The organism is Leptospira sarikeiensis, assembly GCF_004769615.1.
GTDB classification, from domain to species: domain Bacteria; phylum Spirochaetota; class Leptospiria; order Leptospirales; family Leptospiraceae; genus Leptospira_B; species Leptospira_B sarikeiensis.
This window is the reverse complement of record NZ_RQGF01000015.1, coordinates 57,672-173,014: the sequence shown is the minus strand read 5'-3', so window position 1 is coordinate 173,014 and position 115,343 is coordinate 57,672. Positions and strand designations below refer to the sequence as shown.

Annotated in this window: 86 protein-coding genes (2 of these 86 cut by a window edge); 53 read left to right on the top strand and 33 right to left on the bottom strand. The window is 38.9% G+C overall.

The features are described 5' to 3' along the window. Positions 1–17 carry the end of a DUF885 domain-containing protein gene (locus tag EHQ64_RS08240; protein ID WP_425460404.1) on the top strand. Its footprint begins 1,819 nt before the window's first position, so 17 of the gene's 1,836 nt are visible here — the last part of the coding sequence; its start codon lies beyond the left edge, outside the window; its stop codon occupies positions 15–17. Here the strand turns inward: EHQ64_RS08240 and thiD are convergent. From thiD to EHQ64_RS08225, 3 genes are read right to left on the bottom strand one after another with little or no spacing between them, the layout of a single operon-like run. Continuing rightward, on the bottom strand, positions 14–829 hold the full coding sequence (gene thiD, locus EHQ64_RS08235) for a bifunctional hydroxymethylpyrimidine kinase/phosphomethylpyrimidine kinase (RefSeq protein WP_135649011.1): 816 nt from the start codon (positions 827–829) through the stop codon (positions 14–16). The genes EHQ64_RS08240 and thiD overlap by 4 nt on opposite strands. A 19-nt stretch (positions 830–848) precedes the next feature. Continuing rightward, on the bottom strand, positions 849–1,202 hold the full coding sequence (locus EHQ64_RS08230; protein WP_135649010.1) for an MGMT family protein: 354 nt from the start codon (positions 1,200–1,202) through the stop codon (positions 849–851). Then, positions 1,199–3,022 (bottom strand): sensor histidine kinase, encoded by a 1,824-nt coding sequence (locus EHQ64_RS08225; protein ID WP_135649009.1) that lies wholly within the window; start codon positions 3,020–3,022, stop codon positions 1,199–1,201. Before EHQ64_RS08225 ends, EHQ64_RS08230 begins: the two co-directional genes overlap by 4 nt. Before the next feature lie 27 nt (positions 3,023–3,049). Here EHQ64_RS08225 and rsgA point away from each other — a divergent pair, with 27 nt between their 5' ends. The 5 genes from rsgA (at position 3,050) to EHQ64_RS08200 (ending at position 11,864) form a co-directional block, all read left to right on the top strand. Beyond that, the gene (rsgA, locus tag EHQ64_RS08220; RefSeq protein ID WP_135649008.1) at positions 3,050–4,018 is read left to right on the top strand and encodes a ribosome small subunit-dependent GTPase A; all 969 of its coding nucleotides are present in this window, start codon (positions 3,050–3,052) and stop codon (positions 4,016–4,018) included. Further along, positions 4,002–5,315 carry a hypothetical protein gene (locus tag EHQ64_RS08215; protein WP_135649007.1) on the top strand — a complete coding sequence of 438 codons (1,314 nt, stop codon included), beginning with the start codon at positions 4,002–4,004 and terminating at the stop codon, positions 5,313–5,315. Before rsgA ends, EHQ64_RS08215 begins: the two co-directional genes overlap by 17 nt. A 214-nt stretch (positions 5,316–5,529) precedes the next feature. After that, positions 5,530–6,450, top strand: coding sequence for a FecR family protein (locus EHQ64_RS08210; protein ID WP_210410827.1), 921 nt, complete (start codon positions 5,530–5,532; stop codon positions 6,448–6,450). 222 nt (positions 6,451–6,672) lie between these two features. Then, a complete protein-coding gene (locus EHQ64_RS08205; RefSeq protein WP_135649005.1) occupies positions 6,673–8,292 on the top strand; it encodes an LIC10124 family lipoprotein in 1,620 nt (539 codons plus the stop codon). Continuing rightward, a complete protein-coding gene (locus tag EHQ64_RS08200) occupies positions 8,292–11,864 on the top strand; it encodes a tetratricopeptide repeat protein (RefSeq protein ID WP_135649004.1) in 3,573 nt (1,190 codons plus the stop codon). The genes EHQ64_RS08205 and EHQ64_RS08200 overlap by 1 nt, the downstream gene beginning before the upstream one ends. A gap of 9 nt (positions 11,865–11,873) precedes the next feature. Here the strand turns inward: EHQ64_RS08200 and trmB are convergent, their stop codons facing one another. Then, positions 11,874–12,521, bottom strand: coding sequence for a tRNA (guanosine(46)-N7)-methyltransferase TrmB (trmB, locus tag EHQ64_RS08195; RefSeq protein ID WP_135649003.1), 648 nt, complete (start codon positions 12,519–12,521; stop codon positions 11,874–11,876). Between the two features lie 49 nt (positions 12,522–12,570). Between trmB and EHQ64_RS08190 the strand changes: the two genes are divergently transcribed. The 3 genes from EHQ64_RS08190 to EHQ64_RS08180 all read left to right on the top strand — a co-directional run bounded on the left by EHQ64_RS08190 (position 12,571) and on the right by EHQ64_RS08180 (position 14,857). Continuing rightward, entirely contained in the window at positions 12,571–13,509 is a 939-nt protein-coding gene (locus tag EHQ64_RS08190) for an MBL fold metallo-hydrolase (RefSeq protein WP_135649002.1), read from the top strand. 230 nt (positions 13,510–13,739) lie between these two features. Next, positions 13,740–14,078 carry a PilZ domain-containing protein gene (locus EHQ64_RS08185; RefSeq protein ID WP_246048644.1) on the top strand — a complete coding sequence of 113 codons (339 nt, stop codon included), beginning with the start codon at positions 13,740–13,742 and terminating at the stop codon, positions 14,076–14,078. A 77-nt stretch (positions 14,079–14,155) separates the two neighbouring features. Next, a complete protein-coding gene (locus EHQ64_RS08180) occupies positions 14,156–14,857 on the top strand; it encodes a hypothetical protein (protein WP_135649001.1) in 702 nt (233 codons plus the stop codon). Between the two features lie 3 nt (positions 14,858–14,860). Here EHQ64_RS08180 and yihA read toward each other — a convergent pair whose 3' ends face one another. The 4 genes from yihA to EHQ64_RS08160 are packed head-to-tail and all read right to left on the bottom strand — an operon-like array spanning position 14,861 to position 18,732. After that, positions 14,861–15,535, bottom strand: coding sequence for a ribosome biogenesis GTP-binding protein YihA/YsxC (yihA, locus tag EHQ64_RS08175; RefSeq protein WP_135649000.1), 675 nt, complete (start codon positions 15,533–15,535; stop codon positions 14,861–14,863). A gap of 15 nt (positions 15,536–15,550) precedes the next feature. Then, the gene (gene tilS, locus EHQ64_RS20470) at positions 15,551–16,489 is read right to left on the bottom strand and encodes a tRNA lysidine(34) synthetase TilS (protein WP_281275521.1); all 939 of its coding nucleotides are present in this window, start codon (positions 16,487–16,489) and stop codon (positions 15,551–15,553) included. A gap of 2 nt (positions 16,490–16,491) precedes the next feature. Continuing rightward, positions 16,492–16,803 carry a PP-loop family protein gene (locus EHQ64_RS20465; protein WP_135648998.1) on the bottom strand — a complete coding sequence of 104 codons (312 nt, stop codon included), beginning with the start codon at positions 16,801–16,803 and terminating at the stop codon, positions 16,492–16,494. A 3-nt stretch (positions 16,804–16,806) separates the two neighbouring features. Further along, on the bottom strand, positions 16,807–18,732 hold the full coding sequence (locus EHQ64_RS08160) for a GAF domain-containing SpoIIE family protein phosphatase (RefSeq protein WP_135648997.1): 1,926 nt from the start codon (positions 18,730–18,732) through the stop codon (positions 16,807–16,809). A 343-nt stretch (positions 18,733–19,075) separates the two neighbouring features. Between EHQ64_RS08160 and EHQ64_RS08155 the strand changes: the two genes are divergently transcribed. Beyond that, on the top strand, positions 19,076–21,121 hold the full coding sequence (locus EHQ64_RS08155) for a sigma-54-dependent Fis family transcriptional regulator (RefSeq protein ID WP_135648996.1): 2,046 nt from the start codon (positions 19,076–19,078) through the stop codon (positions 21,119–21,121). Here the strand turns inward: EHQ64_RS08155 and EHQ64_RS08150 are convergent. Next, positions 21,118–21,516, bottom strand: a complete 399-nt coding sequence (locus EHQ64_RS08150; RefSeq protein WP_135648995.1) for an SET domain-containing protein — start codon at positions 21,514–21,516, stop codon at positions 21,118–21,120. The two genes, EHQ64_RS08155 and EHQ64_RS08150, sit on opposite strands and share 4 nt — an antisense overlap. A gap of 101 nt (positions 21,517–21,617) precedes the next feature. Continuing rightward, positions 21,618–23,492 (bottom strand): ABC transporter ATP-binding protein, encoded by a 1,875-nt coding sequence (locus EHQ64_RS08145; protein WP_135648994.1) that lies wholly within the window; start codon positions 23,490–23,492, stop codon positions 21,618–21,620. A gap of 277 nt (positions 23,493–23,769) precedes the next feature. Here EHQ64_RS08145 and EHQ64_RS08140 point away from each other — a divergent pair, with 277 nt between their 5' ends. The 6 genes from EHQ64_RS08140 to EHQ64_RS08115 all read left to right on the top strand — a co-directional run bounded on the left by EHQ64_RS08140 (position 23,770) and on the right by EHQ64_RS08115 (position 30,972). Continuing rightward, a complete protein-coding gene (locus tag EHQ64_RS08140; RefSeq protein ID WP_135648993.1) occupies positions 23,770–24,381 on the top strand; it encodes an ACT domain-containing protein in 612 nt (203 codons plus the stop codon). Between the two features lie 121 nt (positions 24,382–24,502). Next, a complete protein-coding gene (locus tag EHQ64_RS08135) occupies positions 24,503–25,999 on the top strand; it encodes an HD domain-containing phosphohydrolase (RefSeq protein ID WP_135648992.1) in 1,497 nt (498 codons plus the stop codon). Between the two features lie 146 nt (positions 26,000–26,145). Next, complete coding sequence (locus EHQ64_RS08130; RefSeq protein ID WP_135648991.1) at positions 26,146–27,639, top strand: HD-GYP domain-containing protein; 1,494 nt, start codon at positions 26,146–26,148, stop codon at positions 27,637–27,639. Between the two features lie 72 nt (positions 27,640–27,711). Further along, the gene (aroC, locus tag EHQ64_RS08125) at positions 27,712–28,857 is read left to right on the top strand and encodes a chorismate synthase (protein ID WP_135648990.1); all 1,146 of its coding nucleotides are present in this window, start codon (positions 27,712–27,714) and stop codon (positions 28,855–28,857) included. A 146-nt stretch (positions 28,858–29,003) separates the two neighbouring features. Next, positions 29,004–30,458, top strand: a complete 1,455-nt coding sequence (locus EHQ64_RS08120) for an NADH-quinone oxidoreductase subunit G (RefSeq protein ID WP_135648989.1) — start codon at positions 29,004–29,006, stop codon at positions 30,456–30,458. Beyond that, a complete protein-coding gene (locus tag EHQ64_RS08115) occupies positions 30,445–30,972 on the top strand; it encodes a NuoI/complex I 23 kDa subunit family protein (protein WP_135648988.1) in 528 nt (175 codons plus the stop codon). Before EHQ64_RS08120 ends, EHQ64_RS08115 begins: the two co-directional genes overlap by 14 nt. Before the next feature lie 20 nt (positions 30,973–30,992). On the opposite strand, the gene EHQ64_RS08110 is transcribed toward EHQ64_RS08115, so the two are convergent. Then, positions 30,993–31,277 (bottom strand): DUF433 domain-containing protein, encoded by a 285-nt coding sequence (locus EHQ64_RS08110; RefSeq protein ID WP_135648987.1) that lies wholly within the window; start codon positions 31,275–31,277, stop codon positions 30,993–30,995. Between the two features lie 289 nt (positions 31,278–31,566). Between EHQ64_RS08110 and EHQ64_RS08105 the strand changes: the two genes are divergently transcribed. The 4 genes from EHQ64_RS08105 to rsx all read left to right on the top strand — a co-directional run bounded on the left by EHQ64_RS08105 (position 31,567) and on the right by rsx (position 36,397). Then, on the top strand, positions 31,567–32,031 hold the full coding sequence (locus EHQ64_RS08105) for a helix-turn-helix domain-containing protein (RefSeq protein WP_246048642.1): 465 nt from the start codon (positions 31,567–31,569) through the stop codon (positions 32,029–32,031). A gap of 285 nt (positions 32,032–32,316) precedes the next feature. Next, positions 32,317–34,119 (top strand): RICIN domain-containing protein, encoded by a 1,803-nt coding sequence (locus tag EHQ64_RS08100; protein ID WP_135648986.1) that lies wholly within the window; start codon positions 32,317–32,319, stop codon positions 34,117–34,119. 380 nt (positions 34,120–34,499) lie between these two features. Further along, positions 34,500–35,030: an RNA polymerase sigma factor gene (locus EHQ64_RS08095; RefSeq protein WP_135648985.1), complete on the top strand. Its 531-nt coding sequence runs from the start codon at positions 34,500–34,502 to the stop codon at positions 35,028–35,030. A gap of 2 nt (positions 35,031–35,032) precedes the next feature. After that, entirely contained in the window at positions 35,033–36,397 is a 1,365-nt protein-coding gene (gene rsx / locus EHQ64_RS08090; RefSeq protein ID WP_135648984.1) for an LIMLP_03685 family anti-sigma factor, read from the top strand. A 42-nt stretch (positions 36,398–36,439) separates the two neighbouring features. Here the strand turns inward: rsx and EHQ64_RS08085 are convergent, their stop codons facing one another. Beyond that, positions 36,440–37,123, bottom strand: a complete 684-nt coding sequence (locus EHQ64_RS08085; RefSeq protein WP_135648983.1) for a YwaF family protein — start codon at positions 37,121–37,123, stop codon at positions 36,440–36,442. A 45-nt stretch (positions 37,124–37,168) separates the two neighbouring features. Beyond that, positions 37,169–37,993, bottom strand: a complete 825-nt coding sequence (locus EHQ64_RS08080) for an acyl-CoA thioesterase (RefSeq protein WP_135648982.1) — start codon at positions 37,991–37,993, stop codon at positions 37,169–37,171. 98 nt (positions 37,994–38,091) lie between these two features. On the opposite strand from EHQ64_RS08080, the gene EHQ64_RS08075 reads away from it, so the two are divergent. Further along, complete coding sequence (locus EHQ64_RS08075) at positions 38,092–38,688, top strand: TetR/AcrR family transcriptional regulator (protein ID WP_135648981.1); 597 nt, start codon at positions 38,092–38,094, stop codon at positions 38,686–38,688. Between the two features lie 8 nt (positions 38,689–38,696). Here the strand turns inward: EHQ64_RS08075 and EHQ64_RS08070 are convergent, their stop codons facing one another. The 5 genes from EHQ64_RS08070 to EHQ64_RS08050 all read right to left on the bottom strand — a co-directional run bounded on the left by EHQ64_RS08070 (position 38,697) and on the right by EHQ64_RS08050 (position 41,956). Then, the gene (locus EHQ64_RS08070) at positions 38,697–39,296 is read right to left on the bottom strand and encodes a hypothetical protein (RefSeq protein ID WP_135648980.1); all 600 of its coding nucleotides are present in this window, start codon (positions 39,294–39,296) and stop codon (positions 38,697–38,699) included. Positions 39,297–39,374: 78 nt separating this feature from the next. After that, complete coding sequence (locus EHQ64_RS08065) at positions 39,375–40,004, bottom strand: SAP domain-containing protein (protein WP_246048641.1); 630 nt, start codon at positions 40,002–40,004, stop codon at positions 39,375–39,377. Positions 40,005–40,039: 35 nt separating this feature from the next. Continuing rightward, positions 40,040–40,618: a DNA-3-methyladenine glycosylase I gene (locus EHQ64_RS08060; RefSeq protein WP_135648978.1), complete on the bottom strand. Its 579-nt coding sequence runs from the start codon at positions 40,616–40,618 to the stop codon at positions 40,040–40,042. Positions 40,619–40,725: 107 nt separating this feature from the next. After that, positions 40,726–41,475, bottom strand: coding sequence for a 3-oxoacyl-ACP reductase FabG (gene fabG / locus EHQ64_RS08055; RefSeq protein WP_135648977.1), 750 nt, complete (start codon positions 41,473–41,475; stop codon positions 40,726–40,728). 52 nt (positions 41,476–41,527) lie between these two features. Next, positions 41,528–41,956, bottom strand: a complete 429-nt coding sequence (locus tag EHQ64_RS08050; protein ID WP_135648976.1) for a MarR family winged helix-turn-helix transcriptional regulator — start codon at positions 41,954–41,956, stop codon at positions 41,528–41,530. A gap of 547 nt (positions 41,957–42,503) precedes the next feature. Between EHQ64_RS08050 and EHQ64_RS20310 the strand changes: the two genes are divergently transcribed. From EHQ64_RS20310 to EHQ64_RS08030, 4 genes are all read left to right on the top strand, one after another. Continuing rightward, positions 42,504–46,850 carry an LIC12048 family lipoprotein gene (locus EHQ64_RS20310; RefSeq protein ID WP_135648975.1) on the top strand — a complete coding sequence of 1,449 codons (4,347 nt, stop codon included), beginning with the start codon at positions 42,504–42,506 and terminating at the stop codon, positions 46,848–46,850. 10 nt (positions 46,851–46,860) lie between these two features. After that, positions 46,861–51,324: an LIC12048 family lipoprotein gene (locus tag EHQ64_RS08040; protein ID WP_135648974.1), complete on the top strand. Its 4,464-nt coding sequence runs from the start codon at positions 46,861–46,863 to the stop codon at positions 51,322–51,324. A gap of 212 nt (positions 51,325–51,536) precedes the next feature. Next, positions 51,537–59,123, top strand: coding sequence for a SpvB/TcaC N-terminal domain-containing protein (locus EHQ64_RS08035; protein ID WP_135649047.1), 7,587 nt, complete (start codon positions 51,537–51,539; stop codon positions 59,121–59,123). Between the two features lie 429 nt (positions 59,124–59,552). Beyond that, positions 59,553–60,050, top strand: coding sequence for a hypothetical protein (locus EHQ64_RS08030; protein WP_135648973.1), 498 nt, complete (start codon positions 59,553–59,555; stop codon positions 60,048–60,050). Here the strand turns inward: EHQ64_RS08030 and lsa26 are convergent. Beyond that, positions 60,040–60,834, bottom strand: a complete 795-nt coding sequence (gene lsa26 / locus EHQ64_RS08025) for a surface adhesion protein Lsa26 (protein ID WP_135648972.1) — start codon at positions 60,832–60,834, stop codon at positions 60,040–60,042. The genes EHQ64_RS08030 and lsa26 overlap by 11 nt on opposite strands. A 483-nt stretch (positions 60,835–61,317) precedes the next feature. Here lsa26 and EHQ64_RS08020 point away from each other — a divergent pair, with 483 nt between their 5' ends. The 3 genes from EHQ64_RS08020 to EHQ64_RS08010 are packed head-to-tail and all read left to right on the top strand — an operon-like array spanning position 61,318 to position 65,101. Next, positions 61,318–62,832: a choice-of-anchor D domain-containing protein gene (locus EHQ64_RS08020; protein ID WP_135648971.1), complete on the top strand. Its 1,515-nt coding sequence runs from the start codon at positions 61,318–61,320 to the stop codon at positions 62,830–62,832. A 9-nt stretch (positions 62,833–62,841) separates the two neighbouring features. Continuing rightward, positions 62,842–64,767, top strand: coding sequence for a S8 family serine peptidase (locus EHQ64_RS08015; RefSeq protein WP_135648970.1), 1,926 nt, complete (start codon positions 62,842–62,844; stop codon positions 64,765–64,767). Next, a complete protein-coding gene (locus EHQ64_RS08010) occupies positions 64,757–65,101 on the top strand; it encodes a hypothetical protein (RefSeq protein ID WP_135648969.1) in 345 nt (114 codons plus the stop codon). Before EHQ64_RS08015 ends, EHQ64_RS08010 begins: the two co-directional genes overlap by 11 nt. Before the next feature lie 152 nt (positions 65,102–65,253). Here the strand turns inward: EHQ64_RS08010 and EHQ64_RS08005 are convergent, their stop codons facing one another. Continuing rightward, the gene (locus tag EHQ64_RS08005; RefSeq protein WP_135648968.1) at positions 65,254–66,285 is read right to left on the bottom strand and encodes an alpha/beta hydrolase; all 1,032 of its coding nucleotides are present in this window, start codon (positions 66,283–66,285) and stop codon (positions 65,254–65,256) included. After that, a complete protein-coding gene (locus EHQ64_RS08000) occupies positions 66,266–67,702 on the bottom strand; it encodes a flavin-containing monooxygenase (RefSeq protein WP_135648967.1) in 1,437 nt (478 codons plus the stop codon). Before EHQ64_RS08000 ends, EHQ64_RS08005 begins: the two co-directional genes overlap by 20 nt. A gap of 118 nt (positions 67,703–67,820) precedes the next feature. Between EHQ64_RS08000 and EHQ64_RS07995 the strand changes: the two genes are divergently transcribed. After that, complete coding sequence (locus EHQ64_RS07995) at positions 67,821–69,614, top strand: GMC family oxidoreductase (protein WP_135648966.1); 1,794 nt, start codon at positions 67,821–67,823, stop codon at positions 69,612–69,614. An 81-nt stretch (positions 69,615–69,695) separates the two neighbouring features. Beyond that, positions 69,696–70,634 carry a CPBP family intramembrane glutamic endopeptidase gene (locus EHQ64_RS07990; protein ID WP_135648965.1) on the top strand — a complete coding sequence of 313 codons (939 nt, stop codon included), beginning with the start codon at positions 69,696–69,698 and terminating at the stop codon, positions 70,632–70,634. A gap of 47 nt (positions 70,635–70,681) precedes the next feature. Here EHQ64_RS07990 and EHQ64_RS07985 read toward each other — a convergent pair whose 3' ends face one another. Next, complete coding sequence (locus EHQ64_RS07985) at positions 70,682–71,986, bottom strand: hypothetical protein (protein WP_135648964.1); 1,305 nt, start codon at positions 71,984–71,986, stop codon at positions 70,682–70,684. Positions 71,987–72,230: 244 nt separating this feature from the next. On the opposite strand from EHQ64_RS07985, the gene EHQ64_RS07980 reads away from it, so the two are divergent. The 7 genes from EHQ64_RS07980 to ilvC all read left to right on the top strand — a co-directional run bounded on the left by EHQ64_RS07980 (position 72,231) and on the right by ilvC (position 84,973). Further along, complete coding sequence (locus tag EHQ64_RS07980; protein ID WP_135648963.1) at positions 72,231–72,650, top strand: energy transducer TonB; 420 nt, start codon at positions 72,231–72,233, stop codon at positions 72,648–72,650. Positions 72,651–72,653: 3 nt separating this feature from the next. Beyond that, positions 72,654–74,105 (top strand): NAD-dependent succinate-semialdehyde dehydrogenase, encoded by a 1,452-nt coding sequence (locus EHQ64_RS07975; RefSeq protein ID WP_135648962.1) that lies wholly within the window; start codon positions 72,654–72,656, stop codon positions 74,103–74,105. Between the two features lie 205 nt (positions 74,106–74,310). After that, complete coding sequence (locus tag EHQ64_RS07970) at positions 74,311–77,493, top strand: SpoIIE family protein phosphatase (RefSeq protein ID WP_135648961.1); 3,183 nt, start codon at positions 74,311–74,313, stop codon at positions 77,491–77,493. Between the two features lie 127 nt (positions 77,494–77,620). Next, positions 77,621–79,189, top strand: coding sequence for a methyl-accepting chemotaxis protein (locus EHQ64_RS07965; protein ID WP_135648960.1), 1,569 nt, complete (start codon positions 77,621–77,623; stop codon positions 79,187–79,189). Between the two features lie 161 nt (positions 79,190–79,350). Beyond that, positions 79,351–80,919, top strand: coding sequence for a methyl-accepting chemotaxis protein (locus EHQ64_RS07960; RefSeq protein WP_135648959.1), 1,569 nt, complete (start codon positions 79,351–79,353; stop codon positions 80,917–80,919). 82 nt (positions 80,920–81,001) lie between these two features. Next, the gene (locus EHQ64_RS07955; protein WP_135648958.1) at positions 81,002–83,773 is read left to right on the top strand and encodes a SpoIIE family protein phosphatase; all 2,772 of its coding nucleotides are present in this window, start codon (positions 81,002–81,004) and stop codon (positions 83,771–83,773) included. 198 nt (positions 83,774–83,971) lie between these two features. Next, complete coding sequence (gene ilvC, locus EHQ64_RS07950) at positions 83,972–84,973, top strand: ketol-acid reductoisomerase (protein ID WP_135648957.1); 1,002 nt, start codon at positions 83,972–83,974, stop codon at positions 84,971–84,973. Between the two features lie 49 nt (positions 84,974–85,022). Here the strand turns inward: ilvC and EHQ64_RS07945 are convergent, their stop codons facing one another. Further along, positions 85,023–85,385, bottom strand: a complete 363-nt coding sequence (locus EHQ64_RS07945; protein ID WP_246048636.1) for a DoxX family protein — start codon at positions 85,383–85,385, stop codon at positions 85,023–85,025. Positions 85,386–85,670: 285 nt separating this feature from the next. Between EHQ64_RS07945 and EHQ64_RS07940 the strand changes: the two genes are divergently transcribed. From EHQ64_RS07940 to EHQ64_RS07930, 3 genes are all read left to right on the top strand, one after another. Then, the gene (locus EHQ64_RS07940) at positions 85,671–87,293 is read left to right on the top strand and encodes a caspase family protein (RefSeq protein WP_135648956.1); all 1,623 of its coding nucleotides are present in this window, start codon (positions 85,671–85,673) and stop codon (positions 87,291–87,293) included. Positions 87,294–87,531: 238 nt separating this feature from the next. After that, positions 87,532–87,924, top strand: a complete 393-nt coding sequence (locus tag EHQ64_RS07935; protein WP_135648955.1) for a hypothetical protein — start codon at positions 87,532–87,534, stop codon at positions 87,922–87,924. 58 nt (positions 87,925–87,982) lie between these two features. After that, complete coding sequence (locus EHQ64_RS07930) at positions 87,983–89,233, top strand: methyl-accepting chemotaxis protein (RefSeq protein ID WP_135648954.1); 1,251 nt, start codon at positions 87,983–87,985, stop codon at positions 89,231–89,233. A gap of 90 nt (positions 89,234–89,323) precedes the next feature. Here the strand turns inward: EHQ64_RS07930 and EHQ64_RS07925 are convergent, their stop codons facing one another. Continuing rightward, entirely contained in the window at positions 89,324–89,530 is a 207-nt protein-coding gene (locus EHQ64_RS07925; RefSeq protein ID WP_135648953.1) for a hypothetical protein, read from the bottom strand. A gap of 161 nt (positions 89,531–89,691) precedes the next feature. Between EHQ64_RS07925 and EHQ64_RS07920 the strand changes: the two genes are divergently transcribed. The 3 genes from EHQ64_RS07920 (at position 89,692) to EHQ64_RS07910 (ending at position 93,891) form a co-directional block, all read left to right on the top strand. After that, positions 89,692–89,925, top strand: coding sequence for a hypothetical protein (locus EHQ64_RS07920; protein ID WP_135648952.1), 234 nt, complete (start codon positions 89,692–89,694; stop codon positions 89,923–89,925). Then, positions 89,922–91,838: a MutS family DNA mismatch repair protein gene (locus EHQ64_RS07915; protein ID WP_135648951.1), complete on the top strand. Its 1,917-nt coding sequence runs from the start codon at positions 89,922–89,924 to the stop codon at positions 91,836–91,838. The genes EHQ64_RS07920 and EHQ64_RS07915 overlap by 4 nt, the downstream gene beginning before the upstream one ends. 82 nt (positions 91,839–91,920) lie before the next feature. Beyond that, entirely contained in the window at positions 91,921–93,891 is a 1,971-nt protein-coding gene (locus tag EHQ64_RS07910) for an LTA synthase family protein (RefSeq protein WP_135648950.1), read from the top strand. Here EHQ64_RS07910 and EHQ64_RS07905 read toward each other — a convergent pair whose 3' ends face one another. The 6 genes from EHQ64_RS07905 to EHQ64_RS07880 form a co-directional block, all read right to left on the bottom strand. Beyond that, on the bottom strand, positions 93,892–95,952 hold the full coding sequence (locus EHQ64_RS07905; protein ID WP_135648949.1) for an AsmA family protein: 2,061 nt from the start codon (positions 95,950–95,952) through the stop codon (positions 93,892–93,894). A gap of 1 nt (position 95,953) precedes the next feature. Beyond that, positions 95,954–96,916 (bottom strand): ABC transporter ATP-binding protein, encoded by a 963-nt coding sequence (locus tag EHQ64_RS07900; RefSeq protein WP_135648948.1) that lies wholly within the window; start codon positions 96,914–96,916, stop codon positions 95,954–95,956. Further along, positions 96,913–97,905, bottom strand: a complete 993-nt coding sequence (locus EHQ64_RS07895; protein WP_135648947.1) for an ABC transporter ATP-binding protein — start codon at positions 97,903–97,905, stop codon at positions 96,913–96,915. Before EHQ64_RS07895 ends, EHQ64_RS07900 begins: the two co-directional genes overlap by 4 nt. Continuing rightward, positions 97,902–98,939 (bottom strand): ABC transporter permease subunit, encoded by a 1,038-nt coding sequence (locus EHQ64_RS07890; protein ID WP_135648946.1) that lies wholly within the window; start codon positions 98,937–98,939, stop codon positions 97,902–97,904. Before EHQ64_RS07890 ends, EHQ64_RS07895 begins: the two co-directional genes overlap by 4 nt. Continuing rightward, the gene (locus EHQ64_RS07885; RefSeq protein WP_135648945.1) at positions 98,936–99,949 is read right to left on the bottom strand and encodes an ABC transporter permease subunit; all 1,014 of its coding nucleotides are present in this window, start codon (positions 99,947–99,949) and stop codon (positions 98,936–98,938) included. The genes EHQ64_RS07890 and EHQ64_RS07885 overlap by 4 nt, the downstream gene beginning before the upstream one ends. Before the next feature lie 102 nt (positions 99,950–100,051). Then, a complete protein-coding gene (locus tag EHQ64_RS07880) occupies positions 100,052–101,179 on the bottom strand; it encodes a lipocalin-like domain-containing protein (protein ID WP_135648944.1) in 1,128 nt (375 codons plus the stop codon). A gap of 249 nt (positions 101,180–101,428) precedes the next feature. Here EHQ64_RS07880 and EHQ64_RS07875 point away from each other — a divergent pair, with 249 nt between their 5' ends. Then, positions 101,429–102,415 (top strand): lysophospholipid acyltransferase family protein, encoded by a 987-nt coding sequence (locus EHQ64_RS07875; RefSeq protein ID WP_135648943.1) that lies wholly within the window; start codon positions 101,429–101,431, stop codon positions 102,413–102,415. Here the strand turns inward: EHQ64_RS07875 and EHQ64_RS07870 are convergent, their stop codons facing one another. After that, entirely contained in the window at positions 102,416–104,383 is a 1,968-nt protein-coding gene (locus EHQ64_RS07870; RefSeq protein WP_135648942.1) for a phosphoethanolamine transferase, read from the bottom strand. Positions 104,384–105,097: 714 nt separating this feature from the next. Here EHQ64_RS07870 and EHQ64_RS07865 point away from each other — a divergent pair. From EHQ64_RS07865 to EHQ64_RS07840, 6 genes are read left to right on the top strand one after another with little or no spacing between them, the layout of a single operon-like run. Beyond that, positions 105,098–105,829, top strand: coding sequence for a phosphoadenylyl-sulfate reductase (locus tag EHQ64_RS07865; protein WP_135648941.1), 732 nt, complete (start codon positions 105,098–105,100; stop codon positions 105,827–105,829). Beyond that, the gene (gene cysD, locus EHQ64_RS07860; RefSeq protein ID WP_135648940.1) at positions 105,826–106,734 is read left to right on the top strand and encodes a sulfate adenylyltransferase subunit CysD; all 909 of its coding nucleotides are present in this window, start codon (positions 105,826–105,828) and stop codon (positions 106,732–106,734) included. Before EHQ64_RS07865 ends, cysD begins: the two co-directional genes overlap by 4 nt. Then, positions 106,734–107,975, top strand: coding sequence for a sulfate adenylyltransferase subunit 1 (locus EHQ64_RS07855; RefSeq protein WP_135648939.1), 1,242 nt, complete (start codon positions 106,734–106,736; stop codon positions 107,973–107,975). The genes cysD and EHQ64_RS07855 overlap by 1 nt, the downstream gene beginning before the upstream one ends. An 11-nt stretch (positions 107,976–107,986) precedes the next feature. Beyond that, a complete protein-coding gene (gene cobA, locus EHQ64_RS07850) occupies positions 107,987–108,763 on the top strand; it encodes a uroporphyrinogen-III C-methyltransferase (protein ID WP_135649045.1) in 777 nt (258 codons plus the stop codon). Further along, entirely contained in the window at positions 108,760–109,353 is a 594-nt protein-coding gene (locus EHQ64_RS07845) for a precorrin-2 dehydrogenase/sirohydrochlorin ferrochelatase family protein (RefSeq protein WP_135648938.1), read from the top strand. The genes cobA and EHQ64_RS07845 overlap by 4 nt, the downstream gene beginning before the upstream one ends. Before the next feature lie 30 nt (positions 109,354–109,383). Beyond that, positions 109,384–111,069, top strand: a complete 1,686-nt coding sequence (locus EHQ64_RS07840) for an NADPH-dependent assimilatory sulfite reductase hemoprotein subunit (RefSeq protein WP_135648937.1) — start codon at positions 109,384–109,386, stop codon at positions 111,067–111,069. 38 nt (positions 111,070–111,107) lie between these two features. Here the strand turns inward: EHQ64_RS07840 and EHQ64_RS07835 are convergent, their stop codons facing one another. Both EHQ64_RS07835 and EHQ64_RS07830 read right to left on the bottom strand, forming a co-directional pair. Further along, positions 111,108–112,208: an SMP-30/gluconolactonase/LRE family protein gene (locus tag EHQ64_RS07835; protein WP_135648936.1), complete on the bottom strand. Its 1,101-nt coding sequence runs from the start codon at positions 112,206–112,208 to the stop codon at positions 111,108–111,110. Beyond that, positions 112,208–113,137 (bottom strand): peptidoglycan DD-metalloendopeptidase family protein, encoded by a 930-nt coding sequence (locus EHQ64_RS07830; RefSeq protein WP_135648935.1) that lies wholly within the window; start codon positions 113,135–113,137, stop codon positions 112,208–112,210. The genes EHQ64_RS07835 and EHQ64_RS07830 overlap by 1 nt, the downstream gene beginning before the upstream one ends. A 79-nt stretch (positions 113,138–113,216) precedes the next feature. On the opposite strand from EHQ64_RS07830, the gene EHQ64_RS07825 reads away from it, so the two are divergent. The 3 genes in view from EHQ64_RS07825 to EHQ64_RS07815 are tightly spaced (at most 6 nt apart) and all read left to right on the top strand, a layout consistent with a single transcriptional unit that may run on beyond the window. After that, entirely contained in the window at positions 113,217–114,077 is an 861-nt protein-coding gene (locus tag EHQ64_RS07825) for a CPBP family intramembrane glutamic endopeptidase (RefSeq protein WP_135648934.1), read from the top strand. Continuing rightward, positions 114,077–114,880: a hypothetical protein gene (locus tag EHQ64_RS07820; RefSeq protein WP_135648933.1), complete on the top strand. Its 804-nt coding sequence runs from the start codon at positions 114,077–114,079 to the stop codon at positions 114,878–114,880. The genes EHQ64_RS07825 and EHQ64_RS07820 overlap by 1 nt, the downstream gene beginning before the upstream one ends. 6 nt (positions 114,881–114,886) lie before the next feature. Next, positions 114,887–115,343, top strand: the beginning of a protein-coding gene (locus EHQ64_RS07815; protein ID WP_135648932.1) for a chloride channel protein. The gene runs 1,448 nt beyond the window's last position; 457 of the gene's 1,905 nt are visible here — the first part of the coding sequence; its start codon is at positions 114,887–114,889; its stop codon lies off the right edge, out of view.

Sequence of the window (115,343 nt, the reverse complement as noted above, 5' to 3'; positions counted from 1 at the left end):
TAGTACCTAAAAATTAAATCGGATTATGATTTAAGGTTTTTGTCTTTCCGGCTTGATAAGACTGTAAAATTGCAGAATGTAAAAAGTCCCTAGCCTTTTTTACGGATTCAGGTAGTGAAGATCCTTGGGCTAAATACGAAGCAATAGCAGAAGAATAAGTGCATCCTGTTCCATGCGGATTAAAGTCCTGCACGAACGGTTTCGAATATTGAAAAGTATTTCCATTCGGAATTCCTAATACATCCAGCGCGTCTTTCGAGTTTTTTATATGGCCACCTTTTAATAAAACAGGCACTCCGAATTTTTTAGAAAGTTCCACCGCACCCGATTCCACCGCACCCGATTCCATCGCCTCGATTTTAGAGATCTCGGCCGCACCTAGAATTTTCGCCTCGTCCAGATTCGGAGTAATGACACTTGCCATCGGTATCAATTCGGAAATCAAAGATTGGATCGCTTCGTCCTGCAAAAGTTTTGCGCCACTTGTCGCAACCATAACCGGATCCAGGACTAAATCAAAATTCTGACCTTTAGATCTATACTCTTTTAGTATTCTTGAAACTGTGCGTATTAAACTTTCCGAAAACAACATCCCGGTTTTAACAGCTTTCACTGGAAAATAAGAAAAAACGGCGACTAATTGTTTTTCTAAAAAATCCGGATCCACTTCCAAAATTCCGGTGACTCCGTCAGGATTTTGAGCAGTTAAACAAGTGATTACGGATGCACCAAAAGAACCTGTCGAATTAAACGTTTTTAGATCTGCTTGGATCCCTGCCCCACCTCCGGAATCTGATCCTGCAATCGTAACTACTACTGGTTTTTCCATTAGAAACTCTGAATTAAAATTAGTCTGGCCATCCGAATCGTTTCCAATCCACGACCTCTTCTCTAGAAAATTTAATCCCTTCAGATTCTAAAAGTTTTTTTTGAAGTATTGCTCGAGGAGCATCCCCTCGAAAGGAAATTTTTCCCATACTATTGATTACTCTTTGCCAAGGGACTTTTTGTTCCTGGCCCTTCTTCAGAGAATTTAAGGCGTACCCTACTGCTCTTGCAGCTCTTGGTTTTCCCATGATCGCAGCGATCCTGCCGTAGCTTGTGACTTTCCCTTTTGGGATCTTCTTTACGATTTTGTAAACTTGTTCGTAAAAGTTCTCTTCTTTGATTACGATCTTCTTCTTTTTGATCTTAGTCGTCATACTGCGGATCTTTCTATAAAGCTAGGATCTACATTCGGTTGCGGAGGTCGCAAAGGTAATTCCACTTTGAATACGGTCTTACCAGGCATGGATTCTACAGTAATTTTGCCTTTATGCTTTTCCACGATCCCTTTTACGATTCCAAGCCCTAAGCCGGAACCTTCTCCCTGATCCTTTGTAGTGAAGAATGGATCCCAAATCCTGTCTTTGATCGAGGGATCTATACCGGGCCCGTCATCTTGGACTTCGATAGTAACAGTTTCTCCCTTTGAATAAGCGGATAATTCGATCGTTCCCTGACCACGGATTGCTTGGTTCGCATTCTGTATCAAATTGGTCCAAACTTGATTTAATTCGTCCGGATTGCATACGATCTTAGGAATAGGAGAGAAATTCTTCTTCACCTCTACTCCGTATTTCAATTGGTTGTTCATGATAACTAAAGTGTTCTCGATACCTTCTATCAAGTCGGCATTTGTGAAAGATTTGCTTTGATCTAAATGAGAATAGTACTTTAAAGCTTTAACGATACGAACTATGTTTTTGATCGAATATTTTATATTCTTAATGTTTCTACTGGTATTGGAAGCATGTTTCAACATTTCATAGCCAGGCTTCGCGCCTTGCGCCAAAATTTCGAAAATATACTTTCGAACTTCCATAATATCATTCTCGATGATAAAAGATGCAACTTCGCCGGCCAAAGATAGTTCTATTCCTAGTTCGACCATTTCGTCCCGCACTTCTCTTTTGATTCGAAACTTATCTTTGGACTCCATAATCTGACTTTTCTTTCTGTCTCTTAAGATATGAAGAAGTGCGATTTCGAAAGACTTTCTGAGTTTTTTATTTCGGGCGAATCTTACGATTTCGAATACGTTCTTTACTATAAAGTTCATATTCGATTCCAAATTGTCTGCAGAGCCGTTGATTACTCCGGCGGGAGTATTGATCTCGTGTGCAATCCCGGCAACCATGGTTCCTAAGGATGCCATCTTTTCGGACATGATCAATTGAGATTGAGCGCTTTCTAATTCTTGGGTCCTATGCCGAACTTTCTCTTCCAAAGTTTCAGTAAGTTCTATCAATCTTTCGTAAAATATGGAATTTGAAAGTGACATTACGGAGACTGAACGCATTTCGTTTAGTTTTTCCAATTCGGAGCTAGAATATCTTCTTCCGTCGTTCCTTGGGCCTAAAACTAACATTCCCAAAAGACTTTTGTTTAGAATAAAAGGGACAAGTAGCTCGGCTTTGGTTTTTGCCGCGAAAGAAAGAGCATGCTCTCGTATTTGAAGAAGTTTCGCGTTTTCTATAAATTCTTCCGAATGAAAAATTTTATCGTGTTCAGTGATCCATAGAAGGAAAGGATCAAATATATAAAAATGGTCTTCTCCTGAATCTCTAGGATAAGGGGAGAATTTTCCTAGATCTTCTCTCCATAAATAGATCTTAGATCTACTCGTATTGATAATATTCGGTAGAAATTTTAGGATTTTCTCGCATACACTTTCCGTGATGTTGGTTGCAATTAGATCACTTTTGAATTTATCTAACGAAGAAAGGTATTTTACGTATTCCTGGTCTTTAATCGTCAGCTTTGAAAGTGCAGAAGATAAATTCAAAGCAGGCCCGAACTCATTAAACCAAATCCATACAAAAACAGCGGCTAAAGTGGTAAAAGGCAGACTAATTAAAAGAACGATTGTCCGATCCGGATCTAAGGATTTGAAATCCAAACCGAAGATTAAAGCCGATTGTAAAAGAAATGCGGCTAAAACAAGACCAAATATCGGTCCGAATTTGCGTATGATTTTCATCGCGATCCCGTAAAATTAGGCTTAAGAATGTCAAGTTCCACCATTCCAGTAAAGGAGTTTTTTACGATAGCGAGAGTCTTCGGGGCTTTCTACGATTTGTATTCTCCAGAAAGAGGAAGAGTACGAGCAGTTCTTAGAGGAAGGCTTAGGAATTTGGCTGCGAAGGAAAGACACCCGTTCGTAGTCGGAGACAGGGTATGTGCAATGGAATCCGGGGGAGAATGGGCGATAGAAGAAAGACTTCCTCGCACAAACGAACTTCTACGAAAAAGTAAAGAAGGTGATGCACAAGTTCTTTGTTCTAATGTGGATCAAGTAGCGGTTCTCGCTTCCTTAAAAGATCCGGAAACGAAAGACGGATTTTTAGATCGTTGTTTGGCGGCGGCTTCTTTGGCCGAGGTCCCTCCCCTGATCGTATTCACAAAATCTGATCTAGTTGATCATGAAACTCTGATTAAACGTATGACCGTCTATCTGGATTTAGGTTATCAGGTCCTTAGTGTTTCCTGTCAGACCGGCCAAGGTCTAGAGGAACTTTACTCCAAGTTTTCTTCCAAAACCACCTACCTTGTGGGAAATTCTGGAGTGGGAAAATCTAGCTTAGTAAACGTCTTATCCGATAGGGAATTGCAAAAAACTTCCCAGGTAAGTCTTTCCACTAAGAAGGGTAAACATACGACTACGAATTCCAATTTTATAGTTTTGGAAGATAATATCGTGCTAATAGACTCTCCGGGTATAAAAGAATGGGGAATCTTGCATCTGAGTAAGGGCGAGATCCTAGAAAGTTACCCGGAATTGAGAAAGTATAAGGAACAATGTGATATTTCCGACTGCTGTGATGCCGGACCGGGATGCAAAATGTTGTTTTCTATGGGTGAAGCAACCGATATAAGTATGGAAAGAAAAAAGAGCCTGGAATCTATGCTTGCAAGCCTGGAAAACCCGTTTAGAATCACACGTAGAGACCACTTAAAGAATGAAAGTAAATCCTAAATCGATAGAATACGCCTCGATCGAGGACGTTATGAATTTCGTACGAGATTATAACGCCGGAAATATGTTACGTTTCTTAAATGCAATCGAGGACAATAGCGGTAACGTTCTTGTTAAGGAAGAGGTCCAGGTAAAAGAATCAGCCCTCGCCAGACTGAAAGAGATCAAAGGGCAGTATAATCCCGAGTTTAAGATAAAATTAACTAAGGAATTATTGGGCCAAATCCAGGATAAGATCTCAGAAAAGATTGTCCTTCAACTCAAACAAACCGATAAAAAATTCTTAAAGTTCATGTATGAAGAGAACAAATTCAACTTTAAGGGAATTATACGGAACGCTCTCAATAATAAAAAACACTTACTCGCTCTTTTTAAGGTTTATGAGTCCAATCCGAATTTTTTCAAACATATTAGTGAGTTAGGACTAATAGCCCTTGGGATCGTACTCATCCCAGATGCACTGAAATATAAAATGCTACGTCGATATTCCTTTTTGGGTGGAATATTTATGGATATTGCCCGTGTTTCCGGTGATCATTGGAATAAACCTTTTCCGGATGATACTGAAAAAACGAGGATCGCAAAACAATGTGCAAACTTTATGCAGAAATTAGATCTGCCTGAATTCGTTTGCTCCGCGGCTTCAAATCACGTGCCTCTCGGCTTACAAGATAATGTAGAAGTCGCTGTTTCTAATTCAAAAAAGAACGACCGCGAAAATCCGGACGAAACATTCTTCTCTGAAATGATGGTGGATGATGGAGAAAGCGATTCTGTTCCGGACGATGAAGAAGATGCAGGATTACCTGATAAGTCCGAAGATGTTTTGCGTGAGTTACTCACAGATTCATTAAAGATCGCTAGATACATTCATACCGTAAGTTCCTTTTCTCATGATAAAGAATATGTAATGGAAGAGCTAGTATATTTCTTAGCTTACAATACTTCTCGCGGATACTTTAACGAAGTTTTAGCCAATCCACTTGTAAACTTATTCAAACAATTTGAAGAAAACGTAAAGCGTATGCGCAAGTTAGCAGAAGTAGAAATGCAATGTTTGCATCCTCCGGCCGCTTGGGCGTATCCAAAACCGAAGGCAAGCCAAGTGCTTTGTAAGAATAAGGTATGGGATTGCCCAAATATAGTGCAGGGTTGGGATATACATGTGATCTCTTCCCAAGAGGCGTTCGGTTGGGTGGGCTCGAGTCTACCTGCGGATCATTATCCAAAATGTAAACTGGAAGAAGAACTAGACTCTTTGCCTGAAATTGAGCCTAAAAAAGCAGAGAAAAAATAGAATTCGTTCGACGATACGTAACCCTTAAGGGTTAGTTTTGAGACGTTAATATGACAACTGCCAAACGGGCATTTTTTGGAAATTTTTTTCCAAAATGAATCTTTTGCTTTTGAGAAAATCCTTTAAACACAAGTATTGGTAAAAAAGTCCTTGTTCGATTGTAATATCTATAGGATTCTTAAGCTTAAAAAGCGGGGGAGAACATATGTTAAAAATGAAAACCACCCTAATTCTAGTTTCGATGATCGCATTCAACTACCTGATTGCTTGTACCCCTAAGACAAGCAGCGATCAAGTTAAGTCCGAGGCAGTTTCTTCAACTGCAAAGATCGTTTGGTTGAACGGTGACGTTCGCATTCAATCTGCAGAAGGTGAGAAAAAAGCCGAGTTCGGACAAACCGTAACCGCAGCAGACACATTGCTGACTGGTAAAAACGGATCTGTTGAAATCATGGTAGCCGAAAGCGGTATCATTAAAGTTTCTAAAGACAGTGAAGTTTCTATCGCTGCACTTGTTGGCGACGATGGGACTAACGTTAAAGTCAATTTGAACTACGGAAGGATCGTAACTCTGGTTCGTAAAGAGAACAAGAACTCCGATTTCCGCGTAGTAACTCCTACTGCACTTGCGGGAGTTCGAGGAACTACCTTCCTTACATCTGTAGAAAATCCTACTGGCAAAAAAGTAAACTGTGCTGAAGAACATTGCGATGTTAAATTCGCAGTATTAGAAGGTTCCGTTGCAGTTTCTAAAGTGGGAGAAGAGTCCGAGGTAATCTTGGATCGGAACAGAGAGATCACTCTGAAGAAAAATCAGAAGTTAACCGACAAACTGATCCTTTCTTTGAGACCTGAATCAGTAAAAGAACTGAAAGGACTGATCGTTCTTAAGAAAAATGATGTTTTAGAATATAATAATCTCGTAGATGAGTTAAAGGCTTCTAGTGAAGAGCTTCGTATCTTAAGCCAAGCTTCCACAGTAGAAGAGGCTCGTACTCAATTGCAGAAACGTGAAGCAACTAGAGCGAATGCTGACGAAGTTGCAAGAACAGCTCAGCAAGTAAACGAGACTAAATACGTTCAACAAGACGTTCAAAAAGAAAAGTTAAAGCTGAACGCGAAAGAAACTTTCTAAACAGTTTCCTTTCTTCTTTTCCGCTTATATAATGAATTGAATATGGACCCCGCTTTTGGCGGGGTTTCTCTTCTTATACCTGTTTGGCGGATCAATATTTCTTAAATTTGTAATCCTAAGTAAAACCAACCAAGGTCGGAAATAGAGACCAAAAGACCCTTCATTTTCTCCAGAACCCGGAAAAGATTTGCTAAATCAGTCCCTAGGAAATTTTTTTACGGGATGGGGAACAATTCTTTTCGTAATCTTATTTTATTCTCTTTTATTACGAGTTTAGGGGTTACTTGCTCCTCAGTGCAGAAGCTGAACGAACCTTCTAAGCTGATCCAAGAGCCTTACTACAAACCGATAGGAGATTCTGCGAATACGTTTATCTTTCGCGAATCGGAAACAGATCATAGGATCCGTAAAGTCGGACATGAGATCCCGGTCCTAGCATTTAGCCCAATTGATTATCCGAAATCGGTAGATAAAAAACTGGCCTCTTATTTCGAACAAGAGATCAGTCTGCTTTGGAAAGATATCAAATATACTTCCGCTAAAATTTCTCCGGAAGTTTGGAAAAATAAAACCACCCTAAATGATGAGATTAAATCCAAAGATGTGGATGTCTTAGTACTTGGTACTGTTTCTGAATCAGAGATCGGTTGGACTTTTAAATTCGAATTAAAGGATTCGGTTGATTCGAGTAAATTCGGAGACTTCGAACTTTCTTTTAAACGTCCAGTATCTTCAGAAGAATCCGGAACTTGGAGCCAGGCAATTTTTTGGAAAGGATCCGATAGAGTTATCTCTCTCGAATCCAAACAAACAACTGTTCCAGTCTGGGATAGAAAGCCGGATGCTCTTAAAATTAGAGAGATCGTAAATTCTTCCGTAAAAGGAACTTTGAGTGTAAGAGCTTCCTCCGGTGATACAGAGATCCTATGGAAAGGAAAATCGTTGGGGAATACTCCGCTGACGGAAGTTCCGATCCAAGAAGGAGTCCAAGAAGTTCAGCTTGTTCTAAAAGGAAAAAAACCGATTACGAAAACGATCCAAGTAAGAGCAGGTAAAAAGAATTATTTATTCCAAGAATGGGAAGAAGATAGAACATTAGGTTCTGCTAAAGTGATTAGCGTTCCAAGTGGACTTTCAGTTTCCCTCGATGGGTATAAGCAGGGAGAAACTCCTTTCTATAGAAGTAATCTTACTCCTGGCGGCTATCAGTTGGAGCTCCTAAAGGAAAGCACTGACGGTTCTTATGTTTATTACGAAGGCGTCTTAGATGTAAAAGCAGATCGTTTGGTAGAATTGGCACTTCCTTATTCGGGACAAGGTCTTTTAGGTGAAACTGAATTTTGGAAACCTTCCGGAGAAACGAATTTTTCTCCTTTCGGGCCAAATGGATTGGAATTCGCCAAAAAGAAAGACCTTCCTAATGGATGGAATGGAGTGTATTCTCTTCCATTTATACCGGAAGAATTGGAATTAGAAGGATATTTTCTTTTACCAGTAGATCACGGAAATGGTTCTGTTGCTGTTACATTCCATTTGAATGGAATTTCTTTAGGTTTAGTTGCCGGAAAAGAAAAGGTTTCCGTTTTTCAATTTCCTTCAGACGGAAAGACATTGAGCACATATACATACTTGGATGTGGATAAGGATGTAGGCCGGCCATTCTCTTTTAGAACCGACTTGAAGAATAAAAAATTATTATTATATTTAGGAAGAGACAAGGTCTGGGAAGGAGACCTACCCGCGGGTGGACTTTGGACAGTCTCTGTTCTTACGAGAGGAGAGGAGTTTAGAGAAAAAACTCCCATTAAAGATCTGAAGATTCTCTATAAAGGATATAAGTGATGTTTCGTTTCATTTCTCGCTTTTTTATATTTCTATTTATCTCTTTCTTCGCTATTTATTGCGTTTCCAAAGATTTCCGAAAATCGAATTCTCAGGACGCGATTATGGAGAAGGACATTATCGCTGCCCAAAAATTAAAGCAAGCTTCTCGATTGATCAACGAAGGGAACTCAGCTTTTCAAAAGGGAAAATTCGAGCTCTCTTTATCCAAAGGAAAAGAAGCTGTTAAAACTTATCCGACTGCAGAAGGATATTATCTGATCGGATCTTCCGAATATCGTTTAGGTAAGACGGAAGATGCTTTGGCTTCTTTGAAAAAAGGAACCGATTTGGATCCTGAAAACGAACAAATCCTTTTAACTCTTGGAATATTGTACACTTCTCAAGGAGCGAATAAGGATGCTTTAGATGTTTATTCTAAATTAGAAAAACTTCCTAAAGTAGACGGTTCCGCTTATACTTTTAAAAAAGCAGTGCTTCTAAAAACGATCGGTAGATATGAAGAAGCGTATTCTGCTCTGAAATCTATTCCAGAGGACAAATTTAAATTCAAGGCTCAATTGTATATGCAGTTGGGAGACACTGCAGTTCAGGTAAAAGACTACGAGGCTGCAGAAGCATATTTCGAAAAAGCAAGAAATGCAGATCCGGATCTTGCTTCTGCGAAACAATCCGCATCTGCAACTAAGGTCGCTTCTTTATTAGAAAAAGGGAATGCTGCTTTAAAAGCTAAGAATTATAAGGATGCCGCTCAATATTTTACATCTGCGACTCAATTAGATCCTAAGAACCCCGCTCCATTCGTATTTTTAGGGAATGCCAAAATTCTTTCGGGAGATACTGACGGTGCGGTAAAATCTTTCGAAACTTCTTTAAAGTTAAAAGCGGATTATTTAGAAGCTTATTCAGGTCTTGCATCTGCGTATAGTAAATCCGGAAACAATCCTAAGGCGATTTCAGTATTAGAAAAGGCCATTCCATTCTTCCCTAAAAACGCTACGATCTACAATCAGATCGGATTAAATCAAAAATCTTTGGGTGAAAACGCCAAGGCAATGGTTTCCTTCAGCAAGGCAAGAGAGTTAGATCCAAATTATAAAGAACCTGTTTTGAACCTAGTGTATCTGCTTGCTTCTGAGAATAGATATAAAACGGCAAGAAACGAATTAGAAAGTCTGAAACAGGACGATGAGGTGAAAAAGGTCTTAGCCTTTTTGGATTCTTCCGAACTAATTCATGAAGGGGATCTAAAACTTCGTAAAGGAGATACTAAATCCGCCAAAACGTATTTTGATAGAGCAAAAGCAAAAGATGCCGAAGATCCTGGTGTCTATACTGCTTACGGAAGGCTTTATCAAATTAGCGGAGATGTAAAACAATCCGAACAGAATTATCTGAAGGCGCTTAGTCTCCAAAAGGGAAATCTTCCGGCTCTTCAAGGTTTGATCCGTTTATATTCCGCTCAAAAAAATCAATCTAAAGTAGCTCAATACACTAAGGAACTAGAGGCGATCACTGGAAATGATCCGATCTCCGGGATCGTTCTCGCGAGAACATACGAAGACAAAAAAGAGTATGAAAAGGCTGAGAACGCGTATAAAGGCCTGATGAAAAAATATCCGGATAATGAATCCGTTCAGTTCAGATTGGCATTCTTATATTATAAAATTGCGTTAGAAGAGAACGAAAAAGCAAATTACGATTCTGCAAGTTCATGGTTATCTAAGGCAGAAAAATTAACCAAGGATTTGCCTGAGATTGCAGAAGCGAAACAAACGATAGATCAAAATAGAAAATTCTCTGAAGTAATCCCTACGATCCAAAAAGCAAATCGTTTCTTCGATACAAAAGCTTACGAAAAAGCAATCCCTCTTTATCAATCAGCTTATGATAAAACGAAAAAACTGACTCTTTATATCAAAGTGGCTGAATGTTATCTGGCATTGGGAATGGAAGAAAAGGGAATTTCCCTTTTAGAAAATTCACCAGAAGCTTCTAAAAACCTGGCGGCACAGGAAGCAATTTATGCATTTCTTCTTAGAAAAGGAGAGGTGGATAATGCGGAGAAAGGATTCCATAAAGTTTTAGAGAAAAAACAGGATTCCTATTATAGCCATTATCAACTTGGGATCATCGGCCTCCAAAAGAAAAATTATGATAATGCAATTGAGTCGTTCAATCGCTCTTGGTTATTAAATCCTGAGTTTACGGCTTCTCGTATCGGGAAAGGGATCGCATTCTATAACCAAGGAAAAAGCAAAGAGGCTAAAGAAGAATTCGAAAGCGCAATGAAAGCGGATTCTGAAAATGAATTAGCACCTTATAATATAGGTATCGTTCTCTTTAATGACAACTTACTGGATCAATCCGTCGAAATCTTTAAGGATATCATAAAGAAAAATCCTGATTTTCCGGATGCGCATTTCCAACTTTCTTATATCTACTTTAAGAAAGGAGATTTGGAAGCTGCAGATGCCGAGATCGTAAAGGCTCTCGATCTAGAAAGGGATGAGAAGTTTATTCACGCTCGTATTCGCATTCTTTCCGAATTAAAACTTAAAAATCCCGGAAATGCGGAATATAAAAAACTCGCTTTAGAACTCGGAAGAGAACTAGCGGAAAAGTATCCGAACTCTCCTTATTCCAGCCAAGCTGAGAAATTGGTACTATCCGATTCAGATACTCCGGTAATTTTACAACCTTATCCGAATCGTGGATCTTTGATCGGAGTTCCTGTAATCGTAAATGATCTATTGCTTATGAACTACGGAACTTCTATCGAGGCATTAGATAAAAATCGTGCGATCCGTTTATGGAGGATCACAAGTACGAAACCTTTCAGAAATGTTTTAGCGGATAGAAGAGTTTATGCGTTTACTGATAGAAGTTTAGAAGTTAGAGATCAAAACTCTGGAGCAGTGTTTCAAACTGTAAACTTATCTGGAGTATTTAAAAAAGCAATGGTCTCCGGAGATAGGATCCTAGTAGAAACTGAAATCTCCGGAAAAAGGACCCTAACAAGTTACTCAGATACTTTTGATGAAACGAAATCAATCGCTTTAGATACAAAGTCTTGGTCCGCTTCTAAAAAGGGTCAGGTATTCTTGATCCAATCTTCTCAGAAAGAAGATAAGATCTTATACGCGGATTCTAAATTAACAAAGGACCCAGACTCTGCTTGGACCGGAAATACGAATCCTAGACTTCTTGGCGCTACTGAGGACGGCACATTCTTCCGCACGGATAAAGAGATCGTTTATGTTTCCGGAAAAGGCAAGTCTACTAAGACTGAAATTTCTGATAAGACTGCAAATCTATTTAGCGTAAGAGGAAATTCTCTTTGGTTCGTAGGAAACGACAAAGTCTATAGATTGGATGCGGATTCTTCCGGATTAAAAGAGATTAAAATTTCCGATAAAGAAGTGGAAGGTCTTTTGCCGGGTAAAAAGAAAGATATAATCGTATTATATAAAGATAATACTGCAGTGAGATATGACGAAAAGGGAGAAACTCTTTGGACTTATAAATTGGCCCAAGACTCCGACAACGTATATTCTCTTTTATATCATTAAGTCTAAAATTTAGATCTTAGTTCTATCCAAGTAATAAATACGGGAGCCTGCCTCCCGTTTTTCTTGTTCAAAATGAGAGATCGGAAAGTTCTCTCTATATAAGGAATAATCGACGGAGATCGGTTTAAATCTTCGGTCTTCTCTAAAAAGTCGGATCCCTTTTCTAGCATACGGGCCGTAATCCGTGGCGAAATGGAATTTTCCTCCTTTGTTTAAGAGTAAGTAGACAGTATTTAAAAATTCCGGATTCAAAGTCCTATGTTTATGATGCCTTCTTTTAGGCCATGGATCTGGAAAATTGAGAAGTATCTCGTCGAAAATTCCTTCTTCGAATATTTCTTCTAAAAACCAATTGAAGTTTACTGAAAGGAGCTTAACGTTCTGGATCTGATTCTCTTTTAGATCTTTGATCGTCTTTCTTAAACGATCCGGTTTCTTCTCCATTAAGATAAAACCGGTATTCGGATTATCTTTTGCTAGAGATACGGCAACTTCTCCCCAACCGGAACCGAGCTCTAAATAATATGTCCCGAATTCATTAAGGAACAAATCGTTTTTTTTTAATTTACTTCCCTGGTTCAATTTTAAGAAATATTCTGAAGAAAAGGGAATTCGAGTGACGATCTTCCATTGTTTTTCGCGAAAATTCGATGTCATCTCTGAAAGCCTGCAAATACCAAATCTTTAAGTTGTCATATTAAATACAGTGAAAATAAAATTATACGGAGTAAGAGGCTCGCTTCCTACACCGCTTTCCGGTTCAGAATATAGAGAAAAACTAGAAAAAATTCTAGAGCAAGCTCATAGGGAGTTCAAAGTTAAGAATGGAACCTTCTCCGTTCCCGAATTCCTGCAGAACTTAAACCAGGATCTATTACGGCCTGTAGGAGGAAACACAACCTGCGTGTATGTGGAATCCGAAAACGGTCAGAAATTAATTATAGATTGCGGTTCCGGGATGAGGGAATTGGGTAACGATCTACTTAAACAAGGGATCGCTCAGGGCGGAAATGTCAAAATTTTAGTGACTCATACTCACTGGGACCATATCCAAGGCTGGCCTTTTTTTAAACCGGGATATATCCCTTCCGTTCAAATCGATTTTTATTCTACGATCTCAAATCTTAAAGAAAGATTCGATCGCCAACAGAATCCTGAGAATTTTCCGATCACTCTAGATGAGATGATGTCCAAGAAGACATTCACTCTTTTACAACGCCAAAAGACTGTCGAGATCGGCGATTTTAAAGTGACTCCTTTCCTCTTAAAACACCCGGGAAATTGTACAGGCTATCATATAGAAGAGAACGGTAAAAGTTTCCTATTCTGCACAGACGTGGAAGTTAGAGAAGAAGACTTATCCGAATTCGCTGAGTTGCGCAGTAAGTTTGGAAGCCCCAATATGTTGATCATAGACGCTCAATACAGTTCAGAAGAAGCGGATAAAAAGATCGGATGGGGCCATACATCCGGAAAATTAGCGGTGCGTTGCGGCGAAGTCCTAGGTGTAAATAAATTGGTTTTAACTCATCATGAGCCTGATCATCCGGATGAGGAAATCATACGAATGTTCAATCAAGAAAACCAATCCAAGGAATTATCAGAGATAGTTTTAGCTAGAGAAGCTGATAGTTTCGTTCTATAAAGATTTTCCCGGATAAAAACAAACTTATATCTAAAGATTGAGTTAGATCTCATCGGATTGGAATTTCTGTGACAAGATTTTAGATCCTTTAGGTTATATAGTTCCTACAAATTTAAGATTAGAATATATCAAAAGCGATCCGAAAGAATTCTTCTTAAAAAAAGAAAACTCCTTTTAAATTCTTTTACATCATGTATTCTTTCCTGCCTATGCAAAGACTAGAGATCGGGATGAATCCTTCCGAAAAGGTTGGACCCGGTTTGCCGACGGATAAAAGATTTTATATAAGATTCCGTAAAGACAATCGGGTGAAACTATTTAAGGAAGGTGATTGGAGTGAAGGGGTATTAATCGACATATCAATGATGGGAGCATCTATAATTACGGACCAGGTATGGGATGCTGGGGCCAAAATTACGATTATGTCGCCAATGTTTACTTGCGAGATTAAAGCGGAAGTTATACGCAGAACGGAAACTGATATAGGAAATCGGTATGCCTTAGTATTTCATGATCTATGCGATGCTAGTATACTTGAGATACTGAATAAGATAGCTTACTGCAGATAACGCTTTTTCTATAGGCATCAGTAAATTTTTTCCAAAACTCTAAACTCAAGGCTTTCCGGGCCGACATTTATAATAGGATGAACCTGGGAGCTATACAGTCTACTTCCATGATAGAAAGACCGAAAGACGATTCGGTTAAGTATATCGGACACGGGCAACTTGAAAGTGCGCCTCAGGTCAGTTCTGTACTTCACGTTATTTCCCATGAATTAGATCATGTGGCCGAGTTTAGGAACGAGGCAATCCGTGATAATGCGGAGATCAGATCAATTGACGTTTCGATCGAATATGAGTTGAGAGACGGAAAACTGGTCGCTGTCGCCGGAGAAACTAGAGCTACTACGGTCAAAAAGCCTGAAAAAGAAAAATCTAATGTTCCGGAATCGAATTCAATATCGGAAGAAGATAAAAAGTCGGCCGAATCTCCTAAGAAAAAAGACCAAGCAGACCGTTCTAACCTAATTTCAGATAAAGAATGGGAATTGATGTCCGAATTAAGGGACATCGATCTTGAATTAAATCGACTAGATAAAGGTCAAATCTCTTCAGCAAGTGATCCGGAACGTAAGTCGGAAGACGAAGCTCGTCGTCATATGGAACTTATAGAGAGAAAGAGAAAATTGGAAATGGCTTTAAGCCAGGAAAAATTGAAAGCTCTTTTGGAAGAAACCTTAAATACCATCCAAGAATTGAATCAAAAACAAATCCAATTTGCCGGAAAAGTTTATTACGGAGATTCGCTCAACTCCGCAGGCAATCTTTTAGAGACTCACGCTTAATCTTTAACCCTGCTCGTTGATCTCTGCGGGGATTGCATCCTCTTCCATTGGGGGGATGATTAACGTTTTCATCATATTCTCTATAATCTTTCTGAGCTCTGGCAATCCTTTTCCGTACTTAGGCGAAACGAAAACGATCTCCAACATCGGATACAAGCCTTGGATGTTTTTCATTTTTTTTCTTAGTTTAGAGAGTTCGGATTGATTGAGTTTATCAATCTTAGTGCGGATCAGTACAGGTTTTGTTCCTTTTTCGAAGCAGGTCCCGATCAACTCAAGTTCTTCGTCAGGTAATTCCCTTTGAGCGTCGGAAAGTAAGAACAGACATTTAAGATCTTTCGCTGAGTTGAGATAATTCATTAGAAGATCCATCATCTGCTCATGATCTCTATGTGAGTTTGCGGAATATCCGAAACCGGGAGTATCCACTAAGAATAAGGATTTGGAAACTAAGAAGAAATTTAGTAGTTTGGTTTTGCCTGGAGTTGCGGAAACCTTTGCTAAGGATTTTCTTTCCACAATTGCGTTTAATAATCTAGATTTTCCGGAATTGGAACGACCGGCAAATGCGATATGAGGAATACCTTTGGAAGGTACCTTTGTTGCATCTGCATAAGAAGATACGAATCTAACTTCTCTAAAAAAAGGGTCCGGCTTTAATTCTTGGAGTTCTTCCATAAACCTCTGGACTCACTAGTCGTTTTGGAAATCGTCCGATCGGATATCATCCAAACGGGTATCCCACATACGGAGACAAACCAATACAGTTTTCCCTTCCCGTTTTAGAATGGGTAGCATTTTTCTGACCGGAACCGGAATCTCTTTCTCTCTAAGGATTTCAGAAACATCTCTATGGATCCCTCCTAAAAGGATTTTTTCTCCTTCCGCATCATTGGCAGGTAGACAATTTTTTGGGATTTTTTTAGTCTTACTGTTCCATTTTAAAAAGAAAGACTCAGGATTATATGTGAATGGTTTTAGATAAGAAGCTGATTTAGGAAGAATATATAAGTCGGAAGACACACTCTTCCAAAACCAAGCCTCTTTATTTTCCAAGGAAAAAGAAACTTTTCTATCCAAGTTTTGAAGAAGGTCGGTTAAAAATTGAGTATTTAAGGGATGAAGTCCCAGACTCTTTAAATGTAAGTCTAAAACTTGTTTACATACGGAAATTTGTTCTAATTCCAAAATATGTCTGGATACTGTGCGGATCTCGTCCTCTTCTATCCTTCTGTTTTTTGATCCTAGTCTTGGAATTTCCGTATCATGAAAATTATGAAAGATCTTATCCGCGTCCGCACCCTCACGCAAAAGAATAGGAAGTATTTCGGATCTGATCCTGTTCCTTAAGTATTTCGGGGATTCGTTAGATTCATCTTCGAAAATTTTCCAATCGTTTAATGTCAGGGCATTTTTGCGATTTGATTCTCCGAATAAAATAAGAGGTCTAAATCTATTCTTCTCGAAAACTCCTAATGTTTTGAGAGAATTTGAGCCTCCTCCTCGGATGAGTTGTAATAGTAAGGTTTCTAAATAATCTTCGGAATGATGTCCCGTGGCGATATAACCGCCGACTTTGGACGCGATTTTTTCTAAATCTTTGAATCGAAGGGCTCTTCCCGCTTCTTCGATGCTTAGTTTAGTCCGATTGGCGAATTTTGGAACGTTTTTTTTTTAAAGATAGAATTCGGATCGAGAGACTTCATAAATTCGAGGATCTCGGACTCTTGCTCAGAATTATCCCGAATAGAATGATCTAAATGATATATTATAGGAAATTGAGAAATTAAATTTTTATCATGCATCCAAACATAAAACCGCAAAAGTAAGGAAGAATCTTTTCCTCCGGAAAAAGCGACCACTGCCAGTTTTTCTCTCATTAGATCTTGAAAGTTTTTTAGAAGAGACCAAGCAGATTGAAAAATGGATTCAAGTTCGGAGTTCATTTCTTAGTTGAGGCGTTTCATGCCTATTAATGTAATATCATCCGTTTGTTCCCTTTCTCCAGTAAAGTTTTTTATGTTTTTTAGGACGGTTTCCAATACGCCAGGAAGGGATTTCTTCTTCGCTTCGAAAACACAATTGTGTAATCTTTCCATCTCGAAAAGTTCTTCGTTCGGATCCATTGCCTCCCAAACTCCATCTGTAAACATGATATAAAAATCGCCCGGGCCAAGATCAAAAGATCCTTTATTCTCAAAATGATCTATATCCGGATCTATGCCCAAAACCACTCCTCCGGTTGGGATTTCTTCCAAACGATTTTTCTCTTTTCTATAAACTAAAATATTTCCTTGGCCTGCTCCGCTAAAAGTAAATCTATTTTCGTTTTGATTCCAATGAATGATAGTCAGGGACATGAAGCGGGGAGAGATCGAGTCTTTAAAATAATTTTGATATAGATAAGTATTTACGGTTACTAGAATTTCCCAAGGCGTAGGATTTTTTCGCACTAAGGAATGGATCACAGTCCGAACAGTCGCCATAACAATACCTGCCGGAACTCCTTTACCGCTTACGTCACCGATACAGATATATGTTTCTTTGTTAGAAGGATGTGTTATGAAATCATAATAGTCTCCTCCTACACCTACTGCCGGGATCATAATTCCACCGAATTCATAATTCCGATGTTCAGGCATTCTTCTAGGAAGCAAAGATCTTTGCAAATCACGAGCGATCTCTATCTCACGATCTAATCTTTCTTTTTCAGCCCTTTGATGGAATAGATGGAAATTCTGGATAGAAATCCCTGCTTGGACTGCGAATGCATTTAATACGTCGATCTCTTCGGGACTCCAATGTAGTTCTTCTTCTTTTGCGAGAAGGATCCAAATTTCGGATTTTTCGGATCGTAACACCGGAAGTATTGCCAAATGTTTTTTTCTTCCGTTACCTAAGCTTTTCCATTCCTTTAGATCGGAAGAATCTAATAAGAACGCAGAATCTATAGATCTATTTAAAACATTCCATTCTCCTTTTAAAGGAATATTGGATTTTATTTCAGGTGCTCTCGGACTTCCTGTCAGTATATGGCCTTCCGTTAAAATGGTTTTACCTGATTCGTCGTTTTTTCTTTCTAAAAGAACGAATAGATCACTTTCCGAAAACGCGGTTAAAGAAAGAAGAATGACTCGAAAAATTTCAGTTCTATATTTAAAACCTAAACTACTGAGTTTTAATGCAGCAGAGTGAAGATTTCTAAAATTCCTGGATTGGGTTTGGGAAACTTCGAATAAAATCCTATTCTTTAGTGTTGTTGCGAACTGACTTGCGATCAATTCCAAAAAGTAGCGGTCTTTTTCGGCCTGGATAGGGTCATCTTTTTCATAATCTACATTAATTAATCCTAATACTTCTTTCTTTAAGTGAATTGGGACGGAAAGTTCCGATTCTACTTTGTTTACTCGTCCGTATTGCCTGATTTGTTTATGAGATTGTTCTGCAAATCTATAATATACGGATTTGCAAGTCTCGATTGCCTGCCCTAATGGACCGCTTTGTTCCCCTTTTTTGATCTCCATACGAAACGCGAGTTTTTCTAAAGCGGGACCTTTTTTGTTTTTGCAGGATTTTACAAGAATACGATCCAATCTAGGTTCGTAGACCATTACCGAGATCCCCGGTAAATTCAATTTTCTGAATGCTAGATTGGTGAAATTTTGTAGTAGGTCGTCCAGATTCGGACTCGTATTGAATAAGGAAAGAAACTCTAGAAGGATCTCATTTGATAAAGAATGAACTTCCGGAGGTTTGATCCTATTTCGTTTTCTTTTTTCTAGGATCCATTCGCGGCCACAGGAATTACAAAGAAACTTTCCTTCTTTGAGCTTTCCGTCCGGATTGTTGAACTCGCCGCAAAATACGCAGGACATCCGGTGAAATAAGATAAGAGAATTCTTCCTACAGGAAAGATGTTTTTCTTCTTCTTTTTTATAAAATCATCAAATAGGAAGAGTTTGTTCTAATTTCTGAAAGTTTTTGATTTTCGATTTTTGGAAATTTATATCTAACGATTGAATGATTATGTCTGATCGAATGGGAAAATCTAAGTTTTTCTGCTAGAAATCTAGGAATCGTATCTGTAAACAAAGCGAGTTGCTTGGATTTTAGGTTTTTTCCTTGACCGCAAAATCATCAATCAGCACCTTTTTTGAGCAGATGTCCGGTTATGTAAAACCCAGCCCATTGCGCCATATCCAAGAAGTGGCGACGGCAATGAATTCGACCTTAGATCCAGATCGCCTTCTGGATTTGATCCTAGAGAGATGTATTCAAATTTGTGAGGTCGGATCCGGCTCTCTCATGCTCATCAGTAGAGCGGACGAGGTTTTAGACATCGTTACTTTCAGAGGGATGAATCCTTCCGTTAGAACGAAAGTAAAACTTAGGGTAGGAGAAGGAATTACAGGTATAGTGGCGGCGTCCGGAGAAGGGATGATCGTCAACGATGTAACCCAAAACCCGCATTATATTTCCATTAAAGACGATATACTTTCCGAGCTCGCGGTCCCGATGATCGTGGAAGACGAAGTAATCGGAGTCATCTCATTAGATTCTAGTAGAAAGCAGGCGTTTAGCGAAGAGCATCTTGAACTTGTTTCGACTCTTGCGAATATGGCCGCTCAGATCTTTAAGAACTTACAAACCTTCCGTCAGTTGGAGCAAAAGAATAAGATCCAACAAGTTCTGATCGATATTTCCAGAACCGTAACTTCTACTCTGATCCTTCGAGAAATTTTCGATGATATCATGGAGAGATTGGATAAGTCTCTGAACCTGGAAAGAGGTTCTATCGTTCTTCTCGACTCTGAAAATAATATTCTGAAGTTGATCGCTGCTTCCGGTCTTACTTCGGAGGAAATGGAGAAGGGAGTTTATCTTCCAGGGGAAGGTGTTACCGGAAAAGTTTACGAATCCGGAGAAGCGGTAATCGTAGAATCTATCGTAAACGACGAAAATTTCCTAAATCGTTTAGATAACGCCAATCATTTTAAAAATAATCCTGAAAACGTTAGCTTCCTTGCAGCCCCGATTAAATCGGATACGGATGTTCTAGGGGTAGTTAGCGTATTCTTTGTTCATAAAAAATACGTGGATCTAAAAACGTATTTGGACTTCCTACAAGTCGTAGCTTCGGTCATTTATCAAGCGATCCGGATACAAAAACTGATCGATGAAGAAAAGCGTGAGATCTCCAGAGAAAATATTCTCTTAAAACGAGAGCTTAAGAATAAATACAAGTTCGGTTCATTGATCGGAAAATCCAAATCGATGGAAAAACTTTTCGAGATGATCCAACTTGTTTCGGACTCTCGGGCGTCCGTGTTAATTACAGGAGAATCCGGAACAGGAAAAGAGATGATCGCATCTGCGATCCATTATAACTCTTCTAGAGCGGATAAACCTTTTATTAAGATCAATTGTGCTGCAATCCCTGAAAATCTTTTAGAGTCTGAATTATTCGGTCACAAAAAGGGATCATTCACCGGTGCAGTTGCCGATAAAAAAGGAAAATTCGAAATGGCGGACACCGGAACGATTTTCCTGGACGAGATCGGAGAAATGGATCTTAATCTTCAGTCCAAACTTTTGAGAGTGCTTCAAGAGAAAGAGATCGAAGCGGTAGGTTCTGTAAAACCTAAAAAAATAGATGTTAGGATCATAGCAGCGACTAACGCGGATCTGGAAGATTTGATCTCTCAAAAATTATTTCGCGCGGATCTATACTATCGTTTAAACGTAGTCAATATGTTGACTCCTCCTCTCAGAGAAAGACCGGAAGATATTCCTCTTTTGATCAATCACTTCATTACTAAGTATACTTCTGAAAATGTTAAAAAGATCAAAGGTATTACTAGAGAAGCGCACAAACTTCTGATGAGTTATAATTGGCCTGGAAACGTTCGTGAGCTGGAAAATGTGATCGAGAGAGCGGTAGTCCTTTCGCAGTTGGAGATGCTGGATATTCAGGACTTCTCCGAGATCAGTGGTCGTATTCTTTATGGAGAAGAAGGTGAAGAAGTGGAAGTCGGAGTGGATCCGGAAGCTTCTTCCGAAGTTGCAAGTTCCAAATTTTCTCCTGCTCATTTGGATGCGCTGGACGGAAGAGCGATGGAAGTGGTCGTAGGAGAAGTCGAAGCAAGACTTATCAAATACGCCATGAAAAAATTTAAATACACTAAGACTAGAGTTGCTAAGTTCTTAGGGATCAATAGAAACACTTTAGATAAGAAGATCAAAGATCTTAAGATAGATTATTAAGAAGGAAGTTTATCCTTCCAGTTTTGATCGAATTCCTTATAGTTACAAGTTAACTCTTCATCCTTTAGGATCTTGCGGACGGCTTTATCCTTTCCTAAAGGATTGCTAGATCCCTGGACCTCACTCTTATCCTCAAGAGTATTGGCCTGATCGCTATGATTCATGAACCTGGAATTATCCACGCAGAAGTACCATTGTCCTTCGAATAGATAAGAATAAGTATGGATCAGATTTCTGAGTCTTTCAGGTAAGGATTGTACTTCCGCTTCTGTCAGGGTCCAAACAGTTTTAGGATGGAATTCCCACACAAGCTCCCCTTCTTCAATATCTCTGCCTGCGAAAACTCCCAGGCCTCCAATCGGGGACTCTGCAACGTAAGTCGGTACTTTTAGCATATTAAGCGAAAGAAAGTTTAAGGAAGCCAAATTGCAAGAATTTGATCTTCCTCTTATTCGATTTTGTGCAATCCATAAGGATATTGTTTATACGGGTTCTTTTATAAACCGATTGCTGCCGCAGAAATAGAATCATTCTCAGGAGAAGGATATGGTTCCAAACTTCCGTTTTTCAGAACAACTACTTGGTCTGCAGCGTGTAAGCCGGTAAGCCTATGGGTTACGGATACGATTGTTCTACCTTCTCTCAACTTTTGGAGAGTTTTTAAGATCCGTGCTTCTGTGATCGGATCCAGTGCGGAAGTAGCCTCGTCCAAAAGTAAGATTTGAGGGTTTCTGACCAAGGCTCTTGCTAATGCGATCCTCTGTTTTTCACCGCCTGAAAGTTTCGAACCTTTGTCCCCTGCGATCGTTTCGTATCCGTCCGGTAAAGCGGAAATGAATTCATGGATCTCGGCTAGTTTCGCCGCTTCGATCGCTTCCTCCGGTGTAGCATCCGGTCTTCCCATACGGATATTTTCTAAAATGCTAGTGTGGAATAAGAAAGTATCTTGGAACACGATACCTATCATAGAATGCAAGGCATCCAAACGGATCTTATCCATTTCGATACCGTCTAAGGTAACTCTACCTTGATTCGGCTCCATCATTCCTAAAATGAATTTAAGGATCGTACTTTTTCCGGAACCGCTTGGTCCGAGGATTACCGTATAACTTCCCTTCTTGATCTCTAAATTAATTCCGCTCAGGTTTTTAGTTCTACCCTTGTAGCGGAAATGTAGATCTTCTAAACGAATAGAATTCTGCAATTCAGAAGGACCAAAAGGACGTTCCATTTCAGTTTCGAAAGTAGGAGTTCTTAAGATCTCTAGGATCCTTCTCGCAGAACCGCTCGCTTGGTTCATTGTAGGAAAATACTGAGAAACATAAAGAAGCGAATAGGATAAATTCAAGAATGGAGGCAAGAATGCCGCAAGAGCTCCTACACTCACCATTCCGTGAAATGCGAACCATGCTCCGGAGATCAACAACACAGCTTGAAGAAGCAAGATCCCGCCGGAAGCGGAGCGTTCTAAATAAGAATTCGTAAGTCCTAGTCTTAAAGAAACCTGAAATAGTTTCTGACAATTCCCTTTGAATTTTTCCCAGAAGGTTGCGTCTAGATCGTATACTCGGATCAGGTTCTGAGCGGAGATGGACTCTTCTACAGCATTTAGGACTTTCGCTTCTTCTAATTTTCTTTCATAACTAGCTGCAGTAGATCTTGTGGAGAAGAATACCGGACCAAGGAAAGTGATCGGCCAGATCAAAGTAGCGATTGCACCGAGTTTCCAATCTAAGGCGAATAATAATGCGGTTCCGAAAATAGCTTCTAAAAGTGGAGAGATTCCCCAAGGGATCAATGCAAGAACTGCATTTTCCAAAGCGGATAAATCCGTGGAGAATCTTGCGAGAACGTCTCCTAGTCTTGTATTAGCGTAGAAATCCAGATTCACTCTTTGTAAATGTACGAAGAGTTCTTCTCTCATGTCTCTGATTGCTCGGGCGGAGACCCAATTATAAAGATAATCTCTTACTGTTCCCGCAGCAGTGATCAGAATGGTTCCTCCGATCAGTAGTGCTCCGGTTATATAAAGGACTGTTTCATTCTTTCCGATCAAAGCTTCGTCGATCAGGAACTTGAAAGAGAAAGGAATTGCGGAATAAACGATGATTTCGGTTAAAAGAAGGCCTAAAACAATCCCCAATCTGAGCTTATAATTCTTAAAATATCTTCCGAGTCCTAGCAAAACCAAAAGAGGAGATTCGGAAGAAGGTTCATTTCCTCCAAAACTCGGTCCTAAAGAAGAAGAATAGGATCCTCTGGCAGCCTGACTTCCTGGTGGGACCTTTGGTCCTGCTGCTTTTGAGTTATTGTACGTCGCCTGTGCTTTTCCGAATTTGAATCCTTCGGTAAATTTCTGTTTATTTGTCATATTTGTATCCCAATCGATCCCCGATCCGGGGAGTGGGCGCAGTATCTTGGAAAAAAATTTCCACGATTTCCCCAATATATCCGGAAGGCCTTTCCGCGTATATCCGGTAGCGGCAGATTTTCCTTGAACTTCTGTCTCATTGATGAAAAATTTTAGGAGACAGAATTCTGAAAAAGAACCTACTACTCATTTAGACTTTGAAAACATTCCTCGAAAATCCGGGTTTTTGGATGTTATTTTTCAGGGAATATGCAGGCTTTGTAGGAAAGCGGAAACTATGATAGAATTTAACTACAAAGAAGAATATGGGGTTTATCGAGTAACACTCAAGACCTCCGAAACTGCTCCGGGAACCTTGCATAAGATGGTCAAGGCCATGTTTTTTATGGGGTTCGAGATCCTTTCCGGCGATATTCGCACGATCAAGGAAGGAGATTCTTTGGTAAGTTACGACGAATTTCTTCTTAGATCACCCGAAACAGATTCTAAAATTAAGGCTTCTAAGCTCGGCATTTTAATGTCTTCCGTCTTTTCCGACGATAATGCACTGGAAGAGATGATCCAAACCTCAAGTGAAATAGATATTCGAAATACTTTTTATCTAGGACAAGATTCTCAATTAGAATTCGAGGATGTGCAAGGCAGTTCTGCTACTAAGTTTTATCTCGAAGCTCCTGACAGAAAAGGCCTATTATACTTCGTAACCGGTGTTTTGAAGGATTTAGGGATCAATATTCTTTCCGGAGAAGTAAGAACGGACGGAAAATCCTTAAAGGCCCAGGACACCTTCATCCTGACCGATTCCCGTACAGGGGTCGGATTTGCCGGAACATCGATTGAAGAACGGATTCGAAGATATATTCTCCAAAGCAGCCTAAATCAAGTTTGATCAGGCAAATTTGAAACGTCCAAACTATTAAACCCTAAAGAAACGTATTGCGTTTAGGAATAATTCGATTCATTCGATCGAATTGCCGATAGTTAAATGCAGGAGTTCCTTCCACCTAACGATGGATGCAGCTAAAGACTTACAAAAATTCGATTTCACCGAAGAAGTGATCCAGAGCTTCCGGGAAAATAGAGTTATACCTGTAGATTTTTATAATAAACACGGACAGATCCTGATCCATAAGAAGGATATGGCCACAGGAGACGATATCAGTCGTCTTCAAAAGTTCGAAAAACAAGGGATCTATTTTCTAAGTGCTGAAATTGGAAAAATACATCCTGGCGCCGCTAAAAAAAGTTCTTCTTTAGATCCTTCTTTTGATAAACTCATTAACCCCGAGCTTACTTTGGATATGTCCAAAGGGGCGGCGGATCTACTATCCGAGATCAAAAAGTTTCCTTTAAACGGAGATCACGTTAAGGAAATCAATAAATCAATCAACGCAGTACTAGATGATTTTAAATCTTCCCCTAATATGGAAACCGGTTTGGTGAACATTATAGAGGTGATGAAAAACGCAGGGATGCCTGTGGACTCCGAAGTTCTTACAAAAAGAACCGTGATCGCTATGGCCTTAAAGGTAAGAGCTGCGAAAGTTTTTACTAAGGTGGATATGGAGCAGAAGAAGACAGAGCAGATGAATCTGATGATGGCTTCTTACCTTGCCGATATCGGTTATACTCAGATGAAGATCCCCACTCATCCGAATTTGAAACCTGAAGAATTGGAATATATAAAAAATCACCCGATCATTAGTTATTTGATGATCGCGAATCTTCCCGAAGTGGAAGACTCGGTTAAGTCAGTGGTACTAAATCATCATAGGCCTCATCGTGGTGAGGGGATGAATAATAATTATCCTCAAACAAAACCTTTGGTCCAAAAGCTCCAAAGTTATCGCGAAAAGTACAAAGATGATTTTCGTAAAAATCTTTTAGCGACCGATATCCAAAGACAAGTAAAGTCCGTATTAACAAATGCGATCTCTTATGAAGATATCGGGATCTTATCCATTGCGGGTGAATTTGCTTCCCTTACAACTCCTCAACCTTGGAGAGATCCTCTAGACGGCTTGAAAGCGATGAAACTTATTTTGAATAATAGTTTCTTTGCTTATAATGAAAAGACTCTAAAAGACTTTTTTGACCATGTCGGCCTTTCTTTATGCGAGAACCAACCTTTCGTTAAGATCGGTGATTATGTGATCGTTGCGTCACAGGATTCTAACAGAAAAGTTTTCTTCGAGATCTGTATCATCAAAGAATCTCATAAAAATTCCATTCGACCGATGTTGGAAAGGATCGGTACTATTCGACCGAAGTTTGCAAACAACGGTAAGATCCGGATTTCAGGTTTCGAAATGGATAGCTTGCACGTTGATAAGCGAAGAGCAATTTTCAATTTGGAAAGGAACGCGGACCCTAGAAGAATTATCTATCTAGTGGATCCAGAGTTGGATCCTGAATTTTACGACTCATTAGATCGTAAAGTAAGGGAAACGTATCCCTCTAGGACTTCTTCTGATTCGGATCCTGCCTCCAAAGCCGCAGTTTCTTGATCGATTGCCATAATTTCGGAAATTTATTCTTGCATGCTCTCTATGCTGAATCATTTTTCAGTAACTTACAGATATCTTACTTAAACGTTAAATACTTTGGGCTTATTTTTTTTTAGCCCCTGGGTAATGCGTATGGATTTTTTACTATGGCCCAATTTCAAGGTAGCTCCGGACCGATAGATCCCTTAAAACTCGAACGATTTGAGTTCAACGCAGAAGTAATCAGACAATTTAAAGAGAGTCAATCCATTCCTGTCGACTTCTATAATAAGAACGGCCAGATCTTAATTCATCGAAAAGACAACGCTTCCGAAGCGGATATAAATAAGCTCCAGAAGTTTGAGTTACAAGGAATTTACTTCCTACTTTCTGAAAGACATAAGGTAAGTATCCAGACCGATAACCCAGATGCGGTAAACGGCAAAAAAGTTTCTTATATCAAATTGGTAAATCCTGATCTTACCGTGCAGATGGCGAGACAGGCTTCTGATCTTTTAAAAGAGCTCAAAGATTATCCGTTGAACGGAAACCATGTGAAGAGTGTCGCCAAAGCGATCGACGGGATCTTGGATGATTTCGCAAGTAGCCAAGATGTGGAGCTCGGTCTTGTGAACGTGATCGAAGTGATGAAGTCCGCCGGTGTAGAAACTGATTCAGAAGTTCTTACCAAAAGAACCGTAATCTCTATGGCGATGAAGCTTAGAAGTTTAAAGGCGATTTCGGTAAAAGATAGCGAGAACTCTAAAGCTCAGCAACTAAATTTGATGATGGCCGCTTACATGGTGGATATCGGAAAAGTACGAATGAAACTTCCTGAACACGGAAACTTAAGTACGGAAGAATTCGAATATGTTAAAAATCATCCGATTATCAGCTATTTGATGATTGGGAATCTTGCTTCTATCCAAACTCCTGTTAAAACCGCAGTATTAAACAGTCATAGACCTTATCGGGGAGAAGGATTGAATAATAATTATCCTTCTACTGCGTTCTTAGTAAAAAGACTCGGTGAATATTACGAGAAATACAAGGATGATCCGACCCGTAGCATTTTAGTAGAAGATATGCAGAAACAGTTGTATATCCTACAAAGCAATTCCTATAGCGAAGATGATCCAGCAATCATTTCTATCGCGGGAGAATTCGCTTCACTTAGTAGCGTTCAGCATTGGAGACCTGCATATTCTCCGATCACCGCTATGAAACTGATCTTGAATAATAGCTTTTTCTCATATAATGAAAGAGTAGTGAAGGAATTTTTCGATTTCATGGCTCTCAGTTTATGTGAGAACAAAAGTGTATTGAATGTCGGAGACTATGTGATCGTGGTATCTACAGATTCTCAGCACAAGATCCACTTCGAGACCTGTGTGATCAGAGAGATCAATAAGAACCAAACCCGTCCTCTACTAGAAAGAGTTGGGACGATCCGACCTATTTTTTCCAATAAAGGAAAGATCAAGATCGTTGGGTACGATAGAAATACATTCAGACTGGACCGAAGAAAGGCAATGTTCAATTTGGCGAATGCAGTAGATCCAAGAAGGGTGATTTACTCGATCGATCCTGAATTGGACCCACCTCTTTTCGATTTGATCGACAAAAGTTTACGCCAGACGGCTCCGAAATCTGTCGCGTAATCGATTCTCTTTTCTTCTGATATAAGGAATCCTACTTTCTTCCGTTACTAGTACCGTATTTTCTGGTACTGTATGCCTTCCAGCTGGGGTAAAATATTTAAAATTAGTACGTTCGGAGAATCTCACGGAGACGCGGTGGGAGTTGTTGTTGAAGGAGTTCCTGCAGGAATTCCGATCCGTTTGGAGGAAATCCAAAAGGATTTAAACAGAAGAAGACCCGGACAGAGCAATCTTACAACACCACGAGACGAATCGGATACGGTCCGCGTTCTTTCCGGGGTTTTTGAAGGAAAGACGATCGGAAGCCCGATTGCTCTTATCGTGAATAACCAGAACACGATCTCTAAAGATTATGAAAATCTGAGAGAAACATTCCGTCCTTCTCATGCAGATTATACATACCAAACCAAGTACGGATTTAGAGCTCATGTGGGTGGAGGAAGATCTTCCGTCCGAGAGACCATCGCGAGAGTTGCAGCAGGCGCTATCGCGAGAATGATCCTAGAAGACGATCTTGGGATTAAAACCGTTGCTTGGGTGGACACAATCGGCCCAATCTCTTCTCAAATTCTAGAAAAAGATTATCCAAAGACCAGAGAAGACGTGGATGTAAACGAGGTCCGTTGTCCTGATCTCAAGACTGCGGAAGAGATGCGAGCTCTAATATTACAAATGAAGGAAGCAGGAGACAGTGTTGGTGGAATTATCCGCTCCGCTTCTTATAATCTTCCTCCTGGGTTAGGAGATCCGGTTTACGACAAACTAGATGGAGACATAGCGAAGGCTATCTTATCCATTCCGGCTTGCAAAGGATTTGAAGTTGGTTCCGGTTTCGGTGGTACACTTCAGACAGGAAGTACTCATAACGACGAGTTTTATGTGGAAGAAGGAACCGGAAAGGTCAGAACTCGCACGAATAATTCCGGAGGGCTCCAAGGTGGGATCTCCAACGGAGAAACTTTAGTCGTTCGAGCAGCATTTAAACCGACTTCTACCATTTTCAAAAAACAGAATACGGTAAATATCGAAGGAAAAGAAACCGTTCTGGAAGCAAAAGGCAGGCATGATCCTTGTGTTCTTCCTAGAGCCGTTCCGATCGTTGAAGCTGCCATAAACCTTGTTCTAGTAGATGCGTATCTTTACCAAAGGGCGATGAATCCTTTGTGGTTTCAGAAATGGGCAAAAACTCCGGATTATTACAAGGATCTAAAGCTCTGAATTTGTCTCTTAGTCAGCTATACTGACTTCAAGAATCTGAGACAGGCTCTCATATCTATATGATCTAGAAACGGGTTGCCAACTTAGAATAGTACGTTTCAAATGAAATTTGGCGCCCTGGTTTGTTTAGAAAAACGGAGGTTCGAGTGGTCAAGATAAAGATAGACGGGATCGAATACGAGGTAGATGAGAAAAAAAATCTCATCTCGGCCGCAAAAGACGCCGGAGTGGATATCCCATTCTTCTGCTATCATCCAAAATTATCCGTAGTGGGCATGTGTCGTATGTGCCTGATCGAGATCGAAGGAATTCCTCGCTTACAAGTAGCTTGTAATACTAAGGTTACTGAAGGTCTCTCCATCGTAACAAAAAGTGATCGGGTAAAAGAAGCTAGAGAAGGAACGATGGAGTTCCTACTTGCAAATCACCCATTGGACTGTCCTGTCTGCGATAAAGCAGGAGAATGCCAGCTCCAAGATAATTCCTTCAACGCAGGAAAAGGGAATTCCAGATTCACTTTAGAAAAACGAAATATTCCTCAAGAAGAGATCGGTTCTAATCTGATCATCAACCATAATAGATGTATCGTATGTTATAGATGTGTACGATTCGAAGAAGAAATGGTTGGAGAATCCAATCTAGGCCTCTTCGAAAGAGGATATCATTCCATCATCGGTTTGGCCAAAGATGAGCAGATCCAACATAACTATCAGGGAGCTCTTGCGGATATCTGCCCTGTAGGTGCATTATTAAATAATAAAACATTATTCAAGTCCAGGGTTTGGTGGTATAAGTCTGAAGAATCTGTATGTACAGGATGTAGCACTGGCTGTAAGACTTTTACAAACGTCCGAGATAATAAAATGTTCCGTTATATGCCTCGTATAGACGAGGAGAAGGATCAATATTTCCTTTGTGATAAGGGAAGATTCAGCGTAGATTGGCTAAATTCAAATCGACTCTTCTCTTTTTATAAAGATGGAGAAGCAAATATTAGCTCAACCGTACTCGGAGAAATTTCCGAAAAACTCGCAAGTGCTAAAAAGATCGCTGTGATCGGAGGAGCTCACGAGTCGGATCAAAATTTAAAATCGATCCGAGAATCTCTTTCTAAGATCGGGGTTTCCTTTGTAACAGAAGCTAGAGTTTCTCCTGAACAATACAAAGAGCCGGAACAAATAGATTTCTTATACACTACGGACAAAAGACCGAATACAAAAGGCGCTTTAGATGCAGGATTTATTTCTTCTGAAGGGATCGATTCTATCCGTTCTGCAGCAATTAAAGGTGAGTTCGATCTAATTTTCGTATTAAAAGAGAATGCATCCGAGATCTTAGCTGGAGTTCCAACAGGATCTATGGTAATCTTAGATACGAATTTGACTGAAGATGTAAGTAAGTCGAAGTATTCTATCCCAATTAAAGCGTATTCCGAGCAAAGTGGAAGTTTTACGAATAAGAAGGGATGGTCTCAGAACTTTAAAAAATCTATGGAAGCACCAAAAGGTTTATCTAGTTCCGGAGAAATTTTCGAATTATTAGAAAAGAAAATCCTAGAATTACGTTCTAAACCGAGAGAGGCAGCCGTTGGGAACCATTAATGTAGTCAATGTTGCGGCAAAACATAAGCCGTCTTGGTATCAAAGATTATATTCTTATTCGATCGCTAAGGGTCTTTGGATCACTTTAAAACACTTTATAAAAGCCGCATTTTTAAAAGGTGCAGTTACCCTAGAGTTTCCTGAGAAAAAAAGAAAGTTCTCTTCTAGATTCCGTGGAATGCATACGATGAAACGGGATGAGATCGGAAGAGAAAGATGTACAAGCTGTTTTTGTTGTATGTGGATTTGTCCTGCGGATGCTATTAAGATTGAAGCAGGGCATGTGACTCCTGAGATCCAACATCTTCATCCTGAAGATAAATTCGCGAAAAAATTCGAGATCGATCTATTGCGTTGTATTTTCTGTGGAATGTGTGAAGAGGCCTGCCCTAAAGGTGCGATCTATCTGGACGGGCCTGCAGAGATGGCTGCGGATAATCGCGAAGATCTGATCCTTACCAAAGAAAGAATGATGCAAAAAGTCGGAGGCCCGATCTTAGGCGAAAGAGTCTAAGCCCCCGGCTTCATTCCGAGTTAGGAAACTTTTCTTTGTAACTCCTCTTTTTCTCTCGGTAGTTCTTTATTGATCTTATCTAATATTGGAGAATGTAATCTTTTGGATGCATACTCCAAACAAGCTTCGATATCCAGAACTTTAATGTTAGGATATTCGTTCAAAATTTCCCTATATCCGAATCCCAAAAATATCATATCCAATATTTCTAAAACTCGGATCGAGGTTCCCCGTATAACCGGTTTACCTCCGCAGATGGAAGGATGGGAGATAATCCGGTCGATTGTTTCTGTATTTTTTTCCATTCTAATTCTTACAACAAGCCCCAAGCCAAATTTTGAATCTTAATTCTATGCGTCCGACTTTTTTCCTAAAAAGGAAATAACCCCTATGATTTAGGGAATAAACTGTTTTGCCGAAAAATCTAGAAGTAGTGTAAAGATTAAAAATTATTAAAAGGTAGTGAAAATACTCTAAGGAATAAAAAATTCTATTCAAATCGGGTTGGGTTCTTCAAGGAAAAAGAATTCGATTCGAAGTGAAGGAGGTCCGTAGATCTTAATCTATTCTAAACGTTTTTGAAACGTAAGAATTATGGAAAACGGCTCCATCGAATCAATCTACACGAAGATAGGTGATGTATTTAGATATTGCAGGATGGAGAAAGGTCTTTCTTTAAAGGAATTGGCCGATGCCTTAAAGAAAGAATATGGAGTAGCCTTTAATCCGAATCTTTTAGGCAAGATTGAAAGAGGCGAATCTAGATTACTCACTCATGATTTTATCAATTTATGCTTATTCTTTCGTTTGGAACTAAAAGCATTCTTAGATAAGGATAAGAAGAATATTCAAGAAAGTGCATTGGGAGATCTGACAGAAGACCCGGCGATCCGTAGAATATTGATCTTCATTAGTGAGAATAAAGGCGCAAAAGGATTCATTTCTTTCTTAGAAGACTTTCTAAAGTATATGGGTCCTAACTTGATCAAGATGGGAAAGGATCAAGACTCTAAAAATTTAAAGGCAGCTTCCCCTAAAAAGAAAGGTCGCAAACCTTAATCGATCATCCCCTTAGTAATTTGATTTTCTCTCTTAAGCGGAGTAGAACAAACTTTAATCTTTTAATCGAACGTACGTAAGATATTCTTTTTGATCGACACTTCTAACATTTTATAGAACTCGACAATTCCAATTTATTGAAATCGATCGTTCAAAATAAAAATTTCATTTATTTGTAAAAATCTTTCTCTCACTTTTGAAAATAAGTGAGAATTAAGACGCTTATATTACCCTGCCGTTTAAATACTTAAAACCTCCAACTGAAACTAAAGCGGGGATTGGATAATGAAGAGAATAGTAATCCGGGGCGTTTATGCTCTGGTAATCACGGGACTTCTTGCTGGCTCATTTGTAGCTTGCGGCGATAAGTCCTCAACAAGCGGTGTAGAGTTTGGCGCGCTTTCAAGCCTTCTCACATCAAAAAGCGGAAATGGGTCTAAGTTATTTAGTGCAGCTAGTACTTATTTTCATAACGAGATATTTCCACCACATTGGTTGAACTGGACTACAGATGGAGCGGCAGCGATCCAGACTGGTCCTACGTTCTTAACTCACGGTTTACGATGTAATGGTCGTTATTGTGACGATGTAAACCTATTAGCCGTTGAGTCCGGTTATACCCAGACCAATAGCTGGTGGACCGATTGGTTTTCAGAAGAAGGAACAAATTACAGAATTTGTGATAATAACGGATTCGTAACCGGTATCCAATGTTCTGGAAGTTATTGTGATAACGTTTCCTTGAAATGTTCTCAATTGAACAATAACGGTGTCAGAACAGGATGTTACTGGACTTCCGGAATTTCAGAAGAGGACGGAGGAAAATTCGTAGCTCCTGAATCTATGTATATCGCTGGTGCAAGCTGTAATGGCCGCTATTGCGATAGCATGAGCCTTTACCTTTGTCAGGCAGATAACGGTGGACCAAATGTTGATCAGGATGCACTTGCACAACAATTCGCACCTCGTTTGAGATTCGATCAAGAGACTACTACAGGTTCCGGAGATTCTGGAAAATGTTTTACTAGTGATCCTCAGACTTATTACACTCAAAGAGCTGCTGGAGTTGCTCCACAAGATCTTTGTAATAAAGATTATTCTACGATTTCAAATAACCAAGTTCCTATCTTCTATGAAACTTCTCTTGTTGGAACAAATGCTGTTCTGATTAGATACTGGTTCTTCTACGCTTGGCAAAGTACTTGTTTCCTAAGCTTCGGAAGCCACGCGGCTGACTGGGAAGGAATGAGCGTCCTGGTAGTAAACGGACAAATGAAACGAGTTGCTTGGTCTCAACACTCTGGATGGTATTCCAAAGAAGCTGGTAACTTTGAAGTAGCAAACGGCACTCACCCGGTTGCATACGTCGGTAAAAACGCACATGGATCTTTCCATGATGACGGTGGATCCGGCGGTTGTTTATACTTTGAAGATTTCAGAAATCCAGGTGGAAACGACTATCATCAAGACACTTGGAACAACCTTGTTCGATTGAGAAGAGGTGGAGATGCTCCTAGTTGGATGAATTGCCAAGGAAGCGGATGTTTTGATGGAATTGGTCATCCAATGGAAAGAGGAGACTGGCGTTCCAACGCAGGTTGCGGATCCGATGGTTGTGGTAAATCTTCTGTCGGTGGAAACATTCCTTTCGTAAACGATCCTACAGGTTCAGATTACTCCGCGATTATGGCGAAACATAGTGGTAAGGTGATTGATGTTCCAGGAATAAGTACTGCTGATAACGTTAATCTTTATCAATGGACCAATGTAGGACAAGATAACCAAAGATGGTTACTTGAATCCACAGGTGATGGATATTTCAAATTTATCGCTAGACATAGCGGCAAATGTTTCGATGTGAAGAGTGGATCTACTGCGGCAGGAATGAATGTAATTCAATACTCTTGCGGTGGTGGAAACAATCAAAGATTCCAGTTACTTTCTTACGGAGACGGTTTCTTTGCTCTTCAAGCAAAACATAGCAGCCAATGTTTGGATATTGCAGGTGGCGCGACTGGAGACGGAGGTCTCTTGATCCAATGGCCATGTGCTTGGACTGATAACGAAAAGTTCCAGTTCTTACGTTAAGAAAATTTCGGTCTTATTAACGCGACCGAAATGTTTGAACAAAAATAAGGCTCTCGATTTTCGGGAGCCTTATTTTTTTAAATTCATCTACTTCAACTTTTATAAAAATTTAGAAAGGAGTTATTATCATATTCTAAAACAGGATTTTTCTAACTAGTCATACAAGAGGGATATAGAATTGTTCCGAAGTCTATATGCGTTTTTGGTAAAAGGCAAAACAAAGGAAATATCGAAATAATTGCCACATTTCAGAATGAATCTGCTTTCTTTTTCTCTTCTTTATCTCGAATGGGAAAAATAGATTTAATTTATGCTTCCGCTGAATAGGAATATTCGAAAGATTAGCAGAAACCCGTTATTTCGGCATCGACTGAAGGAAAATGCAAGGTCTTTCTCAACAGGAATTTACTGCGCTCTACGAATCTTCCCGGAATACGGTGTATCATTTCCTATTAAAACTCTCGGGAAATCCTGAAATTGCAGAAGATTTGACCCAAGAGACCTTTTTAAAAGCTTTTGAAGTCATGGATCGGTTTGATCCAAACAGGGGTAGCTTCTCCTCCTGGTCTTGTACAATAGGGAAAAACCTTTACTTTAAACATTTCAATCGTACAAAGAAGGAAACTGGGAACGTCTCAATTAATATAGAGAATTTTCCTGAGCTTTCCGGAGGGAATCATGAGGATCCTCTGGAATTAGAAAAAAATTCTTTGAATTTGGCTTTAAAAGAGGGAGTTTCGCGTCTTCCTGAGCCTGAAAAGAGTATAATATTATTAAAGGAGATCCAAAAGAAAACCCTCAAGGAGACTGCGGACGCTCTCGGTATTTCAGAGAGAACCGTTAGTCGTCGTTTGCTTAGCGCATTTAGGATGTTAAGGACATATCTTGAGGCAGAGGGGATCGGACTGTAGAGATGGCATTGCATACGGAACAATCAAATAGTTTCGAAGACCTTCTAGAGTCATACCTATCCGGTGAGATCGATTCTGCCGGTAAAAAACAACTTTTGGATTTCGTCTTAAAAGATCCGGAAAAAGCAGCCGAGTACCGAAAACTCACCCAAATCCAATCTCAATTGAGAACCGCGAGCATAGCTCAAGAGTTTAAAACCTTAACTCCTCAAATCCCTTCCTCTAAAACAGTCGTTGCGTTTCCGAAATCTAAATCTGTTATCTATCTTGCAGCAGCAGCTCTGATCTTCTCCGCCCTTGGAGTATACTTCTTCAAATTTTCTAAAGGAAGAAAGGGAGAAGCTACATTGGATAAGTTCACTTATTCTTATGGTGAGTGTTCTATCGACGGTCAGAAGTCAGCTGCAGGCGATGATGTATCCGGGAAAAGGATCGTTTCCGGAAAATCTTCTATTTGTGATGTTCAATTAGAAGGTGAAAAAAGTGTATCTGTTCGAGCACTTGGCGAAACTGATTTTACTGCAGAACATAATGAAAATGAAATACATCTGAATTTGGGTTACGGTTCCATTCTTCTAGATAGTAATGGCCCGAAAAATGCGGAAAGTGTTTCGATTACTTCCAATGATTTTAGATTAATTTTGGAAGGTACTAAGGTCTCAGTTAATAAAGGAAAATTGGATTCTTCCGTTTCGGTAAAGGTTTTAGAAGGTAAAGTAAGATTAGAATCTGGCGGGGCAATTTTCTGGGAATCTGTTTCTTCTTGGCTAACTAAAGACGAGATAGCATTACTCGAAAAAGAATATCCGATACTATTCGATAAACAACAATTAACGATAGAATCTGGACATCAACTTGCATGGAAGGGATTATCACCTGCAAGGATCCAAGGCTTGAAGAGGATAGAAGACTCGATCAAAGCCAGTAAAAAATCCCAGCCAAGTGCTCTACTTGATGAAACTCTGATCAAAAGTTTAAAACCTCATGTAGATTCTCTTCCTAAAGATCCTTTCTTGATCTCTCCAAAAGAACTCAAAAATTCCTTAAAGAAAATCCTTCCCGACGAAAAAGCGGACTTGGAAAGAAAATTTGCAAGCATGGTCCGTTTCCCTCCTAAGGATCTAAAAGAAAGAGAACAATTATTGGAATTGGTTAAGAAGGTGGATAAGGCTACCGTTTCCAATTCTTTGAAGGGAGATGGTAATAATACCCAAGCTGCTTCTCAGGAAGTACGTATCCTGTTCTTAAAAGACGGGTCCATGGAAAGAGGAATTATTTATCAGCAAGATAGTTTCTATGTGGTTTTAAGACCTGATGGAAATCTTATTATTCCAATTGATGCAGTAGAAAAGATAGAATCCGAATAATTCATTCTAAAACTCTTCTTTCAAATACATCCTATTATATTACTAAATCTTTGGATCCTTCTTCCAAAACGGAAGATAGAGCAAAGTAAACATAATGATACCGAGTCCTTCTAACCATAAGATGTAAATAGGCCAAGGACCTAAATAATCTAAAAGAGAACCTGCACCAGGTTTTTCTCTCATGTATCCGTAATTCGCACCTAAAGCAAAATCCACTATCAAAGCTGTGATTACAAAAATTTGAGAATACAGAACGGATCTAAGCACTGCTCCCTTTCTAGGTTTTAATTCTAATCCTAAGACAACATAGATTGCGGAGATTACTAAACCGGAATGAGCTATAAAAAAAATAAAAAAGTAAATATGGGGAAAATTTACAGAAAGATCCGGAGTGATCACCCCTTGGATGGATCCTGCGATCACCCAAAAATAAGATAACTCGGCTAAAGTCCGATTTCGAGTAAATAAGGCTAGAGAAGTTACTATGGCCGCCCAATTGCAAAATTCCATCGGGAGATCGTAACGTAGCTGCCAATAGCCGGAGTCGATCCTATAAATAACGTATACACAATAGTTTAAAAGTAGAATGGAACCTAAAATGATCCCAATGATATGTCTGGTCTTTTGGGTTGCGAATTTTTTGGCTAAGAAAGGAAGCCCGAAGCTAGTTGAAAAAGTTATGATCAGGATAGAAAAATGGAGAGGGCTCCAATGCTCGAATTTCATCGAGTGATACCCTCTCCTTTGAGTATTAGAATTTCAAATCATTATTCAAACGAATAAGGATTTGTTTTTGGTGCTAAAGACTAATTTCATTTCTTCTTCAGTAAACTGATAAGGTCTTTTTCTTTTAAGATCCATAAAGAGTCCGTGAACTAAAGAAGTAAGAAGGAGTTTTCGACTAGACTTGGAATATACATCGTGTTTGAAAGCTAATCTGTTCTTCTCAGCTTTCAGGTACACCGTCACGATGATCAGATCGTCAGGAAAGGTCATCGAATCAAAATATTTCAGCTCTGCTTTATAAACTACTGGGCCGACTCCTTTTTCTTGCAATGAATGAAGATCCAATCCGCATTGATAAGAAGATCGGATCCTTGCATCGTCCAGATAATATTGGATCGTTTCTAGATTGACCTTACCTTCCGGATTCATCTCCGCCCAACCTACGCTGATCGGATGGTAAAATGCATACGGATAATCTTCTTCCGAATAAAAAACGGATTCAGTCTCTCCAGGAAATCCTAGAATGAAACGTGCCCTCGTTACGAGAACGGAATCCGAAGCTCTGAACATTTCTTGAACGATCTCCGTAGATTCCAGATCAGAATGAACGATTTCAGTCGTGATCCTTGCTTCTTCCGGATATTTTAATTCTGCTTTATATTCTAGTTCACATTCTCTAATAGCTAAACGATCATAATGTAAGATCGGTTGGCCTTCTTCTTTCAATTGTTCGAAAGTTTTGATCCTGGCTTCTTCGAAATAACTTTGGTAGGTTCCGTTATTTACATGCCCGTTTACATCCAGATCCGCTCTACGGACCGGCACGGCAAAGGAAGTGATTGTTTTATCCATTTTCTCCATTAGCCTCATAAAAAGCCTCCGGTAGACAACATGGTCTACCTTTCTGATTCCAGGATAAATAGTGGTAGACAATCTTGTCTACCACTATTACAATTTCTCTTAGAAAAATGAAAATCCAAAAAGACCTAATTCGCCAAGAGGACCCTGCTAAAGAACGTATCTTAAAAGCGGCTTCTAAACTATTTTATTCCAAAGGTTATCCGAATACTGGAATAAACGAGATATTAGAAGAAGCAGGAGCGTTTAAAAAAAGTTTATACATCCATTATCCTTCCAAAAAGGATTTGGGTAAGGCGTATCTTCTGGACCAAGAAGAGGCGATATTAGGTTTTGCAAAAAGAATCATGAAGAAGGAAAAAAATTATTCCAACTTTATCATATCTTGGATGAGGCTTTTAAAGCGTGGCCTACGAAATAATTATATATACGGTTGTCCTTATGCAAATTTATCCAACCAGACACATGACGAGCCTGAAATTTCTGAATTTGTAAAGGTTGCATTGGATCGTTGGGTAAACGAATTCGAAGTAAGTTTACGGGATATGATTTGGAAATCCGGAAAAAAGAAGGATGCAGTTAGGTTAAAAGATATTTCAGAAAGTATTCTTTTTTATTATCAAGGTGCATTACAATTGTATGGAATGTCCGGAGATTTCAAATATATCGATCGACTTGAAAAAGAATTACTTTCACTCGATAGATAGAAATACGATTAATCCCAGATGGAATTAGAACATTCCACCAAGTCCCCCGCAAAATAATGAGGAAAAGAATACGCTAATTTTCCGGTAATCGGATTGAGATCACGGTATGAAAGAGAATCGATCCTCAATGTCTCAGACTCGTCTCTATATATCTTAAACTTTAATTGTAATTTAAACTTATCCTTTCCGTACTTAAAGTTAGTATTGTTCCTACAGGATTTATAACAACTATCAAAAACTTCGTCTACATTTCGATTCGAAGATCTAAGAGTTATAGATTGTTCCTTACAATTAAATACACATTCGTCCGGATCGGAAGGTTCATATGGGAATTCAATATGGATTTCTTTGGTTCCTTCAGACTTGTAAGAACCTTGGGTCACTCCAACTAATTCTCCCGGTCTCCTACTTCTCATAGACGCGGAAGAGGGAGGAGTAAGTATCAATTCGAGTCCGCTGATCTCTAGATATAGTTTAGAGTCGATCTTAGGAAATTCTCTTTCCCAATTCAAACAAACGTTCTTATGATCGACCTGGGCTTTTGTAAGGAAAGGAAAGCCGATTAAACAAATACAAATAATAAGGAATAAATACGATCTTAGTTTCATCTGGGCTGAATCGATATTTTATAATGGGTTTGAATATGCTTCCAGCAGAAAAAGTCGCATTTTATTACGGAATCGATATCATTTATTACTCTTAGCTTCTAATTTGGCGATATCCTTGGCGAATTCCTGAAGTAAAGAGCTGTCGAATTTTTTGCTCCCCGCCCGATCTCTTACTTTGCCCCATAGGAAAGCGGCAATGTTCAATTTGTTCTTAAGATTGAAAGTTTTGGATTCTGCATGGAAATCTTTTACAAAACGATTCCATCTTAAAACCCGATCATCGGGTCTCTCTTCTTTGGGTGGATTTTCATAAACTTTGAGAAGATCTAAAACAGTAAGTTTCAGATTGCCTTCCTTTTCAGCGTCTCGAACTGCTTCAGCCATCGCCTTAGTAAAACTGAATTTGTTCAGTTTATAATGTTTTCTACAGAATTCCCTAAACTCAGAGTCAAAGCGGATCCCATCAGGAATAATTTTTGATCGGAGTGTGATCTTAGAATAATTTTTAATACTGCTGCGGGTTTGTTTTTTATTTTTAGAAGAAGTTTCCTTCTTAAGGAATTTCTCTCTCCCGAGAATGAGATAGTCTTTTAATCTTTCCTCTAAATCGGCTTTTGCGCCGGAAGAAGAAATATTCAACGCCTGGCAAATTTCTTTTAATTCCTCACGATACCAATAATAGGATTCGAATTCCTTTATGGTTTTCAATTTTTCAAATTCGGGTCTCGATCTCATATAAGGGACTATTTGGATTTTGTAATTTTTTTTGAATTCCAAGCGGGTTTGGACTTTAAAGCTTTTTTATAGATCGGGCATCCCGGTCCATGAGCTCCTTCCAAATAGCCTGAGCTCATTAAAAATTCGTTCACGATCTCTCCACCTACAAAGATGAACGTCTTTTTGAAAATTTTTACCCATTCCTCTTTAGATTTAGGATGATGATGGTCCAACCAATCCTTAAAACTTCCAAATTCTTTCTTTAAAGTAAGTATTACATTTGCATTATGTATTGCTGCGTTTATTTTCAAACGATTGCGAATGATTCCGGCATCATTCATTAATCTATCAAAATCTTTCGGTCCGAATTTTGCGATTTTTTGAATGGAAAAGTTTTTATAGGCTTTTCTGAAATTATCTTTTTTCTTTAAGATTGTTGTCCAGGAGAGGCCTGCCTGGTTAATTTCCAAGATCAGTCTTCCGAATAATTCATCGTCGGACTCTATGGTAAAACCATACTCGTTATCGTGATAAAATTTGTTTTCAGGATCCTGTCCTGATCCTAAATAAAGAACATATTGGCAATATTTCGTAAGTGTCTTCATTTTATCTGAAACGCTAGCTTTCTTATTCTTTGTGGAGAACAAGAAAGGCAAGGATATTTTATGGATATCTACTTGCCTTGAAATTAATTTCCGATTTGTAGTTTGGTCTAGAATCCGATCAGTATTCCTCCGTCTACTCGAAGTGTTGCTCCAGTGATCCAATCCGCTTCATCCGAAGATAAAAATGTTACTGCGGATGCAACCGCATCCTCCGGATCTCTTTTTATCTTTAAAGGAATTGATTCTAATATCGAGTTTCGGATAGCTTCCGGCACATGTTCTGCAAACCGATTATTAATGAATCCTGAGGCTACACAGTTTACGGTGATATTTCTAGAGGCAAATTCTCTCGCAGCAGATTTGGTAAGAGCAAATAATCCCGCTTTAGCGGATGAATAATTTGCCTGACCTGCATTTCCATAAAAACCGGAGACAGATCCAATATTCACGATCCTTCCGTAACTTTTTTTGATCATGTATTTACTCGCTGCCTGGATCCCGAAGAATACTGCTTTCAGATTAACGGAATGTACCTTATCCCACTTTTCTTCCGACATTCTTAACAAAAGATCATCTTGTACAATTCCGGCATTATTGATCCAAATATCCAAATTTCCGGTTTGTTTCATTACAAATTCTGCGAGCGATTTGTTTTGCTCCTTGTTCGTTACATCGCAGTTTTTCCAGGCTACATTTTGTTTGTATACTTCGGATAATTCTTCTGCAGTTTCTCTGGAAGTTTTTTCTTCTAAATCCGAAATGATCACTTTACAGCCCTTTGTTAGGAACATTTTGGCGATAGATTTACCTATCCCCCTTGCCGATCCCGTGATGACCGCTGTTTTGCCCTCAAACATCTGAATCCTCCATAAATTTCGATATCGAAATATTTGATCTTAAAAAACCTATTTACAGGTCGAAATTAGAATGAATTTTTATTAGAATTCGCATGAAGTCTTCTCTTTCTCCCGGCTCTAAATTTTGATTCAATTTAGAGAGAGTGGTCTTAGAAGCTTTTTGGACTTTTTCCAAGGTTAACTTTCCTTTTTCAGTCAATTCGGCCGATGTGATCCTTTCATCTTCGAATGGTTTAGAACGCTTCACATAACCGAATTCTTCCATTTTATCTAGAAGCGCAGTTACGGTCGAATTCGTTCTATCCAGTGTTTTAGCAAGTTCACTCATCGTTAAGGGACCTTCTTTTCCTAAAGCGAAAAGAACTCCTCCATGGGCCGGAACTAAATCTAAGATCCCTTGATTCACAAATTCCTCGGAAAGATGTTTTTGGATCCGATCTCTCGTTCTGGATAAAAGATGAATTACATAATCCGGCTTCATTTATTTAGACATCGAAATAGTTTAGAAGTTTTGTCAAGTGAAATTTTTTTACGAAATTGAGTTCTGCAAGATCAAATTTGGGCAGGAAGATTACCATTGGGTTGGAAGTAATATTCTAAATATTTTTCTTCATTTAATAACATTATAAATAGTTTATGCTCTTACTCGTTTTATATGTGAAAATTTGAATTATATACAATATTGGATAATAGATTTCGGTCATTCTAAATATTGTAAATGGAATATATCATTTATAATATTCAATATCTCGATTGAGATATTCTAAAAATTTAAATAAATTCCATTTGGGATATGAAAGATGTTATTTATGAATTTTTTAATTAAATTTTTGTAAAAGATTCGACAAGTTTAATCAATTTGTGGGAACGATTTTCACAAAATATCTAAATTAAATGGTTATTGCGAATAATTTTAAAAATTGGACAGACTAAGAACAATTTTTGGAAAAAAAAGAATCTACCCGGCTGATTTTTGTCCGCCGTAGGTTATATTCTTCAATAACAAATAGCAAGGATCGGAGAGCAGTATGAGCAGCATTTTGAAGTGGAATATTAGATCTATAACTGTATTTGCAATTATTCTTCCATTCTTTAGTTGTTTGAGCGATTGGGGATTCGGTAATAATAGGGATGTTGATCTTTCAAAAGCAACCTGGTTAGCTGTTGAAAGGATTCCAATAATCAGAGATAGAGGTGGTATACCAGGACTACCTACTCCTCCAATAGTTCCAGTTGATAATCTCTTTAGCCTTCCCCCAGGAACAAAGGTTAACGTTAAAGCACTTGGCGGAACAATCGATCCGACCGGAACGAATATATTAAATGATTTTGATGGAGATGGTATTCTAAATACAAATGAGACTACCACGAATGTTTGGGTAGCAGATTACCCTATGATTGAGGCGATCATTGCTCCACCAGTGACAATGAAAATTGCCATCCAATTGAATTCACATCAAGTATCAGACGAAATTGTAAGTGAAATTGGATCTCAAGACTTTGTATCAAATAGAAATGAAGGCTCAGAAAAAATACATCAGAATGAATTGAATTTCAAAACTGTCCAATTTCAAGATACTTACACGGATTCTATCTCTCTGAATTTTTCAGGGGCCTCGAGCGAGAGTTTTGGAGGAAAATATAATGGAATGGGAGCAAACTATGGAACCAGTTCATCTAAAAACTGGGGAATAACTGCTTCTACTTCAAAAACTCTAACTAAGTGGGCTGATAAACCTTTTGTGAATAACCTTGATAGAGAGGCGTGGAATATTAAAGCAAACTCTTCAAGTGATAAGGCGATGAAATATCGCCGAGACAAAGCAGGAAAAATTAATACAGAGTCAAAAGTTGATCCGAACGCTGGTTATGTTCGGGCTGCATTATATATTGAAAATCAATCTGTAAATATGCCAGTCAAAATTAAAAACATTCTCTGTTCATTAATGTTTGAAACTGGCGAAGGGGATTTGATACCAATCCAAAGTTTCAGGCTTTTAAATTCGGATTTCAGCCCATTTGAGGTTTCTGTTTACGGAGGAACCAAATTTGGTCCGTATGTTATCGAGCTAACTGGCCTTAACACGGCCGAGGTAGAAAGAGCAATCGCGTCTGGTTATACACCTAAAATATACATTGTTGATTATGAAATGTCACATGTTGCTGACTCGAATTATCGTTCTGCACTTTTGAATTTCAATGGTGATAACCTGAAGATCGTTGAGGAAAATTCGAAAGCAAGAACAACGCTCATAAAAGTATTCGGTCCTGGCTTTCGTGAAATGTATCGCGTCGCTGCATTTGATGCAGAGGGAGGAGTCGGCGACCCTTGCACCACTAAATCTATTTCTACTAGTTTATCACCAGGTGTGACTTTGCGAACTGCTTTAAAGCGAATTGCTTGCTCTGGATTAGAAATAGAATTTGAAGATGTCGTTGTCGACTTTTCGGAAATTGCACCTACATTAGATTCATCCCGAATATTCTCTAAAACGATTAAGTCTATTGGTGGGATTAAGAATACAATACCCTGCAGTAAGCAGGAAAATATTGTCGGATCAGACAATGTTCAAAGGACAGCTTGTGTTCAGAAACCTATTTCGGATTGGTCTCAAGAAGACAAAGATACCGCAGGTGCTTGGGTAGTTTTTTCAAAAGGTAAATATTATAATTTTACTGAATATCTGCTGTATGGAGAAAATAAGGAAATTATAAAGTTTGATCCAAACTCTCCAAGACCTGCATCGGTATTGAAAGGGATCGATTCTACACTTTGGGCAGGAGATACGATTGAAATCATATATATTTCTATGCGGGATTACGGTGCTAAACTTAGAGACTTTGGAACAAATCCATTAGTTACTAATCTTCCGTTCAAAATGAACACAACATGGGACCTTACTTCTTTAGGAAGTCATCCTTATTATCCTAATACTCGTTCCACATATTTAGGAGCTGTAGGTTTTGGTGAACAAATTGAACTTACTATTAAACTAGATAAAACTCAATATCTTAATCCAGATTTCGGAATTCCCACTTTAGCAGGAAGTCTCCAGTATTTTACGGAATTCTCATATAATAAGAAAACGTCTCCATTTTTGTTTGAAAGAACAGAAGTAGCTGATTTTGAAATTAGTATGGGCTTTGGTGGGCAGAGATCCAGTTGGATGCATATAGAAAGGGATCTTAATAATTCTGACCCTTATAAATTACAATCATGCGGGGTCAATTTTATTCATTCGACTCAAACTTTAACGTTGTGCGTTAAACTTCCTACTCAGCATGAAATTTTAGATACTGAAAATAGCGTTGTCGAATTATATATCCGCCCATCTCTAAATAATGCATATAGAAAAAGTATTTGGCCTTTGCATTATAGCAAAGTTGGAAAGATGAGAGCAGTGCTTGCAAGTGCACTAAAAGAAAATGACACATCAATCCGTGTGAACGATATCTATGGACTTATAGAAAAGAATGATGTACTCTTAGTCGGTGAAAGTAATTTTCCTTTTACTATTGTCGATATCTCAGCAGCCGATGCTGAAGGAGCAGTAACTTTATTTTTAGACCAGGCTTCAAACTTTAAAGCTGATAAGCTGACTACTGTAATTACTCGCAGTGGATTAACTATTCCGGATATTAGAATTACACAAGATACCGGGTTTCTAACAAAGTGGAATCAAGAAGCAACCACTGCATTCCAGCCAGCAGAATATAACATTGCGCAGAACTTATCATTTTCAACGAGCCAAACAATTAATTGTGTCTCGAATCCAAAACATCCTGTTGGGTGTTTAGGATTTAATCCCGATTATAATGCAATTAACTGGATTGGAAATTATAATCAAGGGGTGGCTTTATGGAGCTCTTGGGCAGACGGTGGTGACTTTGCAGGATTTCTTTCAGAAGGCCTATTTGGATTAACAACCAGTAACAATCTAGTTTATAAATTGGAGCCAGGTAATGCTGACTTTGTAGTAGGGGAGCATACCGGAGCGAGTCCGCTTTTCGGCCCAGTAGCAATAACAAGTGGAGATTATACATTAGTTTTGTGGAGAAAAGACGGTGATATTTGGGGAAAATATTACCAGAACTCAACACAGACAGCAGTAACTACGACTTTAGTCGACATGACCACTGCAACTGCAACTGGCAACTTTAGTGCCAAAGTAAATGAAAACGGCAAAATCATTTTAGCTTGGGAAAGTAATGATGATCTATACGTAAGTTTCTGGGATATAAATACTAGAACAAAAATTGGAGCCGAATCAAAAGTCGCAACTCGATCTAAAACGGCTGGGACAGTATATAGCATCGATGTAGCTATAGGAACAAGCAGAGCTCTCGTTACTTGGGATGTAAGCTTTGTAACATTTTCATCGGTTTATACAGGAATTTTTACTCAGCATGATACTTATGCAAGAGTTTATGAAGTAAGTACAGGTGTGGCAACCAATGCCGCATTTGCCTATTCGAATTATAATAGCAATTTTGGTTGGGGAAAAACCGTCGTATCTGCATCGGCTTCGGGTAATTATGCAATTCTAGCGAACATTACTGCTTACGATAACGGCTCGTCGATTAATGTTTTAAATTACAACTTATCAACTGCAGCAGCAATTGGAGCTACGAAGAATATTGATTCGGCTGGTGCTGGCACTTCCGGATCGATCGAGACAGGTTCATTTTGGACGGGTGGTTCTGATCCAGCATACGGATTGGTCATTTGGAGAAATGTAAGCGGGTACTTGAATGCGAGATCTTTTAATCTTACTACAGGGGCCACGCTTGGGTCGGGCAGTTTTTCAATTGAATCAAATGTAGTCTCTCCGACTTGGAGTCTCTCGGTTACACAAGAACCAGGAATGGTTTTATATTCTACTCCATCAGACAATAATGTAAGGTTGAAAGCGATTTCCCTAATTGGAAATCAAATGTTCTATAATAATTCTTTAATTGTTAATTCTCCTTCTCCGGCCACGTCTCGTAACCCTGGAAGTTCACTGATTGTTGGAACAAACATTTTCTCTTCTTGGGAGCATGTTGATGGAAGTAAAAAAACGATAAGAGGTCGGGTAACAGGTTTAGACATTAATGCCGCTACTCCTGAACAAAAGTTTTTCTTAAGGGGAAGTGGAGAATTCTTTTTAAGTACTTCCAATCAAGGTCCACAATCTAACGCGAATATAACGGCCACACCAAATACGATATTTGGAATGGCCTTCTGGCTCTCTCAAGATACCTTACAGCCAAGAATTCGCGGATTTAATGTAAACCTCCAAAATCCGGGCGCACTTCAATACGGCTTAAATAACTTTTTCGTTTCACCTTTGATCGAGCGTGATTATACGATTATGTCAAGGATCAAATTCTAAGGAGAAGACGATGAAAATTATAGTATTAGAAAAAATGAATATGTTTATTAATTCCGTGAGAAAATTTATCCCTTCTTCACATATAGAGTATGTATTTAGTTTTAGAATGCTGAATCCAATGTCTATCGTAATTGGTTTGGTTCCTGTTTTGTTAACATTCAGTTCTTGTTCTTTTTGGGGTGGGGATAACAGCCAAGATGTTGATTTATCCACTGCCATTAAACTGACTACGGAGAAAGTTGGGTTAATAACCGATCCTAAGCCAGTTCAACCTAATAAACTTTTTTCCTATGCGCCAGGTACTGCGATCAATGCATCTAATTTTGGTGGTGCAATTGATCCTACCGGTACGTCAATAACAAATGACTTCGATGGTGACGGTATTCTTAATATACATGAGAGTACTACAAATGTTTGGGTAGCGGATTATCCAATGGTTGATACGATCGTTGCTCCTCCAGTAACTATGAAGATCGAAATTCTTCTAAGTAGCGAACTAAAAAGCGATGAAATCATTAGCGAAATCAATTCTCAAGATTTCGAATCAACTAGAAATCAGGGGTCTGAAAGTATCCATCAAAATGAAGTTAACCTGAAGACGGTTCAATATGAAGATACTTATAGCGATTCAATTTCAGTAAATATCGGATCCGGTGGCGGTTCAAATGGAGGATTTGATACTGGTCCAAAAGAAACTACTGAAACCGATTTAAAGGAACAAAAATCAAAAACTACAAAAACAGAGGGAACTGGATTAAATTACGGTAAAGAATCTAGTAAGAGCTGGGGTGCCTCTGCTTCAACTAGCAAGACTGTAACAAAATGGGCTGATAAACCATTTAAGAACAACTTGGATAGAGAAGGATGGACTGTTAAAGCTAATTCTAGTACCGACAAGGCTAGAAAATTCAGGAGAGAGAAATCTCAGAAAATTAACGAAGTTTCAAAAGTTGATGCGAATGCTGGATATGTAAGGGCAGCTCTCTATATAGAGAATCAGTCCGTAAATATGCCTGTAAAATTAAAGAATATTCTTTGTTCTTTAATGTTCGAATCTTCTGCGGGTGATTTAATTCCTATACAAAGTTTTCGTTTAAGAAATGCAGATTATAGTTTGTTTGAAGTCGCTGTATATGGCGGTACAAAGTTTGGCCCATATGTGATCGAGTTAGACGGCCTGAATACGGCTGAGGTGCAAAAGGCAATTGCCTCAGGATACACTCCAAAAATCTATATAGTAGATTATGAGATGACTCATGTTCCTGATTCAAACTATAGATCGATGCTGTTGAATTTTAGCGGAGATAATCTCAAAATAGTTGAAGAAAACGCGAAAGCGAGAACTGCACTCATTAAAATATTTGGACCTGGTTTTAGAGAAATGTATCGAGTCGCTGCGTTTGAAGCGACTGGTGGAGATAATAACCCGTGTATTGCTAAAACTGCAACTTCGTTAAGCCCAGGTATCACCTTAAGAAAAGCATTAGATCGAATTGCATGCTCTGGTTTGGAAATAGAATACCAAAATACGGTGGTAAATTTTGAGGAGGTAGCCCCCAAACTAGATAAGTCTAGAATTTTCAGCAGCGGAATTAAAAGTATATCCGGAATAAAAAGCACAACACCGTGTACTCCTAAAGAAAATATAATTGGTTCTGATGGAGTTTCTAGAAGTGCTTGCGAACAAACCCCACTAAGCACTTGGGATCAAGCTACTAAGGATAATGCCGGCTTTTGGGTAGTATTTTCAAAAGGTAAATATTACAACTTTACTGAGTACGTCACATATGGCCAAGAACCAAATAAACAAGTAGCATTATTTGACCCTAGCTCTTTAAAGCCTGCTCAAGTATTAAAAGGAATCGATTCACTAATCTGGGCTGGAGACACAATCGAGATAGTTTATATTTCGATGAAAGATTATGGAGCAAAAATTAAAGATTATGGAACGAGCCCATTAGTCACAAGTAACTCATTTAAGATGAATACCACATGGGATCTTTCTATGTTGGGAGAGACTCCTTATTATCCAACTATGCGATCGGTTTATTTGGGAGCAGTGGGTTTTGGTGAGCGAGTTGAAGTTAATATTAAATTAGATAAAACTAGATATTTAAACCCCAATTTCGGAAGTCCTACTATTGCTGGAAACTATCAATACTTTACTGGTTTTAGTTATGATATGAAAAGGTCAGCAACAAACGATTTATATGAATTAAGTGAAGTTTCTGATTTCGAAGTCAGTCTTGGATTTGGAGGCCAGCGAACAGATTGGATGCATATCGAAAAAGATATTAAGATAAACGATCCCTATAAACTACAATCATGCGGAGTTAGCTTTATATTAGTTTCACAAACATTAACGTTATGTTTGCAATTACCAAGCTTGCATCAGTATTTAGATCCAGATACAAGTGTGATCGAGTTGTATATTCGTCCGTCATACAATAATGCTTATCGAAACAGTATTTGGCCTCTACATTATAGCAAGGTTTCTAAAATGAGAGGTCAACTTGCAAAAGCATTAGAAATTGGTGATGCTTCAATTCTTATATATAATGCTGGAGGGCAAATACAGAATGGTGATATTCTGTCCATCGGAGAAAATGCAAATACATTCACTATTCAAACTTCTTCAGGGCCTAATTCCGAAGGAATAACTACGATAGTGTTGGATAGAGCTAGTTCTTTTAAGGCCGATAAGCTAGAGTTTGTTTCTACAAAAAGTAGTTTAGATGGGCCAGACGTTAGAATAACGCAAGATACCAATTTTACATCTCAATGGAATAATGATGTGCAGACGAATTTTATACCGACTGCATTTTTGAGCCCTCAGTATCTTTCTTTTTTACCTAGTTCATCTATCAGCTGTAGTTCTGATCCTAAACATCCTGCTAGATGCTTAGGTTTAAGACCTGATTATAATGCGGTAAATTGGATTGGAAATTATAATCGCGGCGTAGCTGCGTGGAGTTCTTGGGCAGACGGCGGTGATTTCAAAAATTTCCTAGCAGGCGGATTATTCGGACTTACAAATAGTACTGGCCAAGTATACCAACTACAACCTGGATCTGAGGATATTATAATCAGCCAAAATACCGGCACGACGGCCTTAGCTGGCCCAGTTACTGTATCTTACGGAGACACTGCACTCGTAATTTGGAAAAAAGATGCAGATCTTTGGGGACGATTCTACCAAATTTCAACTAAACAAGAATATGGCCCAATGATAGATCTAAACACAATAGCAATCACTGGTAAGTTTACAGCGAAAGTAAATGAGAACGGTAAGGTTGTAATTGTATGGCAAAATGGAAATGACATCGATATAAATTTTTGGGATCTTACAACTAGAGCTCGATTATTCGCAGATGCAAAGGTTTTCACTCGAGATGCTTGGGCAGTTTCAGTGGGAAACTTTGATGCTGCTATCGGAACTAACCAAGCTATAGTAACTTGGAATAACTCAGTATCAGAACTTTTGGCAATTCGGAATTATGCAGATTTTCGAATATATCAATTAAGTACCGGGGCCGCTTTAGCGCAGGGCTCATATTTTAATATCCCAATGGACATCGCCAACAAGAGTATTAGAGTTACTGCAAGTGCCTCCGGAACGAAAGCTCTTCTAACAGCTAACTACGTTACTAGCGGAGCTTCCTATGAGTCGATAGCAAAGATGAGGATTGCTTCTATTGATCTTTTGACAAATGGGGTAATTGGCACTTCGCAAGAGGCATTTTCCATGACTTTTAAGCCGGGGGATTATTCTAATAATATTCCCGCTGCATTTAATGCTGCCTACAATATGACTTTTTCAAGTGGAATGAATGGAAACTTTGGAGTAGCTGTTTGCAGATTCGTTACGGGAAATCTGTATGCACGCGGATTCGATTTAACCTCTGGAACATTTATCGCCCCTTCGTATCTAGTTGATTCAAACGTTTCGAATTCAGTTAAATTAAATATAACTCAAAATCCTGGGTTAATTCAATATGTAACAACTGCAAATGAGGTTCGTTTGAAGCTATTATCGCTTCCGAATGGGCAATTATTATACAATCAAGCTTTAGTGCTGAACAATCCTTTACCTGCAACTTCCCGAATGGCTGGAATTCCAAGAATTGCTGACGGAAATTATATAGTAACCGCTTGGGAGCATACAACTGGTGGGAATACAACCGTTAGAGGAAGAACTGCAACTTTATCTCCATTCGAAGTTAAAGGTGGAGGAGAGTTCTTCTTAAGCACTACTAATAAAGGGGTTCAAACAACACCTGATTTAGTAGTAGGAGTAGATTCGGGCAGAGCGATGGCTTTTTGGCTCGCTGGTGCAGAAACTCCTCAACCGTTAATACGTGGTTACGGCATTAATTTATTAAATCCAGGTGCTCTTCAATATGGTTTAAATAACTTTTTCGTAGCTCCAATGATTGAACGAGATTATACGATCACTTCTCGGATTAAGTATTAAAAGTATTTAAAATGCGCTGAACGTTTTAAAGAACTCAGCGTTTTATACTTTTGATTATAATTAAATTTTAAAGGGATCGTATGATAGTAATTGGTTCAGAAAAGATAGATTCCAAGAAGTCCAGATCAGCAAATGGTCCGTCTTTTTGTTCTTCCATTATTCGTGCTTTAGCTCTACTACTTTTTTTGGCTTCTTGCCAAGCAGGTAATGGAATGGACCACATACTTTCTCGCTTATTAAGCGTAGCAGGAGGAGGATCTTTCTATCAAGGTACTTCATTTCCATCTCCCGGTTCTGCTCCATCTCCTGAAGGAAGCGACTTATATTCAATTTCAACGAATTACAGTTCTTCAATCGATGATCCACAAACAAAGGCTGATCCTTTAGCAGGAGCAGTCTTTATTGCTCCTCCTGAACCAAATAATTATGGAACGGTATCTCTTGCTTATCCAATTCAGATTGCGACAGGTCGTCTTGGGATCCAACCGAATTTGAGTTTAACTTATTCTTCGTCTGGAGGAGATGGGTGGCTAGGAGTTGGATGGAGTCTTGGATTAGGTTCTATTATAAGAACTCCTGAATTTGGAGCATTATATTACGATTATAGAGATAGCTTTTCCTGGAATGGCAAAAAGTTAATCAAAGTTTCAGGAGTTTCCGGTAACGAGAATGGAATATATCGTCCGGAAGTTGTAGGAGAAGATTTTACCATATTAAAATTAACAAATATAGAGAATGGCGGGATCTGGGAAGTTCAAGATTCGTTGGGAACAAAATCCTTTTTTGGTCAAAATTCTTCTAGTCGCATTTATGATCCAGCCAAGATTACCCGCACATATAGCTGGAATCTTTCTCGAGTAGAGGATACGAATGGGAACTTTATGGATATTGAATATGATACCTCTGAATATTCCGAAAATCATGCTCTATATCTTAAAGAAGTTCGATATACAGGAAATTCAAGAAGTGGAGCAAGTCCAAAACAATATGTTCGTTTTATCACGAAAGATAGAGACGATTCTTATGTAAGCAAAGTTCCCGGATATATCGTTAAGACAGACAAATTATTGGATAAGATCCAAGTCGGATATAACGGTAATAAACTCTGGGAATATCGAATGGACTATGACATATCTGCCGATTCTGGGAGACCATTATTAAAAACGATCGATTCCGACAGAAATACAACGAAACCAAATTTTAATTATCAGCAAGCTTCAAAACTATTGCTTTGGCAAAATGTAGCGAATTCATTCTCTTCCGAACCGGAAGAAATTCCGGGTGATGCGGAATTTTTTGAAGGAGATTTTAACGGGGATGGAATTTCAGATATCGTTTTTTTCAATTTTCAAACTGGAAATTGGAAAGCAGCCGAGGGAAAACCTGGTGGAGGTTATACTTTTAAAACTTACGCTAATCGATATAAAGATTTTGGAAGTTTAGATAAAATAAGATTTTTTAAAGGAAATGCTACCGGAGATTATAATGGGGATGGAAGATCAGACATAGCATTCTATCTTCCCCAAACGAAGGAATTTGTTGTAGCTGAACATACTGGAACGAATTTCCAATTTAAAAGTTATGGAAAACTAATGTCAGGTATTCCGGATATTTTCCGGATGGAATGGTTTCCCGGAGATTACGACGGAAACGGATTATCTGATTCAATTCTCTTTGATGAGCCGACCGGCCAATGGACTTTAATGCTAAATAAAGGCGGTCAATTTGAATTCCTAAAATTTTCAAAAAAATTCCAAAATATATTTCGAGGGGACTATAATCCGAATGGGAATTTGGATAGTGTAACTACATCAGATAGTTCTGTTCAGGGGCGAGGAAGATTGCATGTCAACTTCTTAGTAGGAGATTATAACGGAGATGGTCGGACAGATATTTCCATTTATGATGCTCGATCTGGAAAATGGTTTGTAGGAGAAAATTATAGGAATCCGGATCCTTCTGATCCGATCTATTTCAAAATAGAATGGTATCTCTATAAAGTATTTACTGCTCCCGAGGAGAGATTGTTCTCTCAAGATAGATTTTCGGGAGACTTTGACGGTGATGGGTTCTCAGACTTTTTAGTTTTTAATAGATCAAATGGAGAATGGGTTTTCGGGAAAACAGGAGACCGGACTATAAATTTTAAAGTTTGGTCAAGAAGCCCACAATTTAAAGAAATCACAAAATGGCTTCAGGGAGATTTTAACGGCGACGGAAATACTGACGTAGGTTTCTTTTCAGCTAGTGATAATAAATTTTGGATTGGAGAGGCAACGGGAAGCGGATTTCGCTTTCGAATTTATAATGATATGAATTACGGCCCTTCGGTTGAGAAGGTTATGCAATCTCCTTTACCTATAGATGAAGTCAAAATTTCTAAAGGATTTTCGGTCGTTCAAACTGCATCTGATTCCAAAACGCTTATAATTGATTACACATATGATGGAAATGATTATACAAATCGTGGAGAATTAGTATTTCCTGGTTGTTTTACTACAAACGATTGTTCCTTATCGCCTGAATTAGTAATATATAATAGAAAAACAAATAAATTCGACTTAAGAGTCGGATCAGCAACAGTATCAGGAATTTTTGCTGATTTTAATCCTGAAACAACTGACCAAAAAATTGCAAATTCAGGAAGAATAGATCGCTATACTAGAAATAGCAAAGACGAAATCTTATTTTATAAAGAAACCGGAATTCAAAATTCATTTTTTGCATTACGAAGTGCAAGTGCCTCAACTTTCGAAAAAACCAACTTTGCTTCCTTCAGCGATTCGGAAGTAGGTAATTTTTATTATGATGATACTACATTCATCATCGATAATTTTGCAAATGCGAGCTCAAAGTCTGTATTAGTTATCGATGATCAACCAACTGCAGGAAGCGGAAAATTCGTATTAAGTAGTTTAAGCGGAAATAAGGTTTTAATTCCAGCTGGTGCATTAACGCAAACAAATATTACAAATATGTTTCGGTTGGGAACTACCGGTCAAAATCGACTGAAGAGAAGAGACTATAGTATATTTTCGGGAAATATACTCGGAACAACTGATAATACATCTCAGCTAATAATTGTAGATCGTTCAACTTCGATTCACTCTTGGTATATCGGAGTAGTCGATATTACAAATTCTAAAATTCAGTTTACTAAACTTACGCCGGCGAGTGGAAGTGCGAATTTGCCACTTACTTCTGTTGAGTTTGATCCTACATTATCTAGTGGAATTCGATATGGGCTTTATTCTGAAACTTCTGGCAAATCGATTTTAATCGGCAAAACATTAGCTGATAGTACTACATTTTATAAATTCAAGATTTCGGGATCAAATATTGCATTAACTTCATATTCCGCTGTATCTGCATCTTTTAGCGGCGATTTTGATTCAAGCGGAAACCCTATTGTAGTTCAGTTTGATACATATAAAATTTTCGATATAACGAAAGTTTCTTCGGTAGCATTACCTGGAACGGTCATAAGTCGCTCTATCGATCGTTCCGACTTATTCTCTAAAGTATACCCTTATGTTTGGATCCAGGGTGATTATAATGGAGATGGAATTACTGATATCGGGATTTTCCATTTAAAGGAACCCACTTGGTATTTTGCAAACTCGACTGGATCAGTGCCGGATGTAATTAATCAGATCAGAAATGGTATTGGCGGCACATACGATCTTGAATACGAAAATTCTACTAAGTTTGATAATACTGGAGGGGATGGAATTCCTGATCTTCCTACTAGTTATCGAGTTTGCACCAAAATCATTGCAGATGACGGATTCGGAAATAGGATTCAAAAATCATATCAGTATAGTGGTGGCGTAGCGTTTTCAGCTTTCATTAACGGAAAGAAAGAAACGGATTATTTCGGATTTACTAATTTTTCAATGAAAGACAGTTTGGGGGCTAACACTGTCCATTCATTCCATAGTATGCCGTATTCTGACTTTATGATGAACCGTGCATTAGGTGGTGCTGAGAAAGAAATGCATGTTCTTGGATCCGATAATGCAGAATATGGAAAATCTCTTACCTACTACGATGTGAAAAAGATGGAAGTTTCTCCCGGAATTGCAACTTACGTAGCGTATTCTAATCGAAAAGAAACTTATATGTCCGGAAGTAAGCTAACTACTACCACAAATACGCTTACAATCGATGGTTATAACATTACCAAGAAAATTGAAACTGCGACTGATCATTACGAGGATGCTTCACATCCTTCTGAAACAGTTGCAAATTCGTATGAGTTTGAAACTGATCCGAATACAAATGAAAGGAGAATGAAAAAATCGATCGGATTTCAAGAAAGCAACACTGAAAAAACTTCAGTAATGACCTATGATAGTTTTGGAAACTTAACTAGAACTGTTACTACTTATACCGGAAGTGGTTTGCCTATAACAAAGACTTCGATACAAGATTTTACTTACGATACTTATGGGAATAAAATATCCGAAAAGGATTCGAGTGCAAGTCCCGGTCGAGGCAAAGAATATGTATATGATGATGAACTTCATCAGTTCTTGAAAGAATCCGTAACGTTCGGAGGATCGATTCGATTTAAGACTATATATGCAATCGATTATTCGGACGCATTCGGTCTTCCCATAGAGGCATTAGATCCGAATGGAAATAAAACTCAATTTGAATATGATGATTATGGAAGATTAGTTGAAACTTCCGTTGATACTGATTCGGGGAATAAACTTTTATCTTCATATAGTTATAGTTCTAATTTTCCATTAAGCGCATTCAGTAATTTAGCAACCGGATCGGGTGATCCCGACTATGTTTCCAGAAAGTATGCCGATGGCCTGGGCAGACATATATATCAGGTTAAGTCTGGATCTGACGGAAAATATATACGTTCAGGTCGGATCGTATACGATCCTGCAGGTAGAGTCATTCGGGCTGGACAACCGGAATGGGCAGATGGATCGGAGCTACAAAGTTTTGCACTTCATCTCGAAGAGAGAAATCCTACTTCATTCGAATACGATGCGGTAGGAAGAAAAACTAAAAGTATATTTCCACAAGCTGTAGGAGAAAATTCCGCTACAATTATCAGCACAAAGTATAATGGAGCTTTTGAAGTACTAGTAGAAGGAAGCGGTGGAACTAGAAAGAAATCCATTCAGAATGCTAGAGGAAAAGTTTTATATATAGAGGATTCAGGGATCGACGGAACAAAAGCGCAGATTGGGTTTTGTTATGATATATCTGGAAATTTAATAAAAAAATCCGACTTGAATGGAAGTGGTGTTCTAAACTGTGGGGACATCGCAACTGGAATTAACCAAAAAGATCTTTCCGGTCAAAATCAAACATATTGGCAATACGATGCCTTCGGACAGCTAATTACTCAAAGTGATCCGGATTTGGGTGTAACAAAAAATGTGTATAATGCATTTGGAGATCTTACCAAAACAACAAATGCAAAAGGAAATATTACAAATTTTACCTACGATTCTATTGGAAGGGTCGTAGCAAAAGAACTCCCGGAAGGGATAATTTCCTTCGATTATGATTCTAGATCGGGAAGTGCAAATGCGATCGGGAAATTAGTTTCTGTAGAAGATCAAAACCAACTCAAAACTTTCAGTTATGATAAGTTGGGGAGAACGAAATCAGAAACGCGTTCTTTAAAGGGAATCCCTTTAGAAAATGTGCAAGGTCCATATATTACAGACTATAATTACGATCTGCTAGGAAGGGTGACAACCATCGATTATCCGGAACATCCGGTGAATCATACCCGAATGAAAGCTTGCTATTCTTATGGTTCCGCAGGCTATATTACCGGGATTTCTGTTCAAATCAATACGAATGGAGTACTTCCCGGTTTTTGCAGCAAAACGATTGTTTCGGGGATAGATTATAATGAATTCGGGCAAACTTCTTCTTTTGCTTTAGGAAATGGAGTTCAAACTGCTTACACTTACGACACAAAACAAAGATTAATTCGTATCCAATCATCTGGAGATGTAGACGGTAATACGAAGGTTCTTCAGGATGCGATATATACATTTAACGAAAATAATAATATCATAGGAATAACAAACTCCGCCTCTGAGTTTAACGCGAATTATTCATATTCTTATGACGGATTGAATCGCCTTATTACTGCGAGCGGGATTTATACAGAAACTGCAGATAATTATACAAAAAATTTCCGCCAAAGTTTTGATTATGCTCAAAACGGAAATCTACTCAAGAAGAGAACTCATGATTTTTCTGGGGGGCAGCTTCTGGATGGGTGGTCCTACCAGTATCAAAACCACCAAGTTTTAACGATAAACTCTACACAATCAGGGATCTCTACTTTGCAAATGAATTACGATCCGGTTGGGAATATGATATCTCAACAGGACAATTCGAAAGACCTGAGAAAACAAATTAACTATGATTCCGAAAATCGGATTAGCTATGTCCTCGACAAATTAGGAACGGAAGTTGGTCGATACACGTACGATGAAGGTGGATTTAGGATCCGTAAAACTGCAATCGTTCCAAATGGGGCTAGTACTAAAAATCTAGAGATATTATATCCAAATAAATTTTACGGATTAGAATATGTATCTGAAACCAATGTTCTTCAATCTGTTAATAATGTATATTTGAATGGGGTCCGTATCGCGGCCCTAAATGAAGAAGGGACTACAGCTTATTTCCTTACAGACCAAGTCGATTCAGTCGGACAGATACTAAATGATAATGCTCAGACTGTCAGTAAGATCCAATATGAACCTTACGGAGAGGCCTTTGTCCAAAGGGGAAATCAAGATTTTGATCCAAAGTACAACTCTCAAGAATTAGATAAGGAAACTAATTTCTATTTTTATAATGCAAGATATTACGATCCTCAGATCGCAAGATTTACTAGTGCGGATAGCGTAATTGATGGTGCTGTTGATACGCAAGGTTGGAATAGATTTTCATATGTAAAAGGAAATCCGATTAATTATAAAGATCCTACTGGGCATTGCGTAGGTGGATTATGGACGTATTTTGCTGCGACGTGTTCTGGTGCTACCAAAGCAGAATCTTCCGATGTGGATCAGCGTATTCATTATATGCGAAATAGTTCATTCTTGAAAACTGCATATGTAGTGAATGCTATGCAACCGTCGAATGTACCGGGTTATTTTATAGGACAATTACCGGGAATAAAGGAAGCAACAGATTATCTTAACGAAGAGTTATATGAAAATGATCCGGATAGAATGGCTATTGGTGGATTCGGTATGTTCGTAGCCGGTGTTTATGTTGGCTCGGTATTACCAGGTATAACAAGTGGAACTGCTCGTCCTTCAAGAACAAGTTTTGGACCTATTGAAAATAATTTTAAAATTTCTAATCCCGGTGGTTTAAAAGGATTAAAAACAAATCTCTCTATTATATGGGGAAGGTTAATCAATCATGGTAAACCTTTAGATTGGAGTGTTGTTAAAAAGAGTACTGGAGAAACTCGAATTGAACATGTATCTGCTCATGGAAAAAATAATTATAACAAAAATTTTCATGGTGTTTTTTATAATGATCCGATTGAAACAACAAATATGGCTTGGAAAGACAGAGGTTCCGCTCAATTTTACCATAACGTGAATGGGACAGATATTTATGTAATTCCATATGAAAGAGCGGGTTATGAAGGCGGATTAGGGGGGCAAAAAAATAGCCTTAATAATGTTACTATCATTACAAAGACAGGGACTCGGCAGCTCATTACTTCTTATCCTTCAGGAAGGGGGGTGCCTTTAAAAAGTGCAAGTCAGTTAAGCAAATGAATTCAGATGAATATATAAATTGTGTAAAAGAATGCCCAGTATGTTCCCAAGGGTGGGTACAAATTTTAAGGAAAAAGGATTCGGAGGAGTTACTTCTATGCTGCTCTGAATGTGAGGTTAGTTGGAACGATCCCAATGAGGTAGATTGGGGAAATGGTAAGCTTATGTTTGGTGAAGATCTAGTTTTTGCGACTAGTGAAGAAATTATTAAGAAAGGATGGGATAAGTTCTTACTATCTTAATTTATTATATTAAATCGATGGTGAATAATTATTTTCAATAATACATAAAGTAGTTTCTAACATACTTCAATTTGAATTTAAATCACGGCCCAGATTATATCTAAAATTTTCCTCAAATCTTGAATTTCTCCTCCAAAAATTGAAAAATCCCTGTCCCTGTTTGTTAATTAACTTCGTATAATAAGATATGATGCCTCGATTTCGACATTTCTTATACGCCGGTATATTTATCGCGTCCTTCCTTTTCAGCTCGAATTGTGAGGGAGAATTATACGAAATTCCGGACACTTCTAAACCGATCGTAAAAGATGCAGCAGTTTATGTAGAGGCACATAAATTGGAAGGTGTAAAGAATCTAAGGATACTTTCTGAACCTTCTGAAAATTCAATATATGCCCATTTTGATCTTAAGATCTCTAAAGAGAATTTTTTAAAACAAGGTTGGAAGAAGGGATCCGAATCCGAAGAAAGTTTTTGGAAAGAAGAAGTGGTTTGGGACATTCTTCATTTCGGATTGGAAGCTCCGGTGGAGCTAAGTGCTGCGAATGTATATATTCGAGAGGATCATTCTAAAAATTCTGTCGGAAGTTTAGAAGTTTTAGTTCTTTTAGACAATGAAGGATATTTGATCTCTAAAAAAAATATTCCTGATCAAAGATCTTATATTTCGATCTTTAATTTTTAGGTTTTTCTTGAGACCCGGCAGGCTCTCTAAAATTTATTTCGAATACATCGTAATGAGATTCTCTCACACCTGTTACGAACGCTACTGAAATCCCAAGATAATATTTCCCGGTATATTTCATTGCTTTCCATGCGAACTCGGCCATTTCTTCCGAAGTGATGGAAAACGGATGGATCTTGCCTTTAGACTCATCCATATAAAGTCCTTCATATGTTCCAACCAAGGTTCCTTTATATTCTAAGCTGAGTATTCTTCCCATTACGGAAAAGTTTCTTTTTCCTCCGGTCTTTTTAGTTGCCATCTTATCTATTGGATGAGCTGTATCATGAGCTTGCACCCAAACTGTAAGTCTGCCGCTAGGATCTTTTACTGGATTGCTATGAGGAATTATATTTTCTTGATATTGGGCATGTATTACTTCAACGCTACTGGACAATGCGATCGGTTGGATCCTATGAATGTTGAATTGGATGAGAATGTTTTGATTTAAATTTTTAGCTAAAAAATTTACTACATCCGCATTTTCAGGGCGGACGCTGAAGTTGGCCTTCTTTCTCATCGGCACATAACATTCATCTCTTTCTTCGTTACATTCTTCAGCGGGATCGTATGTGATTACTTCGATGACCCCTTCATAGGATTCGTAAACGATACCTCGGCTTTCGAATTGGATCAATTTTGCGACCGTCCAACCTTCCGAATACGTTCCTAAAGCGGATACCGGGGAATGAAAAATGAAAAGTATCGAAATATAAAGAAGTACGGCAATATTTCTTGGAGTCATAAATCCTTATTCGACGAAGTTTTTAGATACTTCAAACCTATCGGCATTTGTCGATTTGGATCTAAATTATTTCTTTTTACAAGAAAATCTGGGGAAGCATCCCGATATTTTCTTTCCGAATTATCACAATTCCATATCAAAATTTCGGAAAATTTGAAAACCTCAGAATGAAGGTTAAAGTTCAAAGGTTTAAACGGATCACGCTTGATCAGGTCCATGATAATCTTATTGGCAATCGGCTATTCGAGGATCTAAAGATCCAAGTTTAAAGGGACAGAAATAGGCAGATAAGTTCCTTATTTTCCAATGATTTTTAGAATTATTCTGCCAAATCTTATTTGAGGATTTCTATATTTTTCTGGACGTAACTTTTCTTAAATTCGCCAATAGGATGAGGGAATTATTTGTCTCCCTTTCAATAAAAAATCATATTTATAAATAGATTCTGAAAGTCGGAATTTATTTTTTTATTAGGATTAGAGTTTGGATCCAAGATCTTTTAAATTTGTCTTTGTCGCCGTTATTTCTGCTTTCTCTCTATTGCCTGGTTGCGGGGGCGGAGGAGGCAGTAAATTATTTCCATTTTTCCCTTCCGGAACTTCTATAAAAGGACTCCATGTTCTGGATTCGGATGGTAAAAAGTATTCTTCTGGTTCCACTCTTTCGCTTGGATCGGTTTTACTTACTTCTTCTTCCTCCTCGACTTTGAAAGTAGAGAATGATGGGGATTTTACGATAAACTTAACAGGGAGCCCGGATCTAGTTGCAAAAAGCGGAATTCATTCTTCTCAATACGTGATCGATTCCCAACCTTCAGCTAATAGCCTAGACACAGGCGATTCGAATTCTTTTCAGATCAGTTTTCAGCCGAATTCTATCGGAGTTAAGTCCGCGTATTTGGTAATTGCATCAGATGATCCTAATATAGGGACTTTTATTCTTTATCTTAAGGGCACAGGAATCGAGTCCCCTGCTCCGGGCATTCAGGTTTCAGAAGGTAGTTTTACTCTGATCTCAAGTTCTAAGTCCAATTTTTATGCTCCTTCCGGTGGAAGTTCTTCCAAAACATTTACGATTAAAAATTCCGGAGAACAAAATTTAATTATAAGTGGGATCTCTTTGACTGGTGTGAATGCGAGTTCGTTTAATTCGACTGGTGCACCGGTAACGATTTCTCCTAAGAAGAGCTTGAGTTTCTCCGTTACTTTTAATCCTAGTTCAGCATCCGCATTTTCTGCATCCATTTCGATTGCGAATAATGATCCGAATACTTCTAATTTTGTTTTGGATCTTTCTGGGACAGGTACTTCCGGGAATGTTCCTCAGATCTCTGTGACTTATTCAGACAATAGCGGAATTAATCGGGATATTACTAGCACGAGCGGGCTTTCTTATTCTTTCGGTAGTATTTTTCCTACGACTATATCCGCGAGTAAGACTATCACAATCCGTAATTTAGGAAGTTCTAATTTAGATTTGTCAGGGACCCCTGTCGCTAAAGCGGGAGCGGATCCTGCAGAATTTACCATTACACAACCTGCAGTTACAAGTTTAGCTCCGAATGCATCTACTACTTTTGTGGTGAAATTTAACCCTGCGAGTACCGGTTCTAAAACTGCTACCGTAACCTTGAATACTCCGAATGGAAACGGAGGAAATAGTTCTAGCTCTGTGCTAAACGTTTTAGGTGCCGGAGGAAGAAGGGATGTAATTGTCACTTGGGCCAATTCGAAAGAAACTACGGTTCATATGGCCTCGGGTGGTTACAAAGTATGTTATAAGAAAGGTTCCGATTTTTCGGCGGAAGGAGATTCTGGAGTAGTATGTGATTCAGTTTCTTATGCGGGCGACCCATTCACTCCAAATTATAAAACGATTACGGTAAGTTCTGCCGGCACCTGGTTTATTAAGGTAAAATCGTTTTCGCAGTTCAATAATGTAACTGGGTCCGCTTTCTCCAAAACGATCCAAGCAAAAGTGGGATCCCCAGGATATTAAGAAATTATTATGAAAAAGAAAATTATACTTTTTGCTTCCGTTCTTTCGATCTTCTCTGTAGGCTATTTGTTTGCAGAGAAGGAAGTGAATACTATTCCGACTTGGTCTAAACTTTTAGAGCCGATCGGAAATACGGACAATAAACAACATTATAAGAAAGACTCTAAGAAAAGATTTAAGTCCTCCCAACTGATCGTTAAGTTTAAAGAAAGGGCCGGAAGTTCCGTAAAAGATTATGCGGTAAATTCTTTTAACGGGAAGGTCTTGAATGATCTGGATGAATCCGGGATTTCCCAAGTAGAACTACGAGAAGGGCAGACTGTGGAAGAGGCTGTTGCCGAATATTCCAATCATCCGGATATCGAATTTGTTCAGCCAAATTATGTGTACCATGCAAGTGTTAGTCCGAATGATACTCAATACGGTCAGTTATGGGGCTTGAACAATACAGGACAAACGATTGCAACCGCAACCTATGGCGTTGCCTCCTCGAATCCGGGTACAAGCGGAAGCGATATGAAAATGGAGAATGCTTGGGCAGTTAGTACGGATTGTTCGAACATGATCGTTGCTATCGTAGATTCCGGGGTGAATTATAATCATACTGAACTTAGCTCGAATATGTGGAGTTCAGGGGCTTGTGTTTCCGATAAAGGTGTTAGTCTTGGAGCCTGTGCAAACGGTTGGGATTATGCGGATAATGATTCTAACCCGATGGATCTGAATGGGCATGGAACTCACGTAGCAGGAACGATAGGTGCTCGTGGGAATAATGCATCAGGAACTACGGGTATTTGCTGGACTTCAAAAATTATGGCCGTTCGAGTTTTGGATCAGTTAGGTTCTGGAGACACTGCCACTATTATTAAAGGAATTAATTTTGCAGTAAAGAACGGTGCGAAAGTGCTCAATCTAAGTTTGGGTGGTCCGGATTATGATAATGCAATGCGTACTGCAATGGTAAATGCCGGAAAAAAATATGACGCTCTATTTGTAGTCGCTGCCGGAAATGAAAGTAATGATCTTAGATCCGAAAATTCTTATCCATGCGAGTATCCTGATGCAAACATTCTATGTGTTGCAGCTTTAGATCAAAAATTCCAGTTAGCGAGTTTTTCCAATTTTGATACTTCTAAAAAGACTGTGGATATTGGTGCACCGGGAACGAATATCGTAAGTTCTTGGGCAGGTGCAGAAAATACTTACACGTTAAGTTTTGCGAGTTGGACTAAATCAAATTTTGGAGGAACCGCTTGGACTTCTCCAACATGTCCTCCTTTGATCTTAATGTTGTCTTCTAGTTGTTCAACTGTATTTGCCGGAAGTTCCACTTCAGGATATCAATCAAACTCTTATTCGATTGCCTACGCGCCGATTACAATCAGTTCAACGGCGGATGCAGTTACTGCTCGGATGAATTTACTTTTAGATACTGAGTCGGGATATGATGGGATCAATATGTATGCCTCTAAGTCTTCTTCCGCTGGAACGATATTTACTACTCCGTATCATGTAGGAAGTCTCTCCGGAGAAACGAACGGATCCTTAATTTCGAATTTCGAATTGGCTGCTCCGGATTGTGCAAATTCTTCTACATGTTCTTTCGGTTTCGAATTTGTTTCCGATTCTTCGATCAATCGGGCCGGGGTTGCGATCACTTCCTTCAGTTTTATCACATTGGATACCGGAATTACGAATCAGTACAATACGATCAATGGTACTTCTATGGCGACTCCTCACGTTACAGGTTTGGCGACTTTATTAAGATCTTTTAATCCTAGATTTACTTATTCGGATACGATCAAGGCGATCATTGCAGGAGGAACTACTGCAAGTTCCCTGCAAAATATTACGAAATATGGAAAGGCGGCAAATGGAGAGGGGGCGATGAAAAATTTAGAAGCTCCTACTGACCTTACGGTAGATGTTCCATAATCGGTTCTTGATCTTTCTTTTAGTATTTGGTTGCTCTTTTTCAATGTTTGCAGAAGAGCCTCCTAAAAAAAAGTCCTTTGAAAAATCGAAGTACGTAAAGCCAGGGAAGATCGTTCCGAACGAATATATTTTCAAATTGAAATCCGGAGTTTCTCCGGATCGGATCCGAGAACTAACTCCTGGATCTTCAATCGTATATTTAGAAACGATCACCGAGGATACGTATAAGGTAACTTATAATTCGGATCCTGGAATGGAGTTCTTACGATCCATCTCTTCTAAGTCAGGTTTTGTCGAATATGTGCAGCATAATCTGATTTATAAATCTTTTTAGTTTAATATCGCGCGAGGGATACGTAAGGCGGGAACCGTTCCGAAGGAACGAGCGGGGCCCCGCGAGCCTGGAGTAGCCCGTCCCTGAATTCAGTGTGATTTGGTTCTTGTAAAGGGATCGGGCGCGCCCAAATTTTATAAAAACATAATGTTTTATTTAGGACCGAAACCCTTTCGGATCCAACCTGCGATTTCATCCAATGCATTTTTGGCTTCCGGTACACTTCCCCCCAAATTGAAAAAACCATGGATCAACTTTTCGAAAGTTTTCATTTCTAATTTGACTTTTGCTTTTTGTAGGAGCTCCGCATATGCGAGTCCTTCGTCCTGAAGCGGATCGAATCCTGCAATCGCCATATATGTTTTAGGAGTATGGTTGAAATTGTTTTGTTGAAATGGAGTCACTCTCGGATCTTTCCAATCTTTCGAATTCGGAACACTATGATATTTAAAATACCGAATGAGATCGCGAGTGAGTGCATAACCGTTCGCGTATTCTTCCATACTTTTTCTTTCGTGGATGAGATCGATCCATGGGTAGATCAAAACTTGGAAAAGTGGAAGCGGGAATTTTTCCTTTTTCGCTCTGGTTGAAATAGAGATCGCAAGATTTCCTCCTGCTGAATCTCCTCCTACAGCGATACGTTTCGGATCGACGCCTATAGACTTTCCATTTTCTTTTACCCAACGATAAGCGGAGTATGCATCATCCCAGGAAGCAGGATATGTTTTTTCTGGACCAAGCCCATAATCAACTGCAAGGATCGCTCTTCCGGAAGTTTTTGCAAGATAACGCAAAGGTGGATCGTGAGAATCCAAATCACCGATAACGAATCCTCCTCCGTGAAAATAAAGTAAACAAGGTTCCAGATTATTCCCAATATTAGAAGAATATAATCTTACTGGGATCCTATGTTTTATTCCCGGTACGGAAAAATTTTCGACTCTTGGGATCTCAACTTTGTCCAAATCGAAAAATCCCATTATGTTTTTGAAAAGTTTTCTCGCCTTGATCGGGGGAAGATTTTCCGGTTTTGGTTTTACCTTTGCGAGCAATAAGGCGGTCCGGACTTTGGGATCCAAAGTCCTACCTCTTTTAATATCTTTTCCGAAGATCCTTAGTACGGAATTCGGAAGTGAAAGTAAAGCTCTGGCCGCTAAGGTCTCAAACTTTTGCCAGAGCACTTTTTTTCCTTGGTTCGGATTTTCCGTTCGTTTGGTTTTGTTTTCCGGATTGTTTATGCTTAGCCTTTGCGGATACGGGCAAAGTAGGTCTACTTTTGGAAGCTCTTTTTTTACCCGCCTTCAATTCCTTCTGCATATAATAAAGAAAGTCTTCATAGTCGACTTGCATAGTATGCCTTGCAGAAGCCACATAACGTTTCTTCATTTTAGTCTCGTAATCTACGATCTGTTTTTGCATTTCAGGAATGGTCGGTAAACTATAGTTTCCGGTTAAATATTCCGCGAGCCATTTCCCTTGGAACTCCGCCAGAGGCATGATCGCTCCAAGTGGTTGATATAACCCTACGAAAAACAAATTACTCAATTCGGGTTTAAACGTTCTATGAAAGAGGGGTAGATGGTTTTCAGGCGCGGATATAAAATCTGATTTAAAGAAAGGGAATTTAACATTATATCCGGTGCAATAGATGATCGCGTCGATCTCTTCTTCGGAACCGTCTGCAAACTTTACTTTGTTCCCGTTATATTCCTGGATGACCGGTTTGTATTTGATATCTCCTCTTCCTAATCTTACTAGAATATCTTGTGAGATCGTAGGATGAGCTTCTCCAGGTTTGTGATCCGGTTTTGGAAGGCCGAAGTCTTCCATCTTTCCTACTCCCACTTTTAATAAGGTCCCGAACAAAAGTTGTTTTAGCCAGAAAGGAGTTCCAGGGGGAAGTTTGTCCGTTTGTTTATCTAAAGGTTTTCCGAATAAGTAATTTGGAATGACCCAAGCCCCTCTTCTGGAACTTAAGAATACTTTTTTTGCGACTCCAGGGCGGCTTAGCTCGACTGAAATGTCCATCGCACTGTTCCCCATTCCGAGAACTACGACTCTCTTTCCAACTAATTGGATCGGATGTTCTGGATCGACATAATCGTGGGAATGTATTATCTTTCCGTTAAACTTTCCAGGAAAATCAGGCTCGGGCCAACGTGGAGACCAATGATGTCCGTTAGCTACGATAACAGCATCGTAAAAATTTTTTTCGCCCTTTTCAGATGTGACTAGATAAGTTCCATCGTCCTGAGGTTCTACTTTCGCCACTCCGTTCTTGAACTTCATATTTTTTCGAAGTCCGAAATGATCCGTATAATCTAAAAAATATTTTTGGATCGGCTCATGATTCGGATAATCCGCATACCAATGTGGCATAGGATAGTCCTTGTATTCCATTCTGTCTCTATGAGTATTTATGTGTAAGGATTTATAAATATTACTTAGGCCGTTATCGTTTTTGAACCTCCAGTTTCCTCCTACATCACTCCCCTTTTCGTAACAGTCGTAGGGGATCCCTTTGTCTTGCAAAGATTTACATACTGTGATTCCACTTGAGCCCGCGCCTATAACGCAAACTCTTGGCAACTCTTGCATACGGTTCTCCGATAGATAATGATCGTTATAAAACGATCTATTAGTAGAAGTTTTAAAGACCTAGAGTCAAGCCCGAAAATGGATTGAGTTAATAAATCGATATGCTTAGTTCTGACTTATGAAGACAGAAGAAAGAACAAATGTTCACTTTGACTACGATCACATTATAGTCGGTTCCGGATTTGGGGGAAGTGTTTCTGCAATGAGGCTAAGCCAAAAAGGGTATTCTGTCTTGGTGATCGAATCCGGAAAACGTTGGACGGCAAAGGATTTTCCGAAAACAAACTGGTCCGTTCATAAATATTTATGGATGCCTAGATTAGGATTTTACGGGATCCAAAGATTAAATCTTTTAAAAGATTTTTTTCTAGTCAGTGGAGCGGGAGTGGGAGGAGGGTCTTTGGTTTATGCAAACACTCTTTATGTTCCTGCGGATAAAACGTTAAATCATCCTACATATAAAAAGATCGGTGGTAAAGATGGGATGCTTCCTTTCTATAAGGTCGCGTCTAGAATGTTAGGCGTTGTTCAGAATCCGCATATTGATGAATCGGATTCTATTCTCAAAGGGATCGCTGAAGATATGGGAAGGGGGAATACTTTTTCTCCTACTCCTGTCGGTGTTTTTTTCGGAGAGAAAGCGGGGCAAACGGTTAGAGATCCTTACTTTTTGGGAGAAGGTCCTGAAAGAACTTCCTGTAATTATTGCGGCGGTTGTATGGTCGGATGCCGTTTTAATTCTAAAAATACATTAGATAAAAATTATTTGTTTTTCGCTGAAAAATTAGGTACTCAGATTCTTCCGGAAACCAAGGTAACAGATATCATTCCGTTAAATGAAAAAGGTAAACCTGATCCGGATGCGAGCGGAGAATTCGGTTATGAACTTTCTACTAGATCTACTACAGGCTGGTTCGGTTCCCCTAAGAAAAAATTTAGAGCTAGATCCGTTGTCCTTTCGGCAGCAGTAATGGGAACAGTAGGTTTACTTTTAAGATCCAGAGAAAATGGAAGTATGAAACGTTTGTCTCCTTGTTTAGGAGATAATGTTCGTACGAATAGTGAAACGGTTTTAGGAGTTACTAAGTTTGGAAAGGACGTAGACTTCTCGAAAGGGATCGCGATCACTTCTTCCATTCATCCGGACGAGCACACTCATATCGAGCCGGTCCGTTATTCTAGAGGTTCCGACTTTTTCGGAGCTCTCGCAAGTGTTCTTACCGACGGAGGCGGAAAATTTCCTAGGCCGCTAAAGTATTTCTTCACAATGTTTACTCAACCGATCTACTTTTTGAAGGCGTCTTGGCCTTTCGGTTTTGCTAAAAATTCCTTGATCCTTCTAGTGATGCAGACTTTGGATAATAAGGTGAAATTGGTCCGTAAAAGAAGATTAGCATGGCCTTTTGAAAAATCTATGACCTCTGCTCTTACTGCAGGAGAGAAGACTCCTTCTTATATTCCCATAGCGAATCAAACCGCGAGAAAGATCGCTAAAAAGATCGGAGGAATTCCTAGAAGTTCTTTGAATGATGTACTTCTAAATGCTCCGATTACAGGCCATATCATGGGGGGTTGTGTAATGGGATCGAGCTCTCAAGAAGGAGTGATCGATTTTGAGAATAAAGTGTACGGGTATAAAAACTTAAGAGTTTGCGATAGTTCTATGATCCCTGTGAACCTAGGAGTCAATCCGTCCTTGTCTATTACAGCAATGACTGAAAGAGCTATGTCGATGATCCCTCCAAAAGATAACGGTTCAGTTTCAAGTTTTAACTTTGAGAAATCTTTCGGGATCACTTCGATCGTTTTTCCAAAAATAAGCTCTAAAATAAACGGACAATCAAAACGGCCTCGCTCTGCGAAAATAAGTAAGGGTAAATCTACTAAAAAGGCCAAAGTAGCTCATAGATAAGTTTTTCGAAAACGATAGACTGGTGATTCCTGTACGGAAATTATCTCCGAATCGAGCAAACAATCGGTTCGGAGATAGATTTTGAGCTTATTAAAAGAAAGTTTAAGGGATTTTTTTCAAACAAAAAGAGATTGGTTATCTTTCTTAACTATTCTAATTCTTTTTTTGATTTTCTGGTCTTATAATTATACCTATCGTTTTGTTCCGCTATTCACTCATGCCTTAAAAGATGATCAGATAGGTTTAAGTCTTTTTTATCTTCTGTTCTTTTCTGCCGGGGGTTTGGTTATTTATCCGATCGCTCTAGCGTTTTACGGAAAGTTAAACGAATTAAAACCCTCTTTATTTTTGATTTTAGGTTCTGCGATCGTTCTTGCATTTGTTTGTTCCGCTCGGATCAGGGATTCTGAATTTTTCGAATGGCTTCCTTCTTCTTCCGTAGGAATTGCGATGCTTACTGTTAATTATGTAGGAACAATTCTTATCTATGCAGCATTACCTTTGTTCTGGATCGTTTTTAGGAAAAATTCCCCGAATCGATTTGTAGGATTAAACAATCCTCCAAAGTTCGGAGAAGTCCTTTTTCTTTTAGGGCTTATGCTTCCTTTGATCGCGATCGCGTCTTTCTCTCTTTCTTTTCTTTCGGTTTACCCTAGATTTGCAGGTAGGTTATCCGACGGGTATTTGGTTTATCCTCCGATGATTTGGATCATTCTATTTGAAATTTCTTATGCAGTTGATTTTGCTGCGTTGGAGACTTTCCTTAGAGGATTTATGGTTCTTCCTTTCTCTGAAAGAATGGGAAGTAAACCCGCTGTACTTGGAATGGCTTTTATGTACGGCCTCTTACATTTTACGAAACCTCAGATGGAAGCTTTGGGTTCCTTCTTCGGTGGTTTTGTTCTAGGATTAATATCTTATAGGACCAAATCCGTTTATGCAGGGATCATGATCCACATTGGGATCGCACTTGCAATGGAACTTGCAGCTACTCTTCAGTTTTTGTATTTTATGGAATAGTAAAGTTATAAGTCTCCGGCTTGTCGAAAAGCCGGAGAGAAGTCAGATCAGATACGGATCGTGTATCCGATATTATAGAAGAAGATCACGTGAACTATATGTTGTTGCTGGTAATGATCTACTAAGGCTCTCTTTACTGCAGGATCGTCGGATAAAGAAGAGATATAGTTAATGATAAGCTCGTTTTTGTATCCGTAAGCTTTGGAAGGATCGATAGTCAACCCGTCGTTCGCATTACTGTCCGGATAAACTCCTATATTAGGTGTATAAGTAGAGTTGTCTACCAAGGCAGGAGTTGCTCTATACATCATATTCGCTGCAAAGAAAAATTTTCCGTAGTCGAATTGAAGTCTTGGGCTTATATCACTGATCCCTTTTTTACGATCCGTATTATCGTTCACTTCCGCATAACCCACTACTAAACTAGGAGTGATCCGAAAAGTTTCTCCTTTGAAAAATTCATGAGAAACTGTAAGACGATAGTTATGAGTTCCTTGGAAAGTCCCTCCGAAATCGTTTAACATTTTATTATTAATCGAAAATTGAGGGTTCAACCATTCCCAGAAAGGAGCCTTCCATCCGATCACCCAATATCCTCTCATCACATAAGAAGGATCATTTTGGTTGATGAATAAAAATCCAGCGGAGAATGTTCCGAGCCTGGTCTCATGATCGTACATCGCTCTTGTGAATATATAATCGAAGAGGCCGTTTTTTTCTTTTCTAGTCTTTACTTCGTTCGGATCAAACTGTAATGTTCCGGTTGCGATCGATCTATCCAAAAGATAGGTTTGGTCCGGTCCGCCTGGAGTAGATTGTAATCTTAGGTCCGAATCTGTATTACTTCTATCCACTAAAGGGTTCATCATTGTGATCCCAAGTTTGAAAGGTTTAGGTAAACCTAAAATTTCCATACTAGTAGTTAGAAAATACGCCTCGTAATAATCCTTGTATGAAGTCCCGTTTCGTCTAGCCTGTCTTTCTCCAAAAAGATCGGAACCTTGGAATGCTCCATCGTTAGATAATGATTGAGAAAGTAAGATAGAATGTTCCGGAAGAGAATCTTTCGGAGAAGGAGCTTTGACCGCGCCTGTAGGAACACTTTCGTCCGAAGCGAATTCCGGCACAGTATCGGGAGCATCTTCCGAGATTGATTTGATTTTGTCTTTGCGAATACGGTAAATAACTCCGTCCGGGTCCACCACTTCTATCTCAGTATCCGTTTCTTTTTGTACGGTAACTTTTTTAAAAATACGACCCGCATTCATCTGGATCGTAACTGCTAAAATTGATTCGAGAGGGAGAGCGAGGATCAGAAGGAGGATTGCGGAAATACCAAAAATTCTTCCCATAATACCATTATTTAAGATCCGTCTAAATCTTCAATACACATACCTTGTAATCATTTATTTACATATTAAATATTGATTTCGTCTTCAATTTATTTCCTATAAGGACGTGAACTTTTCCAAACTTATATAGTCCCTTGGAAACTTTGTCTTTAGAGTAATATCTTTTTTCAGACTACATAATACTTGATTATGGCCGTAAAATCTGGTTTTCAGTCATACGAGTAATGGATAAAATTGGACCTCCATGAAGTTTGTTCATTCATATTTCTTACTTTGCGTTTTGAGTTTTGCGTTATTCTCGCAAGAAGGTGATTCTATTTCACCAAAGCCTATCATTGATTTCGATATTGCTTATTTATTCCCCGAAAAAGCAAAGTTGGCAAATATATCCGAAGCGAATGTTTTATTGAAAGTATTCATAGACGAAAAAGGAGTATTGAAGGATGTCGTGGTCATTTCCTCCGATAAAAGAGGATACAATTTCGAAAAATCTGCAGTAAAAGTTGTAAAGCTTGCTCAATGGGAACCTGGAATTGTGAAAGGAAAACCTATTGGAATGTGGCATCAAGTCCCAGTTCATTTTTCTTTAGAGGATTCAGAACCTCCTTCCATTCTTGAAGAAATCAAAGCTAATTTAAGAAAAATATTCAGGATTTTGAAATAAAATATGATCTCATTAAACAAACCGTCTTTATTCAAAAATTCTAATTTTTATGCTGGAGAATGGAGAACATTCTCTAAAACTATTCCGGTATTTGATCCTTCCAATGGAGAAAAAATAGGAGAGATACCGGACCTTCCTAGAGAAGAAGTTCGAAAGGCTTTAGAGTTTGCCGCGAAGGCTCAAAAAGAATGGGCTAAAACGATCCCGAAACAAAGAGCAAGATTTCTCAGAAATTGGGCAGACTTAATGATCCTACACAAAGAGGATCTTGCAAAAATTATGACTTTGGAACAGGGAAAACCTTTAGCGGAATCCAGAGGAGAGATCGATTACGCCGCTTCATACTTGGAATGGTTTTCAGAAGAAGCGAAAAGAGCATACGGTGATCTGATCCCTACACATCGAAAAGAAGTTCGTTTAATGGCTTGGAAAGAACCTGTCGGTGTTGCCGGGATCTTAACTCCTTGGAATTTTCCATCTTCAATGATCACTAGAAAGATCGGACCTGCCTTAGCTGCAGGCTGTGTTGTAGTATCTAAACCTTCCGAACTTACACCATATTCTGCGATAGCATTAGCTGTACTTGCAGAAGAAGCAGGAATTCCTGCAGGAGTATTCCAAGTAGTTACGGGACAACCAGAACCGATCGCGGAAGAATTTTTAGAGAATAAGATCGTAAGAAAGATAAGTTTTACAGGTTCCACAAGAGTGGGAAAGATCCTCTTAGAAAGATCAGCAAAGCAGGTTAAGAGAGTTTCTTTGGAATTGGGAGGAAACGCTCCTTTTATCGTATTCGCAGATGCCAATATCAAAGAAGCGATCCGCGGAGCAATTGCATCAAAATTTCGTAATGCAGGACAAACTTGTGTTTGCACGAATCGTTTTTTGGTGGAGGAAAAGATCGCAGAAGAATTTGCTCATGGACTTTCTGAAGAAGTCTCTAGGTTTAAAGTAGGTAACGGTTTTGTTGAAGGGGTAAATATTGGCCCATTGATCCATTCTGCAGCGATCAAAAAAGTGGATGCCCATGTAAAAGATGCCTTGGACAAGGGAGGCAAACTTTTGGTCGGAGGAAAACCACATTCGTTGGGCGGAAATTTTTTTGAGCCAACAGTAATCACAAATGTTTCAGAAAGATCACAATGTTTCCAAGAAGAAACATTCGGTCCCTTGGCTCCGATCAGAAGTTTTAAAACAGAAGAAGAAGCATTAACTATCGCTAATTCAAGTGATGTAGGTCTTGCTTCTTATCTGTATACTTCGGATCCTGCAAGGATTTGGAGAGTATCCGAGGCATTGGAAGCAGGAATGGTTTCCGTAAACGAAGGGATATTGTCTACAGAACAGGTTCCTTTCGGTGGAGTTAAGGAATCCGGTCTAGGTAGAGAAGGCTCCAAGTATGGGATTGAAGAATACCAAGAAATAAAATACGTATGCTGGGGCGGGCAAAATTAGATTCCTCCCAAGTTGCCGGATTGTAGCTGTTAGCTTTGTAAAAAAACTTTCGTCTTCTGTCTGTGGGCTTCTTGCGGGTAATTTATGAAGAAGTTTTTCTTTGTAACAACCGGTACAATTATTTAGGAAGTCCGATTGGATACTAGGATCTCATTTTTTCTTGACTAAGAGATCCTTCGGATAATTTTCATAGGCTGCCCTTTTTATGGACCCTTTTTATTTTAACTTCTATTTTTTCGGATCTTTACTCGCTTCTTTATTTTCCCTATATGTAACCTTCTTCTTTCTCACGATCAAGGATAGAAGTAAGGCTGCGTTCCACTTAGGACTTTCTACCTTATCTACCACTATCTTTCATCTTGGATATGCGATCGGATTTGTTTCACCGGAAGAATGGACGATCTTTCATCGATGGATCGTGATACCGCTACCGCTTATCGGGTACACTCAACTTTTTATCTTCTTCTTTTATTTCCCTCAGCCCAAAAGAGAAAAACTAGGATTGATAGGATACGCAATTTTGTGGAGCGGAGTTGCAGCACTTACAATTTTCTACATTATACTTACTTTAAAATCCACCAGAAGTTTCGTAATGGGAAGCCATTACTGGGATTTCGAAACTCATCTTTTTTATAAGATATTCTCTATTACAGTTTTTGTATATAATATCATATTCTTGATCGCTGCGGTTTGGAGAGGGATCGTAGAAAAAGGTTCAGATCGTCGTGCAGTTATCTATATTACTATCGCATATCTAACCGTAACTCTTTTACCCGGGATCGTGAATGCGATGAGCCGGCAAGGAAGCGTCTCCAGAGCGACTTATCAACAAACAGCTGATTTACTTTTAGTTGCCGGACTTTTTTTGGTAATGATCGTATATGTTAATGCTACCAAGGAAAAAACCACGATCTTAAGCAGGATCGTAGGCGTGAGCATGGCTAGCTTCCTATTGACTTTTCAGTTGGTAGGGTTTGCGATTTTGAACGGGTACGATTCTTCTTTCGATTTTATAAAAAGAGAAGAAGCTAAACTTGCGGTTTTAGAGGGAGAAAAACCTCCCGGGTTTGCGTATTTAACCTCGTTCGATCCTTCTGAAAATAAATTTGCAACGGAGAAGGGATATAAAGACCTTCGCTTCGATGCGGACGATCGAATAGAATTAAAATTTTTTAATGTAGCAAGAAATCTCACGAATTTAGGAATTTTACCTGCAAATCAAAGATGGGAAAGGTCTAAACAAGTCTTAGAGACTTCTCCAAAGGAATTTTACGCATATTCAGAAGGCCTGAAAGAGTTTCTTGCTTCAAAAGAAAAAGAAGAAGTCTCCGATGAGACTGTTAGGGAATTTTTCAGGTATCTAAACAAAAAACTGAAGGTAGTCAAAAGTAAATATTCAAACCTTCCTTCAAAATCGAAGAGCTCGGACGTTTATCCTCTTTTGAGTTCAGATGAAGTCGGGCTTTCCGCATTATTGAAGAAAGTAAAAACAAATGCAGAATTGGATCTTAATTCTGGAAAACCTGAATCGGAACTATACAAAACGGTTTTATATCCTATTTCTCCGATCAGGGAAACCGGAGAGAGAATTTATAGAGGAACCAAATTCTATAAAGTTGGAGAAGAAAAGCCTCAGTATTATGTTTCGTATCTTGTTGTTCATCCTACAAACGGGAAAATTTACGAGGTCGGATTTACCTATAAATCTTTAAGGGAATTCATTCACGATCCTTCTTTAGTTTTGATCGGCTGTCTTCTTTTGATCGTTTTAGTGATCAGTATCGGTTTTAGATTTTTCTTCCAGAACGCTTTGATCAAACCTATGGATGAAGTTGTTGTGGGTTTGACCGAAGTGAATTCGGGCAATTTGGACTATAGACTAGAGCCGCGGGTAGAAGACGAGATCGGATTTATCGCTAGGTCCTTCAACAGAATGGCGAGGTCTATTCAATCTGCTCGAAAACGATTGGAAGAATATGCGAACGAGTTGGAAGAGAAAGTAAAAGAACGGACCAAGGAGTTGGAACAAACCTTGGGAGAAGTCCAGGAGCTAAAACAACAGCAGGACGGGGACTATTTCTTAACCTCTCTTTTGATCAAACCTCTAGGCGCGAATAAGGCGGTTCATGAAAATGTAAAAGTGGATTTTCTGTTGGAACAAAAGAAAAAATTCACCTTTAGAAGATATCATGACGAGATCGGAGGAGATTTAAATATCTCGAACCATATTCAGCTAAACAACAGATCTTATACCGTATTTTTGAATGCAGATGCGATGGGTAAGTCCATGCAAGGTGCCGGAGGTGCTTTGGTACTGGGTTCCGTTTTCGAGTCCATCATCGAGAGAACAAGATTGGTAGACACGATGAAAAGCCAATCTCCGGAGAGATGGTTAAAGAACGCATTTACCGAATTACATAAGGTATTCGAAAGTTTTGACGGTTCAATGCTCGTTTCTTCCGTTATGGGGCTTGTAGACGACGAAGTTGGTATTTTATATTTTATTAATGCGGAACATCCTTGGACAGTATTATATAGAGATGGGATCGCTAGCTTTATAGAAGACGAATTGATGTTCCGTAAGCTTGGAACGACCGGAATGGAAGGTCGCATTTTTATCAAAACTTTCCAATTAGAGCCGGGAGATGTGATCATCGCAGGCTCGGACGGTCGTGACGATATTTTGATCGGAACGGACGAAGAAGGTGGAAGGATCATCAATGATGACGAAAAACTTTTTCTTAGGATCGTGGAAGAAGGAAAAGGAGATCTAGAAGGTATCTACAATTGTATCATTGGAAAAGGACCTCTGACGGACGATCTATCTCTCATTCGTTTATCTTTTAAAGAAGATAATACGGAACAAAAACTTCACGACGAACAAAAAACAAAAGTGAAGGAACTCCTACGCAGGGCCAAAGAAACTTCTCAGAATAAGGATGTGGCCGAAGCAATATCCTATTTAGAAGAAGCGGAGAACTTGGATAGCAGGATCCCCGAAGTTAAGAAAAACTTCGTAAAACTATTCTTAAAACTCAAAGATTATTCCAAAGCTGCCCATTACGCAGAAGACTATCTTAACATTAGGCCTGTGGATAAGGAGATCCTGTACGTCGCTTCCTTTTCCGCAAGAAAGGCGGGCCAATTGAAGAAGGCATTGGATTTTGGAGAAAGGCTTCTTTTAAGAGAACCGGATCATTTTAAAAACCTAATGAACTTAGCCCAAGTATATATCGCATTAAAAAATTACGAAAGAGCAATGTCAATGGTCCAGTCCGCGTTACATATAGAACCTGAGAACGAGGCGGTCCTGAGGATCCGGGATGTGCTTAGAAAAAATTGGCATAAAGAGAGTTCGGATCCCCCGACCTCTGTCGATCCTTCTTAAAATAGTCCTTTAAGTGCGTAATATAAATGTGAGTTTTTGCTCACTTTATAAAAAATAGATCGATTCTATACGGCTTCGGTTTGAATTTAGGGCATTCTTTCGATTAAAATATATTCGGAGGTCGCCAATGGATAATGAACGTGCTACGGAAAAAATAGCAGCCTTAGGTCCTTTAACAATCAATAGGATCCGGATTGGGCTGTTCTTCCTACTTTTAGCATCGTTAGCGGCTTCTTGGGAACAAAGTTCTTTCGAACAAAATATGGCTTACTTGGGTGGAACGATCTCCCTGGGTGCCGTTGCAATTATAAATTTATTTTATTCCGTTCGCAAAGGAAAGATCCCGAAACAGATCGGAATGTTCTCAGCTCTGTTTGACACAGTCATTCTCACGTCGGTAATGTTCTTTGCTGCATCTACCGAAAAAAATATGTCTTCGGGCATCATAAGACAGATCATCCTTTATGCAATTAATGTGATATTTATCGTTTATTCAGGATTGTTGCTAAGCCCTAGATTTGTGATCGTTATGGGACTGGTCTCCGCTTTCTTGCAAGGGATCGTAATCTTAAATTGTTATTTGCATGGAGTCGTATTTTCCGAGGAACCTTTAGAAGTATTATCTCCCGGGTTTGCTTCTATATCCGAACAAGTACTGAAATTGATCTTCTTAATCGTGATCGCATTTATTGTAAAGAGTGTGATCAATATCTTCGGGCTTCTTCGTGACGCAGAAGAAGAAAAGATGACTATGATCATAACTTCCGGAAACGAATTAAAAAAGGGTAAGGAGAAAATGGACTCTGCTGCTATCTCGTTAAGAGAAAAATCCAGATCCTTACGTACCTTCTCAAATGAATTTTTCGATGTGATCAATAATCACGCTGCTTCATTCGAAGAGATCGGAAGTACTCTTAGTCAATTCTTATCTCAGATAGAAAGCGCTGCAGGGAGCGTAAAAGATCAATTTGGAAGAATAGAACAACTTGTTAGTAAAAGTCAAAGTTTAAGGAACTTGATAGATAAAATTGCAGGGTATTCTTCCGAACTAAACGATCGTATCAGTTCTGTACAAAATACAAGTAAGGCTGTTACCGAATTTGTCTCTGGGCTTTCCGATTCCTTGGAATCTTTAGGAGAATCGTTTCGTTCCGTCGGTGAGGTAACGGATATCATGGCAGAAGTGGCGGACCGTACGAATTTGCTTTCTTTGAATGCATCTATAGAGGCCGCAAGAGCAGGGGCCGCAGGAAGAGGATTCGCAGTAGTAGCTACTGAAGTATCTAAACTTGCTGAGAGTAGCGGGCAAAATGCGGCTAGGATCTCTAAGATTATAGGTGAATCAAATAATTATGTAGCTAACGGAAGAAGCACCGCTTCGATCACGACAGAAAAAGTTAAGGACCAGGAAGATCAGTTTACTGCGTTTTTAGGAAGATTTAACGAGTTGAACGATCTTTTGGAAAACCAGATCAAGATTAACGATGAATTTCTTTCCAGCTTATCTGAATTAAGAAAACTTTCTGCCGGAATAGAAACTTCTTCCAATGAACAAAATACTGGGGCTTCCTTAATTCTAAGCGCGATTTCCGAATTGCAAGATTCTATGGATTCTTTATTGAGAAAAAGCGAACTCTTATCGGATACGATCAAGGTTTTGGAAGAAGAAGCGGAGCTACTTGGCAAAGAAAATTGACCTATATCAGCTCAATTGTCCGGGCCAATTGGAGATGCAACGTTACCTTTCTTTTGCAATAAATTTTCCACGATTATAAACCGAAAAAGGATCGATTTATTCTCCTTTCTGCCGTCTTGGATATTAAACCGTAAAAAATTTCTAAGGCGGGGTTTTCTAATATGGCAACACGTTCCGAGACGGAAAAAATCCTCGCTCAGGGCCCGATCACGATCAACCGAATTCGATTCGGATTGACCCTTCTTTATTTCGCATCGATCGCAATGGGGTACAAAAGAAGTACCTTATTCCAAAACTCGCTCTATGTTCTCGGAACTTCCTTAATGGTGATCTACGTCACCTACTCTTTTCTGAAAACCAGGTTCGGAAGCGGTATATCTCCCTTTTTGGGTAAGGTATTTATTATCGTAGATGTGGTGGTGCTTGGTCTTGTGATGATCGGTGCTACTACGGAAGATCCGAAACTTGCTTCGAATGTGATCAAGCAGGTAGTTCTATATACGATAAATGTAATTTATATTATTTATGCAGGCTTATTATTATCTCCTAGATTCGTATATCTTGTAGGAGTTTCTACGATCATTTCTCAGACGGTTGTAGTGATAAACGCAGCTAATACCGGAGTTATTTTTACGGAAGATAGTATGGTCTCCATTACTCCAGGATATGCCGCGATGTCCGAGCAGATCACTAAAATGTTATTTCTACTAACGACTGCATTCATCGTGGTTGCCGTGATCCGTATCTTCCTACAACTAAAATCTGTGGAAGAGGAGAAGTCTCTTGCGATCGAAAAATCTAAAGAGGACCTGGAACACGGAAGGGTCAGAATGACCGAATCTGCAGTTTCTTTACGGGAAAATTCTAAGAAGTTAAAAGATTTCTCAGATGATTTTTCTGAAGTAATCAGTAGTCATGCTGCTTCTTTCGAAGAGATCAGTTCTACAATGGAAGAATTTTTAGCACAGACAGAACAATCAGCTGTAACAGTAAGAGATCAGTTTACAAAAATTGAAGGTTTACTTGGAGAAAGTCGCAACTTAAATACTTTGATCGATCGGATCTCCGGACATTCTTCCGACCTGAATCGAAATATGGATATCGTTTTGGATGCAGGTAAAGCAGTCAGCGAATTTGTAAATGGTCTTAGAACATCTTTGGAATCTCTAGGAAGTTCCTTCCGTTCTGTTGGAGAAGTGAACCAGATCATGTCCGATGTGGCGGATCGTACGAATTTACTTTCATTAAACGCATCTATTGAGGCCGCAAGAGCAGGAGCTGCGGGAAGAGGATTTGCTGTAGTTGCAACTGAAGTTTCCAAACTAGCGGAAAGTAGTTCTGAGAACGCGGATCGTATTTCTAAAATTATAAATGAGAGCACGAAATACGTTCAAGACGGACAAAAATCCGCTCACACTGCTAGCGAAAAAGTGAAAGAGCAAGATACTTTGTTCACAAACTTTTTGGATAGTTTCCGCCAGTTGAACCAACTCTTGAGCGAACAGAAAATTGTGAACGAACGTTTTCTGAACAGCCTTAGCGTTTTAAGAAATTTATCATCCGACATAGAAACAGCATCCAAAGAACAATCTCTTGGAGCGAATGCGATCATGACGTCCGTTTCTTCTTTGCAAAGTTCTATGGATTCTTTATTGAACAAGAGTGAAATGTTGGCCGAGACTATAAAAACGTTGGAAACTGAAGCGCAAACGTTGGCTTCTAAGGGCTAATTTTTTTATAACAAAATTTCCCTAGGCCCTTACTCTAGAAAACTCTTGAATTCTAAACAGTAAGGATTACAAAAGTCGCTCCATGGTTTATTTTAACTCATGGGCGATCTCTTCGCTCATCTGTTCTATTTTTACTTTTATCATTTTCGCTTTTTTAGCAGGACTAAAGAAGAAGGCGAATTACACGAGCGCATTCTCCTTTCTTTTTCTTTTCGTATTCCTGATCAATTTCGGATTCTTTTTTTCTGCGATCTTTCCTTATCCCGCGGCCGCGTATCATAGATTAGTAACCGGACCTGCAGCGGCATTCGGGACGATCTTTCTTTGTATTTTTGCTTACTTATACCCTAGGAACGATCATCCTAAAGAAGCGAAATATGTGATCGGATCTCTTCTTGGAATTTCAAGTATTACGATCATATACTCGTACTATCAGATCTTTACTAATAAACCATTGTTCCATTTTACGGGACAGATCTATAACTATCACCAGAAGGTGGGCAATCTTCTTGCGGTATCTTTGCTTGCTTTTCTTTTGGTGATGATCTTTATCCAAGTCCGGAAAATTATCCGGGCGGATAAGGAAGAAAGAAAAGCGCTTGTTCAGATGTCCTTAGGAATGGATGTCACCTACTTAGTTCCTGTAGTTTCTAATCTTCTCTTTAGAGAAGGTGTGATTACTTTCAATGCGTTCCAACAATTATACGTAGGATTCATGATCCTTGGATATTTTACTTTAACTATATTATTTATTAATAATACTGTTGATAAAACATCTTTTATGACAAAGATCGTTGGGATAACGGTGGCGACCTGCTTAGTTTTCGCCCAGGCATTTTCAACGGTGGTGAATCTAAAGAACGAGTCTTTATTTGACGAGATCAGCATCAAAGAAGCGATTACATTCTTAAACACCGGAAAGTCGGAAGGTTCTTCTATTGCGTATGCGATCTCTTTAGCTGATTCTTCTAATAAACCTAAAGTGTTGATCAAATCTTCCGGTATAGAACCGAATTTGTCGATTGCTCAAAAGGAAATTTTAGAGAATAAAAAGATCGGTAATTTCCTAAAAAGAACCCCTACTACAAATTCTCCAAAAACAACCGGTGAAGATTACGTTCCTTCACCCCAAGATCTGTTTTATTCCTATTATGTACGAGATGAAGAAGGAGAAAGAACTCTTTTAGTAGCATTTCCTTATTTGCATTATAGAAAGTTTTTGGATGAAACGAATAGTTGGTTAGTCTTTCTAACTTTGGCTTTAGTTTTTGTGATCTTAGTTCTCTTTCCATTCTTCTTCAATCGAAGTTTGGTCCGCCCTTTGAATACATTGATCCGAGGAGTTGGAGAAGTTAATTTAGGAAATCTTACGATCAGAATTCCAGTACTCGTTCAAGACGAGATCGGATATCTTTCAGATTCCTTCAACAAAATGGTGGGAAGTATTCTAGAGGGAAGAACTCAGTTGGAAGAATATGCGGACACTTTGGAAGAGAAGGTGGATGCAAGAACCAAAGAAGTCACCGAAAAGATGGAAGAGATCCATGCATTGAAGGTGCAGCAGGACGGAGACTACTTTCTTACTTCTCTTTTAAGTAAACCTTTGATGACGAACTGGAATCGTTCTTCTCAAGTTACTACGAACTTCTATATCGAACAAAAGAAAAAATTCGTTTTTAAGAATAAAGAATCCGAGATCGGAGGAGATATTTGTATTAGCGGTAATCTTCTGTTCGGTTCTGAAAAAGAAAGATGGTCCGTATTTTTGAACGGTGACGCGATGGGAAAATCCATGCAAGGTGCCGGAGGTGCTATCGTTCTTGGTACTGCAATGAACAATATCATGGCCAGATCCGCAAGCCAAGGTAAGGTTCTTACTATTTCGCCTGAGGACTGGGTAAGAGAATCGTATCGAGAATTAGATGATATTTTCAGGACCTTTGACGGAGTGATGATGGCCTCCGTTATTCTTGGACTTATCAATGAGAAGACCGGTAAGATGTTTTATTTTAACGCGGAACATCCTTGGGCGGTTTTGCTCAGAGACGGAAAAGCTTCTTTCCTAGAAAGAGAATTAACTTTACGTAAACTAGGTTCTCCTTCCGAGATGAGTTTCCGGATTTTAGAATTCCAACTTCTTCCTGGAGATATTCTTTATGTTGGTTCGGATGGAAGAGACGATATCAATTTAACCGAAGACGGAGTTTCTTGGATGATGAACTCCGACGAAAATATGTTCCTACAAACTGTCGAGGAATCTAAAGGAGATTTAGATAATCTCGTAGATAGGATCCATGGGCTTGGAGCTCTTTCGGACGATCTTTCTTTGATCCGGATCGGATTTCATGAAAAACTTTCTCCTACCATTACTGAGTCCAAAGTAGGAATACCGGAGCCTATCCTTCGCAAATATACGGAAGCGAAAGCCTTATTACAACAAAGAGAGATCGGAACAGCGATCGTATTATTAGAAGATGCATTAACTGCCGCACCAAGTTTTAAAGCCGCCGCAAGATTGCTCGGTCAAGCATACTATGATAGAAAAGAGTATGGAACTTCTTCACAATGGTTTGAAAAATATTTAGATTTGGATTCCGATTCTCCGAATATCTGGTTCTTACTTTCCGTATGTTATAAACATCTGAAAGAGTATGATAAAGCCAGCCAAGCAGCGGAGAAGGTCCGTATCTCTCAGCCTCATCGTCTCGCGAATCTGATCAATCTTACTGACAATTATAGATTATTAGGTCGTTTCGACCAGGCTCGTTCCATACTAGAGTCTGCCGAGTCCATAGACGGAGAGAGTCCCGGAGTAAGAAAGCTGGACGAACTTCTGAAATCGAAGGGCTACTAAAACAAATTTAGATTGTGGAATCGGCCATTTCACAATGTTTTGTAAAAACGACCTTTAGAAATCGGTTCGACTCCCGTTTTCAGAGCGGTTGCCCTATTCAGGAACTCCAAAAATTCGAGATTCGCCTTAGGCATTAAGTCTCATTCCAAATCAAAGGGTATCTAAAGGTTCCAAAGGTAGAATTCGAGGTACCATACAATGGCCAATTTATACTACGATAAAGATACGGATCTTTCCGTATTAAAAGGAAAGACCATCGCCGTAATTGGATACGGAAGCCAAGGTCATGCACAAGCTCAGAACATGAAAGATTCCGGGCTGAAAGTTATCATCGGTCTTAAAGACGGATCTAAATCCAAAAAAGAAGCGGAAGAAGCTGGTTTCGAAGTATTCTCCGTTGCTGAAGCTGCAAAAAAAGCTGACGTCATTCAAATTCTTGCTCCGGACGAGATCCAAGCGGATATCTACAAAGCGGATATCGAGCCGAACTTGAAAGATGGAGACGCATTAGTTTTTTCTCATGGATTCAATATCCATTTCGAATTCATCCAACCTCCTAAAACCGTAGACGTTTACATGGTTGCTCCTAAAGGACCAGGACATTTGGTTCGTAGAGTGTATGTAGAAGGTGGTGGGGTTCCTTGTTTGATCGCAGTGAACCAAGACGCGACTGGAACTGCAAAACAAAGAGCACTTGCTCACGCTGCTGGAGTAGGTGGAGGAAGAGCAGGAATTTTAGAAACTTCTTTTAGAGAAGAAACCGAAACAGACCTTTTTGGAGAACAAGTAGTTCTTTGTGGTGGTCTTTCCAACTTGATTATGGCTGGATTCGAAACTCTTACTGAGGCAGGTTATGATCCTGAGATCGCTTACTTCGAATGTTTACACGAAGTTAAATTGATCACCGACCTGATCTACGAAGGTGGACTTGCTCGTATGCGTTATTCCATTTCCGGAACAGCAGAATACGGAGACTATGTTTCCGGGCCTCGTATCATCGATGCAGGTGTTAAGGCTCGTATGAAAGATGTTCTGAACGATATCCAAAAAGCAAACGGATCCAAATTTGCAAAAGCTTGGATTGCAGAGACCAAGGCCGGATATCCTGAGTTCAACAAAATGAGAGAAAAAAACGCAGGTCATCCGATCGAGGATGTAGGTAAAAAATTACGCAGCATGATGAAATGGCTGAGTAAATAATAAAAGCTTAAATCGTTTTTCGAAAAGGCCGGAAATTCTCCGGCCTTTTTTATTTATTCTTAGTAAATAACCAAGCCCAGGCAATGAATAAGATCTGGAAAGGTAAACGAAAAAGTGTAAGAATAAATTTCGGATCGTTAGAATTATAAGCATTCATACTCATCTGTATATTCGCCGGAAATACAGCAATCAGTAATAGAATGATCCCCCATGCTGCTTTTGTTCTGGTCGCTTTCGGAATTAATAATAATCCGAGAATAATTTCCGTTACTCCAGCGATAATATTCAACTCATAATGGAATGGTAGATAAGAAGGCATCATCTTATAATAAAATTCCGGGATCAAAAAATGGGCGAACCCCGCAGCAATGTAAAATAAGATCATTAAAGATAGAAGAATGATTCTAAACATAAATGCCTCCGAATATTGGTGATATTTCAGGATCAAAGAACTGGAAATTTATTTCGAACAGTTGGATTTTCGATCCTAAAAAGTTTACCTTTTAAACCCGGAACATAATTTATAAATTCTGTATTTTGACCCATAAATTTCGAAAAACTTTGGAAAAAAATTCCGGAAATCCCAGGTCATAAGTCCGACCATATCCTTTCGAAAGGTATGTATCTTTAGGGCAAAAAAATAATGACAAAGCCTAGCTTTTTGTTACTTTGAGACACCCAAGCCAGGAGGCTCTGATTGAAATCCTTATTTTCCATCATAGGAATTTCCCTCTTTTTGTTTTCCACGGACATGTTTGCGCAGAAAAGGTTAGGCCTTATCTTCGGATCCAATTATAAAGGAAACAAAGCAGGAATTCCTGAATTAAATCTTTGTGAAGCTGATGCGAAGTATCTACACGATGAGATCAAACGTGTGGGAAAGTTCGACGAGATCAAAATTGTTTTAGGTAAAGACGTTACTAAGGACAATATTCAAAAAGAGATCAAGGCTCTTGCATCTAAAGCAAAATCCGACGATACCGTTTTCTTATATTTTTCCGGGCACGGAGCTTTTCAAAGAGATGAAAAAGCCAAAAACGGAATGCGTAACTTGATCATTTGTTACGATAGACCTCACCTTTCCGACGATGAGCTAAACGACTATTTAGAAGGGATTAAATCCCCTAAAACTGTTTTCGTTTTTGACTGCTGCTTCTCCGGTGGGATCGCTAAAAAAGGAAAGGCGACAAGAGGTTCTTCCGCAGTTCCTATTCCGGCAGGAAGCGATGGGACAGTGAAACAAGATGCTCAAGATTTTTATTTCCAAGATAAAGCAATCATTTCCAGTGCGGACGATAACCAAACTGCGATCGAAGTCGGCGGAACGATCAATCACGGAATATTTACTTATAATTTTGGAAAGGCTCTTTCAAATGGAGACTTAAACCAGGACGACGTGGTTACCGCTCTTGAAGCATTCTTCGCTTCTAAAGATGAAACTGTAAACATGGCCAAAAAATATGACCATGAGCAAGTGCCTCAGATTTCGGGTAACGCGTCTGGAATATTTTTAGCAGGTGAGAAAAAACCGGATCCTCCTAAACCGGTAGAGCCGGTAAAACCACCGGTCAATCCAACTCCGGTACCGGATGTACAACCTCCTAAGCCTGAACCTGAAACACCTGTTGTTACGAATGAAGAGCCTCCTGTTGTTCCTACAAATCTTAAGGGAGATTTGGTAATCAAAACTACGATTATCCAAGACAGATCTTATGCAGTTTCCGATCTTCCCCCTGAAGTTCGATTGACTACCGGAAAGAAAAGAGTAGGGAACCGTTCTATCAGAGTTCTTATCGATGATAAGGAAGTTGATAAGACCATCGCTACCGAATCTTCCAATTATTGGGGTGCGGTAAAAAGAATGGGAAAACTGATCCCTGGAGCGACCTACACTTTAACTGTGAAAGGTGTACCTGCAGGAGTTCATAAAGTAACCATTCAGGCGGATGATTATCCGGAAGTCCAAAAGACACAAGCGGTACTTCCGAATAAAAGAAACGATTTAGAAGTTGTGACTTCTATGACGGGGTATGGAGCGATTAGAGGAAAAGTATTTTATCAAACTTTGGACAATCCTGTGATCAACCAACCGATCTTTATGCCTACAATCACTAGTGTAAGCGGTATCCAAAAATTGAATACGGATCAAAACGGAAACTTCTGGTTCACAAATCTGAAACCGGGAGAGTACGAGATCAAAGCTACTTTTGCAGAAGATCTAAATCTGAATAATGCGGATATTAAAGTGAGAGAAGGAGAAGTTACCGAAGTGGATATTATCCTTAACGTAAAACTCCCTTCTACTAAAACTAAATACTAGAACTCTAATCCGTTCGATGTATTTTAGAAAGCCTCTCGAGAGATCGAGGGGCTTTTTTTGTGTCTAAATTTTCTATTATAGACATTTCATCGAAATTAAATAATGACCGTTCTATAAACTTAAATTCCTTTCTGCTTTCCTTTTCGTTCTTAGAAAAATATACGTACGTTTCGAAGAGCTTATAACGTCAGATAGCTCAATCTTTTCACGAAGAAATTCTTTGAGGTAATAAACAATAATGGTTGTGTTCGAATCTCCGACCGGTAAGACAGAATGGATAGAAGATAAAAAAATCGTAAAGATGACTCAGGTGGGTAAAAACACCGGTGATAGTTTGAAAAAATGTTTGGATACCGGATTGGATGCCTTAATAAAAAATAAGGCTTATAAATGGATGTCCGACAACAGAGAAATGAGCGTTCACGCTCAAGAAGACTACGACTGGATCAACAATGATTGGACCCCACGTGCGATCAAATCAGGTTGGAAGAAGTGGGCATTAATACAGCCTAAAACAGCTTTATCTGCAATTTCGGAAAAGAAGTTTGTGGATTTTTTTGCAAGCCACGGGATAGAAGTGAAAATATTCGAAGCTCCGGAAGACGGACTTACTTGGTTACAAAACGTTTAAATTTTTAAACATTATTTGCCACCAAAATACTTTAAGAGATAATTCCTATAATTCTAAAATGAAAGTAAAGATCTACCAAAGGGCAGGAATTGTATTCTCAGTTCTTGCCCTATTATTTTTAATAGCGACTGTTTTTGGAATTCTATCGAATTATCTAAATTCATTTTATATAATATCTCTCCTCTCCTTTTCGATTTTGAGCGTATCTGCTTCTATCTTCAGTTTTTCTAAGGTTCAAGCCGGACAGAGTGCAGAAATCGGGCAGATCAATCAGTTCCTACAGTTAGCCAAAAGTGGAAATCTGAATATCAGTCAGGATAAGAACGTATTAAAAAGTAAGATAACCGGAGAGTTTCTGGATTTTTTACGTTCTCAAAAGGAATTGATCGATCTGATCAGCGGGATCTCGGATAATCTAAATCATTTCGGAACGGAAACTTCTGAAGTATATTCGCAGATTATCGAAAATGTTCAGGGCCAGGTCTCTTCTACTGAAGAAATTTCCTCAGTGGTTGAGCAAATGTCAGCGAATATGGATAGTATAGTAGTTTCGTCCGATTCGAATTTTAAATCTCTATCGAATTTGCGAACCGAATTCTTATCTTTATCAGAAAAAATTTCCGAAACAAAAGAGAATACTGAATCTACTGTAAAAATTTCAGAACAAATTGGATTTAAGATCAGAGAAGGAAGTTCTGCTCTTTCTCAAATGACGGAAGGTATAGAAAATATTACCCGTAGCTCTGAACAAATAAAGAATATAGTAAACGTAATCAAAGAGATCTCTGAAAAAATAAATCTACTTTCTTTAAACGCTTCTATCGAAGCCGCAAGGGCCGGCGAATATGGAAAAGGATTCTCCGTAGTAGCTCAAGAGGTTTCTAAATTGGCGGATCAAACTGCTTTAAGTATCAAAGAGATAGAACAGAACGTAAAAGTGAATTATACGGCTATCCTTGCAAATAAGGATAATATTGAAAAAACGAATCTAGTGTTTGCTTCGATCGTAGAAGAGAATAAAAAGATCAGTAATCAGATCCTAAGCATCTCAGAATTGATGAATGTGCAATCTGACATCCAAAGGAAAGTTCTGCAAGAATCGGATACTTTAAACGAGCAAACCTTAGAGATTAATCGTGCGATCGACGAACAAAAGCAAGCAAACAAAGAAGTTGCAGAAGCGATCACTTCAATCAATGATATGAGCCAGCAGTTATCGGAAGAAAGTGATCGGTTATTAGAGAATATCAAGAACATGAAGTCCACCTCCTCTGAATTGGGAGATATTGTTCATCTGTTTAAAGTTTAAGTGGATTTGCGGTTTATAAGGACGAGAGCAGGGTTTTGGTGAATTCCGCCCTACCTTCGGCTGAAGGTAGAGAAGAGCTCTGGTTTGGTATTAATCTTTTTGAAAACTATTCCATTGGTTGGAATTGATTCTTCTTTTGCGGATTTCGACTAGTATTCTCATTTGTTTTCTATTCAATAAACTTCCCGCTTTTAAACCAAATTCCGGTAAAGCAGTGTTGTCTGTAAGATTAGCAAAGGTTTTTCCAATTTTTGCGAAAGAACTCCGTAAGTCCGGATCCATATCGGGATACATCATAAATCGCCTCCGTGCGACTTTTGGTCTGTTAAGGGGAAAAAGTCCCGGTTTCCATCCGTGGAAAGGAAGCTTTCTCCTAAACTGTACTTCGGGGGTTTGGGAAAATACTTGAGATTTTTTTTTCTTGTACGAAAAGAAAGTACGGGGTAAATTCGGTAAAAATGCAGATCCGTCTGGAAAATAAAACTGGGAAAAGATCGGGAAGATTCGTCGTGTACGAGTACGGAACCGACCTATTTGGCTATGTTTACGTAGACAAATTCCTAGGCAGGGACAAGGGCCGTATGGTTTCCAGCTGGTTAATGCATGATGTCGGTTCTTTGGTCCGTCTTTTGGATCATGAAATTTATAAAAGAGAAACCGAAAATTACGAGAACGTTACTTTAGCGGTATGAACGCCCTCGATCGGGTCGATCGCATCGGATCCAAAATTTCCCGTCTTTCCTCAATTATCCATAAAGAAGAATCCAAACTTTCACTTCTTTCTGCACTCAGGATCTTCTCCTTCTTAATTTTTATAGCTTGGATCGTTGGAGTTTACCTTCTTAGGACCGTTTCAGATCTGTATTATCTTCCCTCTATATTAATTTTGGCAGCGTTCTACAGGCTTTTATCCGCATATCAAAAAAGAAAAGAAAAGATCAGACGTTTACAGGTTTGGTCCGAATTTTTAAAAACACAATCCGCGAGAATTCTTTTAGAAGGAAAATCTTATCCTAAATCTAAAAAAGAATATTATAAAAATTTACTATTAGAATCAGGTTTGCCATCTTGGACTAAAGATCTGGATTTTTTAGGAGATAAGGGAATTTTCTCCAGGATCGATACTACGGTGATCCAAAGAGGGACTTCTAAATTTTTACAATATTTCTTTGAGCCTACGGAAGAAAGTAAAGTAAGAGGAAGACAATCCGTCATTTTACAACTTTCCAAAAAGAAAAAAACGGTTCAAAAATTACTTAGGCAATTTAGATTGTATGAAGCTTCTTTCCCTGCAAGAAGAGAAGGAGAAGAAGAAAAACTTCCTTCGTACATTCCTAAGATCGGGAACCTTCAACCTGAACGTTCTGAAGTCAATAAGATCGATTTTCCATTTAACTTATTTGAAGAAGAGCCAGGCGATTTTTGGAAAACAACCTTCGGAAATTTCGGGAATATAATACGTTTTGTTTTTCCGATCTGGCTTGTACTCGTTTGGATATTTTCGTTTGGAAGTTTTTTATTCGGACAAACTTGGGGCCTTGGAGTATTTATCCTACATTCAGCATTTTTCGGCTTCTACAGAAATAGATCTCTTCAGATGATCCAACCTGTCGCGGAAGATTCAGAAACTTTAGAAGAGTTAGGAAAACTTCTAATCTATACTCGTTCTTCTAAGATCACAGGTATGAATGGAGATATTTTACTTTCAAGTTGGAACAAAGAAGAATTAAGATCCGCTTGGAAACAATTCCTGAAAGTCTCCAATCTTGCCGCTTACACTCAATCTCCTTTAGCACACGCATTGTTAAACGTTCTATTCTTCTTTGATCTTTGGGTCTGGAAAAAATATGGGAATTGGTGGAATAAAAACGGATCCGCTTTCAAGAATTCGATCTCGGATATTGCAGAATTGGATTCTTTACTTCCTTTGGTAAATTTGAGTTGGATCGAGCCAGATTTTACTTTTCCTATATTAGAAAAAACAAATTCTTCAAAGGGGATCTACGCAAAAGATCTGGTCCATCCTTTGATCCCTAAGGCTAAAAGAGTTCCGAACGATCTGGATTCCATTCAACCAGGAAAACTTTTACTATTAACCGGTTCTAATATGTCCGGAAAAACCACTTACTTAAGAGCCGTTGGAATTTCAGGGATTTTTGCAATGGCAGGCGGACCTGTTCCTGCTTCCGAGTTTATTACACCGATCTTAGACATTCATTCTAGTATCAGGAACGAAGACTCCGTAGAAGAAGGAATCTCTTTCTTTTATGCTGAAGTTCGACGTTTAGGAAAAATCCTACAGGAAGTAAAAAATTCCCAAAAGGGAAGACTTGTACTCTTGGATGAGATCCTAAAAGGTACAAACTCAAGAGAAAGAACGATCGCTTGTAAGGGCATTCTCAAAAAATTAAAACAGTACGGTGTATTTGGAATTATTACTACCCACGATCTGGAACTCGCGGACTTACCGGATCTTTCCTTGTTCCATTTTAGGGAAGAAATAGAGAACGGAAAAATGACATTCGACTATAAGATCCGATCGGGTGTAGTTCAGTCTAGTAATGCCCTTGAAGTATTAAGATTAGAAGGTTTAGAGCTGGATTAAAATTCGATACGGATTCGTTACTTTTCGATTTCTTTTTTGTCTTGCCCAAGAGACTCTTTAAAATTCTAATCAAATAGAAAAGATGAAACGTTTACCAAGCAATCTTAAATTGATCGGCGGATATGCGATCTACTTTGTTTTAATTCTATTTTTTTATAAAGCAGCTTTCCTTTGGGTGTACTCGTATCGATTAGAGGGAGCCGAAACCAAGGATGTTCTATGGGCGATCTTAGTCGGATTAAGATTCGATATTTCGGTCATCGGAATGATCTTAGGGCCATTTGCTTTTCTTTCCTGTCTCCCTTATTTAAATCGATTTAAGTTTTTTAACTTTTTCTGGGGTTATTTTCCGATCTTGATCAGCGTTTGGATGCTATCGCATTTAATTGCTGATATAGTATATTTTGAAAATGCGAATAAACATATCGGATACGAGGGTTTTGTATTTATCGGAAAAGATATGGGAGTGATCCTGAGATCGGCGTTCGAACAAAATCCTTTACTTGCGATCATAGCTTCCTTACTTGTTTTAGTTTTTCTTCCACTATCCACATATTTATTTTTAAAATTTAATCCGTACAGACATGAACCGGATTCTTGGAAAAGAGATTCTATACTTTCTTTTCTTATTTTGGTCCTAGTAGTTTTTGCGATCCGTGGAGGAGTTCAAGAGACCCCACTAAGGGCAAGTAATGCAATCGTTTCAGGGCATTCTTTCGTGAACAATATTGCATTGAACGGGGTTTTTACTTCGATCATGGATTTGAAAAGCCAATCCATACCGAATTATTTAAAATTAGAGACCAAAGAATCCGTCCGTATCGTTAGGGAAGAAATTTCTTACGAAGGAGCGGAATTCGTAGGGAATAAATACCCTTTATTAAGAAAACAGAAACAAACGAATAACGGCAAACCTCCGAATATTGTTTTGATCCTACTGGAAAATTGGACCGGAAAATTTATAGATCCGATCAGTGATGGAAAAGTTTTCGGGAAAGAACTGACCCCGAATTTTAATAAACTACTGAAGAAAGGAAGATTTTATACTAGATTTTTTGCATCCGGTGGAAGGACAACAAACGGGATGATGTCTATCTTAACTGGTTTGCCGGATCGACCTGGATTAACTGTCGTAAGAACTCATCAGGTGCTCGGAAATTTTTCCGGAATAGGGAATATTTTTAAAGGTTTAGGATATGATACCTTCTTCGTAACTGGAGGAGATTTAAGTTTCGATAATAAGGCAACCTTAATGCCTCATTGGGGATTTGCTACTGTACTCGGTGAAAAAGAGATCGCAAAGTTAAATCGATTTAAGATCGGAGCCTGGGGGTATGACGACGCGGATGTTTTACAAGTATTGCACGAAAAAATTTCCGAATCTAAAAAACCTTTCTTAGGAGTTTCTTTAACTCTATCTACTCATTATCCCTATAGAGCGCCCGATCCTAAATTCAGGATCTTTAATGAAGATGAAAGGGACTTCGAATATTTGAATGTATACCATTACGCGGATTGGGCTCTCCGAGATTTTATGGATCGCGCCGAAAAATCAAAATACTTCGATAATACGATTTTCGTGTTTGTTGCAGATCATACCCATCATAGGTATTTGGATTATTATGAAGATCGGAATATTCCGTTTTTAATATATTCTCCAGGAAAGATCAAACCGGGCATAGATGACAATGACGCTTCTCAATTAGATGTTATTCCTACTATTTTAGGTTTGGTAGGAAAAGAGGCTTATTTCTCCGCTATGGGTAGAAATCTATTGGCTCCTAAAAAGACTGAATCCGCTTATTTTGCTTACGGAAATCTGATCGGTTGGATCGAGTCGGATCTATTCTATATTCATTTCGTGGATGGAAATAGAAACTTAAAATATTCTTCTAAGGGTGTTAGAGAGGAAGTAGATATTTGCGATACGAAACCGCAAATTTGCGATTCTCATTTTAATAAAGCAAGGGCCTTCTTAAATTTAAGTCACGAGCTAATGAATCAGAATTTGGTTTTTCCTACAAAGGAAGAATTGGAAAAGAAAGAGTACTGATCACTTTTCTTTCTGTTTTTTATTCGGCTCCGGTTCGGAGCCTCCAAATAAGCCGGTAACCCCATCCCAAAGATCTCGGACATATTCTCCGATCACTGAACCGGCTACTCCTCCTGCATAAGGACCACCTAAAGGCAGAAGATAAGGTCCCAAGAGAGTCATCCCGGTATACACGCTGCCGAGCCAGATCGGATCAACATAAGGGATACTTTTACCGAAAGTACCTGCGTAGATGATCGGGATCTGTAGTCCTTTGCCGATATATTTTCCGCCAAGACGGAGATGAATTCTCATATCGATTTTTTGATCGAAACCTACGGTTCCTTTTCCATCCACATCCATTCCGCTGTTCTCGATTTCCAATTTCATATTCGGGAAATACATTTCGTTATTAGCGATCTTGACGTCGGACTTAAGTGTGCTAAATTTCAATTGGCGACCATCAACACCTTTAAACGCGATTATTTTTCCGAGAGTATTTAAGACCGGTATCATGAAGTTCGCGTATCCTAGGAGTTCTCCATCTTTTATGGTAATATTCCCTATTCCTTTCATGTTTGCAAAAAGTTCGATAACTGAATCTCTAGAATGGTTTCTGATCTGTGTTTCAAAAGAAAACCAACTAGAAAGTTCTCCTTGCATGATCTTTTCGGATACATATGGAAGAAGCACCTTATCCACCTGCAAACGATGTGCGTCCCCCTCCACCTCAATTTTAGGTATATCAGGATAAATTTTAGCTTTTCCTAATATTTCTCCGTTATAAATGTAAGCGTGAAAATTCGGGATAGAAAGTAGTGGGTCAACATATTTGGCTTCCATACTAATATGAGCGAATCTATGTTTGAAGGCGAAAATATTATTTAGTTCGGCGGTGAAATAGAAAATGCCGGGTGGGGAATTTGGGTCGAATAGATCGTCTTGGATCTTGAATAACTTAGAAAGTTTTAGGATATTATGATAATCTCCGTAATCCGCTTTGATATCGAATTGTCCTAAACTCCTGTTCTTCCAGTTTACGCTTCCTTTTGCGGTTGCCTTAGCGACTCCTTCCCAGGCTGCTTCTATGAAAGGAAATGAAATTTTCTTTTGGATATTGTCCAGATCAAAATCGGCGTTTATTCTGATATTTCCGAAAGGAAGTCCCCCCTTATAAGCTAGATCCTTGATCTGGTTCCTAACTTTAAATTTAAATACGGTTCCTTCTTCCTTTATTATCTCCGTTCTTCCGGAAATTTTCGTTTTAGAAAAGTCTGCAATAGGAAAGATGTAGAATAGATCTCTTAATAACGAAAGAGAAAGTTCTTCCGTTTTTAAAATGGCGCTGAACTGTAGTTTTTCCCAATTGATGGGGAATTTTTGTAGAGCTCCGGTCAATTCAAGATCGATCGGTTGATCGTCTATCTTTCCTTGGAATAATAGATCTACGTCATGCCCATAAAACGAAACTGAAACTTGGGACTTTTTGAAGTAGACCAAGTAATTATGATCGTGTTTATGTTCGTTATATTCTAAGGTAAAATTATCTATCTCTATATTTTTTAAACTTACCGCTAGAAAGTCTTCGGTTGAAAATCCGATTCTAGAATTTACATCCTCAAACAGGACCTTAACATTACTTTTTTGCTCAACCTGTTTCTTTTTACCGTTCAGATATTCTACTATGTCGAAAGATCCATCTTTTCTTCTTTCTAAATGAAGATACCCGCCGTTAATCGATATATCTCGGATCTCGATCATTCTTTTTAGAAGCCCGAACCAAGAGATATCAATATCAACTTTATCGCTGACAGCGATCAGTATATTGTCCTTTCTGATCTCTATTTTTTCTAATTCGATTCCCGGAAAAGGTAAAAGATATAAGTCGGAATCTGCGACTTTAATATCTAAGCCGGTAGAATTGCGTAGTTGTTCCAGTACAAATTCTTTATATACTTCTTTTCTTTGTACAAACGGGATGTAGACAATGAGTAAGAATAATAATCCGAAGAACACAAGAACAGATACGTATCGGATCTTATTTTCTTCTAAGTATCGATTGACTACGTCCCAGGATCTCATTTTATTTTCCGTCCGGAAAATGACAGTAGGACTTATGCCCGTTCCCTAGATCCTTCCAATCCGGAGTTTGTTGGGAGCAGATCTCTTTTGCAATAGGACAACGAGTATGGAAATGACAACCTTTCGGCTTGTCCAGGATGCTAGGAACTTCTCCTTGCAAAGGAGTTTTTCTGATCTTTCGATTTTCTACTTCGAATATTGCACCGAACAATGCTTTTGTATAAGGATGAGAAGGTTCTTCCGAGATTTGTTTTTTGGAACCGATCTCTACGATTTTTCCCAGATACATGACGGCTATTTTATCTGAAATGGATTTTACGATCCCTAAATCATGAGATATGAATAAGTAAGATAACCCGAAATCTGCTTTCAGTTTTTGTAATAGAAGAAGTACTTGTGCCTGATTGGAAACATCGAGTGCTGAGACGGCTTCGTCCAAAAGTAAAAATTCCGGTTTTAAGATCAAAGCTCTTGCGATCGCTATCCTTTGTCTTTGGCCTCCGGAAAATTCATGAGGATATCTTGTCAGGATATCGGGCGATAGACCTACTTTTTCCAGAATGTCGGAGGCTTCCTTTTCCGTTTGCTCATCGGTATAATTTCCGTGAATAAACAAACCTTCCGTAAGTATATCTTTGATATTCTTTCTTGGATTTAATGAGGAATATGGATCTTGGAATACTATTTGGATCTGTTTTCTGAGAGGTAAAAATTCTTTTCCTTTTAATTTTAAGATCTCTTTCCCTTTGAAATGAATAGATCCTGCATCCGATTTTAATAATCGGAGTATTGCTCGACCCAATGTGGATTTACCGCATCCTGACTCGCCTACAAGGCTGAAGGTTTCCCCTTCTTCAATTTCTAAACTTACGTTTTCTACAGCCTTGATTATCGATTTTCTTCCCCCAAAAAAACCTTCTTTGCCATAGCTAACGTTCAGATCCTTAATTTCTAGAAGCTTCATCCGGCCAGCTCCTTTTTATCATTCAAGAAACAAGCGGATAAATGTCCGGTAATATCAGTATTTTTTAATATAGGCTTAGTAGTCTTACAGTGAGAAAATACTGAATCGCATCTATCCGAGTAATGACATCCTTTCGGATAATTGCCGGGAGAAGGCAACTTTCCTTCAATGGGCCTAAAGACGCCTGTTTGTGAAAAATGAGAAGGAAGAGAATCCAATAGATCTTTAGTATAAGGATGATTTGGAGTGTCGAGGACTTGGTCCACAGTTCCAAGTTCGGAAATCCTGCCTGCATACAAAACACAGATCCTATCTGCAATATGACTTACTAAACCGAAATCATGAGATATAAATAGTACGGATAAGTTCATTTTTTCTTTCAGCTTTAGTAGGAGGTCCAACAACTGTGCCTGGACTGTAACGTCTAAAGCGGAAGTCGGCTCATCTGCGATCAAAAGTTCTGGATCGCACATTAAGGACATTCCAATTCCTACTCTTTGTAAAATCCCGCCGCTAAGCTGATGAGGATAACAATCCAATCTTAATTTTATATCCGTAATTCCCACTGCACCGAGAAGATATTCGGCTTTTTCTATAGCTTCTTTATAGGTTCCGAGTCCTTGGTTCAAAAACCCTTCTGTCATTTGGTTTTTTATTTTGCTAAGAGGATTTAAGGAAGAAAACGGATCCTGGAATACGTAGGATATTTTTCTCCCCCGGATCTTTCTTAAGGTTTCTTGATCGACTTTAAGAAGGTCTTCTCCATTGAACAATATTTCTCCGCTTGCATATCTAAAAAATTCTTTAGGAAGAAGTTTAGTAATCGCAGAAGAGCAAACCGACTTACCACATCCCGATTCTCCTACTAAAGCTAAAACTTCCCCCTTGCGTATCTCGAAATTAATATTTTCCAAGAGAGGTACAAAAATTCCTTCCTTAGAAAGTTCTAGATTCAGATCGGATACTTTGAGAATTATTTCGGAACTCATTCGTAAGTAACCTTTACTTGAGAATCAAAAGAATCTCTGATACCTTCTCCCACAAAGGAAGATAATAGGATGGTTGCAGCTAAACAAGAAGAAGGAAATGCGATCAACCACCAAGCTCTTAAATTATCTCTTCCCTGACTGATCATTTCTCCCCAAGAAGGATTCGGTGCCGGAATCCCGTAACCTAAAAAGTCCAAAGCGCTTAAGATAGAAATAGCGCCGATCAACGCGAAAGGTAGAAAAGTTACAAGAGGAGTGATCGCGTTCGGAAGAATATGATTCTTCATTATACTCCAAGAACCTACGCCTAGAGCCTTTGCTGCATCTACATAAGTCAAAGCCTTGGATCTATAAAATTCTCCACGCATGTACATGCTGATCCCGATCCAACTCAAAGCCGAATAAGTAATCCCTAAAATGATAAATCCTCTTCCGAAAAAAGAACCCATGATCAGTATCAAATATAAGAAAGGGATCGCGGATAAAATTTCCACTAACCTTTGTACAATAATATCAGTCCTTTTTCCGTAATAACCTTGGATCCCTCCTACTAAGGTTCCGAATAGAAACTCGATAACGACTAGGATCAGACCGAAACTCATAGAATTTCTGTATGCGTAAAAGGTCCTCGTAAAGACATCTCTTCCTCTATCATCGGTCCCCAACCAATGTTTAGAATTCGGAGCAGAAGGAGGATTTTCATCAGCTTCTATCGTTTCTAAATTATCCTCGTTATATCCATAAGGAATCGGAGGAAATAGGATCCAGTTATCCCCGTCATCAAAATCATCCCGATCATCTAATTTTTTATAATTGGCAGGAGTGAATTCTGTTCCGCCGAAATCTTTATTCGTATAATAGAAGAAGATCGGAAATTTCCACGAACCTTCATAAGAAACGATCCAAGGTTGGTTATTTGCTAAAATCGGAGCGAATAGGGAGATCACATAAGAAATTCCGAGAATCCAGAGAGAGATCCATGCCTTCGTATTCGATTTAAATTTTTCGAATCTTCTTTTAAATAAAGTATTCATGTTTCGAAATTGATCCTCGGATCGATCAGTACATAACAAAGATCGGAGATAATATTTCCGACCAATGCGAGAAAACTTTGGATTAATAAAAGGCCCATCATCAAATTTGTGTCTCTTTCGGTAACCGCTTGGAAACTTAATAGGCCGATCCCGTCTATGCTGAATACCAACTCAATGATCAATGAACCTGCGAGTACCAAACTTATATTGGAGCCGAAGCCCGTTGCGATCGGAATTAAACTATTTCTAAATGCATGTTTATAGATCGAATCCTTAAAAGATAAACCTTTAGAGACGGCGGTTCTCACATACTCTTTAGAGATCTGATCCAATAAGGAATTTTTCATGAGAAGAGTGAGCATTGCAAATGATCCTGAAATATAACATATCACTGGCAAAAACATATGCTCGGCTCGATCTAAGATCTTTTCGAAAAAATCCAAGTCCTCGTAATTGTCTGAAAACTCATGACCTAATGGAAAAATAGAGAGCACTTCTCCGGAAGCGAATAAATATAATAATAACATCGCGAACGCGAATACAGGAATAGAATAAGCAAGTAGAATAATAACGCTACTCACACTGTCGAAAGTTTGTCCTTTTTGGATCGCTTTACGAATTCCTAATGGAATACATATTAGATAAGAGAGTAAAAAACCTGAAAGTCCGAAGGTAAGAGAAACAGGGATCTTTTCGAAAATGAGTTCTGAAACCGGGCGAGAATGTAGTCTAGATTCTCCCAGATCCAGGTTGGCCACGTCCCATAACCAATACAGGTAAGCTACTGGAAGAGGTTTGTCCAATCGGAGTTTTTGTTTTATGAGTTCTATTTCTTCGGTATTAATTAGGGAAGATCGAGCCCCGTCTTCATTCCCGTAACCTCTTAGCTTAGCTATCTCTCTTTCTAATGGGCCGCCGGGCGCCAAATGAGAAAGAATAAATACTAAGAAAGTGATCCCTAGAATTGTAGGAACAATTAGAATGATCCTTTTTAGAAAATAATTTCTCATTCTGATATTATATCCCTCTGGATATCAGGAATTGCCCGGACATCGAACAATTTTTCACACCGTTGATCAGGGATAAAGATCTTTTCCGACAAAATAATAGGATTAGCGGAACGGTTTTAATTCCAAGTAACCTTTTCCTTTTGCGGATTTTCCTTCTATCTCCCCGCTAATTTTTACGGCGCCTTCCCAATAAACTAGTCCTGTGCTAGGTCTTGCATCGAATTCCTGCTCTTCAAATCTGGACGAGATATTCAGATTAAATCGTTCGGAAATTAATTTCCATCGTAATTTATAGGAAATCCCGGACTCATCGCTTTTCCAAGTTTTATCTTCCGGAATAAATTTCAGATCATTCTCATTTTCCAAAGAATATACTTTGCCTTCCGGTGACCTGTAAGTTCCGAAAGTTTCCGTCGATCCCGATCTGGTTTTGAAATTGAAAGCCATTATATCGGAACCGTCATCCATTTGGATACAGATCCAATCCCAAGAGATATCTTTGGAAGAAAGATCAAAGGCAGCTTCCGTTCCTTCTGGACTGCTCCATTCGTGATCCATCCAACTTGTTCCGGATTTCACATGATATTCTTTTCCTTCCAAATAAAGAGAACCCTTGGTCTCCATTCTGGGAATACTATAGTAGTAGGAAAAAAATTTAGGATTGTTCCTACTTTTTAAAGACTTACCATTCTTCCCATGAACTAAAACATTTTTCGGTTTAGAACTTAACTCTAACTCAAGACCAAAACCGGAATCAGTTCTGGGAAAAGCGGAAATCCGAAAATCTCCCTGGCCTGTAACTTCCATCCGATAATCCCCACTCCATAAAGTGGATTTGTCTTGGCCTGCGACTCCGCCTAGTTCTCTTTCTATCGTTTGGGAAATTTTATGTTTTTCATCTTCTAGATCTGAGATCGCGAAATGGACCGGATACAATGCGACCTTAGGACCTAGATAGGCCCTGAAAAAACTAAGCTCGTAACCTAATTCTTTTCCTTCTTCGGTATCTAAGATCCCGATGAAATAACACCATTCCACTCTATAACCTTTATGAAAAAAATGGTCTTGAGGAAATTTGAACTTACTAATCGTTTCTTTTTGTTCCGGTTTAGGAGCTGAGTAACCGTTTTGATCCGGAAAAAATAAGAATGAAAACAGAATGAAGAATAAAATAATCCCGGAAAATTTTTTGGATCTTTTAGTTCCTTTATATATAAAGTTTAGGGGCATACCTGCCATCCTCTTTAGTTCTTGTACGGGCCTTAAGCCCTCTATAAATTAGACCCGACCATGGTTTCCTTTCCTTTTTGAGTATTCAACCGATTCGTTTTTTTATTTTTCAATTCGGTAGAAGACTCTAAGATAAGAAATAGCGAGTTTGTTCAGATCTTTATTTAATATCGTGTGAACCTATCATTTCTCATATAAAAAGATCTAAATTATCCTTGTTATGCGAATTTTAAGCAAAGGATTGTTATTATGCAGGATCCGAAACCAAGAAGTGAAAGAAAAAAGGCAAAAAAATTCCTTCAATATTTATTCGCTAGAATTCTTGTAGGAACTCTTTCCTTCTTCCCTTACGTTTTGAGGGGAAAGATCTTATTTCATATTATTCGATTTCTCGCCAAAACGACAGGTGCTACTAACAAACGGATTGAAAAACATATCCGTACTGCTTTTCCGGAAAAGTCGGAAATCGAGATCCGAGAATATATTCTGCATAATCTTAGAAATCTTTCCCATATGGCCAATGAGTTTTGCGAAGAACCTCGTATGAGCCAAAAGTATGTGAATGAATGGGTGACTCTTTTACCGAATAAAGAAACTCATCAGAGGCTTTTGGAAAAAGGAGGGATCTTAGTTCTAGGACATTTAGGAAATTGGGAAACCATGGGAGTTACTGTCTGTTATACTGCCCCCAAAAACGACCTCTACGTTTTCGCAAAAAGACAAAGTAATCCTTGGTCCAATGCTTGGATCGAAAAGAATCGTGCGACCCAAAGGATCAAATTAGTTTATACGGATGAAAGCCCTAGGAAAGCGTTAACTTTATTAAAACAAGGAAAGTTAGTCGCCTTTATATCCGATCAAGACGCGGGAAAGACCGGGTCCTTTTTTCCATTTTTAGGAAATTTGGCCTCTACATTTTTAGGGCCCGCAACTTTTGCAAGAATGACGGATGCTCCGATCATATTCTGCAGTAGTTGGTATGATCAAAAAGGAAAATTATATTTCTATGTAGAAGAATTCAAAAGACCAAACTTGGATCCAAGAAAGGATCCTGAGTTATGGGAAAGAGAATTTACTTATAAATGGGTAAAACGTTTAGAGAAGGAAGTGAAAGAACATCCTGGCGACTATTTTTGGTTGCATAGACGTTGGCATACGAAACCGGAAAATAAAGAAGAACTGGATCGGTTCTGGTCCGAATTTAGACCTGCAGAAAATTTAGATCTGAAACTTTGATCAAAAGGCCGCAGGTTTTAGAGAATTTTTCTTTAACTCGGCAGTTTCCAGATCTTCTACCGCAGGTTTGTATTGTAAACCTTGAGAGGTAAACAATTCCACACAGACTCCGCAGTCCTGTACAACTTCTCTAAAATGGATCTTGTTCTCTTCGGTTGTATCAGCCCAAAGATCCTTTAACTCTTTAGGGTCCTTGGAAAGATCGAATAAACGTTCTTTGGAAGGATTAGAGTTCAGATTCATTATATAATGATAATTTCCTTTGATATAACTGATCCCGACTTTGTATAAGGAGATCTCGTTATTATTCGTTATGATGATCCTACGATCTCCGTATACGTCTCGGATCAGGGATCTTCCTTCTAGATTTACCGAATACCTTTTGATCGCAGGATTATTCTCTATATTTAATATATCTATGATAGTAGGGATCAGATCCGTATTTGCCACGGGTCTTTCCGTATTTCTTCTTAAAGCCTGTAGGTTAATAGATTCTTTAAGTGAATTCGGAATATACATTAACATAGGGATTGAAACAGTTTCTACGTAGTTACTGTCTATATGCCCTAGATAATCATGCTCGAATAAAGACTCACCATGGTCTGAAGTAAAGATCACGACAGTATTCTCTAAGAAACCTTCTTTCTTGAGATAGGTATATACTTCTTCCAAGAGGCTGTCCATATGATGAACTGAATTATCATATTGGTCTGGAACCGAATCCACCGGAAATACTTTCGCCTCTTCCGGAATTATATAAGGAAAGTGATTCGTATTAAAATGCAGAACACCTGCGAATTTTTTACCCTTTGTCTTTAACTCGCTAAGATGTTTTTGGAACTCTTTTACCGTTTCGCGATCATCGATCCAGATATCATTAAATACTTTTAATCCGCTTCTTTCTTTATCCCAAAGGAAATCGATACTGGAATTTTTGAAAAACCCTTCGAAATTATTCCACTGAAGATTATGACTAGTGATATAAAAAGTAGAAAGGTTCGCAGACTTTCCATATTCCCAGAACAAAGGATAGGTATGGGTCATCGGAACCGGTTGAGAAGGAGATACCCCGGTTAAGATGCTTGGAAAAGAAAGAAGAGTTGAACTTGAATTGGAGAAAGCCTTTTTGAATAAGAAGTATTGGCTTCTGTCCGCAGTAAGAGCAAATTTGGACATGAAAGGAGTGGTATTTCTTTCATAACCATACACTCCTAAACTTCCTTTTCTTAAACTTTCGGTGACTACAAATAGAACATTAAAATTAGGATTCGAAAGGATCTGAGGTAATCTAGGTTTGTTCCTGGATTGAAGTCCTGCGGAACCTAGGCTATCGCCTGTTAGATGATTGTATAGATTTCTCCAAAGAAACGCGATCGTGTTCGTATCGGAAACATAAACTTGATCGTTAAACCTAGTGTTATTATGTAAAAATCCACTGATCGCAAGAAATACGATTACAACACCCATCCTTACCGGAACTTGAAATTTATATTTCAAAGGTTGTTTGATTGTAGTAAACCAAAGAGAAACACCCAATACTAAGAAGAAAAGAGATCCGAAAAATAAGGAACTTTTTGTGAATCCACCTTGTACGATCGTCCAGCTATTCAGAGGTTCGTGAAAGATAAAAGAAAATACGAAGAAGTTCGGCATGATCCCGGTGTATGCATAATAGCCGTAAGATCCGATGAGAGTTAATGTATAGAAGGATAGGATTAAGGAGAATACAATATAGTACGCGATCTTGGATGTTCTTTGATATAAAATTCTTAGTAGGATGATCGCAGCAGAATACAGGATCACAGAATAAATGAACGAGAGAATATAAAACGCCCACTGCAACGGTTTGAATGTAGGCAATATCTCGTCCCGAACGATAATATCCGAAAGAAGGATTACGCTAGGCAGAACCCAAACAGAATATCGTGAGAATATCTCTAGTATCTTTTTTTTATTTAGAAATCCCATCTTAGTCCAAAATTTCCGGACCTATGTAATCCGTCAATTACACCAAAATCTAACACAATTTCGAAAGAAAGAAAAGAAAGTTATAAAAAATGAATATTAGACCGATGTTCAGATTTTAAAATTTTCTGTTCTCTGTTTGGCGATGATCTCTTAAATAAAACAAAGACTATAAATAAATTTTAGATTCGTACTCTAGTGGTCTTATATTTCTTTTTGAGAAATAGAATCTTTCTACTTATAAATAGATTTTTAATACTTAACTTCTAAAAGAAGAAGAGGTTACGCGTCTTCTTAGACAGAAAATAAAGAATGCATGAAAAAATTTCTAAAAGAGTAAGAGTCTATTCATGGAAGTTGTTGAGCAGTAATGATGAAGGATCTTTCTACGAAATTTATTTCCGGAAGATCGAAATCGAATCCGTTATAGAGAAGAAAAATCTTTCTTAAAAACTTCCTTCATGATAGGGGACATAAGGATTTTTAGGACCAAAGGCTATTTGCAGAGGAAGCAAATTCGGCAGAGATTTAAGATTTTAATGAGGTTTCCGGAGTTTTTCTTAGATCCCAAAAAATTCTCTATTCTGTACCGCTTCCACTGGGAAGCTTGTAATATACAATCAACTATACTTTACAAATAGTCCAATATATAAAACTTTGGTACATTATATTGGTCACCCTGATTTCGGAATTAAAAGTCATAAAGGTTCGATTTTGATGAGTCCATCCGACCTAGAAGCAAAACTAGAAGGCCTGAATTTAGAGGATTCTCTGGCAAAGATCGCCAAGGAATTCCCGGGACAAGCCGTGTTCTCAACCAGTTTCGGTTTAGAAGATCAGGTAATCACTCACGCAATTTATTCCCAGAATTTGGATATCCGCATCTTTACTTTAGATACCGGAAGGCTCTTCACCGAAACATACGAACTTCATAAGCGCACGAACGGTATGTATGGAAAAAGGATCCAAACCTATTTTCCGGATTCTCAAGCGGTAGAAGATCTAATTAATGAAAAGGGCCCTGATTCTTTCTACGATTCTATCGAGAATAGAAAGGAATGTTGTCATATTCGCAAAGTAGTTCCCTTGAACAGAGCATTAGAGGGAGCTAAAATTTGGATCACCGGTATCAGAAATGATCAGTCCGGTTCCAGAGAAAATTTACCTAAAGTGGAGTTGGATGGTGGAAGGGACATTTTGAAGTTCCATCCTATCTTGGATTGGTCTTGGGACAAAGTACAACAGTACGTCCAGGATAGACATATTCCTTATAACCCTCTTCATGATAAAGGTTATCCCAGCATCGGATGTGCTCCATGCACAAGAGCGATCATGGCGGGCGAAGATTTCAGAGCCGGCCGTTGGTGGTGGGAGAATGAATCCACGAAAGAATGCGGATTGCATTGGGTGGATGGAAAACTCGTAAGAAAAAAAGGATCACAAGTATGACGACTAGAACCCGATTGTCGCATCTCCAACAATTAGAGGCGGAATCCATTTATATTCTCAGGGAAGTCGCCGCCCAATTCGAAAGACCTGCGCTTTTATTCTCCGGAGGAAAAGATTCTATTACTTTGGTGCATCTTGCACTCAAGGCTTTCCGTCCTGGAAAATTTCCATTTCCATTAGTTCATATAGATACCGGTCATAATTTTCCGGAAGCATTACAATTTCGTGATGATCTCGCAAATCGTATCGGAGAAAAACTGATCGTAAGATACGTTCAGGATTCTATAGACCAAGGAAAGGCTGTAGAAGAAAAAGGAAAATTCCCAAGTAGGAACGCGATCCAAACAGTTACCTTATTGGATACTATCTCAGAATTTAAATTCGACGCTTGTATCGGTGGTGCAAGAAGGGACGAAGAAAAAGCCCGTGCAAAAGAGAGAGTGTTCTCCGTGCGTGATGAATTTGGAAGTTGGGATCCTAAATTACAAAGGCCTGAACTTTGGAATATTTATAACGGAAAGATCCATGTGGGAGAAAACGTAAGGGTTTTTCCGATCAGTAACTGGACCGAGCTGGACGTTTGGGAATATATCAAAGCCGAGAATATCCCTTTACCTTCATTATATTTTTCTCATAAAAGGGAGATCGTTTGGAGAGAGAATGTAGTTTTCCCTGTTTCAGAATTTGTTACTCTCGATTCTTCCGACAAGGTGGAAGAAAAAACCGTACGATTCAGGACAGTAGGGGACATGACATGTACTGCTGCAGTCGAGTCCGAAGCAAATTCTTTAGATGATATTATTCGAGAGATCCAAACTTCCAGAACAACTGAAAGGGGATCCAGATTGGATGATAAACGTTCCGAGGCAGCAATGGAAGAACGTAAAAGAGGTGGGTATTTCTGATGGATCTATTACGTTTTATCACTGCGGGAAGCGTAGACGACGGGAAATCCACTTTAATCGGTCGTTTATTATATGATAGTAAATCCGTTTTCCAAGACCAATTGGAAGCGATCGAAAAGACAGGCCAAGTAAACGGTCAGATCAACCTTGCTCTTTTGACAGATGGTTTGAAGGCGGAGAGAGAACAAGGAATTACGATCGACGTTGCGTACAAATATTTCTCCACACCTAAGAGAAAGTTTATCATCGCTGACGCTCCAGGACATATTCAATACACTAGAAATATGGTGACTGGTGCCTCCAATTCGGAGCTTGCGATCATTCTGATAGATGCTCGTAAAGGAGTGATCGAACAGACTTTTAGACATTCTTATATCGCTTCTTTATTAAGAATTCCGCATGTAGTTATCTGTGTTAATAAAATGGACCTTGTGGACTTTTCCAAAGAACGTTTTGAAGAGATCGTAGAAGATTATAAAAACTTCGCATCCGATCTGGAGTTTAAGGGTTTGGAATTCATTCCGATCTCTGCTTTGAACGGGGATAATGTTGTGGAAACTTCTTCCAATATGAGTTGGTGGAAGGGAAAAACACTTTTAGGTTATCTAGAAGATCTAGAACTCGATGTGGATGAAACAAAACACGAGCCTAGATTTCCGGTTCAGTATGTGATCCGTCCTCAAACGGAAGAACATCATGACTTCAGAGGGTATGCAGGTCAGGTCCGAAGCGGAGTTTTCAAAAAAGGAGACGATATAGTCGTTCTTCCTGCGGGATTAAAATCCAAAATCAAATCCATCCACACATATGAGAGCGAAGTAGAAGAAGCTTTCGCGCCTATGTCGGTTACAATTCTTTTAGAAGACGAGATCGATATTAGCCGAGGAGATATGATCGTCACTGATAAACATCAGCCGATCACTTCTCAAGATATCGAAGCGGAAGTCTGTTGGATGGATGCAAAAGCTTTGGTTCCCGGAAATAAATACTTATTCAGACAAACCACAGGCTCCGTAAAATCCGCAGTCAGAGAAATTTCTTTTAGAGTAGATATTCAAACTCACGAAAAATTAGAATCCTCTCAACTCGGTTTGAACGAGATCGGAAGAATTAAGATCAGAACTGCGAAACCGATCGCGTTCGATAGTTATTCAGAAAATCGCGGAACTGGAAGTTTCGTTTTAGTAGATGAAGGCACCAATAATACTGTCGGCGCAGGAATGATCACCGGAGCTTATTGATTTCCCGATCTATGAAAATGGAATTAGGAAAAGTATATTTAGTAGGGGCTGGTCCGGGAAATCCGGAGCTGATGACCTTGAAGGCCCTAAATATATTAAAAAAGGCTGAAGTAATTTTGTACGACGCCTTACTGGATCCTTCTTTCCTAGAATATTTTCCAAGTTCGGCAATTGTTCATTATGTGGGAAAACGCGCAGGCCAACATTCTGCGACCCAGCAAGAGATTATAGATCTACTCGTTCGTTATGCTGAAGAAGGAAGAACTGTAGTACGTTTAAAAGGTGGAGATCCTTTCGTTTTCGGAAGAGGCGGAGAAGAATTACTCGTTCTTAGAGAGAGAAAAATTCCGTACGAGATCGTTCCGGGAGTAAGTGCATTAAGCGCAGGATCTTCAGGCGCAGGATTTCCTTTAACTCATAGAGGATTGTCCAGACAAGTTCTGATCATGGACGGCCATACTGTTCTTAAAGAAGACACTGATTGGAAATGGTTTGCAGAGTTTAAAGGAACGATCGCACTTTTTATGGGAACTTCTTCCATTGGTCAGATCGCAAAAAATTTAATCGATCATGGAGCTTCTTCCTTCTTACCTGTGGCTCTTGTAGAGAATGCTAGTTTAAAAACCCAAAAGACTACAGTTACTAATCTCGGAAAGATCAGCGAAGAAGGTTTATCCAAACAGAGTTCCGGTCCTGGGATCATTTATATAGGCCCCGTAGTGAATCTGATCGGAGAAACTCCTGAATTTTCCGAACAAGGTTTTCTATCTCAAGGAGAAGAAGTATGAATCAACTTCTTCCAGTTTTCTTAAAATTAGAAGGCAAAAAGGTCCTCTTGGTTGGGGGCGGAAATGTTGCCTTAGAGAAACTTCAGCATTTGAAGGACACCGGTTGCGAGCTTACTGTGATCGCAAAAGAATTCAAATCGGAAGTGATCCGTTTGCTATCTTCTTTAAAGAATGCGAAGATAGAAACAAGAGAAGTGCAAACTTCCGACTTGGACGGATTTGAACTTATTTATTCGGCGACTAACGATAGACAAACGAATAAAAATTTGGTGGAGTATGCCAAAGAGAAAAGAATTTGGATAAATTGTGCGGACGATCCATCTCTTTGTGATTTTTATTCTTCCGCATATTTTGATCGCGGGCCGATCCGCGTGGCAGTATCCACTCAAGGCGGATTTGCGGGGCTTGCAGGGACCATTCGTACGATTTTGGAAGAAATACTTCCGAAAGAACACGATGAGGAACTGGAAAATTTATTAGAAATTCGTAATGTAACTAAACAAAAACTGGGTGATCCTGAAGAAAGAAAGACTGCCTTAAAATTTTTACTCAGCGAATTTAAACAAAAATATCTTTCGATGAAATCATAAGAAGTTAATCCAAAAGGACGAATACGATCGATGTCAGAAGAAAAAGAACTTAGCGAAGTCGAACATATAAAAACAGCCTCTAAGGGACTAAGAGGAAAAATCGGTGTTGCTATCGAAACAGGTGCGGACGGATTCGAGGAAGACGATAAACAATTAATCAAATTCCACGGAATGTATCAACAGAAGGATAGAGATCGTCGAAAGGACGAGGCCGGAGAATTTATAGAAAATCCTACATCCTTTATGATCCGTGGAAGGATCCCAGGCGGAAGACTGACTTCCGATCAGTATTTAGTTTGGGACGATTTGGGAGATCAATTCGGTGGTGGAGCTTTACGTTTAACTACTAGACAATCCATTCAAATGCATACGATCTTACTTAAGGACCTTAAACCGATTATGCAAGCGGTCCATAAAGTGAATCTTTCTACCATGGGAGCTTGCGGTGATGTTGTGCGTAACGTTACTCAAGCATTAAATCCTTGGGGAAATAAGGAGCTGGACCAATTGGATCCTGTTGCTCAATTATTATCCGATCATTTTAAATATAAAAGTAATGCTTATGCGGAACTTTGGCTGGGAGAAAACCAGATCAATAAGGAAGACGAGCCTGATCCTATTTATGGGAAAACCTATCTTCCTAGAAAGTTCAAAATCGCAGTAACTCTTGCAGGGAATAACTCAGTCGATCTTTATACAAACGATATGGGTTTTGCGGGAACATTGGATGCAAACGGTAAGATCGACGGTTATTTTGTATTCGCCGGCGGCGGACTCGGAATGACCCATAATAAACCGGAAACGTATCCAAGAGCCGCTGATCTACTCGGATGGATCCCTGAGAAAGATCTGATCTCTGTTGCAGAAGGGATTGTAACTTCCCATAGAGATTTTGGAGATCGTACGAATAGAAAGCATGCACGTTTGAAATATGTGTTAGCGGAGAAGGGAGTGGAATGGTTCCGTTCCGAAGTGGAACGCAGATCCGGTGTAAAATTCGATACGGATCGTAAACTTCCGAAATGGGAAACTCCTAATTATTTAGGTTGGACTGATAGAGCAGATGGAACTCTTGCTTTAGGATTCCATACTCTTTCCGGCAGGATCAAGGATTTTCCGGATAAACCTTTAAAGACTGCATTAAAGGACATTATTGCCACTTTCAAATTGAATGTTCAAGTAACTGCGGACCAAGATTTGATCCTGATGGGGATCAAAAAAGAAGATAAGGCAAAAGTAGAATCGAAATTAAAAGAATATAATATTGATCCTTCTTCTCCAAAACCTTTGTATGATCGGGCTCTTGCTTGTCCTGCTCTTCCCACATGTGGACTTGCATTGACCGAATCCGAAAGGACCTTCCCACAACTATTGGAGTCTATCCAAAAAGTGATCGATAAACTTGATCTGAATGATAGAGCTCCTATCGTAAGAATGACAGGTTGTCCAAACGGATGCGCTAGACCCTACTCGGCAGAGATCGGGATCGTAGGTCAACAAGCCGGAGGAAAATATTCACTCTTCTTCGGAGGAAATCCTGAAGGAACAAAAGTTGGCGATTACGTAGCTAAGAAAGTTCCTTTTGCCGATATCCCTGTTCAATTGGAAAAAGCTTTTGAAGTATGGAAGAAAGAAGGAAACCCGAATGAAAAATTCGGAGACTTTGCTGCTCGATACTCTTTGGATAAATTCAGAGAATTATTGGGAGCAATGTAAGACTCCACCTGAAGCGCCCCGGCCGGGGCGCTTTTCATTTAAAAGAAGATCTCTAAACTTTCAAACTTCCATTTCCAAATTTTGTGGGAAGAAAATCCCGCAAGGATCAATCCGCTTCCATATGGTATTGCCGCGGTAATCGATCCCAGTTTGCTAGAAGAATAATCCGCTAAAGAATAAACTATATCTCCGTTCTCATCCATCGCGAATACGAAAGCAAGTTCTCCTTCTTTCGGTCTAAAAAAAGAAGGAAGAGAAGCGATGATCCTTTTTATGATCGGAAAGTTTTGGATCTTATCGATCGCAGGATGTCTTGGAGAAGATAACGTAATCCAAAAATTTCTCTGAAAGTCGGAAGAGATCAATGAAGGACTTCCGGGAAGATGTGTGATAAAGAATTGATCTCTCCCCGTTTTTTTACCCTTTAACCAAAGCCTAGAAACCCTATGTCTGTATTTTTCACCGAAGAGCAAAAAATCTTCCGTAGAAGAAAGACTGATCCCGGTAGGATGATATAGATCGTCTAAAACTGTTTTTACTTCTTGGGTCCTTGGATCGTAAGATAAAATCCTTCCATTCGGAATAGATTCTAATTCTTCTAAATAGGATTCTTCGTAGTCGAATTTTTTACTCACTTGAGTGAAATAAACGGTTCCATCGGAAGAGATATCCAAACCATAAAGATTGGTTAAGGGATTTCCTTCCGAATCTTCTCTGAGTAAAACGTTTTCGTTTCCTTTCGTATCGTAAAATGCAAGTCCGAGTCCAGAAACACAAGATACAAGATTTTCTTTCCCATCAAATACAAGCCCGATTGGAACTCCGGAAGTTTCCGCAAATAGTTCTACCTTGCCATCTGTTTTAATCTTATAGATATTCCCATCTGCAGAACCGGTATAAACGGAACCCTTGGAATCGATCGCTAAACCATAAGGTTTCAGGATCGGGGATTTTTCATTAATAGAATTAGAAAGAAATAAAATATCTTTTTCGTTTTGATGGATAGGCTCGTCGGCTATATAGTCTGTTGGATCTGTTTTGTTCCATCCAAAAAATAGAAAGGACCCAAAGACCAGTACTATAGAAAGAAAAGGTAAAATAATCCTAAGTGTGGGATTGGAATATATTGCTTTAAACATCAGACATGACCCTTGAATACGGGCCTCTGTCTCATACTATTTCTTAATACTTCAAAATGTAAATGAAAACCGGTTGCTCTTCCGGTCATTCCGACCTCACCGATCAGTTGTCCTTTTTTAACCTTGGTTCCAGGGTTTACTAATAATTTGCTGAGATGCCCGTATTTGGTTTCGTAGCCCAAACCATGTTTCAGCACGATAAGACTTCCATAACCACCTCTTGTCCCGGAAAAAGAAACTTCTCCATCTGCAGAGGCATAGACAGGTGTTCCTTCCGATGCAGCCAAGTCGATCCCACCGTGGAAGGTATCTTTTTTGGTAAAAGGATCTTTTCTTCTTCCGAATTTCGAACTTACTCTTCCTTCTTCCGCTAAAGGATCCGAAAAAACTAGACCGTAAAAAAAGTTTTTCTCTTCTTTTGGTAATCCTCTTCCTGGAACGAACCAGGATTTTCTGAGGTCATCATAGTATAAGAATTTGGGGGATATCCTGAATCTTGCTGCGACTCTTTTGCGAACGGATTCTTCGGATGAAGATTCTTCCGAATCATACACACCTCTCATATTGGGGATGAGAAGTTCCATACCAGGATAAATATCTTGAGGAGAAGCTAACTGATTTACGGAAGATAAAGTGTCAAGGTCCATACCGGTTCTGGCCATGATCTTAAAGAATGTGTCCTTCGGTCCGACCTTATAAACTAAAAATCTAAGAGGGACTAAATTCTTTTGCTCTAAGTTCGATACGGAAATTTGAAGGTTATATTTTATTTCTTCTCTAACTTTAATAATTTTCGAATCGGAATATTCCAAACTTTTTAAAGGAAGATGATCGTAGACCGCAAAGATCTCCGAGCCAGGGATCTGGATGAAAGTGATAGATAAGGTCAGGTAAACGAGAGTTATGAAATGTCTCTTTTGGGAAGGCATATCGATTCTATAGTCGGCAGAAATTAAAAAAACAATGACGCAAAAAATCCCCGGGAAATGATTGGAAGGGCCCATTGGAATGAATGTAGAAAAGGAATATCAGAAACTTAGCCCTGCCAAAGACGTCTTGTTCATGGGTTTGATCCAGATCTTTGTCTTATTTCTCGGTATGTATTCCTACATGAAGATCACCCGATTCCAAGTGGAAAGTACTTTGGCTCTTAGGACTGCCAAACAAGGTCTTGTTAATCCAAAGGAGATCTCAACTCCTGTTCCTTCCGAAGTGGCTTGGAATGAGCCCGCCTCGGCAGAAAAAGCAATCAGAGAATACACAGAATTTGTGGTCTCCAAACGCCCATGGTTATTATCCTTGGATCGATTGATTTGGGGGCTTTGTTTTTTAGTACCTTCTTATATTTTAATTCGAAAGATCGCAAAAATTGAAACCGCAGAATTTACGGATTCTGTCGGAGGAAGAGATATTGTAGCCGGGGTCGCAACAGGTTTTGCTACATTCTGTTTCGTGAATGTTGCAAGTAGTTTGATCTTCTTTATAATCGGAAAACCTCAATCCAATTATTTGGAACAGATACTTACGAAGAACCTGTATTGGAATTGGAAACTTTTGGCTTGGACTTTAGTTGCGATCAGTTTCGGCGCAGGGATTTTCGAAGAGTTTTTCTTTAGGGGATTTTTACTTAAATATTTCGAAGAAAAAAATCTAGGATCGATCGGATTGCTCATAACTTCCTTCGTATTCGGAGTAATCCATTTCACAGGAGGATCTTATGTGGCTCCTTTATTGTTGATCTTCGTCGGTCTTTCTTTTGGAATATCATATTTAAAAACCGGTAATATATGGGTCCCAGTCACTGCACATATTACGTATAATAGCTCCATGCTTTTCGCCGCATTTTTATTAGGTAATCGGATTTCTTGATGAACAAACGAAAAAGATTCAAATCTAAAATTTCAAAACTATTCGCTATATTTTTCTTTTTGTCCTCCTTCTCCGCTTCTCAGGCTGGAGAAGTTTTCGAATTAGAAGGGGATCCGGGAGAAAACGATATTAAGATCATATCCGCATTGAATCGATTGACTTACGATCGGGTTTTATCGGATCAAAACACCAAAGGATTCGCATTCAGATACGTATCTAAATGGTATTCCCCGATGAAGATAGACGTATTCGTTTTAGGTCTTGCAAAACGGGATAAGATGAGTTTAATTCGGATCGAATCCAACAAAAAAGGGGCCGAAAAAGTTTTTAGGAATTTTCTACAAGAAGAACTTACTAAAAAAGAATTAACCGGAGGATTAGGAATTTATAATTCTGCCGATGGGGTTTCAGAAGAGGCAAAATTCGAACCTTATAAAAAAAGTTATTTTTGGAGCGAGTCTTTAGCGCTCATTCAACCGGCAGCTTCCGTATTCTATAACTCTTATAAATCTCCGGTGTATGCCGGTTCAGATAGATTAAAGGGAATGTTCGGTTATATTCTCACCGATCTATTATTGGCCGGGATCGGATACTATTACGCTACTACGACCATGGAAAAGAATAGCGCCTTAGAGACTTATTTTTTGAAACCTACGGCTTCCGGAAACGTTATGGATTCTCCAGGTGCACCGGTATTTATCGGACTATTAATTCTTCCAAGATTGTATAGAATGATCGGTGGTTGGCAGGATACCTATACCCATAATCGTATTATGGAGATATCGGTTTCTAAATCCTTCTAAGTTTTTATGTTCGGAAAATTTCTAACGGATCCTTTCCGACAGAGATCATTTTCTTCCTACTTTACGATCAAAGGTAGAAGATCCTTATATTTATATTGTGTAGTGACCGGGGTCGTATCCGGTTTAGGCGCCTTCTTATTTTCAAGAGCTCTTGCTTGGGCAGAGTATATTTCCTTAGAATCCATATCAGGATTACATAATACACATTCCGGTGGAGAATATTATGTTTCTCTGGATCCGATCAACTCTCTTTATTTAGGTAGATGGTTCTTGCTTGTGCTTCCGATATTGGGCGGTTTAATCACAGGCTGGATAGTCTGGAAATTTTCACCGGATTCATCGGGGACAGGAACGGATTCTTTGATCGATTCTTTTCATAATAAAGAAGGAAAAGTGGACCCAAAGATCCCTTTGATCAAATCGATCGCGACGATTTTCACTTTATCATCCGGAGGAAGTGGAG

Coding starts and splice junctions, on each gene's coding strand:
- EHQ64_RS07900 (WP_135648948.1), bottom strand. CDS start 96,916: ATGAAGCTTCTAGAAATTAAGGATCTGAACGTTAGCTATGGCAAAGAA.
- EHQ64_RS08215 (WP_135649007.1), top strand. CDS start 4,002: ATGAAAGTAAATCCTAAATCGATAGAATACGCCTCGATCGAGGACGTT.
- cysD (WP_135648940.1), top strand. CDS start 105,826: ATGACGACTAGAACCCGATTGTCGCATCTCCAACAATTAGAGGCGGAA.
- EHQ64_RS08130 (WP_135648991.1), top strand. CDS start 26,146: ATGGCCCAATTTCAAGGTAGCTCCGGACCGATAGATCCCTTAAAACTC.
- EHQ64_RS07910 (WP_135648950.1), top strand. CDS start 91,921: ATGAAACGTTTACCAAGCAATCTTAAATTGATCGGCGGATATGCGATC.
- EHQ64_RS07845 (WP_135648938.1), top strand. CDS start 108,760: ATGAATCAACTTCTTCCAGTTTTCTTAAAATTAGAAGGCAAAAAGGTC.
- EHQ64_RS07930 (WP_135648954.1), top strand. CDS start 87,983: ATGAAAGTAAAGATCTACCAAAGGGCAGGAATTGTATTCTCAGTTCTT.
- EHQ64_RS07925 (WP_135648953.1), bottom strand. CDS start 89,530: ATGATGTATCCCGATATGGATCCGGACTTACGGAGTTCTTTCGCAAAA.
- EHQ64_RS08070 (WP_135648980.1), bottom strand. CDS start 39,296: ATGAAACTAAGATCGTATTTATTCCTTATTATTTGTATTTGTTTAATC.
- EHQ64_RS08010 (WP_135648969.1), top strand. CDS start 64,757: ATGTTCCATAATCGGTTCTTGATCTTTCTTTTAGTATTTGGTTGCTCT.
- EHQ64_RS08230 (WP_135649010.1), bottom strand. CDS start 1,202: ATGACGACTAAGATCAAAAAGAAGAAGATCGTAATCAAAGAAGAGAAC.
- EHQ64_RS07945 (WP_246048636.1), bottom strand. CDS start 85,385: ATGTTTAGAATCATTCTTCTATCTTTAATGATCTTATTTTACATTGCT.
- EHQ64_RS07960 (WP_135648959.1), top strand. CDS start 79,351: ATGGCAACACGTTCCGAGACGGAAAAAATCCTCGCTCAGGGCCCGATC.
- lsa26 (WP_135648972.1), bottom strand. CDS start 60,834: ATGACTCCAAGAAATATTGCCGTACTTCTTTATATTTCGATACTTTTC.
- EHQ64_RS07955 (WP_135648958.1), top strand. CDS start 81,002: ATGGTTTATTTTAACTCATGGGCGATCTCTTCGCTCATCTGTTCTATT.
- EHQ64_RS08135 (WP_135648992.1), top strand. CDS start 24,503: ATGGATGCAGCTAAAGACTTACAAAAATTCGATTTCACCGAAGAAGTG.
- EHQ64_RS08095 (WP_135648985.1), top strand. CDS start 34,500: ATGCAAGGTCTTTCTCAACAGGAATTTACTGCGCTCTACGAATCTTCC.
- EHQ64_RS07915 (WP_135648951.1), top strand. CDS start 89,922: ATGAACGCCCTCGATCGGGTCGATCGCATCGGATCCAAAATTTCCCGT.
- EHQ64_RS08210 (WP_210410827.1), top strand. CDS start 5,530: ATGAAAACCACCCTAATTCTAGTTTCGATGATCGCATTCAACTACCTG.
- EHQ64_RS08040 (WP_135648974.1), top strand. CDS start 46,861: ATGAAAATTATAGTATTAGAAAAAATGAATATGTTTATTAATTCCGTG.
- rsgA (WP_135649008.1), top strand. CDS start 3,050: ATGTCAAGTTCCACCATTCCAGTAAAGGAGTTTTTTACGATAGCGAGA.
- EHQ64_RS20465 (WP_135648998.1), bottom strand. CDS start 16,803: ATGAACTCCGAACTTGAATCCATTTTTCAATCTGCTTGGTCTCTTCTA.
- EHQ64_RS08050 (WP_135648976.1), bottom strand. CDS start 41,956: ATGAAGCCGGATTATGTAATTCATCTTTTATCCAGAACGAGAGATCGG.
- EHQ64_RS08035 (WP_135649047.1), top strand. CDS start 51,537: ATGGACCACATACTTTCTCGCTTATTAAGCGTAGCAGGAGGAGGATCT.
- EHQ64_RS07975 (WP_135648962.1), top strand. CDS start 72,654: ATGATCTCATTAAACAAACCGTCTTTATTCAAAAATTCTAATTTTTAT.
- EHQ64_RS07820 (WP_135648933.1), top strand. CDS start 114,077: ATGAACAAACGAAAAAGATTCAAATCTAAAATTTCAAAACTATTCGCT.
- EHQ64_RS07885 (WP_135648945.1), bottom strand. CDS start 99,949: ATGAGAAATTATTTTCTAAAAAGGATCATTCTAATTGTTCCTACAATT.
- EHQ64_RS08100 (WP_135648986.1), top strand. CDS start 32,317: ATGAAGAGAATAGTAATCCGGGGCGTTTATGCTCTGGTAATCACGGGA.
- EHQ64_RS08075 (WP_135648981.1), top strand. CDS start 38,092: ATGAAAATCCAAAAAGACCTAATTCGCCAAGAGGACCCTGCTAAAGAA.
- EHQ64_RS08015 (WP_135648970.1), top strand. CDS start 62,842: ATGAAAAAGAAAATTATACTTTTTGCTTCCGTTCTTTCGATCTTCTCT.
- EHQ64_RS07825 (WP_135648934.1), top strand. CDS start 113,217: ATGAATGTAGAAAAGGAATATCAGAAACTTAGCCCTGCCAAAGACGTC.
- EHQ64_RS07875 (WP_135648943.1), top strand. CDS start 101,429: ATGCAGGATCCGAAACCAAGAAGTGAAAGAAAAAAGGCAAAAAAATTC.
- EHQ64_RS08225 (WP_135649009.1), bottom strand. CDS start 3,022: ATGAAAATCATACGCAAATTCGGACCGATATTTGGTCTTGTTTTAGCC.
- aroC (WP_135648990.1), top strand. CDS start 27,712: ATGCCTTCCAGCTGGGGTAAAATATTTAAAATTAGTACGTTCGGAGAA.
- EHQ64_RS08000 (WP_135648967.1), bottom strand. CDS start 67,702: ATGCAAGAGTTGCCAAGAGTTTGCGTTATAGGCGCGGGCTCAAGTGGA.
- EHQ64_RS07995 (WP_135648966.1), top strand. CDS start 67,821: ATGAAGACAGAAGAAAGAACAAATGTTCACTTTGACTACGATCACATT.
- EHQ64_RS08150 (WP_135648995.1), bottom strand. CDS start 21,516: ATGCTAAAAGTACCGACTTACGTTGCAGAGTCCCCGATTGGAGGCCTG.
- EHQ64_RS07985 (WP_135648964.1), bottom strand. CDS start 71,986: ATGGGAAGAATTTTTGGTATTTCCGCAATCCTCCTTCTGATCCTCGCT.
- EHQ64_RS07855 (WP_135648939.1), top strand. CDS start 106,734: ATGGATCTATTACGTTTTATCACTGCGGGAAGCGTAGACGACGGGAAA.
- EHQ64_RS08180 (WP_135649001.1), top strand. CDS start 14,156: ATGAACCTGGGAGCTATACAGTCTACTTCCATGATAGAAAGACCGAAA.
- EHQ64_RS07890 (WP_135648946.1), bottom strand. CDS start 98,939: ATGAATACTTTATTTAAAAGAAGATTCGAAAAATTTAAATCGAATACG.
- EHQ64_RS08160 (WP_135648997.1), bottom strand. CDS start 18,732: ATGTCCTGCGTATTTTGCGGCGAGTTCAACAATCCGGACGGAAAGCTC.
- trmB (WP_135649003.1), bottom strand. CDS start 12,521: ATGACATCGAATTTTCGCGAAAAACAATGGAAGATCGTCACTCGAATT.
- rsx (WP_135648984.1), top strand. CDS start 35,033: ATGGCATTGCATACGGAACAATCAAATAGTTTCGAAGACCTTCTAGAG.
- yihA (WP_135649000.1), bottom strand. CDS start 15,535: ATGGAAGAACTCCAAGAATTAAAGCCGGACCCTTTTTTTAGAGAAGTT.
- EHQ64_RS07865 (WP_135648941.1), top strand. CDS start 105,098: ATGAGTCCATCCGACCTAGAAGCAAAACTAGAAGGCCTGAATTTAGAG.
- EHQ64_RS07920 (WP_135648952.1), top strand. CDS start 89,692: ATGCAGATCCGTCTGGAAAATAAAACTGGGAAAAGATCGGGAAGATTC.
- EHQ64_RS07935 (WP_135648955.1), top strand. CDS start 87,532: ATGGTTGTGTTCGAATCTCCGACCGGTAAGACAGAATGGATAGAAGAT.
- EHQ64_RS08205 (WP_135649005.1), top strand. CDS start 6,673: ATGGGGAACAATTCTTTTCGTAATCTTATTTTATTCTCTTTTATTACG.
- EHQ64_RS07965 (WP_135648960.1), top strand. CDS start 77,621: ATGGATAATGAACGTGCTACGGAAAAAATAGCAGCCTTAGGTCCTTTA.
- EHQ64_RS20310 (WP_135648975.1), top strand. CDS start 42,504: ATGAGCAGCATTTTGAAGTGGAATATTAGATCTATAACTGTATTTGCA.
- EHQ64_RS08140 (WP_135648993.1), top strand. CDS start 23,770: ATGATAGAATTTAACTACAAAGAAGAATATGGGGTTTATCGAGTAACA.
- cobA (WP_135649045.1), top strand. CDS start 107,987: ATGAAAATGGAATTAGGAAAAGTATATTTAGTAGGGGCTGGTCCGGGA.
- EHQ64_RS08200 (WP_135649004.1), top strand. CDS start 8,292: ATGTTTCGTTTCATTTCTCGCTTTTTTATATTTCTATTTATCTCTTTC.
- EHQ64_RS07895 (WP_135648947.1), bottom strand. CDS start 97,905: ATGAGTTCCGAAATAATTCTCAAAGTATCCGATCTGAATCTAGAACTT.
- EHQ64_RS07905 (WP_135648949.1), bottom strand. CDS start 95,952: ATGAGATCCTGGGACGTAGTCAATCGATACTTAGAAGAAAATAAGATC.
- EHQ64_RS08105 (WP_246048642.1), top strand. CDS start 31,567: ATGGAAAACGGCTCCATCGAATCAATCTACACGAAGATAGGTGATGTA.
- EHQ64_RS07830 (WP_135648935.1), bottom strand. CDS start 113,137: ATGCCTTCCCAAAAGAGACATTTCATAACTCTCGTTTACCTGACCTTA.
- EHQ64_RS08085 (WP_135648983.1), bottom strand. CDS start 37,123: ATGAAATTCGAGCATTGGAGCCCTCTCCATTTTTCTATCCTGATCATA.
- EHQ64_RS08185 (WP_246048644.1), top strand. CDS start 13,740: ATGAATCCTTCCGAAAAGGTTGGACCCGGTTTGCCGACGGATAAAAGA.
- EHQ64_RS08080 (WP_135648982.1), bottom strand. CDS start 37,993: ATGAGGCTAATGGAGAAAATGGATAAAACAATCACTTCCTTTGCCGTG.
- thiD (WP_135649011.1), bottom strand. CDS start 829: ATGGAAAAACCAGTAGTAGTTACGATTGCAGGATCAGATTCCGGAGGT.
- EHQ64_RS08110 (WP_135648987.1), bottom strand. CDS start 31,277: ATGGAAAAAAATACAGAAACAATCGACCGGATTATCTCCCATCCTTCC.
- EHQ64_RS08060 (WP_135648978.1), bottom strand. CDS start 40,618: ATGAAGACACTTACGAAATATTGCCAATATGTTCTTTATTTAGGATCA.
- EHQ64_RS08145 (WP_135648994.1), bottom strand. CDS start 23,492: ATGACAAATAAACAGAAATTTACCGAAGGATTCAAATTCGGAAAAGCA.
- EHQ64_RS07835 (WP_135648936.1), bottom strand. CDS start 112,208: ATGTTTAAAGCAATATATTCCAATCCCACACTTAGGATTATTTTACCT.
- EHQ64_RS07870 (WP_135648942.1), bottom strand. CDS start 104,383: ATGGGATTTCTAAATAAAAAAAAGATACTAGAGATATTCTCACGATAT.
- EHQ64_RS07840 (WP_135648937.1), top strand. CDS start 109,384: ATGTCAGAAGAAAAAGAACTTAGCGAAGTCGAACATATAAAAACAGCC.
- EHQ64_RS07970 (WP_135648961.1), top strand. CDS start 74,311: ATGGACCCTTTTTATTTTAACTTCTATTTTTTCGGATCTTTACTCGCT.
- EHQ64_RS08030 (WP_135648973.1), top strand. CDS start 59,553: ATGATGCCTCGATTTCGACATTTCTTATACGCCGGTATATTTATCGCG.
- EHQ64_RS08155 (WP_135648996.1), top strand. CDS start 19,076: ATGAATTCGACCTTAGATCCAGATCGCCTTCTGGATTTGATCCTAGAG.
- EHQ64_RS07880 (WP_135648944.1), bottom strand. CDS start 101,179: ATGCCCCTAAACTTTATATATAAAGGAACTAAAAGATCCAAAAAATTT.
- EHQ64_RS07980 (WP_135648963.1), top strand. CDS start 72,231: ATGAAGTTTGTTCATTCATATTTCTTACTTTGCGTTTTGAGTTTTGCG.
- ilvC (WP_135648957.1), top strand. CDS start 83,972: ATGGCCAATTTATACTACGATAAAGATACGGATCTTTCCGTATTAAAA.
- fabG (WP_135648977.1), bottom strand. CDS start 41,475: ATGTTTGAGGGCAAAACAGCGGTCATCACGGGATCGGCAAGGGGGATA.